Genomic DNA, 114131 nt, shown 5'->3' with positions numbered 1-114131 from the left:
GCAGCCTTCGTGACCGCACGTCAGCAGGGTCCCGGCTTCGTAAGTTGCCATCTGATTCACCCTTTTCTCCTGGTGTGACTTGTGCGGCGCGGTTCGGCCGCACCCTCACCATATACCCCCCATGGGTATATGTAAACGGCGGCGAAGGGCCCGTGGCGGGCCGGCCGTCGTGCAAGGGCCGGGTGGGCGCCGCTAGCGTTGACGCCATGAGCGAGAAACCGACCCCCCACGACGTCGACGCATTCCTGGACAGCACGGTGGTTGGCGACGACCCGTCCTTGACCGCGGCGCTCGAGGCCAGCAACGCGGCCGGGTTACCGCCGATCGCGGTATCGGTGCAGCAGGGAAAGTTCTTGAGCCTGCTCGCCGGCGCCATCGGCGCGCGGCGCATCCTCGAGATCGGCACCCTGGGTGGCTTCAGCACCATCTGGCTGGCGCGCGGCGCCGGGCCGCAGGGCCGGGTGGTGACGCTGGAATACGAGCCGAAGCACGCCGAGGTGGCGCGGGGCAACCTGGAGCGCGCCGGCGTCGCCGATCGAGTCGAGGTGCTCGTCGGCGCGGCGCTGGACACGCTGCCGACGGTGACCGGACCCTTCGATCTGATCTTCATCGACGCCGACAAGGAGAACAACGTTGCGTACCTTCAGTGGGCCGTCCGATTGGCCCGGCCCGGCGCAGTCGTGGTGGTGGACAACGTGATTCGCGACGGTCAGATTCTGCGGCCGGATTCCGACGACGCCCGGGTGCGGGCGACCCGGGAGACGCTACAGGCGATGGGCGAGCACCCGCGGCTGGACACCGCGGTGATCCAGACGGTGGGGGCCAAGCACTGGGACGGCTTCGCCTTGGCGTTGGTGCAGTAGCCTCAGCGCGGGCACAGGTCGGCAACCGCTTGCCCGGCGGAGCTGAGTTCGCCGATCCGCAGGGCGGTTTCACCGGCGTACAGGGCCGCGCCGTCCAGCCACGAATCGGGCACACCGGCCACCGGTGCCAGCGGCGTGAAGAACGGAAGGGCCGGCGACTGCAGGCGCATCAGTGCGCCCGCATCGAAATAGCCCAGCGCCGACAGGGGACGGCTGGCCGCGTTGAGGGCCGCCGGTACGGCCCTGGCCCGCCCGTCGGGCCGGCACCACCGGTGGGTGGCCGCGTTGGGCACGACGCGGTGCCGTAGCGGCCAGCTCAGCCCGAACAGGTTTGTCTCGATCGTCCTGTCCGCTTGAAGGATTCGCCGCTGATACTCGCGGCTCGCATTGGCCTCGTGCGTCAACAGGAATCGCGTGCCTGCGATCACGCCGCCGGCGCCGCCGTCCAGCGCGGCGCGAGTGTCGGCGGCCGTGGCGATGCCGCCGGCCAAAAACACCGGCCGGCCCCCGGCCGCGCGCAGGGCGTGCGGCAGGAAATCCAGGGCCGGCACGGTCCCGACGAGGTGCCCGCCGGCCTCGCGCCCCTGCGCTATCAAACCGTCGGCGCCCGAGGCGATTGCGGCGCGCGCCTGCGCCTCGGTGCCGACCATCACAAAGACGAAGATCCCGGCGTCCCGCAGGTGCTCGACGAGGCCGCGTTTCTCTCCGAACGCCAACACGACGACGTCCACGCGGGCATCGACGCACACCGCGACGTGGTGGCGATGCACAAAGGGCAGCAACAGGTTTACCGCGACGGCGCGACCCGGCGCCTGCTCGCGCACCCGGTCGATCGAGGCCCGCAGCCGGCGCGGGGTGTCGATGCCCAGGGTGCCGAGCCCGCCCGCGTTGGCGACCGCGGCCGCCAGGCTCGCCCCCGCCAGCCCGCCGCCCATGCCGGCCTGCCCCACCGGGCAATCGAGCCGCAGTCGGTCCGCGATGTCCATGCCTGAAGACGCTACGCGGTTCCTCGAATTGGACAGCGATCGAGCGTAATCTTGACGTCAGATGGATGGGTGCAGCCCAGCTCAAAAGGCTTGCTGCATAACAGAAAGGTCACAAAATGAGTACAGTCCATTCATCAATCGATCACCACCCCGATTTGTTGGCGCTGCGCGCCCGCTATGAGCGCGTCGCCGAGTCGATGAGTGCGCATTTCACCTTCGGCCTGGCTCTGCTGACGGGTCTGTACGTGGCCGCGTCACCGTGGATCGTGGGATTCAGCGCGACGAGGACGCTTGCCACGTCTGACCTGATCGCAGGGATCGCGGTGGCGTTCCTGGCGTACGGGTGCGCGACGGCGCTGGATCGCGCGCACGGCATGACGTGGACGCTGCCGGTGCTCGGCGTGTGGGTCATCGTGTCAACGTGGATCGTGCCGGACGTCGTGCTGACCACCGGCATGACCTGGTCGAATGTCGTCGCGGGTGCGTTGTTGACCTTCTTGGGCCTCAACGCCACCTACTTCGGCATGCGCACGCGCGCCACGGGCACCCACGCCTAGTCCCGAACTCGGTTAGGCCACAAGTCGATTCGCCGCCTGGCCGGACGATCCGGTCAGGCGGAGATCAACCGCAGACTGCGCCGATCGCGGCCGAGCTGACCAGCTTGACGTACTTGGCCAGCACCCCGGTCTTGTAGCGCGGCGGCGGCGGCGTGAAACCCGTTCGCCGAGAATCGAATTCGGCGGGATCGGTGAGCACGTCGAGGACACGGTTGGCGACGTCCAGGCGGATGCGGTCGCCGTCGCGCAGAAACGCGATCGGCCCGGCGTCCACCGCCTCGGGGGCGATGTGGCCGACGCACAGGCCGGTCGTCCCGCCGGAGAACCGGCCGTCGGTCAGCAACAGCACGTCCTTGCCGAGACCGGCGCCCTTGATCGCGCCGGTGATGGCGAGCATTTCCCGCATGCCGGGACCGCCCTTCGGGCCTTCGTAGCGGATCACCACCGCGTCGCCCTTGGTGATGGTGCCGTCCTCCAGGGCGTCCAGCGCGGCCCGCTCGCCGTCGAAAACCCTTGCGGTGCCTTCGAACACGTCGGAATCGAAGCCGGCCGACTTGACCACCGCGCCCTCGGGCGCCAGTGAGCCGCGCAGGATGGTGATTCCCCCGGTGGGGTGAATGGGATTGCTCAGGGCCCGCAGCACCTTGCCGTCCGGGTCGGGCGGGGCGATCTCGGCCAGATTCTCGGCCAGGGTCGCACCGGTCACCGTCAAGCAATCGCCGTGCAGCAGGCCGGCATCCAGCAACGCCTTCATCATCACCGGCACACCGCCGATGTGGTCGACGTGGGACATGACGTGGCGGCCGAACGGCTTGACGTCGGCCAGGTGTGGAACCTTCGACCCGATCCGGCTGAAATCGTCGAGCGTCAGCGCGACGTCGGCCTCGTGGGCGATGGCCAGCAGGTGCAGCACCGCGTTGGTGGAGCCGCCGAACGCCATCACCACCGCGATCGCGTTCTCGAACGCCTCCTTGGTGAGGATGTCGCGGGCGGTGATCCCGCGCCGCAGCAGTTCGACAACGGCCGCACCGCTGCGCCGGGCGAACCCGTCGCGGCGGCGATCGGTCGCCGGCGGCGCCGCGCTTCCGGGCAACGACATCCCGAGCGCCTCGGCCGCGCTGGCCATCGTGTTGGCGGTGTACATGCCGCCGCAGGCGCCCTCGCCGGGACAGATCGCACGCTCGATGGCGTCGACGTCCTCGCGCGGCATCAGCCCGCGGGCGCAGGCCCCCACCGCCTCGAACGCGTCGATGATGGTGACCTCACGCTCGCTGCCGTCGGAAAGCTTGGCGACCCCGGGCAGGATCGAACCGGCGTAGAGGAACACCGAGGCCAGATCCAGCCGCGCGGCGGCCATCAGCATCCCGGGCAGCGACTTGTCGCAGCCGGCCAGCAGCACCGAGCCGTCGAGGCGTTCGGCCTGCATCACCGTCTCGACGCTGTCGGCGATCACCTCGCGCGACACCAGCGAGAAGTGCATCCCCTCGTGGCCCATCGAGATGCCGTCGGACACCGAGATGGTGCCGAACTCGAGGGGGTAGCCGCCGGCGGAGAACACCCCCTCCTTGACGGCCTTGGCGAGCCGGTCGAGCGAGAGGTTGCACGGCGTGATCTCGTTCCAGGACGACGCGACGCCGATCTGCGGCTTGGCGAAGTCCTCGTCTCCCATGCCTACGGCCCGCAGCATGCCACGGGCGGCGGCCTTCTCCAGGCCGTCGGTGACGTCACGACTACGCGGCTTGATGTCGGCGGTCCGAGCCGAATCGGTGGTGGGCATTGTTCAAGTATGCGCTGGCCAGTCGCGATGCCCGTCCCCGGGGTAATACCCCGCCGGGGTATAAGGTGGACGTGGCGGCACGGCAGGCGTAACGGCAGGGGTGAAACGAACATGACCGACGAACACGGGTACTCGCAGCAGAAGGACAATTACGCCAAGCGGCTGCGGCGCATCGAGGGCCAGGTGCGGGGGATCGCCCGCATGATCGAGGAAGACAAGTACTGCATCGACGTCCTGACCCAGATCAGCGCCGTCAACAGCGCGCTGCGTTCGGTCGCGCTGAATTTGCTCGACGAGCACCTGAGCCACTGCGTCACCCGCGCCGTGGCCGAGGGCGGCGACGAGGCCGACACCAAGCTCACCGAGGCCTCCGCCGCGATCGCCCGCCTGGTGCGCTCCTGATCGCAGGGCGTGTTGCCACGCCAAGTTGGAGGAACCGGCAGTCGGTGTGCGTACGGTAGGGGAGCGCGACCTCGGCGACGTTGCTCAGCCGATTGCGCACACCCAACCGATGACTGTGATGACTGCCGAAACCGCCAACACAGCCGCGCGAACGTGGACGCCACGGATCGCGGCTCAGCTCGCCATCCTCGCGGCCGCGGCCTTCACCTATGTCACCGCCGAGATCCTGCCGGTGGGCGCGCTGCCGGCGATCGCCCGCAACCTCAACGTCAGCTTGGTCCTGGTGGGCACCCTGCTGTCCTGGTACGCCCTGGTGGCGGCCCTGACTACGATCCCGCTGGTGCGCTGGACCGCGCACCTGCCCCGCCGCCGCGTGCTGGTCGCGAGCCTGACCTGCCTGACCGCCTCGCAGCTGATCTCGGCGCTGGCGCCCAACTTCGCGGTGCTGGCCGCCGGGCGGGTGCTCTGCGCGGTCACGCACGGCCTGCTGTGGTCGGTCATCGCGCCGATCGCGATCCGGCTGGTGCCGCCCAGCCACGCCGGGCGCGCCACCATGTCGATCTACGTCGGCACCAGCCTGGCGCTGGTCGTGGGCAGCCCGCTGACCGCGGCCCTGAGCCTGATGTGGGGCTGGCGCCTGGCCGTCGTGTGCGTCACCGTCGCGGCCGCGCTCGTCACGATCGCCGCCCGGGTGATGCTGCCGGAGATGGTGCTCACCGACGACCAGCTCGCCCACGTCGGGCCCCGGTCCCGCCACCACCGCAACGGACGGCTGATCACCGTGAGCGTGCTGGCGATGATCGCGGTCACCGGCCATTTCGTCTCCTACACGTTCATCGTCGAGCTCATCCGCAACGTCCTCGGCGTGCGCGGGCCGAACCTGGCGTGGGTGCTGGCCGCCTACGGGCTGGCCGGCCTGCTGTCGGTGCCGCTGGTGGCGCGGCCGCTGGACCACCGGCCCAAGTCCGCCGTCATCCTGTGCATGACGGGCCTGACGGCCGCCTTCGTGGTGCTGACCGCGCTGGCGTTCGGCGGCCGGTCCGGCGCGACGACCGCCCTGATCGGCACCGCCGCCATCGTGCTGTGGGGGGCCATGGCCACCGCCGTATCGCCGATGATGCAATCCGCCGCCATGCGCAACGGGGCCGACGACCCCGACGGCGCGTCGGGGCTCTACGTGACGGCGTTTCAGGTCGGCATCATGGCCGGCTCGCTGGCGGGTGGGCTGCTCTACGAGCACAGCGTCACGATGATGCTGATCGCTTCGGCGATCCTGATGGCGGTCGCGCTGGTCGGCATCGCGGCCAACCGGCGGATGCTGGACGTCCCGCAGCCGCGGCCGACAAGCTCACGCGATTCATAACCGCCCAGGTCAGAGGCGTGTTCCGGGAGCCATCGGGGCCGCCGGCGGCCGCCGGCGACGATCGACGGCGCGCGCCCTATGCCAGACTGTGTCGAGTACACGAGTGGAGGTATGCATATGTCGGGCTGGACGAGGGCCTGGACTTTCAAGGGTCTCTTCGCCGCTCTGAACGTCACCGGCTGCGGCGCCGTCATGACCCTGGCACTGGTGCTGAGCGCGGCCCCGGCGCTGGCCGACCCGGACCCGGCTCCCGCTGACCCGGGCGCCGTCGCCGCCCCGCCCGGCCCGCCGGATCCCTTCGCGCCGCCACCCCCGCCCGACCCGCTGGCGCCCCCGCCCCCGCCCGACCCGGCGGCGGCGCCGCCCTGGGTTCCCCCGATGGCGGAACCCGCCGCGGCCTCGGCCGCCGGCCAGAACCCCACCCCGTTCACCGGGACGGCGCCGTTCGGGCCGCCGAAGATCCTTCCCGCGGGCGGGTCGACCGTGGGCGTCGCCCAGCCGATCATCATCAACTTCCCGGGACGCGTCGACGACGCCGGCGCCGCGGAAGGCGCGGTCCACGTCTCGTCGGTGCCCGCGGTCCCGGGCAAGTTCTACTGGATGACCCCCACGCAGCTGCGCTGGCGGCCATTGAGCTTCTGGCCCGCCCACACCGCGGTGACCGTCGACGCCGGGGGCACCGTGTCGAGCTTCCGAACCGGGGACACGCTGGTGGCCACGGCCGACGACGCCACCCATCAGTTGACCGTCACCCGCAACGGCACGGTGGAGAAGACGATCCCGATGTCGATGGGCATGACGTCCGGCAACCACCAGACCCCCAACGGCACCTACTACGTGCAGGACAAGAAGCCGTCGGTGGTGATGGATTCGTCCACCTACGGGGTCCCGGTCAACTCGACCTACGGCTACAAGGTGACGGTGGAGGACGCGGTCCGCTTCGACAACGTCGGCGACTACGTGCACAGCGCCCCGTGGTCGGTGGACGACCAGGGCAAGCGCGACGTCAGCCACGGCTGCATCAACATCAGCCCCTCCAACGCGAAGTGGTTTTTCGACAACTTCGGCGCGGGAGACCCGATCATCGTGAAGAACTCCACCGGCGGCAGCTACAAGAAGAACGACGGCTCCGCCGACTGGATGAACTAGCTCTCCGCGAGCAGACGCAGAATCGCCCATTTCCACGTGAAATCGGGCGATTCTGCGTCTTCTCGCCCTCACCTCGCCGCGGGGTCTTCCGCGGGGCCGGCGATTATGTATAGCATCATATATAACGCGGCCTGAGGAGCGGCGATGCGCGGACCACGCGAACGGATGGTGACGTCGGCCGCGCTGCTGATCAGGGAGCGCGGCGCGCACGCCACCGCCATCTCCGACGTCCTCGAGCACAGCGGGGCGCCGCGCGGATCGGCCTATCACTACTTCCCGGGCGGCCGCACGCAACTGCTCTGCGAGGCGGTGGACTACGCCGGCGACCACGTCGCCGCGATCATCGCCGAGGCCGAGAGCGGCCCCGAGCTGATCGACACCCTGATCGACAAGTACCGCCGCCAGCTGCTCGACAGCGACTTCCGCGCCGGCTGCCCCATCGTGGCCGTGTCCGTGGAGGCGGGCGAGCCGGCGGACGCCGAGCGCATGGCGCCGGTGGTCGAGCGCGCGGCGGCGGTGTTCGACCGCTGGACCGACCTGATCGCGCAGCGCTTCATCGCCGACGGGATAACCCGGGAGCGCGCAGGCGAATTGGCGGTCCTGGCCACCACCGCGCTCGAGGGCGCGATCGTGCTGGCACGGGTGCGCCGCGACCTGATGCCCCTGGACGTCGTCCGCCGCCAGGTGCGCGAGCTGCTGTCGGCCACGTCGTCGTAATCAGGTGACCGGAGAGGATGTCCCGCAGTGACCACAAACGAGACCGGTGAATGGCAATCCAGCGCCTGCATCCTGTGTGAATGCAACTGCGGCATCGTCGTTCAGGTCGACGATCGCCGGCTGGCCCGCATCCGCGGGGACAAGGCGCACCCGGCGTCGCAGGGCTACACCTGCAACAAGGCGTTGCGGCTGGACCACTATCAGAACAGCCGCACCCGGCTGACCTCTCCGCTGCGCCGCCGCGCCGACGGCAGCTACGAGGAAATCGACTGGGACACCGCGATCGTGGAGATCGCCGAGGGGTTCAAGCACATTCGCGATGCCTACGGCGGGGACAAGATCTTCTACTACGGCGGCGGCGGGCAGGGCAACCATCTGGGTGGGGCGTACAGCGGCACCTTCCTGAAAGCGCTGGGCTCCCGCTACCGTTCGAATGCGTTGGCGCAGGAGAAGACCGGCGAGGCCTGGGTCGACGGGCAGTTGTACGGCGGCCACACCCGGGGCGAGTTCGAGCACGCCGAGGTGGCGGTGTTCGTCGGCAAGAACCCGTGGATGTCGCAGAGCTTTCCGCGCGCCCGGGTGGTGCTGAACGAGATCGCCAAGGATCCGGCCCGGTCGATGATCGTCATCGACCCCGTCGTCACCGACACCGCCAAGATGTCCGACTTCCATCTGCGGGTGCGACCCGGCACCGACGCGTGGTGCCTGGCGGCGCTGGCGGCCGTCCTCGTCCAGGAAAACCTGTGCGACGAGACGTTTCTCGCCGAGCACGTGCACGGGGCCGACACCGTCCGCGACGCGTTGCGCGAGGTTGCGGTGGCCGACTACGCGCAACATTGCGGGGTCGACGAGGAACTGCTGCGCGCGGCGGCCCGGCGCATCGGCGCCGCCGCGAGCGTGTCGGTCTTCGAAGATCTCGGCGTGCAGCAGGCGCCCAACAGCACGCTGTGCTCCTACCTGAACAAGCTGCTGTGGGTGCTCACCGGTAACTTCGCGAAACGGGGCGGCCAGCACCTGCATTCGTCGTTCGCGCCGCTGTTCGGCCAGTTCTCCGGCCGCACACCGGTCACCGGCGCCCCCATCATCTCCGGGTTGGTGCCCAGCAACGTGATTCCCGAGGAAATCCTGACCGACCACCCGGACCGCTTCCGGGCCATGATCGTGGAGAGCAGCAATCCCGCTCACTCGCTGGCCGATTCGACCGCCTGCCGCGAGGCCTTCGAGGCGCTGGAACTGATGGTGGTCATCGACGTCGCGATGACCGAGACCGCCAGGCTCGCCCATTACGTGCTGCCGGCCGCGTCCCAATTCGAGAAACCGGAAGCCACCTTCTTCAACCTGGAGTTTCCGCACAACACGTTCCAACTGCGCCGTCCGCTGCTGGCGCCGTTGCCGGGAACGCTGCCCGAGCCCGAGATCTGGGCCCGGCTGGTGCGGGCGCTCGGCGTGGTCGACGACGCGGACCTGCGGCCGCTGCGCGACGCCGCTCAGCGGGGTCGGCGGGCATATGCCGAGGCCTTCCTCATCGCGGTGGCCACCAATCCGACTGTGGCCCAGCTGCTTCCGTATGTGCTCTACGAGACGCTCGGACCCACGCTGCCGGAGGGTCTGCGCGGCGCGGCCGCGCTCTGGGGCCTGGCCCAGAAGACCGCGATGAACTATCCCGACGCGGTGCGGCGCGCCGGTCACGCCGACGGCAACGCGCTGTTCGACGCGATCCTGGACAACCCGTCGGGGGTGACGTTCACCGCCCACAACTACGAGGACGACTTCGCGTTGATCAGCCACTCCGACCACAAGATCGCGCTGGAAATCCCGCCGCTGCTCGACGAATTGAGGGCGCTGGCCCGTACCCCGGCCGAGCTGACCACCCCGGATTTCCCGATCGTGCTGTCGGTGGGGGAGCGGCGCGCCTACACCGCCAACGACATCTTCCGGGACCCGTCCTGGCGCAAACGCGACGCCGACGGCGCGCTGCGGGTGAGCGTCGAAGACGCCCAGGCCCTGGGGCTGGTCGACGGATGCCGGGCCCGCATCAGCACCGCGGCCGGCACCGCCGAGGCCACCGTCGAGATCACCGAGACCATGCTCGCCGGACATGCCGCCCTGCCCAACGGCTTTGGGCTCGACTACATCGACGACGACGGTCACACCGTCGTTCCCGGCGTGGCCCCGAACGCGCTCACCTCGTCCGGGTGGCGCGATCCCTACGCGGGAACGCCGTGGCACAAGCACGTGCCCGCCCGCATCGAGGCCGCTGATCGAGAGAGATTAGCCCACCAAAACCTATAGGTCGATTCGTTGAAGATGTGGTCTAGCTCCGCCACGTACCCGCCACGCGCCCCCACCAACCAGAGATGCCATAGCGCACACGTCAGCCAGTGTTGCTGCAGCGATCGAAAGCAGCTCTGCTCGCGTAGCGTTGCCGGGGTAATAGAAGATGTGCACCCTCGCCTTCAGGAGCGCGTCAAGCTCGTCTGGCCGTTCGAGAATCTTCGTGTCCTTAGCAATGGCGGCCCAACGCTCTTCGCCACATCGCGCCAACCAGATCGCATCTGGCGTCCCTTGGGCCTCATGTCGTGATCCGAACACGCTCCACGGCGTATGTACGACATAGCCCAGATCTTCAAAGAACCGGCGGAGGCTCTTCCCCGCCAGCCCTTCGTCGATGTAGAACTCAGGCGGCGCGGCCCAAGAGGATGCGGGCGGCGGTTCCAACATCATGGACTGAAATTCCGAACTCGTCAGCGACAGTCTCGGCGGTTTCTCCAGCCTTAAGCATCGCAGCTACATCGATCATGCGAGCGCCTGACGCTCCAAATCGGGGTTGACCGAACCCGTACTGAGGATCAACGATCACCTTGGAGGGTTCGCAGCTCTGCAGTCTGAGCCGCGTGGGTTGCCCGTTGTCTTCGCGCGATATGTAAGTGAGGTAGTCCTCGACGATCGCCCTGATCACCGTTTGACCCGTGCGGGCTTCGATGAGCCCTCGTCCGCCTGGCGTTTTCGAAAAGTCCCATAGAACGTCTATTCCATCGGTGGCGAGGTTTGGAGCCGTGAGGGCGTATTCAGTGCCGAACTCACGCTGAAGCACACTCAGGGCTGGACGAATCTTCCGAACTTGGACGCCAGCAGTACGGAGGGCCTCAAGGACATACGCCTCGGTCAGCGTTATGAAGCTGACGGACGCGACTCGACGGCCAGTGAGTCCGGCACGATTGCTGTCACTTTTGGCGGAGCCGCCTACAGGATGCCTGGGCTTTACGGTGCCGACGACTTTGCCTCCGCGGACGTCAGAAAACGCGTCTGAGTCGCTGGGGCGATCGGCGAGATGAAGCAGAGGCTCCCCTCTGGGGTATCCCCTGGCCCAACGGTGGAAGGTCTGCTGGCTTATAGCCAGATAACGTGCCGCGTCGGTTAGGTTCATGATTGCGCGGCGGAACTCTGGTGCGAATTCGTTGGCCGTCATAATGGTGATTGTCGCAGAAGGTACTGACGATTTACTCGTCGCAAGTCAATCGGTTTTCAGCTGCAACTTCTCCGTTGCTTACCCGCGGTCCCTCTAGTCCTTCTTCGGAGGCCTTGTCACGACAGCTGGCGCCGCCCGGGTGGGCCTCAGTTCCAGATCTTGACCCGGCGTTCCGGCTCCAAGAACAGCGAGCCGTTATCGGCGCCGTCGAAGGCGTCGTAGAAGGCGTCCATGTTGCGCAGCACGCCGTTGCAGCGGAATTCCGGCGGCGAGTGCGGATCCACCGCCAGGCGCCGGATCGCTTCGGCGTCACGGGATTTGGTGCGCCACACCTGCGCCCAGCCGTAGAACACGCGCTGCACACCGGTCAGGCCGTCGATCACGGGAGCGGGCCGGCCGTTCAGCGACAACTGGTAGGCCAGCAGCGCGATCGACAGCCCGCCCAGGTCTCCGATGTTCTCTCCGACAGTGAACGCGCCGTTCACGTGGTGGCCGCTCGCCAACTCGCGCGGGGTGTACGTGTCGTACTGCTCGATGAGGGCCTTTGTGCGGGAGCCGAATTCGGTGCGGTCGGCGTCGGTCCACCAGTCGATCAGGTTTCCGTCGCCGTCGTACTTGGCGCCCTGGTCGTCGAACCCGTGGCCGATCTCGTGCCCGATCACCGCGCCGATGCCGCCGTAGTTGGCGGCGTCGTCGGCCTCGGCGTCGAAGAACGGTGGCTGCAAAATGGCTGCCGGGAAGACGATTTCGTTCATGCCGGGGTTGTAGTACGCGTTGACCGTCTGCGGGGTCATGAACCACTCGTCCTTGTCCACCGGCCCGCCGAGCTTGGCCAGCTCGCGGTCGTGGTTGACGGCGTACCCGCGCTGATAGTTGCCGTAGAGGTCGCTGCGGTCGATCACCAGGGTGGAGTAGTCCCGCCACTTCGCCGGGTAGCCGACCTTGGCGGTGAACTTGTCCAGCTTGGCCAGCGCCCGCTCCCGGGTCTGCGGCGTCATCCACTCCAGGTCGTTGATGCTGATCCGGTAGGCCGCCTGCAAGTTGGCCACCAGCTCGTCGATGCGGGCCTTCGCGCCGGGCGGGAAATGCCGCTGCACGTAAAGCTTTCCGACGGCATCGCCCATCAGGCTCTCGACCAGCGAGACCGCCCGCTTCCACCGGTCCCGGATCTGCTCGGTGCCGGTCAGCCGGCGGCCGTAGAAGTCGAAGTCCGCCGCCACCAGCTCGTCGGTCAGCCAGGGAGCCCGGGCGCGGATCACCCGCCACCGGGCCCAGCTCCTCCACACCTCGATGTCTTCGTTGCGCCACAACTCGGCGAACGACCGAACGTAATCGGGTTGGCGCACAACGATTTCCGCGAGCGACTCGACCTTGGCGCCGAGCGCGGCGGCCCACGTGTCCCAGTCGAAGCCGACCGACTCCTCGCGCAACTCCGCGAACGTGCGCAGGTTGTAGGTGAGGTCGGCATCGCGGCGCTTGACCACATCCCAGTGCGCCTCGGCCAGCCGGGTCTCCAACGCGACGATGCGCTCGGCGGTCCGGATGTGGCCTTCCGGGTCCCCGCCGAACACCAGGCCGAACATCCGCGCGATGTGCCCGGGGTAGGCCTCGAGCAGCTCGGCGTGCTGCTCCTCGCGGTAGTAGGACTCGTCGGGCAACCCGAGCCCGGACTGGGTGAAGTGCACCAGGTAACGGGCCGAGTTCTTGGCGTCGGTGTCCACATAGAGCGCGACACCGCCGCCCACCCCGGTGCGCTGCAGGGCGCCGAGGGCGGCGGCCAGCGCGTCGGCGTCGGCGGCGTCGCCGATCACCGCCAGCTCGTCGAGCAGCGGCCGCACGCCGCGGCGCTCGACGGTCTCCTCGTCGAGGAAGCTCGCATACAGGTCGCCGATGCGCTGCGCGTCGGCGTCGCCGGCCGAACGCTGCTCGCTGGCCTCGACGATCAGGTCCCGCACCTGTTCCTCGGCGCGGTCGTACAGCTGCCGGAAGGCACCGTCGGTGGCCCGGTCCGCCGGGATCTCGTATTCGGCCAGCCAGCGGCCGTTGACGTGACCGAACAGGTCGTCTTGGGGGCGGATGCTGTCGTCTACGTAGCTCAGGTCGATGCCCGAGCGGAGCGCCGTATTCGTCACCCCGCCATCCTTCCATCTTTGCCGGGTGCAACGATCGGGCCATGTCCGAGGGCGAGCGCACCGAGCCACCTGCCGAAGAAGATTCCGTTGACGTCGACGCCGAATCCGGTGGCGCGGCGGTCTTCTCCCACTACGGCGTCGCGTCAACGGTTCTCGGCGTGCTGTCGGTGGCCGCGGTCGTGCTCGGCGTCCTCATCTGGTCGGGCCACCGCGACCAGGTCGCCGAACGCGGCTATCTGAGCCGCGTCATGCAGACCGCCGCCGGGTGGACGAACGTGCTGATCAACATGAACAGCGGCAACGTCGACGCCAGCCTGCAGCGGCTGCACGACGGCACGGTCGGGGAACTCAACACCTACTTCGACGCCGCCGTGCAGCCCTACCGGGCCGTGGTAGAGAAGCTGCAGTCCAAGAGCGCCGGGCGGATCGAGGCGGTGGCGATCGAAACCGTGCACCATGAACTGGACGCTCAGCCCGGCGCCGGCAGGCCCCCGGGATCGGAATCAGTCACGACCAAGTTGCCGCCGTTCGCGAGCCGTAGCGACTCGGTGATGCTGGTGGCCACGTCGGTCAGCGAAAACGTCGGCGCCAAGCCGCAGACCGTGCACTGGAACCTGCGGCTGCAGGTCTCCGACGTGGACGGCAAGCTGATGATCTCCGGACTGAGTTCGATCCGATGAGAAACATCTGGCGACTCTTCGCATTCGACATCCTGGCCCCGCTGGCCGCGATCGCCGCGTTGCTGGCCATCGGGGTGGTGCTCGGCTGGCCGCTGTGGTGGGTCTCGGCCTGCTCGGTGCTGGCCCTGCTGATCGTCGAGGGGGTGCTGATCAATTTCTGGCTGCTGCGCCGCGATTCGGTCAGCCTCGGCACCGACGACGACGCACCGGGGCTGCGGTTGGCGGTGGTCCTGCTGTGCACGGCCGCCCTGGCGGCGGCCGTCGCGACCGGCTACACGCACTGGACGAAGGCGGACCGCGACTTCACCGACGACTCCCGCAAGGTCGTGCGGATCGCCACCGACATGGCCGAGGCCATGGCGTCGTACAGCCCGACGGCGCCGACCGGTTCCATCGACCGGGCCACGGCCATGGTCGTCCCCGAGCACGCCGCCGCGTTCAAGGAGCAGTACACCAAGTCCAGCGCCGAGCTGGGCCGGCACAACGTCACCGCCCAAGCCGCCACGGTCTCGGCGGGCGTCGAGGCCCTCGGGCCGTCGGCCGCCAGCGTGGCGGTGGTCCTGCGGGTGACCCAGAATGTTCCGGGCCAGCCGCCCAGTCAGGCGGCGCCGGCCCTGCGGGTGACGCTGACCAAGCGCGGCAGCGACTGGCTGGTCGCCGACGTGCTGCCGATCCGGTAGCTCAGTTGGATTCGGCCGAGCGGCCGGACTTCACCTTGACGAACCGATCCGACAATCGGCGGATCCGGATCATCAGCGCGGCCGTCGGGCTGGTGCTGCCGTCGAGATAGCCGCCCAGTTCCTCGGCGCTGACGCCGATGCGGGAGGCGAATTCCCGCTGCGCGAGCCCCGAGCGGTCGACCAGCAGCCGCACGTGGCGCGCCACCTCGGCGCGCTCGTTGGCGTCCAGGTGGGCGCGGGCGCGCTCGAGCACCTCCCACAGCGCCTTGGCGATGCCGTAGGGGCGGGTGCCGTCGACGACCTCCTCGACCTGGCGGGCGGTGCGCCCGTACGGGTCACGCTTCAACGCGCCGGCGATGCGCTTCCAGGTGGCGATGTCACCGCCCTGCAGCGCGGAACGGATGGCGGAGGTCGGCCAGAACTCCACCGGCTGGTCGAGGTCCGGAAGGGATCCGGACGGCGCCTCGGACGGCCCATTACCGCGGTTGCGCTGTTGCGGGGCCGGCCGGCGGGGCGGCGGTGGGGTGCGTCGGTCGGGTGCCAACGTCACCTCGCCTCCTCCAGCATCGCGACCGCCACGGACAGGCAGCGCTCCCTGATCCGCTCCCAGTCCGCGTTCGCGTCGGCTTCCGACCCCTGGTCATCCGGGTAGTCGCACGGATCGGGATCGGCGAGTCGACGGACCAACTGGGTGGCGATCCATTGCCGCCTGGACGATTCACAACAGTAATACCTGTCCATTCCGGCCAGCACCACCGCGGCGGTCTCGGGTTCCAACGAATCCACCATGTCTGCAAAGTCGGCATAATCGCGGCGACTGTTACGGCACATGATGAGGTAGCCCTTGAGCCGCAGGGTCTCGGCCCCGGTCGGGACCAGCAACCGGTCGCCGGTGGGCAGTTGCACGTTGGTGGTCTCCACCGGGCTGCGCCGCGCGTATCTCGGTCGGTCGGCGGCCCCCGCCGACGCGGCGTCCGGGTCCGTCTCGAGCGCGTCGATCGCGACCGACAGCCGGCCCCGCCACAGCGTCACCGGATGAACGGGCCGGTCCGACCCGGAGATGGCTTTGGCGATCCCATTGCGCCCATTGCGTGAGGCCAGCCCCCCGACCAGCTTCTTGGCTCCCGAAGACCCGTTGGCATGCCCGTTGGTGCCGGTCTTCTTCTCGCCCGCGGCCACCCCGACGGCGACCTTCTCCTCGCCCAGCGCGACCTGGTGGGGGATCTGCCCGGGCCCCAGGCCGCGGGTCCGCTCCTCGTCGGGGCCCGACGATGGCTGACCGGCGGCGCGCCCGCAGCCGCTGAAGGCCAGCGGATCGGTCACGCAGATGGCGTCGGGCGCCAGGTGCTTGAGCTTGGCGGCGGACTTGAGCACCATCTTCAGGTCCGCGTTGGGCGCCACCAGCGCCGAGATGTCGTCGGGGATGACCACGACGTCGCCGAGGTCGACCTCCGGCAGCGGTCGGTCGAAGTCGACCGACGGAAGCACGCGGGACAGCCACGGCGGCAGCCACCAGTTCCACTGGGCGAACATCGCCATCAACGCCGGAACCATGACCAGGCGCACCACGGTGGCGTCCACGGCGATCGCCACCGCGCAGGCCACCCCGATCTCGGCCACCAGCGGCATGCCGGCGAACGCGAACCCGACGAACACCGCGATCATGATCAGCGCCGCGCTGGTGATGGTGCGGGCGCTGGTGCTCACGCCGTAGGCCACCGCGTCGCGGGTGTTACCCGAATGCAGGAACCGTTCGCGGATGCGGGTGAGGAGGAAGATCTCGTAGTCCATCGACAACCCGAAGGTCATCGCCAGCACCAGCGGGGGAACGGTGCTGTCGATCGAACTGATCTGGGCGAAGCCGAGATCCTTCAGCCACCCCCACTGGAAGACCATCACCAGGCTGCCGTAGGCGGCCGCCACCGACAGCAACGTCATCAGGACGCCCTTGAGCGCCAAGAACACCGAGTGGATGGACACCAGCAGCATCACGAACGCGATCAGCGCGACGAAGCCCAGCACCAGCGGTTCGGTCGCCGACACCTGGTCGTCGAAGTCTTTGATCAGCGCGGTCGGGCCGCCGACGTCCACGCGCGCCGTCCCCACCTCGGGGACCGTGGGGAGCTGCGCGCGCAGCCACCCCACGGTTTCGCGGGCCCGCATGTCCTCGGGGTCCACCGACAACACCGCGGACAGCAGCGCGCTGCCGTTGTCCTCGGCGTATTGGGGCGGCGACACCGAGACGATGTTGGGTGCCTGCGTCATCCGCTGGCGGACGGCGCCGATGGTGTGGCTGTGTTCGGGCGAGGCCGCCCCGCCGTCGGGAAACTCGATCAGCACCCGGATCGGGCCCAGCGCGCCCGGACCGAGCGCCTGGGCGGCCGCGCCGACCCCGGCGCGGATCTCGTGGGACGAGTCGAATTGGCGTAACAGGCTGTTGCCCAACACCATTGACGCCGCGGGCGCGGCCATCACGAGCAGCACCAGCGACGCCGCCAGCGCGGACATCCACGGCCGGCGCATCACCCATCCGATCCACCGGTTCCAGAACCGCGACTGGGTGCTCTCGGGCCGGCGCGACCAGTGCAGGAAGCCCGACCGCTTGGCGGCCGCCCGGCCGAACGTCGCCAGCGCCGCCGGCGTCAGGGTGGTCGACGTCAACATCGCGACCGCGACGGCCAGGATCGCGCCGGTGGCCATCGATTTCAGCGCCGGGGTGTTGATGACGTAGATCCCGGTGAGGGACGCGATGACGGTCGCCCCGGACAACACCACGGCCAGGCCCGAGGTGGCCATCGCGGCGTCGACGGCCTCGCGGGGCTGGCGCCCGGTCCGCAGTTCCTCCCGGAAGCGCATCAAGATGAACAGCGAATAGTCCACGGCCAGCGCGATCCCGAACATCGACACCGTCGAGGTCACGAACACCGACATGGTGGTGTACGCGGACAGCAGGTAAACGAGGCCCATCGTCACCACGACCGTGCACACGCCCAGCGCCAGCGGGATCGCGGCGGCGGCCAGCGACCCGAACACGGCGAGCAGCACGATCAGGATGACCGGGAGGTTCCACCGTTCCGCGGCGGCGATGTCGTGCTTGGTGTTGGCGGCCGCGGCCGCGCTCAGCGCGCCCTGCCCGATGACGTACAGCCGCACCCGGCCGTTGGCGGTCTGGCCGGGCTGGTCGCCCTTGATGCCGACCTTCGTGCGGAGCTTTTTGGCGACATCGCTGGTGTTGCGGGAATCCAGCCGCACCGACAGCACGTACGGCCGGTCGGGTTGCGGCGGCCGCTGGGTGGGATTGGGGATCTCCGCGGTTCCCGGGACCTCGGCGGCGAGTCGACGCAGCTGTGTGACCGCCTCGCTCATGTCCTGGTAGCTGGCGTCGGCGCGGGGCGCGGCCACCAGCGCCAGCGACGATCCGCCCTGGTCGTGGTAGAGCTCCTCGAGCTGGTCGTGGACCGCCAGCGACTGGGAACCGGCCACGTCGAAACCGCCGCCGGTGAGGTTGCCGGATTGCGTCAGCGCCAGGTAGACCGCCGGAACCAATGCCAGCAACCAGCCTGTGAAGACCAACCAGCGGTACTTACGCAGGCTGCGGCTGAGGCGCATCATTAACTGCTGGATTTTTCTCGCTCCCCGGTTCTCGCGTGACGCGTGCAGGCGAGGATACCGCAGCATGCTGTGCTATATGTGGGCTTATCTAGTTCCTGAGCTGCGATGACAGCGTCGTTGCGGAGACGCTGCGAAGTCGTTGTGAACTGGTGATCAAGCGGGACTTCGGTCACACGAGCGGTTCTCGGCTGGCAGCGCTGATATCGCGATGGCAGGATGTCGATTGGCCTGGCGGGGCCCCGGGGGATTACGGGGTGCCCAGGGATCAGTGGGGCCGTCTCTTGCAGCCGTTTGCGCGGCGCCGATCTTGGCGGGGCCGCGCAAACAATAAGGAGTTATCCATGACGACAGGCAGCGCTGGACGGCGTCGCAGAATCCTCGCGGGGCTGATCGCCGCCACCGTGCCCGGCGCCGCCGTCGCGGTGCTCGCCGGGCCGCCGGCGACCGGCGCCAACGACCCGTGCGCGGCCAGCGAGGTCGCCCGCACCATCGGCTCGGTGTCCAAGTCGATGGGTGACTACCTGGATTCGCACCCGGAGACCAACCAGACGATGACCTCGATGCTGCAGCAGCAGGCGGGGCCGCAGTCGTTGAACGGGCTGAAGTCCTACTTCGACGCCAACCCCAAGGTCGCCGGCGACATGACGTCGATCGCGCAGCCGTTGACCAACCTGTCGCTGCAGTGCAAGCTGCCGATCTCGATCCCCCAGATGATGGGCATGATGCAGCAGGCGCAGGGCGCGGCCGGTGCGCTCCCCGCGCTGCCCGGTAACCCCGCGGGCGCTTCGCCGCTGGGCGGAACGGGCGCCCCGCCCGCCGCGCCGCAGCCCGCGTCTCCCGGTGCCACCAACCCGCTCTCGGGCCCGCCGCGCGGCAACACCGTCGGCTAGCTGTCCCGCCCCTCCGTTTCCGGACTCCGATCCGGCGGCAGCGGCCCCTGCAGGGCGGCCTGGGTCGGGTCGGCGGAAGCGGCGCTCGGCTGCTGCACGATCGGCAGCGGACCCGTGATCGGGTCGTCGTCGGAGTCGGCGACGTTCTCGGTGCGGAACACGAAGAAGAACACCACCCAGCCGACCGCGGCGATGAGTAGCCAGCTGATCAGCCGGTAGATCAGCATGGCCGAGATCGCGCTCGACAGCGACATCCCACTCGAGACCAGCCCCGGAACCAGCACCGCCTCGACGACCAGCAGCCCGCCGGGCATCAACGGGATGGTGCCGACCGCGCGGGCCGCGGCGTAGGCGACGGTCAGCCCGGCCACCGACGCGTGGTCCCCGGCGGCGTAGGCGGCGAAGCCGAGGCAGGCGACGTCGGCCACCCAGTTGAACATCGACCACCCGAACGCCACGCCCAGGTCGCGCCGGCCCAGGCTCACCGATTCGAGCTGCATCAGCGTCTCGCGCCACTTGTCCAGGCCGGTGTCGGCCGGCTTGCCGCGCACCGAGTTGACCCAGGCCAGGACCCGGCTGCCGATGCCTTCGATCAGCTCCGGCCGCGACGCGACGGCCTGCGCCAGCAGCAGCAGGGCGACGAAACCGCCGAGCGTGAACAGCAACGAGAACGGGTTGTTCTTCGCGCCCAGCAGGAAGGCGCCGCCCAACCCGAGCAACGCCAATCCCACCGCCTGCAGCACGCCCGACATCACCAGCTGCCACGACGCCACCACGGTCGAGGCGCCCCAGAGCCGCTGCTGCCGGAACAGGAACGTCGCCGACAGCACGGGCCCGCCGGGCAGCGTGGTGCTCAGCGAGTTGGCGGCATAGAACGCGGCCTCCGAGCGCAGCTGCTTGACGTGCACGCCGGCCGACTTGAGCAGGGTGCGCTGGATCTGAGCAAAGCTGTGCATCGACGCGGCCGCCGCGACAACGGAGGCGAGCAACCACCACCAGTTCGCCTCGTACAGGCTCATCCAGGCTTTGGCCAGCTGATCCCAGCCCAGGGAAACCTCGACGGCAAGCACGATGGCAACCATCCCGAGGATGACCCAGCGCACCCACCAGTACTTCCCGCGCGGGGTTTCTTCGCGCGGGAAGTCGAGATTGCGGGCGGGTGCGTCGTACGGCACGTGATTTAGGGTAACGGTGCAGGTGGCGCGGCGATCGCTGCGCGCCGCCGACTGTGTCGCCGTCGTAACCGGATCGTGCCGGCTCCGACGGTTGCGGCCGACGGGCGGGAGCTTCCGAACGGGTTCGGGTCGGCGCCGCGACCGATAGGCTGGCCAAATGTCAGCAAACGTCGACGATGCGTCGGTTGAACCCCTAGTACGAAAGACCGCAGCCTGGGCGTGGCGTTTGCTCGTCATCCTGGCCGCCGCGGTCGCTCTGTTGTGGGTGGTCAAGAAGCTCGAAATCATCGTCGTCCCGGTGCTGGTGGCGCTGCTGCTGAGCGCGTTGCTGGTGCCGGTCGTCGACTGGCTGGATCGGCGGGGCCTGCCCCGCGGCGGCGCGGTGGCGCTGGTCCTGCTGGGCGGCTTCGCGATCCTGGGCGGCATCCTGGCGTTCGTCATCCTGCAGTTCATCGACGGCCTGCCCGGCCTGACCGAACAGGTGACGCAGAGCATCGAGTCGACCCGCCGATGGCTGATCAACGGGCCGGCGCATTTGCGCAGCGAACAGATCGACAGCGCGGGCAACGCCGCCATCGAGGCGCTGCACAACAATCAGGCCAAGCTGACCAGCGGCGCGCTGTCCACCGCGGCTACCGTCACGGAGCTGGTCACCGCCGCGGTGCTGGTGCTGTTCACGCTGATCTTCTTTCTCTACGGTGGGCGCAACATTTGGCGCTACGTGGTGCAGATCATCCCGTCCGACGTCCGCGACCGGGTGCACGAGGCCGGCAACGCCGGGTACGGGTCGCTGATCGGGTACGTGCGGGCCACCTTTCTGGTGGCTCTGACCGACGCGGCCGGGGTGGGCACGGGCTTGGCGATCATGGGGATCCCGCTCGCGCTGCCGCTGGCCTCGCTGGTGTTCCTGGGCGCCTTCATCCCGCTGATCGGTGCGCTGGTTTCGGGCCTGCTGGCCGTGGTGGTCGCCCTGTTGGCCAAGGGCATTGTGTACGCGCTCATCACGCTGGGGGTGCTGATCGCGGTCAACCAGATGGAGGCCCACCTGCTGCAGCCGCTGGTGATGGGCCGCGCGGTCTCGATTCACCCGCTCGCCGTGGTGCTGGCCATCTCCACCGGCGGCGTCCTCGCCGGGATCGTCGGCGCCCTGCTGGCCGTCCCGACGGTCGCGTTCCTCAACAACGCGTTCCAGGTGTTGCTGGCGCCCAACCCCGAGGCGGAAGCCGAAAAGCAGACCGAGGAGGCGGACGAGAAGAACGCCATCCTGCAGGCCGAACCGGACAAACCCGGCTGATACCGACCGTCAGGATATGTCGGGGGGCTTTCCTATAACCGTCCCTCGCGGCGCAGCAGATCCGCGGCGGACAGCCCGCCGCCGGAGCGGCGCCGCTGCCGCGCGGGGTCGCCGTTCTCGCCCTGGCCGCGGGGGTTCGCGGCCTCGCCGGCGGCGGTGCCGTCGGGGTCGTCGGAATGGTGGCCGGGCACGGGGATGGCCCGGGTCTGATCGCCGGACGGCGGCGCCGCCGACGACGGGGGGCGCTGCGGCGCCTGCGGGCCCTGCGGTGCGGGCTTGGTCGCGGGGCGCGGGTCGGCCGGCCGCTCTCGGGCGGGGGCGCCCTGCGCGGAGAAGCGGGTGGTCTTGGCCTCGGTCGGCTGGCCGGGCCGGGCCGGGATGCGGGTGGTGTCCACGCTGTCGTCCGCCCGCGAGGACGGGTCCTGGGCGGGCCTGGGCTCCGGCGGACCGGCCGCCGCGGGACGCGCCGGTCGCGACGGCTCCAGCGGGGCGGGGTGGGTGGGGTCGTGCGGCGGGCGCGGCGTCGCGGCGACCAGGCTGGCCGCCACCGGCGGCCGCGCGGGCCGACCGTTGAGCGTCGGCCGCTTGCGCTCGTCGGGCAGATCGATCTCGCCCAGCCCGATCTTGTTCTGCAGGCGCCGGGCCCAGCGCGGCGCCCACCAGCAGTCGTCGCCGAGCAACTTCATCACCGACGGCACCAGGAACATCCGGACGACGGTCGCGTCCAGCAGCAGCGCCGCCATCAGACCGAAGGCCAGATACTTCATCAACACCAGGTCGGAGAACACGAACGAGCCGGCGACCACGGCCAGCACCAGCGCGGCGGCCGTGATCAGCCGCCCGGTGGTCGCGGTGCCGATGCGGATGGCCTCGGCGGTCGACATGCCCCGTTCGCGCGCCTCGACCATGCGCGATACCAGGAACACCTCGTAGTCGGTGGCCAGACCGAAACCGACGGCGACGACCAGCGCGATCAGCACCACCATCAGCGGAGTCGGCGTGAAATTCAGCACGCCCGACAGGTGCCCGTCGACGAAGATCCACGTCAGGATCCCCAGGGTGGATCCCAGGGTGAGCGCGCTCATCAGCACCGCCTTGATCGGCAACACCACCGATCCGAACGCCAGGAACATCAGCAGCAGCGTGGCGCTGAGCAGCAACACCAGCATCAACGGCCCGTTCTCGGCCAGGCTGTGGATGCTGTCCTGTTCCAGCGCAGGGGTGCCGCCGACGTACAGGTTCAGCCCCTTCGGGGGGTTCACCGAGCGCAGTTCGGTGATCTTCTTGGCGGCGTCATTGCGGTTGGCCAGGCCGTTCTGGATCACCCGCACCGAGCCGTCCTTGGGCACCGTCGTCCCGTTCGGACCGGCGACGCAGGGATTGCCGGCGATGGTCGGGCAGGCCCGTTCCTCCCACGTCTTGTCGGTGAACCCGCCGATCGAGGAGATCCTGTTGCGGATGTCGGCGACCTGCTGATCGGTGACCTTGCTGTGGTTGTCGCTCTGGATCACCACCGTCAGCTGCTCGGTCCGGTACCCCGGGAAGAGCTTGTCGAAATGCTCCTGCGCCTGGCGCACGGGGTTGTCCGGCGGCAGGTACTTCTCGCTCATGCCGCCGAACGACAGGTTGCTCAGCGGGATGACCAACAAGATCATGCCGACGGCGATCGGGATGGCGAACGCCAACGGCCGCTTCATCACCCAGTTCACCAGCTTGCCCCAGAAGCCGGCCTCGACCTCTTCGCGGGTCTTCGTCTTCTGCAGCCGGTCGGCCAGCCAGTTCAGGTAGGCGCGCGAATACTTCCAGTTGCGCAGGAACGGCACCCGGAACGCGGTCCGCACCCCCAGCGCGTCGACGTGGCGGCCGAGGATGCCCAGGCACGCGGGCAGGAACGTGATCGACAGCAGCGCGGCCAGCCCCACCGCCGCGAAGATCGCGTAGGTCAGCGAATGCACGAAGCCCTGCGGCAGCACCAGCAGGCTGGCGCTCGACGCGATGATCAGCACCGCCGAGAACGTCACGGTGCGACCGGCCGTCATCACCGTGCGCCGCACCGCGGCCTCGGTGTCGTAGCCCTCGGCTATCTCCTCCCGGAACCTGCTCACCACGAACAGCCCGTAGTCGATGGCGATACCCAGGCCGATCAGCGAGACCACCGGCTGGGCGAAGAAGTGCACCGGCCCGAACACGGCGACGAGGCGCAGGATGCCCAACGAGCCCGCGATGCTCAGCCCGCCGACGATGGCCGGCAGGCCGGCGGCGACCGCGCCCCCGAACACCAGGAACAGCACGACCGTCACCAACGGCAGCGCCAGCACCTCCATGCGGCGCTGGTCGGTGGCGATGGTGCCGGTCAAGGCGTTGGCGATCGGCTCGAGGCCGGCCAGCTGCACCGTGCCGCCGTCGAGCTTCTGCAGATCCGGCGCGATGTCCTTGTAATTGTTGAGGATGGTGTCGTCGTCGTCGCCCTTGAGCGGGATGGACACGAAGGTGTGCTTCTTGTCCTCGCTCACCATCCCCTTGATGACCGGGTTGGTGCTCTCGGGTGCCGCCAGCCAGCCGGCCCAGCCGACGACCTGGTCGGGATGGTCGGTCTTGAACTTGTTGAGGCCGGCGACGATCTTGTCCCGCCACGCCTGGTCGTCGACCGTCTTCCCGCTGGGGGCGGTGAACGTGGCCACCACGTGGCTGGTGCGGTCCCGGCCGTAGGTCTGGTCGCCCAGCACCGACGCCTTGACGGATTGACTGCCGTCGTCGTAGAAGCCGCTCTGTGTAACATGCTTGCCCAGGCTGATTCCGAAAACGCCGCCGAGCAGACACAGAGCTACCGTGACCCCGATCACGATGTACCGATATCGGTACACAGTTCGACCCCACCAGGCGAACACGCAAGCTCCTTACTGGATCGACTTAGTCTGCAGCGACCCGCGCACTGGTTTTTCAGTGTCACACACGCGCGGTCAACAGCGCTGACAGCGGCCGGAACGGCTGCAGCCACGCACCCTGGTCAGGCAGCGAATCTAGGCCGATCCGCGGCAATGGTTCCCGGAAGACGCCGGCGATGTCCTCCAGGTCAACGAAGTCCAAGGTATCCGACGCTAGCGCCCAACTCGCATGTTCGCGAAATCCGATCACTTGGACGCTGATGCCGGTTCGGGCGATCTCCTCGAGCGGTTCGCGAAACGCTTGGCCGTCGGCCGAAGCCACCACCACGGCCGCCAGCCCCTCGCTGCGCCGCAGTTCGATGTGGGCCAGCATGTCGCGGTCGACGTCGCTGTCCTCGTCGATCTTCGGCTTGGCGAACACCGCGAACCCCACGTTACGAAGGGCGTCCACCCAGGGCCGGACGACGTCGGCGCTGCCCGGCGCGATGTTGGTGAACACGGTGGCCTCGGGTTCGACGACCACGCCCGGGCGTTCGGCGCTGACCTCGGCCGTCCGCGCCAGCAGCCAGCGTCCCAGGGCGTCGAACCGCGGGCGTTCCAACGCCGTCGGGCGCCGACCCAGGATCGAGCCCAGGCCCATGTCGAGGTTGGGGGCGTCCCAGACCAGCAAGACGCGCCCGCCCGAAGGCGAAAAGCCGCCCAGGGTCCCCACGTCATCGGCGGACAGCACCGCCGGCGGCGCGACGGGTTCTGCTCCGGCGGTGGAGGTTTCAGTCAGGCTCATAGCTCATCGCCTATTCATCGTCTAAGCCAAACGAACTCGGTGACGGCGCTGCCCGCTTCTTGGGCTTTCGTCTCGTACTTGGTGGTCGGGCGAACGGTCGAGATCGGCAGCCGGCTGTCGGGGTCGGCCCGGCGCAGCCGGGACTCGCCCGCGCCGACTTCGGCGATGTGTTCGGCATAGCCGGCGTGGTCCGTCGCAACGTGCAGGACACCACCAGGGAGTAGCCGGTCGGCTATCAAGCCAATCGTGCCGGGCTGCAGGAACCGGCGCTTGTGGTGGCGCGCCTTGGGCCACGGATCGGGGAAGAAGACGCGCACCCCGGTCAGCGACGCCGGGGTGATGAGCCGCTGCAGCACGTCGAGCGCGTTGCCGCGGATCAGCCGGATGTTGGTCACCGCGTCGCGGTCGATCGCGCACAGCAACTGCGCCAGCCCCCGCCGGTAGATCTCCACCGCGACCACGTCGACGCCGGGCTCGTCCTTGGCCATCGCCAGCGTCGATGTGCCGCTGCCGCAACCGATTTCGAGCACCAGGGGCGCCTGGCGTCCGAACCACGAGCGGGTGTCCAGCGGCGGCTCTTCGCCGCCGGTTCCGTCCGCGGGGGCGCCCACCGACAGGCCGAGTTCGGGCCAGCGCCGCTCCCACGTCTGGCGCTGGGCGTCGGACAGGGCGGACCGTCGCGACCGGAACGCCGTCGCGGGGAGGTAGCGCTGGTCGGGGCGGGCCGATTCCCCGATCGGCGTGTCGGCAGACATCGCCACCCCGCGCTGCGCATGCATTTGTCCATGGTGGCCTATAAACCTTGGATGTAGCCGCCCCTGGTCCGGATTGATACCCAACAGTTGCCTTCAACTGGTAACTGATTAACGGTGGCTCGCTTCTTGGCGACGTGGATGCCACCATTCGGTGGGGCCGCCCGGCGCCGGCGCTGCACGCGGTAGCGGCGACGCCGACGGGGCGATCGGGTCATTCGGACCGAACAGGCGGGATATGAGGGGACAAGGACACCAGATTTTCGTCGATGAGCTGGCGCGGTTTGCCGACGGGCTCGTCGACCCGCGGGTGACGGCGATCGCCCGGCGAACCGCCGCACCGCTGCGGGTGGTGGTCCGCGGCCGCCGGGGGGTCGGCCGCCGCACGGTGGCCCGCGCGTTGGACCGGGCGGGAGGCGCGTCGGGGATCGCGACGGACCTCCAGGTGAGCGCGGCGGCGCCCGACCGCGGCGCCGACGTGGTCGTCTACGTGGTCGCGGAGGTGGTCAAGCCCGAGGACGCCCATGCCATCGCGGCCGCCGGGCACCCGGTGGTGGCGGTGCTGAACAAGGCCGATCTGTCGGGCCGGCGCGGTGACGGGCCGATCGCGGCCGCCCGGGCGCGGTGCGCCGACCTGTCGGCGCTGATCGGCGTGCCCATGGAGCCGATGATCGGCCTGCTCGGGGACGCGCTCGACGCGCTGGACGACGCCGAGGACAACCCGCTGTGGGCGGCGCTACACGCGCTCGCCACGCACCCCGGGGCCGCCGCGTGCCTGGACGGCTCGTTCGCCGACTTCCTGGCGGCGGACGGCCCGGTGCCCACCGGCGTGCGTCAGCGCCTGCTGGACACCCTCGACCTGTTCGGCACCGCGCTGGCGGTCGCCGCGCTCCGCCAGGGCAGGTCCCGGGCGCAGGTCCGCGCCTTGCTGCGCCGGATGAGCGGCGTCGACGCCGTCCTGGCCAAGGTCGGCGCGCTCGGCGCCGAGGTGCGCTACCAGCGGGTGCTCGGGGCCGTCGCGGAATTGGAGGCGCTGGCCGCCGGCGGGGGCGAGCTCGGCGAGCGGATCGGCGGGTTCCTGTCCCGCGACGACACGGTGGTCGCCCGGATGGCGGCCGCGGTGGATCTGGCCGAGGCGGCCGGGCTGGACCCGGGCGGCCCCGAGTCGGCCGGCGTGGACCGCGACCCGTCCGCGCACCTGCCGCGCGCCGTGCGGTGGCAGCGCTACAGCCGCGCCTCGGCGAGTGAGCTGCACCGCGCCTGCGGCGCGGACATCGCCCGCGGATCGCTGCGGCTGTGGTCGCAGGCCTGCGCGTCACTGCCGGGGGAATCCTGGTGAGCGGCGAGGGCAACGATCCCGTCGCACGGGTGGACGCGTTGGTGGCCGCGGCGGCGCCGGATCTGGATCCGCCGGCCGTTCAGCGCTGTGACGTGGTGCTGGTGACCGGCCCGTGGATGGCCGGGGTGAGCGCGGTGGCCACGGCGCTGCAAGGGCGCCTTCCGCAGCACAAGTTCGTGGAGTCGACCGACCTGGGGCCCGGCGAGGTGCCGATGGCGGTGGTGTTCGTCGTGTCCGCGGCGGCCCATCTGACGGCCTCCGACTGCGCACTGCTGGACGCCGCGACCGAGCACACCGACGCGGTGGTCGGGGTGGTGTCCAAGATCGACGTGCATCGCAACTGGCGTGAGGTCGTCGCCGCCAACCGCGACGCGCTGGCCGCGCACGCGCCGCGCTTCGGCCGGGTGACGTGGGTGGGCGCGGCGGCCCTGCCCGACGTCGGTGAGCCGGACGTCGACGACCTGGTCGGCGCCGTCGCGGCGCAACTCGACGACCCCGACCTCGCCCGGCGAAACAGGTTGCGGGCGTGGGAATCTCGCCTACAAACGGTCAAGCGGCGGTTCGACCGCGACGTCGAGGGATCGGGTCGCCGCGCGCGGGTCGAGGCGCTGCGCGAAGAACGCAGCACGGCGTTGCAGCAGCGGCGGCAGGCGAAGAGCGAACGCACCATCACGCTGCGCGGTCAGATCCAGCAGGCTCGGGTGCAGTTGTCGCACTCCGCGCGTAACCAGTGCGCGACGGCGCGCACCGAGCTGCAGGAGCACGCGGCGGGATTGTCGCGGGGCGACATGTCCGGGTTCGAGGCGCACACGCGCGCCCGCCTCGACGAGGTGGTGGCCGAGGTCAACGACGGCACGGACGCGCAGCTGGCCGACGTCGCGCAGGTGGTGGGCGTGCCGATGGACCTGCCGTCGGTCGAGAAGCTCCCGCAGGTGGATGTCGCGGCGCCGCCGCTGAAGTCGCGGCGGCAGGAAACCTGGCTGATGATCCTGCTGGGTGTCGGCTTCGGGCTGGGGGTGGCGCTCACGCTGAGCCGGCTGATGAGCGGCGTGGTCTCGCGGCTCAACCCCGGGCTCGCCGTCGTCGCGGCCGTGGCGTGCGTGGCGATCTCGGTGGCGCTCACCTTTCTGGTGATCAACCTGCGCGGGCTGCTGCACGACCGGGCGCTGCTGGACCGCTGGGCGGGCGACGCGACGTCGTCGCTGCGGTCGGTGGTCGAGGAACTGGTCGCCACCCGGGTGCTGGTCGCCGAGTCGGTGCTGAGCAAAGCGTTGCTGGCCCACGACGAGGCCGAGAACGCGCAGGCGTCGGCCGCCGTCGGCGTCATCGACACCGAACTGCGCGAGCACGCGCTGGCCGCCGCGCGGGCTGCGGCCGCGCGGGATCGGGAGATGCCGGCGGTCGCCGCGGCGCTGCGGGCGGTGCGTGCAGAACTCGGAGAACCGGGTATACAACCGGCTGAAAGTCCTGCCGAAGATGCCGGTGGTGACGAAACCGAAAAACCCGCTTCGAGGAGCGAAGATGGCGACCCGTCGGGAGCTTCTGAATCGTTGTTGTGAGAAGGCTTATACCTGCCCGAGACTTCCCCGACAAGTTCCTCACGATAACCTGTAGTTAACGCCACCAAGTCCTTAATTATGTGGGCGACGGCATACCGAGCACACGAGCCCGATACGCAACGAATCCAGGAGAGTTCGATGACCTCAGCGACCATTCCCGGTTTGGACACAGCACCCACGAATCACCAGGGCCTGCTGTCATGGGTGCAGGAGGTTGCCGAGCTCACCCAGCCCGACCGGGTGGTGTTCGCTGACGGCTCCGACGAGGAGTTCAACCGGCTGGCCGGGCAACTGGTCGAGGCCGGCACCCTGAAGAAGCTCAACGAGAAGAAGCACCCCAACTCCTACCTGGCGCTGTCCGACCCGTCCGACGTGGCGCGGGTGGAATCGCGGACATTCATCTGCACCGAGCAGGAGAGCGGCGCCGGGCCGACCAACAACTGGATGGACCCGTCCGAGATGCGGTCCATCATGACCGACCTGTACCGGGGCTGCATGCGTGGCCGGACCATGTGGGTGGTGCCGTTCTGCATGGGTCCGCTGGGCGCCGACGACCCGAAGCTGGGTGTGGAGATCACCGACTCCGAGTACGTCGTCATCTCGATGAAGGTGATGACCCGGATGGGCAAGGCCGCGCTGGAGAAGATGGGCGACGACGGGTTCTTCGTCAAGGCGCTGCACTCGGTGGGGGCGCCCCTGGACGAAGGCCAACAGGACGTGCCGTGGCCGTGCAACGACACCAAGTACATCACCCACTTCCCGGAGACCCGCGAGATCATGAGCTACGGCTCGGGCTACGGCGGTAACGCGCTGCTGGGCAAGAAGTGCTACTCGCTGCGGATCGCCTCGGCCATGGCCCACGACGAGGGCTGGCTCGCCGAGCACATGCTGATCCTCAAGCTCATCTCCCCGGAGAACAAGGCGTACTACTTCGCCGCGGCGTTCCCGTCGGCGTGCGGCAAGACCAACCTGGCGATGCTGCAGCCGACCATCCCGGGCTGGCGCGCCGAGACGCTCGGCGACGACATCGCCTGGATGCGGTTCGGCAAGGACGGCCGGCTGTACGCGGTCAACCCCGAGTTCGGTTTCTTCGGCGTCGCGCCGGGCACCAACTGGAAGTCCAACCCCAACGCCATGCGCACCATCGAGGCCGGCAACACCGTCTTCACCAACGTCGCGCTCACCGACGACAACGACGTGTGGTGGGAGGGCCTGGAGGGCGACCCGCAGCACCTGGTCGACTGGAAGGGCCGCGACTGGACGCCCGACTCCGACGAGAAGGCCGCCCACCCGAACTCGCGCTACTGCACGCCGATGTCGCAGTGCCCGATCCTGGCGCCGGAGTGGGACGACCCGCAGGGCGTGCCGATCTCGGGCATCCTGTTCGGCGCCCGCCGCAAGACGACCGTCCCGCTGGTGACGCAGGCGCGCGACTGGCAGCACGGCGTGTTCATGGGCGCCACCATGGGTAGCGAGCAGACCGCCGCCGCCGAGGGCAAGGTGGGCACCGTCCGCCGCGACCCGATGGCCATGCTGCCGTTCCTGGGGTACCACGTCGGTGACTACTTCCAGCACTGGCTCGACCTGGGCAAGAACGCCGACGAGTCCAAGATGCCGAAGGTGTTCTTCGTCAACTGGTTCCGTCGCGGCGAGGACGGCGGCTTCCTGTGGCCGGGCTTCGGCGAGAACAGCCGGGTGCTCAAGTGGATCGTCGACCGCATCGAGCACAAGGCCGGCGGCCAGGACACCCCGATCGGCATCGTGCCGAAGGCCGAGGACCTCGACCTGGACGGGCTCGACGCCAGCAGCGACGAGGTGGCCCAGGCGCTGGCGGTCAACGCCGCCGAGTGGCGCGAGGAACTGCCGCAGATCGAGGAGTGGTTCGAGTTCGTCGGCGAGAAGCTGCCGACCGGCGTCCGCGACGAGTTCGAGGCGCTCAAGCAGCGGCTGTCCGAAGCGGGCTGATCAGCCCGCCAGCCGCGAATTGGGGCTGGCCTTCTTCTGCGCGTACATCAGCTTGTCGGCGCGGGCGAGCAGTTCGCCCACGTTCGCGCCGTCGGAAACCGGCGCCCGCACGAAGCCGATGCTGGCCGAGAGACGGTAGGGCCGGTCGATGGTCGCGTTGAAATTCTCGAACGCGAGCGCGAGCCGCTCTTCGAGCGACGGGGTGTCGCCGGCGCTTTCGGTGACCATCACACAGAATTCGTCGCCGCCGATGCGGGCGAGGATGTCGGACTCGCGCCGGATGGTTCGCAGCACCCGGGCGACATCCTTGATGAGGCGGTCGCCCGTGTCGTGGCCGAGCTCGTCGTTGACTTTCTTGAGCCCGTCGACGTCGAGGAACGCGAGCACGCAGTTGTGGCCGAGGTGGTGCGACCCGCGAAGTTTCTGCTCGGCCAGTAGGTAGAAGCCCCGTCGATTGTTCAACCCGGTCAGCTCGTCGGTGACCGACAGCCGGCGGATCTCCTCGTTGGCGTCCTCGAGCGCGGCGGTGCGGTCGCGCACCCGCCGTTCCAGCTCGGAGTAGACCTGCACGTTCTCCATCGCGATCGACGTCGAATCCGCCAAAGCCTGCAGCAGGTGGACCTCTTGGTCGGACGGGTGATGCGGGTTGGCCCAGTAGTTGCCGATCGCGCCGATCGGTTCGAGCTTGCGGATCGGCACCATGACCAGGCTCTTGACGAAGGTGGGGCGGTACAGGGCGTGCGGGATGCGCGGGTCGCCGTAGATGTCGGGGATCACGGCCGCGTCGCGGTTGAGCATCGCCCAGCCGCTGATGCAGGACCTGATGGGGAAGCGGCTGCCCTTCCACAGCGGGGCGATCGCGTCCTCGTCGGCGTAATAGCAGCTGTCGTTGTCGCGGAGCACGAACGTCGCGCCGTCGCAGCCGGTGAGCTCGCGCGCCGAGGAGCGGACGATGCGCTGCAGGTCGGGCAGGCTACGCGCCAGCGACAGCTCCTGAATGGCGTGCACGAGCCGCTCCATGCCGTCGACATAGTCGGAAACGGCGAAAGTGGATGCGGCAGGCTCCGATTCTTGCCCGGCGGTCATGCGCACCTCCGTGCGACAGTGGCGCATCCCGCCGCGTTGCTCACCAAGGTCGGGTACCAGGGCCCACGGCGGTCTACTTGACTGCATTATGGCTGTCGACGCGCGCCGCGCGCCGGGATTGACGCAGAAAGTCCCGGGCCCACCCACCACTTAACACCCGTCAAGTTTGGCGGCGGTACAGTCTGCGCATGCAGATCCGCCCGTATCTCGGCGCCGACAAACCTGCTGTCATCCTGTACCCGTCCGGGACGGTCATCACCTTCGATGACCTCGAGGCCCGCGCCAATCGCCTGGCGCACCGGTTCCGCCAGGCGGGTCTGCGCGAGGGTGACACGGTCGCCATCCTGATGGAGAACAACGAGCACATCCACGCGGTGATGTGGGCCGCTCGCCGCAGCGGTTTGTACTACGTGCCCATCAACACCCACCTGACCGCGGCGGAGGCCGCCTACATCGTCGACAACAGCGCCGCCAAGGCGATCATCGGCTCGGCCGCGCTGCGCGAGACCTGCGCCGGCCTCGCCGAGCACCTGCCGCGCGGGCTGCCGGAACTGTTGCTGATCGCCGCCGAGAACGAAGACGATGGCCTGCCGGGCTGGGAGTGTTACCCGGAATGCGTTGCCGGCCAACCTGATACCCCGATCGACGACGAAATCGAGGGCGACCTGCTGCAGTACTCGTCGGGAACCACCGGCCGGCCCAAGGGCATCAAGCGCGAGTTGCCGCACGTCCCCCCGGCCGAGGCGCCCGGCATGATGTCGGCGCTGGTCGGTTTCTGGATGACGCCCGATTCGGTCTACCTCAGCCCCGCGCCGCTGTACCACACGGCGCCCTCGGTGTGGTCGATGAGCGCGCAGGCGGGCGGCATCACCACCGTGGTGATGGAGAAGTTCGACGCGCAAGGCTGCCTGGATGCCATCCAGCGCCACCGGGTCACCCACGGCCAGTTTGTGCCGGCGATGTTCACCCGGATGCTGAAACTGCCTGAGAACGTTCGTCATTCGTACGACCTGGGCAGCCTGCAGCGGGTGATGCACGCGGCGGCGCCGTGCCCGGTGGAGATCAAGAAGCAGATGATCGACTGGTGGGGGCCGATCATCGACGAGTACTACGCCTCCTCGGAGGCGCACGGGTCCACGCTGATCACCGCCGAGGATTGGCTGGCGCACCCGGGTTCGGTCGGCAAGCCCATGGGTGGTGCGGTGCACATCCTCGACGAGAACGGCAACGAGCTGCCGCCCGGCCAGGCCGGCGAGATCTACTTCGAGGGTGGGTATTCGTTCGAATACCTCAACGACCCAACGAAAACCGCGTCGTCGCGCTCCAAGCACGGCTGGGCCACCGTCGGCGACATCGGCTATCTCGACGACGAGGGCTACCTGTACCTGACCGACCGGCGCCACCACATGATCATCTCCGGCGGGGTGAACATCTACCCGCAAGAAGCCGAGAACCTTCTGGTCACCCACCCCAAGGTGATGGACGCGGCGGTGTTCGGTGTTCCCGACGACGAGATGGGCCAGCGCGTCATGGCGGTCGTGCAGACCGTCGACCCAGCGGATGCCACCGACGCGTTCGGCGATGAGCTGCTCGACTGGCTGCGGGATCGCCTGGCGCACTACAAATGTCCGCGATCGATCGCCTTCGAAGCGCAGCTGCCGCGCACCGACACCGGCAAGCTCTACAAGAACGGGCTGATCGAGAAGTACTCGGTGTAACCGATGCTGCGGGTGGTCGACCTGTCGAACGCGCCGGAGGGCGGCCCGGGCTCGCCGCCCGGCGTGATCGTCGCCGCCGGCTCGGCGGCCGACATCGCGCGGTCCGGAACCTGGCTTGACGCAGCGACTTTCACGCTGACCGAGGACGCCTGCGCCGACCGCCGGGTCGTCACCGTCGATTCCGTGCCCGATGCGCTGGGTGAGCTGACCGAACGCTGCGAGCGATGGCCGCACGCCAGCGGGATCTGTGACGACGTGTTGCGCGCGGTGGACCCCGGCGGCCCGACGCTGGCCGGGGTGGTGACCGAGTCGCTGGGGTATTCGACGCTGCAGTCCGGCCCGGAGTTCGCGCGGTGGCTGCAGGACCGCGGCCCGGTCCGCATGCCCGACATCGCCGACCCGGTGCGGGCGCACCGCGACGGCGACATCGTGCGCATCGCCTTCAATCGGCCGCAACGCCACAACGCGTTCTCCACGGATGCGCGCGCCGCGCTGTTGGAGGCGCTGGCTGTCGCGCAGCTGGATCCCTCGGTGACCGGCATCGTGTTGAGCGGCAACGGTCCATCGTTCTGCAGCGGTGGAGACCTCGCCGAATTCGGCACCTTCGCCGATCCGGCGAGCGCCCACCTGGCCCGCACCCGGCACAGCCCCGCCCTGGCGCTCGACGCGCTGACCGCGCGGCTGGGCCGGGCGTGCCGGGCCGAGGTGCACGGCCGGGTGATGGGCAGCGGGCTGGAGATGGCCGCGTTCTGCGGGTGGGTCACCGCCCGCGGCGACGCGGTGTTCGGGCTACCCGAATTGGCGCTCGGGCTGATCCCCGGCGCCGGCGGCACCGTCAGCGTCACCCGCCGGATCGGGCGTTGGCGCACAGCGTATCTCGTGCTGTCCGGCCACACCGTCGACGCCGAGACCGCGCTGGCCTGGGGGTTGGTGGACGAGACCTAGCAACCTCGACGCCCCCCGTTTGACGTCAGAAGCCCGAATACGTGGTCGTGGTCGTCGACGGCAAATGGGAGACGACAAGCACCCCGGCGACGACGTAGATGAGCACGAAGATCACCGCGGCGACGACGCCCACGATGGCGCCGATGATGGCCCACTTCTTGGCGTTGTTGGCGGCCTCCTGCGCCTCGGCGTAGCGGCCCTGCGCCCACAGCCCGGAGACCTTGTTGGAGTACACAATCGAGACGATCCCCAACGGCAAACAGCACAGCACCGTGCACAGGATCGCCCAGACCAGATAGTTCTCGGGTTCCGGCTGGCCCTGCCAGCCCGGCTGCGGCGCCGGCCATCCCGCGGGCGGCTGGCCCGGCCACGCCGGCGGCTGCTGCGGCGGATACCCCGGCGGCTGGCCCTGCCATTCCGGTTGCTGGCCTTGCCATTCCGGTTGCTGGCCTTGCCATTCCGGTTGCTGGCCTTGCCATTCCGGTTGTTGACCCGGCCATTCTGGCGAACCGCCGGGCGGCGCGGGAGGATAACTCATGGCGGCTGCCTTTCCCTTGGTTCGAAGTCAGGCAAATATACTCCCAAACGTCATTCTGCGGCCGCGCGATTGACGAGCCCGGGTCAGATCCCGCCCCGCGTCACCAGTTGCCGGGCGATCACATTGCGTTGGATCTCGTTGGTGCCTTCGCCGACGATCATCAGCGGCGCGTCCCGGAAGTAGCGTTCCACGTCGTATTCGGTGGAATAGCCGTAGCCGCCGTGGATTCGCACCGCGTTCAGCGCGATCTCCATCGCCACCTCGGAGGCGAACAGTTTGGCCATCCCGGCTTCCATGTCGCAGCGTTCACCGCTGTCGTAGCGCTCGGCGGCGTAGCGGGTGAGCTGGCGCGCCGCGGTGAGTTTGGTCGCCATGTCGGCCAGGTAATTGCCCACCGACTGGTGCTGCCAGATCGGCCGCCCGAAGCTTTCCCGCTGCTGGGCGTAGGCCAGCGCATCCTCGAGCGCGGCCGTGGCCACGCCCAGGGCGCGGGCGGCCACCTGGATGCGCCCCGTTTCGAGTCCCTTCATCATCTGTGAAAAGCCTTCGCCCGCAACGCCACCCAGTATCGCCGTTTGCGGCACCTGGAAATCGTCGAAGGACAGCTCGCAGGACTCCACGCCCTTGTAGCCCAGCTTGGGCAGATCCCGCGACACCGTCAGGCCCGGCCCGTGCTCGACGAGCACGATCGAGATGCCGGTGTGGCGCGGCGTGGCGTTCGGGTCGGTCTTGCACAACAGGGCGATCAGCCCGGAGCGGCGGGCGTTGCTGATCCAGGTCTTGGACCCGTTGATCACCAGAGCGCCGGCGCCGTCGCTGCGCGCGGTGGTCGCCATGTTCTGCAGGTCAGAGCCGCCGCCGGGCTCGGTCAACGCCATGGTGGCGCGCACCTCCCCACTGGCCATCCGCGGCAGGTAGGACCGCTTCTGCTCCTCGGTGCCGAACAGCGTCAGCAGCTTGGCGACCACAGTGTGCCCGCCCATCGCGCCGGCCAGGCTCATCCAGCCACGCGCCAATTCTTCGGTGACCCGCACGTAGCACGGCATCGACACCGGCGAACCGCCGTACTCCTCGGGCACGGCCAGCCCGTAGATGCCGATCCGCTTCATCTGCTCGATCCACGCCTCGGGATAGGCATTGGCGTGTTCGGCCTCGCGCACGCTCGGCTTGACCTCGCGGTCGATGAACGCCCGCACCGTGGCGACCAGCATGTCCTCTTCGTCATTCACCTGTCAGCACCTCAACGATTCGCGCCGAACGTCGACTTGGTCGGCAAAACCTCAAGAATCGGCACGACAAGTCGACGTTGGGGCCTGATCCGGATTGACCCTCGATTCCACAGCCTGCCAGCATGTGGCGTTGTGACTAGTGACGGGTATGCGCGGATTCGCGAGGGTGGACCGTACTTCGACGACCTCTCGGTGGGGCAGGTGTTCGACTGGGCGCCGTCGATGACGCTGTCGTCCGGCTTGGCGGGCGCGCACCAGGCGATCGTCGGGGACAGGCTGCGCCTGGCGCTCGACGCCGATCTGTGTGGGGCCGTGACGGGGCTGCCCGCGCCGCTGGCGCACCCGGCGCTGGTGTGCGACGTGGCGATCGGCCAGTCGACGCTGGCGACGCAGCGGGTCAAGGCCAACCTGTTCTATCGCGGCCTGGTGTTTCACCGGTTCCCGGTCATCGGCGATTCCCTCTATACCCGCACCGAAGTGGTTGGGCTGCGGGCCAATTCACCCAAGCCGGGCCGCGCCCCAACGGGCTTGGCGGCGCTGCGGATGATCACGATCGACCAGGCCGACCAGTTGGTGCTCGACTTCTACCGCTGCGGCATGCTGCCCGCCGGTCCGGATTTCGATCCCGACAACGCACCGCACGACGACCTGTCCACCATCGGCGCCGACGTGCCCGCCCCGGCCCACGATCCGACCGCCCAGTGGGACGCCGCGGTTTTCCGCACCAAGGTGCCCGGGCCGCACTTCGACCCCGACCAGGCGGGCTCGGTGCTGCACAGCACCGCCGACGTCGTCACCGGCGCCCCCGAACTCGCCCGGCTCACCCTCAATATCGCTGCGACCCACCATGATTCGCGGGCCGGCGGACGCCGGCTGGTGTACGGCGGGCATACCATCGGGCTGGCGCTCGCGCAGGCCTGCAGGCTGCTGCCCAACCTGGTCACCGTGCTGGGCTGGCAGTCGTGCGATCACACCGGCCCCGTGCACGAGGGTGACACGCTCTACAGCGAGCTGCACATCGAATTTGCCGAACCGACCGAGCACGGGGGAGTGCTCGGGCTGCGGTCGCTGGTGTATGCGGTTGGCGAGGCGGAGGAGGGCCCGGACCGGCCGGTGCTGGACTGGCGGTTCCGCGCGCTGCAGTTCTAACGACGATGCGTGCCACGAGCACAATGGGGGGCGTGAGCTCGGCAGCGACCACCTGGGGAAGCAGTGGGCTGGCCTACCTGACGGGCCTGCCCGACGGCCCCGCCGACTTCTCCCGGGCCCGTGTGCTGCCCCGCGCGCAGGAGGTGGCGGCGGCCATCGGCGGCCGCTGGGGCGTGCAGGTCGACGCGGCCGGGCTGCTGACCGGGCGGGCCGCCCTGCGGGGCCTGACCCGCGCCGGCCGGGTGTCGCCCGGCGGCGCCACCCGCCTGCTCGCGGCGCGGGACGGCTGGTGCGCGCTCACCCTCTCGCGCGCCGACGACCTCGCCGCCGTCCCCGCGCTGCTGCAGGCCGACGAGGTGGCCGTCGACCCGTGGCCGCAGCTGCAACGGTGGGTCGCCGCCCGTGTGGTCCCCGAAATCGTCGAGCGGGCGGCGCTGCTCGACATCCCGGCGGCGGGCCTGGGCGAGGTGACGGCCGCGCCGCCCCGCACGCGCCGAATCGGGCCGCCGGCGCCCGCGCGCGCGCCGCGCGGCCTGCTGGTGGCCGACCTGTCGTCGATGTGGGCGGGCCCGCTGTGCGGCCAGCTGCTGGCCCGCGCCGGGGCGACGGTCGTCAAGGTGGAAAGCCCGCGCCGCCCGGACGGCACCCGCGCCGGAGACCAATCCTTTTTCGACTGGATGAACCACGAAAAGCTCTGCTATGGACTCGATTTCGACAGCCAGACCGACGAACTGCGCGAGCTCCTCACCGTCAGCGACGTCGTCATCGAGGGCTCCCGTCCGGCCGGGCTGGCGCGCCGGGGCCTCGGACCGGACGACGTCGCACCGCGGCCGGGCCAAATCTGGTTGCAAATCACCGCCTATGACGGCCGCAGGCCGGGATTCGGGGACGACGCCGCGGTGGGCGGCGGCCTGGTGGGGACCAGCGACGAGGGGCCGGTGTTCTGCGGCGACGCCATCGCCGACCCGCTGACCGGGCTACAGGCCGCCCTGGCGGTGGCCGAGTCCCTGGCGCGTGGCGGGGGCGAGTTGATCCGGCTGTCCATGGCGTCGGTCGCCGCGACCTACGCGGGGCTGCCGACCGGGTCGTCGGTTTCGCCCGCGACGGTGTCCCCGCCGTCGGCTCCGCCGGCGTCCCCACCGGCGTCCGGGCTGGGCGCCGACAACGGGGCGGTGCGCCGGCTGGTCGGCCAAAGGCGTTGCCTGTCATGCTGATTCGGCAGGCCACCCTGCTGGATGGGACCGTGACCGACATCCGGGTGGGCACGCAGATCGAGGAGATGGCGCCCTCGGGTGAGGGCCTGACGCCCCGGGCGGGGGAGGGTGTGCTCTACGCGGGCGGCGGAACCGTGCTGCCCGGGCTGCACGACCACCACGTGCACCTGCGCTCGGCGGCTTCGGCGCTCGATTCGTTTTTCGTCGGGCCGCCCGGGGTCAGCAGCGAAGCCGAGCTCACCCAGTTATTGGCGAACGCCACGCCCGGGCCCGACGGGTGGATTCGCGCTGTCGGCTACCACGATTCGGTCGCCGGAGAACTCGACCGGACCGCGCTGGACGCGATGGTCCGCAGCGTTCCCGTGCGCATCCAGCACCGCAGCGGTGCGCTGTGGATCCTCAACTCCGAGGCGCTGGGCCGGGTCGGCCTGGCCGAACACCCCGACGGCCGACTGCGCAGCGCCGACGACGGCTGGTCGCAGGCCCTCGACCGGCGCGAAACCGACCTGGCCGAACTCAGCCGCCGCATCACGGCGACCGGCGTCACCGGCGTCACCGATGCCACCCCCGACCTCGACGCCGACGACAGGGCCTCGCTCTCGGCGGCGCACGGCCGCGGCGAGTTCCGGCCACGGGTCAGCTTCCTGTCCCCGGGCAAGAAGATCCTGCACGACGACCGCCTCGACCTCGACGGCCTCACGGAATGGATTGCCCGGCAGCACAACACGGGGCAACCGGTGGCCGTGCACTGCGTGACCGCCGCCCAGCTGGTGGTGACCATCGCGGCCCTGCGCGCGGCCGGTGGCCACCCGCGGGACCGCATCGAACACGCCGCGGTGGTGCCCGACGACAACGTGGCCGATCTCGTCGAGCTCGGGGTCACCGTCGTCACCCAGCCCAACTTCGTCGCCGAGCGCGGCGATCAGTACCTCGCCGAGGTGCCCGCCGCCGAGCACGATCAGCTGTGGCGCGTCGCGGCGCTGCGCGACGCGGGCGTGCCGGTCGCGCTGTCCACCGACATGCCGTTCGGCCATGGCGACCCGTGGACGGCGATGCGTGCCGCGGTGCACCGCACCACACCGAGCGGCGCCGTTCTGGGCGCCGGCGAATGTGTCTCGCCGTCAACGGCTTTGACGATGTTTCTGGGCCGGGCGGATCAGCCGGACCGGGCGCGCGCCGTGCGCGCCGGGCAGCCGGGCGACCTGTGCGTGCTCAGTGAGCCGCCGGCGACCGCGCTGGCGGAACTCGACGCCGGCATGGTGGCCGCCACCGTGATCGGCGGCGAGCTGGTGTACTTCGCGATGTGACCGGCGATCAGGACGCCGGTGCGAGCGCCGCGCGCAGGACGTCGCATTGGCTGCCGAAGAACTGTTGCGACACTTGAAGTTTCGGCGCGATCAGGTCGAATCCGTGGAAGGCGCCGGGAACGATCTCGACCTGGCACGGCACCCCGGCGGCCTTGAGTCGTTCGGCGTAGGCCAAGTCCTCGTCGTGGAACAGGTCGTGGGTGCCCACACCGATCCACGCCGGCGGCAGGCCGCTGAGGTCCTCGCGCCGCGCCGGCACGGCGACCTGCGGGTCCGCGTTGCCCAGGTAGGCGTCCCAGCCGAATCGGTTGCTGCGGTTGTCCCAGAGGCGGTAGTTCGCGCTGGGCGCGGTGGCCGAACTGCGGTCGTCGAGCATGGGATAGGTCAGCAGCTGGAACGAGGGGCTCACCTCGGCGCGGTCGCGGGCCAGCAGGGCCAGGGCCGCGGCGAGGCCACCGCCGGCGCTGGCGCCGCCGATGGCAACCCGGTACCGGTCCACCGACGGCAGGCCGGCGAGCCAGCTCAGCGCCGCGTAGCAGTCTTCCAGCGGTGCGGGATACGGATGTTCGGGGGCCAGGCGGTATTCCACCGACGCGACGGTGATGCCGAGGCGCCTGCTGAACCCGCTGCACAACCGGTCGTCCTGCCGGGCGTCGCCGATCACGTATCCGCCGCCATGGATCCACAGCAGCGCGGGCGTCGGCTCGCTGACGCCCGCGGGCCGGAACAGCCGAACCCCGGCACCCGACTCCAGGGTGATCACCTCGACGTCGCGGACGGGCTTGCCCAGGCGTGACCGCCAGGCCATCGCTTTCCGCATGACGGGCAGGGTGCGGGGGCCGACGAGTCGCCGAGGGGCGAAGCGGGCGAGTCTTTGCAGGTCAGGATGAACAGCGTCGTTCGTCACCGATCCAGTATCACTGACGGGGAAAATCAAGGGACAGCTATCAGTGATCAGACACCGGGAGGCAGCGTGCCCCAGCTCGCGACGCGATTCGTCGACACGGCCCTCGGGACGCTTCGGGTCCAGGTGAGCGAAGGGGCCGGGCCCGCGGTCCTGATGTGGCCCAGCCTGCTGATGACGGGCGAGCTGTGGGCCGGTCAGGCCGAACGCTTCGGCGACAGCCATCGCCTGGTGCTCGTCGACCCGCCCGGCCACGGCGGCAGCACACCGCTGAGCGGGCCGTTCAGCTTTCCCGACTGCGCGCGTTGCGTCGTCGACCTGCTGGACGGGCTCGGCATCGACCGGGCCCACTTCGTGGGCAATTCCTGGGGCGGGATGATCGGCGGCACCTTCGCCGCCCTGCACCCCGACCGGGTCGACCGCGCCGTGCTGATGAATTGCACGGCCTCCAAAGCCGGTGTCGCGCAAAAGGTTCAGTACGCGGCCATGCTGTGGCTGGCGCAAATGCTCGGCGGCATCCGGCCGCCGCTGACGCGCTCGAGCATCCGCGCCTTCCTGGGGCCGACCACGCTGCGCACCCGCCCGGATGTGGTCGAGACCGTGCGGGCGAACGTGACTGCGGTGAACACCGATTCGGTGCGCTGGGCGGTGCGCAGCGTCGTGTCGGCCCGCCCCGACCAGCACGCCCTGCTGGGGCGCGTCACCGCGCCGGTGCTGGTGGTCGCCGGCGCGGAGGACGCCACCTTCCCGGTGGCCGAAACCCGGGCCATGGCCGAGTCGATCCCCACCGCGTCCTTCGCCGTGCTGGACGGGGTCGCGCACCTCGCGGCGCTGGAGCACCCCGCCCGGGTGAACGCGCTGCTGGAGTCGTTTCTGTTCGGGTGACGCGACACATTTATCGAACCGAATCACGCGCTGCGACGTAGCCCTAACGGGTCCGCGCAGGGCCCACAACGCTGTGGATTAACCGGGCCGCGATCGGGGTATCGGTGCAATGCTGGCGAACGTGCTTGCCGTCAGCTTGTTGGGGTTGTCGGCTCGTGTTCGCAACGTCCCGCCTGGGGCCGAGCGTCTGCAGGCCGCCCGATCGGCCGCGACGCGAGGGGCGAGACATGCTGGGGCAGCTTTACGATCGGGCGCTCGGCGGGGAGCGATGTTGGATCCGTCATGACGACGGCGAACTGCGGCCGCTGCCGGCGCACCGCTGGCTGGGCGTGCGATGTCCCCCGAACGGCTCCGGCGTAGCCGATGACGCCGTCGACGAGGTTTTCGACGAAGCCGTCACGCAGATGTGCACCGGGCCGACCATCGAGCTGGGCTGCGGTCCGGGGCGGTTGGTGGCGAGGCTGATCCAGCGGGGCATCCCCGCGCTCGGCATCGACCGGTCCGCGACCGCGATCCAGCTGGCGGGTCGCGGCGGTGCGCCGGCCCTGTTGGGGGACGTGTTCGAGGAGCTGCCCGGAACGGGCTTGTGGCAGACGGTCCTACTGGTCGACGGCAACGTCGGCCTGGGCGGGGACCCGCTGCGCATTCTCGGGCGCGCATTCGAGCTGTTGGCCCGCGGCGGGCGGTGCATCGCCGAATTCGAAGCCGAGACCATCGGCATCCGGTCGCGCTGGGTCCGCCTCGAGTCGTCGTGCGAGGTCGGGCCCTGGTTTCGCTGGGCCACCGTCGGGGTGGACAGCGCCGCGGCGCTGGCCGCGCAGGTGGGGCTGACGCTGACCGGCGTCCGCCTGATCGGCGACCGGGTGATCGCCAGCCTGGCGGCGGTCTGAGCGTGTCGCGCGCAGCTAAATCCGCCGCGCGCAGCGAACCGCCAAATGCATTCCAGACAGGGTCAATAACCCATTCAGCGACCCCGCCGGGCAAAGCGAAATCGCAACCATAGCCGGTTCACGGAAACATCAGTTTCGCCGACCTACCCGGGGGTACAGTTCCCGACATGACGGCGAACCGACCTGGCATCACACCGTGGGTGAAATGGTTGCTGCGGGCCGGGCCCGCCGACTATGCGCTGGCGCTGAGCGAGGCCGGGGCCTCGCTGCCGGTGGTCGGCAAACACCTCGAGCCGCTGGCCGCGATGACCGCCATGGGTGTCTGGGGTGCCAGGCACGCGCCGGCGGCGATTTCCGCGGCGACCAAGGACTGGTTCACCCCGGGGATCAACGACGCGCGGCGCCGGGACCGGGAGAGCACGCAGCAGGTCTCCCTCGCTGCGCTGCGGGGCGTCGTGTCGGCGGCGGATCTCGAAATGGATTGGCCGGCGGCCGAACGGACCCCGCCGATCTGGGAGGGCCTGCGGCAGCGCCGCCACCTGTATCGCCGCGGCGTCCACTACGGGGACCACCCCGCGCAGGTCCTCGACGTCTGGCGTCGCGCCGACTTGCCCGCCCAGCCCGCGCCGGTCCTGATCTTCCTGCCCGGCGGCGCCTGGGTGCATGGCAAGTGCATGGGTCAGGGGTCCGCGCTGATGTCACGGCTGGCCGAGCAGGGGTGGGTGTGCCTGGCGGTCGACTACCGCGTCGCGCCGCACCACCGCTGGCCGCGCCACATCGTCGACGTCAAAACCGCCATCGCGTGGGCGCGCGCCAACGTCGACAAGTTCGGCGGTGACCGCAATTTCGTTGCGATAGCGGGGTGTTCGGCCGGCGGCCACCTGTGCGCGCTGGCCGGCCTGACCGCCGATGACCCTCAATATCAGGCGAAGCTGCCCGAGGGTGCGGATACGTCGGTGGACGCGGTCGTCGGAATCTACGGCCGCTACGACTGGGAGGACCGCTCGACGCCGGAGCGGGAGCGGTTCGTCGACTTCCTGGAGCGGGTGGTGGTCAGAAAATCGATCGCCCGTCACCCCGAGGTTTTCCGGGCCGCCTCGCCGATCGCCCGGGTGCACCGTAATGCGCCGCCCTTCCTGGTGATTCACGGCAGCAAGGACAGCGTCATCCCCGTCGAGCAGGCGCGCAGCTTCGTCGAACGGCTGCGGACGGTGTCGCATTCGACGGTCGGCTACCTGGAGTTGCCCGGCGCGGGCCACGGATACGACCTCATCGACGGCGAGCGCGCCGGCGCGGCCGCGCATGTCGCCTCGCTGTTCCTCAACCAGGTTTATCGCGCCAAGACACGGATCGGGGCAAAAGAGGTTATCTGACCCGGCGCCGCTGAGTATTGTCCCTCTATGGGTAAGGGGTGGCGGTGAAGAGGCTTAGCGGCTGGGACTCGGTGCTGCTGTACAGCGAAACGCCGAACGTGCACATGCACACCATCAAGGCCGCCGTCATCGAACTGGACGCCGATCGGCGTTCCCTGGACGTCGACGCGTTCCGGCAAGTCATTGCCGGCCGGCTGAACAAGCTCGATCCGTTCTGCTACCAGCTCATCGAGGTCCCGCTCAACTTCCACCACCCGATGTGGCGGGAGAACTGCGAGGTCGACCTCGACTATCACATTCGCCCGTGGCAGGTGGCGCCGCCCGGGGGTCGCCGCGAGCTGGACGAGGCCATCGGGCAAATCGCCAGCACCCCGCTCGATCGCAGCCGCCCGCTCTGGGAGATGTACTTCGTGGAAGGGTTGGCCAACAACAGGATTGCGGTGGTCGGCAAAATTCACCACGCGCTCGCCGACGGCGTCGCGTCAGCGAATTTGTTGGCCCGCGGCATGGACCTGCAGCCGTGCCCGGAGGGCGGACCGTACATGTGCGACCCGCCCCCGACCACGCGACAGCTCATGGCCTCGGCGTTCGCCGACCACGTCCGCCACGTCGGGCGGCTGCCTCACACCATCCGCTACACCGCACAGGGTTTGGGCCGGGTGCGCCGCAGCGCGCGCAAATTCTCCCCGGAATTGACGCGACCGTTCGAGCCGCCGCCGACGTTCATGAACCACAAGATCACGCCGGAGCGCCGGTTCGCCACCGCCACACTGGCTCTGGCCGACGTCAAGGAGACCGGCAAGCGGCTCGGGGCGACCATCAACGACATGGTCCTGGCCATGGCGACGGGCGCGTTGCGCACCCTGCTGTTGCGCTACGACGGCAAGGCCGAACCGTTGCTGGCGTCGGTGCCAATGAGTTTCGACTTCTCGCCCGAGCGGATCTCCGGCAATCGTTTCACCGGGGTGCTGGTGGGCCTACCGACCGATTCCGACGATCCGCTCGAGCGGGTGCGGTGCGCCCACGAGAACGCCATCGCCGCCAAGGAAAGCAATCAGCTGATGGGGCCGGAGCTGGTCAGCCGGTGGGCGGCCTACATGCCGCCCGGCCCCACCCAGGCGTTCTTCCGGTGGGCGTCCGGCCGCGACGGCCACAACAGGATCCTGAACCTGAACATCTCCAACGTCCCGGGGCCGCGGGAGCGCGGCCGGGTCGGCGGGGCACTGGTCACCGAGATCTATTCGGTGGGCCCGTTGACGGCCGGCAGCGGGCTCAACATCACCGTCTGGAGTTATGTCGATCAGCTCAACATCTCGGTGCTCGCCGACGGGGCCACGTGCAAGGATCCGCACGAGGTGACCGACGCCATGGTCGACGACTTCATCGAAATACGCAGGGCCGCAGGGTTTTCGGAGAAGCTCACCACCGTCGAAGCCGCGATGGCACCGGCCTGACCGGCCCGGCCCGGTCGGTGACCGCGCCCGGCGGTAACCCGAATCTCGCCGGCACGTTAACGCCGTTCCCGTCGACCGTTACCATCGGTCCGACAAGTCAGCACCGTGACGAACAAGGGAGCACCGTGAGCGAAGAGGCCAACGAACCCGAAGTCCTGGTCGAACAGCGGGACCGGATCCTCATCATCACGATCAATCGGCCGAAGGCCAAGAACGCGGTCAACTCCGCGGTGGCCAACGGCCTGGCCGCCGCCGTCGACCGGCTCGACGGCGAACCCGGCCTGTCGGTGGGCATCCTCACCGGCGCGGGCGGCTCGTTCTGCGCGGGCATGGATCTCAAGGCCTTCGCCCGGGGCGAGCTGCCCATCGTCGAGGGCCGCGGGATGGGCTTCACCGAGCGCCCGCCGGTCAAACCGTTGATCGCGGCGGTCGAGGGCTACGCGCTGGCCGGCGGCACCGAACTGGCGTTGGCGACCGACCTGATCGTGGCCTCGAAGGACTCGGCGTTCGGTATCCCGGAAGTCAAGCGCGGCTTGGTCGCCGGGGGCGGCGGGCTGCTGCGGCTGCCGCAGCGCATCCCCTCCGCGATCGCCATGGAACTGGCGCTGACGGGTGAGAACCTGAGCGCGGAGCGGGCGCACGCGCTGGGCATGGTCAACGTCCTCGCGGACCCCGGGTCGGCGCTGGATGCGGCGATCGAGCTGGCGGAGAAGATCGCGGCGAACGGGCCGCTGGCGGTGGCCGCCACCAAGCAGATCATCGTCGAGTCCCGCGGCTGGAGCCCCGAGACCATGTTCGCCGAGCAGAACAAGCTGCTGGCACCGGTGTTCTCCTCCAACGACGCCAAGGAGGGCGCCATCGCCTTCGCCGAGAAGCGCCCGCCCAAGTGGACGGGCACCTAATCGGTCAGATAGCGCTGCAGCGTCGGCCCCAGCCAGCCGACCAGGTCCTCGACGGTGCTCGACGCGAGTGGCTCTATCTTCAGCTGGTAGCGCGCGAAAGCGAGCCCGGCCAGGTGGCTGGCCACCAGCTCGACCCGTAGCTCGGCATCGGCCACCCCGAATTCCGCCGCGACCCGCTTGGCGATCGGCCCGGCGAGGCTGTCGTGCAACACCTTTCGCGCCTCGGGGTGGATCGCCGCCGAGCGCCACAGCGTCAGGAACGGCTCGAAGACGGCGCCTTGCTCCCAGTGCTCGAGGAAGCGCCGCACCAGCCTCTCGCCGATCCGTTCGGTCCCCTCGTCGAGCAGCGTGGCCAGCTGGTGCAAGGGGTGCTCGGGACCGGTCAGCGTGGACGCGGTGAACAGGCCTTCCTTGTTGCCGAAAAAGTAGTAGACCATCGCGACGTCCACACCGGCGTCGGCCGCGATCGCGCGGACGGTGGCCCGCTCGTACCCGTCGCGCATGAAGCGTTCACGTGCGGCGTCGATGATGCGCTGTCTGTTCACTTGACCGGTGCGCCACCGGCCGGCGCGCCGCGCAGCTGGCATGCGCACCACAATACTTCAACAAGCGTTGGCGAATGCCGTCGTGCGGCGTACGTTAGTTCTTGAACGGAGGTTGAAGTATTCGATAGAGGAGGTCTCCCATGGTGACGAGGAGGCGGCGACGCCTGTGGTGGCGACACCTGATGTCGGTCCTGCTGTTCCCGGCGATGGTGACGCTCGTGGTGCCGGCCCTGATCGTCGGGCCGACAGGCGTGCGCGCGCCGCACCTGGGTGCGGCGCCGACGATCGGTCTGATCACGCTCGGCTGCATACTGATCGCCGCCGGTGTGGCCCTGATGATCTGGACCAACGTGCTGTTTGACCGGGTGGGCGAGGGCACGCTCGGGCTGGGCAACGTGATGGGGGAGCCGGTCCATCTGGTGGTGCGAGGTCCCTACCGGCACGTGCGGAACCCGATGATCACCGGCGTACTGTGCATCCTGCTCGGCGAGGCGGCCATCATCGCCTCGGGCCCGCTATTGCTTTGGCTCGCAACCTTTTTCACGTTCCAGGCGATCGCCATTCGGTTCTGGGAGGAGCCCCATCTCGCCGAGCGCTATGGCGGCGAATACGTGGACTACCGGAGCAACGTGCCGCGTTGGTTCCCGCGGGTCTCGGCCTGGGATCCGCCCGCTCGTTGCTGAGGCCGTCGCGGAGCGCCCGGCACCGATCGCACTCGGGTTTCCCGTCCCACCCCTCACCGACAAGCGCTCAACCGGCCATGTCGTCGGCGCCGAGGGACCCGCCGTGACCAGGGCGCCGGTCGCGCGGGACGCTCGACATCGGGGGGCAACCCGGCTGAGTTACACTGCAGACGAGATTTGTAAAGGGCCGGGAATCCAGGAAGATCGAGGATGAGCATTTCGCTGCTGCTCGAGATGGCCGCATCGGGCGACGCCGAGCGCACGGCGGTGGTGTCCGGAGACCTGCGGCTGACAACACAACAGCTCAGCGATCTCGCCGACGGCGGCGCGGGGGTGATCGCCGGGTCGAATGCCAAGCACGTTGCCTATGTCGGTACCGGCGGCGCGATGCTGCCGGTGCTGATCTTCGCCGCGGCGCGCGCCGGGGTGGCCTTCACCCCGATCAATTACCGGCTCTCCGCCGAGGGCGTCCAGGCGCTGATCGAGCGGCTGCCCGAGCCGTTGGTGGTCGTCGACGCCCGGTACCGGGAGATGATCGGCGATGTGTCGGACCGGGTGATGGTGTCCGACGACTTCCTCGAGGCCGCCCGCACGGCCGAGCCGGCTGCGGAGTTCCCCGACCCGGACTCCGTCGCGATCGTGCTGTTCACCTCGGGCACCACCTCGCAGCCCAAGGCCGTCGAGCTCTCGCACAACAACCTGACCAGTTACGTCACCGGGACGGTGGAGTTCGGGGCGGCCTCGGACACCGACGCGGCCCTGATCTGCGTGCCGCCGTATCACATCGCCGGGGTCAGCGCCGCGCTGTCGAACTTGTATGCCGGCCGAAAGATGGTGTACCTGCCCAATTTCGATGCGCAGGAATGGGTTCGGTTGATCAACGCCGAGCACGTGACCACCGCGACGGTGGTGCCGACCATGCTCGACCGGATCATCACCGTGCTGGACAACGACGGGGCGCCCATCGAGCTGCCGTCGCTGCGCAACCTCGCCTACGGCGGCTCCAAGGTCGGGTTGCCGCTGGTTCGCCGGGCCCTCGAGCTGCTGCCCGACGTGGGCTTCGTCAACGCGTACGGCCTGACCGAGACCAGCTCGACGATCGCGGTCCTGACTCCCGACGACCATCGCGCGGCGCTGGCGGCGTCGACGGCCGAGGGCGCGCGGCGGCTGGGGTCGGTCGGGCAGGCGGTCGCGGGCATCGAGCTGCAGATCCGCGACGAGGCCGGCAATGTGCTGCCGCCGGGCGAGACCGGTGAGCTGTTCGTGCGGGGCGAGCAGGTCTCGGGCCGCTACACCGGGATCGGCTCGGTGCTCGACGAGAACGGCTGGTTCCCGACCAAGGACATCGCCATGCTCGACGACGAGGGCTACCTGTTCATCGGCGGGCGCAGCGACGACACCATCATCCGCGGCGGCGAGAACATCGCGCCCGCTGAGCTCGAAGAGGTCCTCGTCGAGCACCCCCACGTCCGGGATGTCGCCGTGGTAGGTGTCGAGGATCCGCAGTGGGGCCAGGCGATCGTCGCGGTGGTGGTGCCGGCGCCGGGCGTGGACCCCGACCCCGCGGAACTGCGCGAGTTCGTCCGCAAGAGTTTGCGCGGATCACGCACCCCCGACGAGGTAGTGTTTCGCGACGAGCTGCCCACCACCGCCACCGGCAAGGTGTTGCGGCGGGAGATCATCCAGACCCTCACTCCGATTGCGCGTCGGACGGCCCAGCAGTAAGCGATCAAGGACGGAAATCAATGATCAAGAACGGAACTCGTCTCGCCAGCCAGGTATGCGACACGCAGGTGATCGTCGTCAGAAGCGCGGACAGCCTCGACGACCTGCGGTGTGGCGGTGTGCCGATGGTGGCGGTGGGCGCCGAGCGCTCGGGCGAATTGGACCCGTCGTTCTCCGACGGCACGGTCATGGGCAAGCGCTACGTGGACGAAGCCGGCGCCGAGGTGCTGGTGACCAAGCCGGGCGCCGGGAGCCTGAGCATCGGGCAGACCGCGCTGCACCTCAAAGAGGTCAAGCCGTTACCCGCGAGCGACTGAACGTCACTGCGAGTCGTCATGCTTGGCCGGAATTTTGTTCCGGAGGACGAATTCCTTTGCCTTGATCAGGAATTCGAGCTGCTCACCCACTTGGTGGAGCGGGCCCGCGTTGCGGGTGGAGCGGGAGAGCAGGACAGCGCCCTCCAGCGCGGCAATCGACATCACGGCCAGCGACTCGGCGTCGGCGTCGTCAAAGCCGTCGTTGACGAACGCGCGGGTGAGGGCGGTGCACCAGCGGCCCAGGATGGCACCGGCTTCGGTGGACAGCTTGGGACCGTCCTCGTCGGAACAGCCGATCGCCGCCGCCACCACCGGGCACCCGGCGGTGAAGCCGCCGTCGGTGAGCAGCCGCTCCCAAAATCCGACGAACTCGGCCAACAACGCCCGGGCGCCGCGGCCGGCGGCGTCGTCGATCATGGCGGTGATGGAGTCGCCCGAGTAGCGCAGCGCTTCGGTCAGGATCTGATTGCGCCCGTCGGGAAAGTGGTAGTACACCGAGCCGCGCGGGGCGCCGCTGCGGGCGAGCACCGCGTCGATCGTCACGCCCGCGGCGCCGCGCTCGCGCATCACCTCGGCCGCGCTGGCCAGCATCTTTGTCCGCGTGTCCCCGCGCTTCGGCGGGGCGTGCTGCTTGGTGGCGTCACCGATAGTCGGCACTGTCGTACCTCCGGGGGCTGGCGTCATGCAGCGTGCGAGTGGCGCAGCGCCGGCCAGTGCATATGACGCGGGCTGAATCGGAATGTCCGGCGCCGCAATTCTGGCATCTCGCGGGTGAATTGATAGCCGGCGACGTTGAGCTCAATGATCCACATGGTGTTCTCCCGGCCTGTGTGCGGCCCTTGATTATGCTAAGAACCATATAAGACATCCGTAAATTAAGCAATTTCTCAGGGGAAATGTGACGCACGCCGCACAAATGCGGCGCGTCGGTGCCGCGGTCCGCACCTGCGGTTCCGAAAACCGGCCGAAATTATGCTCTATCGCATAGTCGATAGGCCGGATGGCTGGCCGGGCCGCCGTGGCGGCCCCCAAACGCCGAACATGCACTTACGGCGAAAAATCGGACGATTTCCCGCCCGGAGTGCACGTTCGACGCGTGCCAGACCTAGCTTTCGATCGTGTGGCCCATCGGCATCAGCACGCTCTTCTGCTGGGTGAAGTGCTCGACGCCCTCGGGCCCGTTCTCGCGGCCGATGCCGGAGTTCTTGTAGCCCCCGAACGGGCAGCACGGGTCGAACGCATACCAGTTGATCGCGTACGTCCCGGTGCGGATCTTCTCCGACACCTCGATGCCGCGCTGCACGTCGGCGGTCCACACGCTGCCGGCCAGCCCGTACACCGAGTCGTTGGCGATCTTGATCGCGTCCTCCTCGGTGTCGTAGGGAATGATGCTCAGCACCGGGCCGAAGATCTCCTCCTGGGCGATCGTCATCTTGTTGTCGACGTCGGCGAACACCGTGGGCTGCACGAAGAAGCCGCTATCCAGGCCCTCGGGACGGCCGCCGCCGCACACCAGCCGGGCGCCCTCCTCGATGCCCTTGGCGATGTAGCCCTCGACCCGGGCCCGCTGCTTCTCCGAGATCAGTGAACCGATCTGGGCGGCCGGGTCCGACGGCAGGCCCACCGGCAGAGCCTGCACGAAAGTGCTTACCGCGTCCACGATTTCGTCGTACCGCGAGCGTGGGGCCAGGATGCGGGTCTGGGCCACGCAGGCCTGGCCGGTGTTCATGATTCCCGAGAACACCAGCATCGGGATCGCCGAAGCCAGGTCGACGTCGTCGAGGACGATGGCCGCCGATTTCCCGCCCAGCTCCAGGGTGCACGGCTTGAGCATGTCGGCGGCGCGACGGCCGATCTCCTTGCCGACCGCCGAGCTGCCGGTGAAGGAGAAGATGTCGACGTCCGGGTTGGAGGTCAGCGCCTGTCCGGTCTCGATCCCGCCGGGCACCACCGACAGCACGCCCTCGGGCAGCCCCGCCTCGGCGAAGGCCTCCGCCAAAGCGTTTGCGCTCAGCGGTGTTTCGGCGGCGGGCTTGAGTACCACCGTGCAGCCGGCCAGCAGCGCGGGGCCCAGCTTGTTGACGGCCAAAAACAGCGGCACGTTCCAGGCGACGATCGCGCCCACCACGCCGATCGGCTCGCGGTGAACGATGCTCTGCCCATAGCCGCCGGTGCGGACCTCTTTCCACTTGACCTGGTCGACCGCGGGGCCGGCGAAGAAGTTCAGCGCCCCGATCGAGCTCATCCAGTGCATCGTTTCGACGCCCATCGGCGGCTGGCCGGTCTCGGCCGCCAGTAGCTGGGTGAACAGGTCCTTGCGCTCCTCCATCACCTTGAGCGCGTTGGCGATCACGGCCGCGCGCTCCTTCGGCGGTGTGGTCGGCCAGGGGCCGTTGTCGAATGCGGCGCGGGCCGCGGCGACGGCCGCGTCGACGTCGGCCGCGGCGGCCAGCGGCGTCTTGCCGACGTACTCGCCGGTGGCCGGACAGGTCACCTCGATCACCTCGAAGGTCGACGGTTCCGTCCACTTGCCGCCGATGAAAAGCTTGTCGTATTCGGTCTTAGCGTCGGCCATGTTCCGCCACTCCTCCTGCTTGTTTCAGATCGCACTGCCCTGTCATCGTCGTCGGCGGGCATGGCGCCACCCTACCCAAGCCGGCGCAAAACGAGAACACGTTTCACTATTGGGGTTGCAGGACCAGCACGAGATTGCTCACCAAGAACTCGCGCAGCACCGGCACGCCCGTCAGCCACCACGCCCATCGCGGGTGGTAGCGGGGAAATGCGGCCACGGCGGCGCCGGTGCTCGCGGCCCACGTCAGGCCGTCGGCCGCCGACACCTCGAACAACGACGACCCGTAGTTGTTTTTGGCGGGACGGCCGTGCTTGCGGGCGTAGCGCGCCGCGGCGCGCTCGCCGCCCAGGTAGTGGGTCAGGCCCATCTCGTGGCCGCCGAACGGGCCCAGCCAGACCGTGTAGGACAGCACGGCCAGCCCGCCGGGCCGGGTCACCCGCAGCATCTCGGCGCCGAGTTGCCAGGGCCGCGGCACGTGTTCGGCGACGTTGGACGACAGGCAGATGTCCACCGAATCGTCGGCGAACGGCAGCGCCATGCCCGACGCCCGCACGAAGCTTCCCGCCGCCGCCGCGACGGCGGGTCCGCCGGCGTGCATCTCGCCCGGGTCGGGCTCGACCCCGATGTAGCGGACCCCGGCGTCGGCGAAGGCCGCCGCGAAGTAGCCCGGGCCGCCGCCGACGTCGAGCAGCGTGCGGCCGGCGGGGGAGTCCGCGTGGGCCTCCCGCCACAGGTCACTCACCATCGCGGCGGTGTCGGCGGCCAGCGCGCCGTAGAAGCGGGCCGGATCCGACCGCTCGTAGCGAAACTGCGACAGCAGCCGCACCGAGCGGGCCAGCGTCGCCCGGCGCGCGAAGAGGTCGGTCACGGCCACCGGCCAACCCTACGGCCGGGGGCACACATACTGTGGCGGCAAAGAGGGTACGGAAGCGACGACGACGCAGACTCACGATGGCTCATGGCTCCGACGAAGGTGGCTCAGGCAGCGAATGGATGTTCCCGATTGGGTGTGGGCCCTGACCGTCTTGGGCATCGTCGGGCTGCTGGCCTTCGACTTCTTCTTCCATGTGCGCAAGGCGCACGCCCCGACGCTGCGGGAGGCCGCGCTCTGGTCGCTCGCCTACGTCGGCATCGCGCTGCTGTTCGGCGTCGGCCTGCTCGCGCTGGGCGGCCACGAGGAGGGCCCGGAATACTTCGCCGGGTACGTCACCGAGAAGGCGCTCTCGGTCGACAACCTGTTCGTCTTCCTGATGATCATGGCCAGCTTCCGGGTCCCGCGCGAGGATCAGCAGAAGGTGCTGCTGTTCGGGATCGTCTTCTCCCTGATCGCCCGGACCGGCTTCATCTTTCTCGGCGCCACGCTGATCAACACGTTCGCGTGGGTCTTCTACCTGTTCGGGCTGATCCTGCTGGTCGCGGCCGGTGGCGTCCTGCGGCCCGACGAGCGCGAGGAATCCCGCAAGGCCGACAACGTGGTCATCCGGATCGCGAAGAAGGTCCTGCACACCTCCGAGCACTACGACGGCGACAAATTGTTCACGACGGTGGACGGCCGGCGCGCGATGACGCCGATGCTGCTGGTCATGGTCGCCATCGGCGGCACGGACATGTTCTTCGCGCTCGACTCGATCCCGGCGATCTTCGGCCTCACCCAGAACGTCTACATCGTGTTCACCGCCACGGCCTTCTCGCTGCTGGGCCTGCGCCAGCTGTACTTCCTCATCGAGGGCCTGCTGGACCGGCTCGTCTACCTGTCCTATGGCCTCGCGGCGATCCTCGGCTTCATCGGTGTCAAGCTGATCTTGCATGCCCTGCACGAGAACAACGTCCCGTTCATCAACGACGGCGAGCCGGTCTCGCTCGTCGAGATCAGCACCTACCTGTCGCTGGCCGTGATCGTCGGTGTCCTGGTCGTCACCGTCGTCGCCTCGCTACTGAGCCCCATGGGCAAGGCCCGGACGGCGATTGCCGGCGCCCGGCGGCACGCGACGGCCTACCTCGACTCCGAATACACCCACGACGCGGGCGAACGCGAACGCATCTTCCGCAAGCTGCTCGACGAGCGCGATCAGATCCTCGCGCTCGGCCCCAAGTACCGCCAGCTGGTCCGCGACGAGCCCGCGCTGATCGACCTGTTCGACCGCGCGGCCGCCAAGCACGACGAAGCCGTCGGCCGGGGCGAGGCCGAGCCGTTCGTCAGGATGGGCCTGACCTCCTGAGAGCCTGAGCGCCGGCCCGCGCTGTGTAGTGTTGCGCTCTAGTGTTCGACTCCCTGCTTGACGCGCTCGGCCACTCGTGGTGGGCATATCCGCTGATCCTGGCCTCCTGCACTTTCGACGCCATCCTTCCCCTGTTGCCGAGCGAGACGGCGCTGCTCACCGGGGGAATCCTCGCGGCCAACGGCTCGATGCTGCTGGGCTGGGTGATCGCCATGGCGGCCATCGGCGCGTTCGTCGGCGACAACCTCGCGTACGCGATCGGTCACTCGGCCGACGATTTCGCCCGCCGCTGGATCACCCGCGGCGAGAAGGGACAGCGCAGCCTGGACTGGGCACACCGGGAACTGGACCGCCACGGCGGCCCGCTGGTGATCGTGGCCCGGTTCCTGCCCGGCGGCCGCACGGCCACCACCATCGCCTGCGGCGTGCTGGACTTTCCCTATCGCCAGTTCCTGGTGTTCGACGCGATCGGCGCCGTCGTGTGGGCGACGCTCAACACGCTGATCGGCTACATCGGCGGCAACGCCTTCGCTGACAACACGGTCGCGGCGTTCGCGGTGGCGTTCGGCACGGCGCTGGCGCTGGCCGGAGTCATCGAACTGATCCGATGGATCCGCCGCCGGGCCCGCACGCAAGGGCGGGTGCGGCGCTAACGGTCCCGCATGGCGCGCCGGCCGATTCCCATTAGGCTTGACCACTAATGTCTGCTCTGCGCTCGGTCCTGCTGCTGTGCTGGCGCGATACCGGGCACCCGCAGGGCGGCGGCAGCGAAGCCTATCTGCAGCGCATCGGTGCGCAGCTGGCCGCCTCGGGGATCGACGTCACGCTGCGTACCGCCCGCTATCGGGGGGCGGCGCGCCGCGAAGTCGTCGACGGCGTGCGGATCGACCGCGCCGGTGGCCGCTACTCGGTGTACGTCTGGGCGTTGCTGGCGATGGCGGCGGCCCGGCTCGGCGTGGGCCCGCTGCGGAAGGTGCGGCCCGACGTGGTCGTCGACACCCAGAACGGCCTGCCCTTCTTGGCGCGGCTGGTCTACGGCCGTCGCGTGGTGGTGCTGGTACACCACTGCCACCGCCAGCAGTGGCCGGTGGCCGGCCCGGTGCTCGGCCGGCTCGGCTGGTTCGTCGAGTCGACGCTGTCGCCCCGGGTGAACCGGCGCAACCAGTACGTGACGGTGTCGCTGCCCTCCGCGCGCGACCTGGTCACCCTGGGCGTCAACGGCACGCAGATCGCGGTGGTGCGCAACGGCCTGGATCAGGCGCCCGCCCAGTCGTTGTCGGGTCCGCGCGCGGCCGCGCCGCGGGTGGTCGTGCTGTCGCGGCTGGTGCCGCACAAGCAGATCGAGGACGCGCTGGAAGCGGTCGCGGCGCTGCTGCCGCGGACACCGGGCCTGCATCTCGACATCGTCGGCGACGGCTGGTGGCGCGAGCGGCTCGTCGAACACGCACAACGGCTCGGCATCTGCGCCGCCGTGACATTCCATGGTCACGTCGACGACGTGACGAAACACCATGTGCTGCAAGGGGCTTGGGTGCACGTGCTGCCCTCGCGCAAGGAGGGCTGGGGGCTGGCGGTCGTCGAGGCGGCCCAGCATGGGGTGCCGACCATCGGGTACCGGTCCTCGGGCGGCCTGTCGGACTCGATCGTCGACGAGGTGACCGGTGTATTGGTCGACACCCACGCCGAGCTGGTGGACCGGCTCGAGGAACTGCTCGCCGATCCGGTGCTGCGCGACCAACTCGGCACCAAGGCGCACACCCGCAGCGGTGAATTCTCCTGGGCGCAAAGCGCCGACGCGATGCGCGGCGTGCTGGACGCGGTGCACTCCGGCCGCACGGTCCACGGCCTAGTCACCGGCCGGGGCTGACCGGGCGCGGCGCCGCCACGCGCCGATCCCCGCGCCCGCGGCGCCCGCGACCAGCAGCGCCAGCCACGCGAGGTGGGCGACGATCGTCGCCGCCCGGCGATCGGCGGGCACCCCGGCGCTTTGCCCGCTGACGCGGTAGAGCGCGATCGCGTCGTCCCGGTAGACCGGCGGCAGCGCGCCGAGGGTGCGCGCGGCCGCCCCCATGTCGCCGGCGCTGTCCGACTCCACCACCAGCCATCCCACGCCCGCCGCCGCCAGCGCCGACGGATCGGGCCCGGTCAACATCAGCTCCTGCACGGCCCGGGCGCGCGCACCCTCGCCCGCGATGGTGGTCCCCGAGATCACCAGGTCGCCGCTGCTCAGCACCTCGGCGCGCAGCCAGCGGGGCAGCGGATCCAGGACCGGCGCGGCGCCCGACCAAAAGAAGAGCCGCATCGTCCCGGCCGGCAACACCGCGACCGCGGCCGGCCGGGCGTTGATCGTCGCGGCGACGGCGGCCCAGCCGCGCGGGTAGTGCACCGGCGACACCTTGCCCCACACGCCCCAGGCCAGGTCGGGCAGCGCCAGCAGCAGCGCCACGCAGCAGACCAGCGCCGTCACCACGTCCGTCGCGAGTGGCACCCACCTGCGCACCGTCACCACCGCGCCGGCGCCCGCCAGGGCGTAGCCGGGCACCGCCAGCGCCACCCACTTCTGCCCGTCGCGCAGCACACCGAACCCGGGCACGGCGTCGACGACCGCGCCCAGCAGGTGTAGACCCGGCCCGGTGGCCAGCGCCGCCGGAACCAGCACCGACACCGCGGCCAGCACGAGCAGCGGGACCGCCACCGGACGGCGGGCGGCCGTCGGCAGGCCCAGCGCCACGATGCCGAGCAGCACCACGGCCGAGGACACCGCGAAAAGCGTGGCGCGCGAAGCGGGTACGGCGTCGCCGTTCCAGATCCCGCCGAGGCTGGCGAGGCTGGCGAGCGTGCCGAGCCCGGGCTCGGCACGCGGCGCGAACGCCTCGACCCCCAGCCGGTTCGCCGCCGAGTGAGCGGTCAGCGACGCACCCAGCACCGACGCGACCAGCCACGGCAGCGCCGCCACCAGGGCGGCGCCCACCGCCACCGCGGCGCACCACCGGCGCGGCCGGCCGGTACCGGGAACCAGCGCGCAGACCAGCGCCACCGTCGCGGCCAACAGCAGCCCGGTCGGGGTCAGCCCGGCCAGCGCGGTCCAGAAGGCCAGCCCGAAGAACGAGCCGGATCCCGCGCGCAACGTGAGCATGGCCGTCGCCACCCAGGGCAGGCAGCCGTAGCCGACCAGCAGGCTCCAATGGCCCTGCAGAAGTCGTTCTGCGACATAGGGATTCCAGATCGCCAGGGTGGTGGCGACGAACTGGCCGGGCGCGCCCGCCCCCGGCAGCGCCACGTCGACGAGCCGGGCCGCGCCCCAGCCCGCCAGCCACAGCCCCAACACCAGCAGCGCCTTGACCACGACGCCGCCGTCGACCAGATGCGAGGCGAGCGCCACCGCGAAATCCTGGGGGGTGGCGCGCGGCGCCGACGTCAATCCCAGGGCGGTATCGGAGAGGTACGACCGCGGCGTCGACACCGCGTCACGCAGCAGCAGGTATCCCGGGGCCAGCAGCGGCCCGACCACCAGCAGCGCCAGGACCAGTGCGTACCCCGGCCGGGTCCAGCGCACCGTCAACGCATCCGCGCCGGGCTATTCGCGGTCGTGCGGGGCGGGCGGATTCGACTCGGTGGGCCCCGCCTCGGTGGTGGGCTCGTCCGGGCCGGACGGTCGGGCGGCCCCGGGCGAGCCGGGCGGATCTGCGCCGGACTCCTCGCGCAGATCGGGACGCTGGGTGGGCAGCTTCTCGGTCTCGGCCTCGGCGCCGGGCACCGGTTCCTCGAGGCCGCTGCGGCCGAAGAAGTCCTGGTCACCCCGATCCAACCCGGGGTCGGTGAGCGCGCTCTCGCTGCGCAGGCTGAAGGAGGCCAGCAGCCCCCCACCGACCAGCGCGATCAGGCCGACCGCGGTGAACGTGATCGGCAGCACCCGCGACCACAGCGCCAGCCGGTCGCGCTCGTCGCGGGCGGCGTTGACCTGGGATTCGACGGTGTCCTCGTTCGAGGTGACCTTGTAGTCGGCCAGCGTGAGCTCCGGCTTGAGCGGGTCCCGGGCGAAGTAGTGGTCGGCGTGCTCGGCCTGCTTGACGATGGTGCCCGACACCGGGTCCACCCAGAACGTGCGCTGCGCCGCGTAGTAGCGGGTCATGGTGATCTGTTCGTTCGGGTCGGCGCCCTGGACGCCCCACATCGACGCCGACGTGGTCTGCTTGGCGTCCTCGTTGCCGGCCAGCAGCGACGGGTACGCGACCGGGGCCACCAGCTTGCCGTCGCCGTTGTAGCCGATGTTCTGGGTGAACTTGTAGGTGGTCAGCCCGTTGACGTCTTCCTCGGTGTCGTAGTTGACGTCGAACGGCTTCTGCGCGATCGGATCGAAATAGGGATACGTCTTCTTCTCGGTGTGGAACGGGAACCGGTACGACAGCCCGTCGTGCCGCAGCGGCATCGCCGTGGGCGGGTTCTCGTCGTTGACGGCGCGCGGCTTCTGGACCGAACCGCCGGTGTGGGTGTCGTCGGAGACGGCCAGCGCGGTCTTGCGGTTGAGCGTGACGGTGTCGACGAGCGCCAGCAGCAGCCCGCTGTCCTTCTGCTTGTCCGTGCGCCGCAACGAACTTCCGACCTGCAGCGTGACCACGTCGGCGTTGGCGGGCGACTCGACGCTGATCTGCTGCTGGGAGACCAGCGGCACGTTCTGGTTGACGACGACGTGGTCGGTGGACAGCGATGCAGAGTCCAGCGCCGTCCCGGTGCCGTCACCGACCAGCGTGGCGTCGAGGTCCAGGGGGACCTTGGTGATCCTGCTGGTGGTGTACGTCGACAACAGCAGCGCGGCGATCAGCAGGGCGGCTCCGAGTCCGATGATCCCGCATGCGGCGAACCGCAACATGACTGCTCGGTTCACGTCGCTGTGCCCTCCTCATGATCCCTTGGTTTTCTCAGCCGCGACCCGACCCGAGCGAGCAGCCCGGGCAAACTCGTTTGACCCTAACAGCAGAATGTAAGGCGGCGGCTTACGAACCTGATGCTCGTGCGGGCGGTCCTTCGGGTGTACCCATTCGTCGGGCAACCCAGCACAGGCACACTGTGGTGGTGAGCGGCGACCAGCGGGTGGGTGGGGTGCGCAGCTTCCTGCCGGCGGTGGAAGGCATGCGTGCCTGCGCGGCGATGGGCGTGGTGGTCACCCACGTCGCCTTCCAGACCGGGCACTCCAGCGGCGCCTCCGGCCGGCTGTTCGGCCGTTTCGACCTCGCCGTCGCGGTGTTCTTCGCGCTGTCGGGTTTCCTGTTGTGGCGCGGGCACGCCGGGGCGGCAAGGGATCTGGGTGACCGTCCCCGCACCGGTCACTATCTGCGGTCCAGGGTCGTGCGCATCATGCCCGCGTATGTGGTGGCGGTCGTGGTGATTCTGACCCTGTTGCCCGACGCCGACCACGCCAGCCTGACGGTGTGGCTGGCCAACCTGACGCTCACCCAGATCTATGTGCCGCTCACGCTGACCGGCGGGCTGACCCAGATGTGGAGCCTTTCCGTGGAGGTCAGCTTCTATCTGGCGTTGCCGGTTCTCGCGCTGCTGGCCCGCCGCCTTCCGGTGCGCGCGCGGGTGCCGGCGATCGCCGGGCTGGGGGCGCTGAGCTGGGCGTGGGGCTGGGTGCCGGGCCTCGCGGCCGAGGGCGTCAACCCGCTCAACTGGCCGCCGGCGTTCTTCTCCTGGTTCGCGGCGGGCATGCTGCTGGCCGAGTGGGTGCACAGCGGCGTCGGGTTCCCGCACCGCATCGCCCGCCGCCGGCTGGTGATGGCCGTCGTCGCGGCGGCGGCCTACTTGGTCGCGGCGTCGCCGCTGGCCGGGCCGGAAGGCCTGGTGCCCGGCACGCCCGCCCAGTTCGCGGTGAAGACGGCGATGGGCGCGCTGGTCGCCTTCGCGTTGGTCGCGCCGCTGGTGCTGGACCGGCCGGACACGCCGCACCGGATCTTGGGGACGACCGCCATGGTCACCCTGGGCCGCTGGTCCTACGGCCTGTTCATCTGGCACCTGGCCGCGCTGGCCATGGTGTTCCCGGTCGTCGGGACGTTCCCGTTCACCGGCAACATGCCGACGGTGTTGGTGCTGACGTTGATCTTCGGGTTCGCGATCGCCGCGGTCAGCTACGCGTTGGTCGAGTCGCCCTGCCGAGAAGCCTTGCGGCGCTGGGAGAAACGCGAAAGGCCGGCCGAAGCGGCCCAGGCCGTCGACGCGGAGGCGGATGCGATCGCACCCTAGCCGGTGCGGTCCATCCACCGTTCCAGCGCGCGCGAACGGGTGGAACGTCGCTGCCCTGTGGCGTCGAGGATCAGGTTCACCGGCGGTAGCATGCTGATACGTTCGTCCGGGTGCGCACAAGATTCGAATTCGACTTCGTGACAACGGCAACGCCCAATGAGGTCATCGAACTGATGACCGATTTCTCGCCCAACCGGCCGCACCGCTGGCCGGCATTGTCGGCCAAGGCGTTCGAGGTGTATCACGTCGGCGAGACCGAGGCCGACGTCCGCGAGGGCCAAGACTTTCCGAAGGTGTCGGCCAGATGGCATTACGACTGGGCGAAGCCGAATTCAGTCACACTGACGGTCGTCGAAGGCGATGCGCAGGCGCCGGGCAGCTTCATGACGCTCGAAGCCACGCCCAGGCCCGAGGGTGGCAGTTCCGTGCACGGCGTGTGGGAACAGACCTCAACGAATCTGACCGGCATGATCGCTGTAGCGATGATGCGGTTCGTCGGACCACGCTTGCTGTCGTCGTACTACAAGAAGGTCTACGACGGGTTGGCGGCCTGACGTCCATCAGCGACCACGTAAACGTCTGCTGGTGTGAATGCTGCACTCACACAACAAGTCTGTCGCACAATGAGTTTGCTATTGGCATGACACACCACTAGGCGGACACCACTAGGCGGGCACGGCTTCGATCACGCAGAGCGGCCCTGCCGTTTGCACCACGCGCTGCAGCCGGAAGCCGCCCCGCCGGAGTAGGTCGGTCCACTGCTTGAGGCCGCGTTCCAGTGCGCCCGCCAGCACCAGCATCTCCAAATCGGCGTAGTGGCCGAGGAATTCGCGGTCGTGATCGGGGACGACCATCTCCAGCAGCAGCAGCTTCGCGCCCGAAGGCGCCGCGGCTTTGATGGTGCCGAGGATCGCGATGGCCTTGTCATCGGGCCAGTCGTGGATGACGTTCTTCATCACATAGGCTTCAGCGGCCGGCACGCTTTCGAAGAACGACCCGCCCGTCACGGTGACTCGCTCGGCGACACCGTGCGCGGCTAACACAGGCGGCGCTCCCTCGACTGCCTCCGGGAGGTCGAACAGCACGCCGCGCGCACCGGGGGCGGCGGCGAGAATCGACGAGAGCAACCGACCGTGGCCGCCACCGATATCGGCGATGACACCGAATGGGGTGAAGTCGTAGGCGGCGACCACCGCCGCCTCCAGCACCGACGACGTGGAGGTCATGGCGTCGTTGAAGATCTCCGCGAACTCGGCGTCGTCGCGGAGATAGTCGAAGAAGTCCTTTCCGAACACCTTCGGCGGGTTCGGCTCTCCGGTGCGCACCGCGTCGGCCAGCCGCGTCCAGTTCGCCCGGTGCTGCGGCGAGCCGAAAAGCAGGGCGGCCCCACGCGTCGAGATCGGCGAATCGGTACGCAACGTATCGGCCAGCGCGTTGAGCGCGAAACGGCCGTCGCGGCACCTGCGGAACACGCCGCGGCTGATCAGCAACCGCATCAGCCGCGCCACGCTGTCCGGGTCGGCCCCGATGCGGCCCGCCAGCTCCTCCTTGGTCAACGGGCCCGCAGCCAGCGCGTCGGCGATACCCAGTTGCGCGGACGCCGAGATGGCCTGCGACAGAAAGGCTCCGAAGATGAGATCGATGACCGTGATCGGGGGAGGCGCCAGCCGCTGGTGTAGCCGCCCCACGTGATGACGGACTCGTTCGACCGCGCGAGCCACCCGGGCGGGCGGCAATTTCGGGGTTGATGTCGGTGACTTTGGCGGCATCGTTCTCCAATACCCGGTGATTACAGGATTCGAAGGAACAAGTATTCCTTCTCGAGGATTTTCGCGCGCTCGATCTGCTCGCATCCCAGAAACCCAGGGGCCGGTGACAATTTCTGGTCTATTGCAAACGACCGGTCGCGATGGACCCTCGAGCGAGAGACCGATCCGCGCGTTGACCTCACCACCTAGTTGCAACGAGCGTCTGCCGCAATCGCAGGCACTGAGTTCCGTTGGTGCGGATCGAATCCCCAACTCAGCGTGTCGTGCGGCCGGGAAGGGGATTGATGAGCCGTCCGTGCGCCACGAGTGATCCGTGCTGCTTGAGGCGCTGCGTGCGGATGTTGACCTCGTAACCCATGACCTCCTCGATCTGTCCGAGTTGCTCGCTGAGGTACCGATAGAGGTCTTGGGCGTCTCGGCAAATGGCAATGGCCATCAGGTTTTTGGATCCACTCGTGGCGCCCGCGAAGGCGATCTGGTCATGCGCGGCGATACGCTCGCCGACGCGGTGCAGGTCCTTGGGCGCCAACGTCAGCCACAGCATGGCGCTGAGCTGGTGGCCGAGCCGCTCGGGTAACACGTCGACGTCGTAGAGCAATGCTCCGGATGCTTCCAGCGCCGCGATCCGCCGGCTCACTCGTGCCACCGACCAGCCAGTCCGTGCGGCGAGCTTCGCCTGCGGTGCCCGGCCGTCCTCGGCGAGCGCCTCCAGGATCGGGCGATCCTCGGCGGAGGGCAGGGAACGTTGATCGCTGCGCGGCTGATCGGTGCGCTCGGCCAAGATCTGTTCAGCTTGCTGATCGGAAAGTCTGCGGCCGTAGCCGGTCCACCGCGCCGTGGCGGGTTGCCCGAACGAATGAAGCAGCAGATCGATGCTGATGTCGATGATCGAGGCGGTTCGCGGCAGTAGCTGCAGCAGAACATCCTCGCGGCTGTCGCCGAGCGGTGCGCGCACGACGCACACCAAATCGGTCCATCCCGCCAGCACGTTGGCGTGAGAGACGTCCGGGCGGCGCACCAGCGCGTCGGCCAGCTGTGGTATCCGGTCGGGCGCGGACCGCAACCGGCACACCCAGCTCGCTTCGCGGTCTACCCAGCGGTTTTCCAGCCCGACAACGCGAACCACGCCGTTGCGGCGCAGTCGGTGATAGCGCCGGGCAACCGTTTGCTCAGAGGCCCCGACCACGGCGGCGATGCGCCGAAAAGACACGCGGGGCGCAAGCTGCAGGGCATCAAGAATCTGTGCGTCCAAATCGTCTCTCACGACGAGAAGTATCCGTCCTGGCTGGCGCAGATGAGGATTTCTCGACGATATCGGCAGAACAGATGATGTTCCGGGGCCGGCGCTGCCAGCCTGGAGCCCATGAACCTGACGGACAACACGATGCTGATCACCGGCGGCGGCAGCGGAATCGGTCGCGGGCTGGCCGAGGCTCTGCATCAAGCGGGCAATCAGGTCGTGATCGCCGGGCGCCGCGGCGACTCGCTGCAGGCCGTCGCCGACGCCAACCCGGGCGTCGACTACTCCTTGATCTGGCCAGTCCCGACAGCATCGCGCGGTTGGCCGCCGAACTTGCCGATCGCCACCCCGGGCTCAACGTCCTGGTCAACAACGCGGGCGTCATGCACGCCGAGGACCTGCTGGCCGGCGAGGCAAACCTGGCCGAGATCGCCGCAACCACGGTGGCGGTCAACCTGCTCGGACCGATGCGGCTCACCGCGGCGCTACTACCCAGACTGCTCGGGCAACCGAATCCCGCCATCGTCAACGTCACGTCCGCCCTGGCATTCGTGCCCAAAGCGGCCGCACCGACTTACTCGGCAACCAAAGCCGGTCTGCACGCCTACACCGAGTCGCTGCGCCGGCAATTGCGCGGAACCCCGGTTCAGGTGATCGAGATCATCCCGCCGCAAGTCGACACCGACATGCTGGCCGGCCAAAACCGCAGTGCTACTGCGATGACATTGGATTCCTTTGTCGCCGAAGCAGTTTCGCTGTTGCGCAGTGAACCCGACGCTGCCGAGATCGTCGTCGACGCCGCTAAGCAGGTGCGCTGCGCCGCCCACGACGGCCGCTACGACGACGTCTTCGACGCCGTAAACCCCTAGAGGAGTACTGAACATGCAGATAACAATCGGACTGCCCAGCCATATCGCCCACGCGCCCGGTCATTTGACCGCACAGTGGGCCCGCCACGCCGAGGAGCGCGGCTTCGGCGGGGTGGCCGCGATCGACCGGTTGGTCTACGAAAGCCAGGACTCGATCGTCGCGCTCTCAGTGGCCGCGGGCGCGACCTCCCAGATCGACTTGTTGACCAATGTGCTGCTCGCCCCGCTGTATCCCGCGGCGCTGTTGGCCAAACAAGTCACGTCTCTCGCCGATGCCTCCGGAGGCCGACTCACCCTCGGCCTGGGTATCGGGAGCAGGCCCGACGACTACACGGCTGCCGGCGTGGACTATCGACGCCGCGGGCGCATTCTCGACGAGACCGTGGCAGTGTTGCGCGACGCGTGTGGGGCCAAGGCCGTGACGGGGGACAGGGCACTCAGCGCAGCACAGGTGCGCGTTCCGATCCTCTTCGGCGGGCGGGTAGACGCGACGATCCGCCGCGCGGCGACGATCGGTGACGGCTGGTCCGCCGGAGCGCTGCGCGATTACCCCAACCAGTCCGTGCTCGCCGACCGGGTGCGCGCGGCGTGGGCAGAGGCGGGGCGGGTTGGCCGCCCGCGGTTGCAGGCCAGTGTCAACTTCGCCCTCGGAGACGCCGGCACCGTCGCAGCCGGCCGTGCCCACCTGCAGAACTACTACGGCTTCAAACCCGAGTACGCCGCACTCAACGTCGCTGACATGCTCACCTCCGGCGACGAGGCGGCCGAGACCGTGCGCGCCTACCGCAACCTGGGCTTCGACGGCCTGGTGTTCCACCCCTGCGTCGCCGATATCGCGCAGGTCGACCGCCTTGCAGAAGCGGTGCTGCGATGACGGTTGTTGATACACAGGGCATTTCGCTCTACTACCAGACACATGGGGATCCGGCCGACCCGCCCGTACTGCTGCTGTCCGGGCTCCGGATTCATCCAACGCCACCGATAGCTCTGAAACACCCGATCCGCACGTCTGGACAATTTCCCCGCGGGCGTCTCCGCCGCTGCTGTCACCGCCTCACGCGATCGCGTGTCCTAGCCGGTGCGGTCCATCCACTCTTCGAGCGCGTCCGCGGACGGCAGGCGGACGGCCTGCTCGATCTTGGCGAACAGATCCGCCCCGTACTCGACGGCGGATTTGACGAGGTGACCCAGTGCCTCGAAGTGGATGCCGTCACTGAGCAGGTAGGCGTTCTCGCCGACGACGCTGACGTGGTCGGGCCGCGCGGTCTCGCGCACAAACGCCTTGGGCCAGTGGGTGTCCCGATTCCAGTCGTTGACCAGTTCCATCAGGCGCGGGCGTTCGCCGGCCGGGTAGTACGCAGCGGGGCTGATGGAGATCTCCAACAGGTCGCGCCGTAAACCGTTGATCCGCAGGATCACGTGCAACTTGCCGCGCTCGTAGCTGGAGAGCACCAGGAACTCCTCGCCGTCGTCGCTGCGGAAAAATCGCAGCCCGTGCGACGTGAGGTAGCGCTCGATCAGCTCGGTGCTCAATGGCTCGATCTGCATGACCGTCACGATGGCGCCGCGGGCTTGGAGGATCCTTGGCGCGCGAACGGTGGCGGGTCAGCCGGCCTCGGCGGTCTCCAACCGCTGCATGATCTGGGCCCGCACCGCCGACCGGCGGGCCTTGCCGGCGTCGTCGCGCAGCGGGGTGTCGACGAATTCGACGAAGTCGGGGGCGGGCGGCACCTTGTAAGCGGCCAGGTGTTCGCGCAGGAACGCCTGCACGCCAGCGGAATCCAGTGCGGCGCCGCCGGCCGTGTGCACCAGGGCGTAGGGCACCTGGCCCAGATCCCCGTGCGGGACGCCGACGACCAGACAGGACAACACGTCCGGGTGCGCCGACAGCGCGTTCTCGATCTCGGCGGGGTAGACGTTGCGGCCGCCGACGGTGAACATGTCGACCCGCCGGTCCGACAGGTACAGGAAGCCGTCGTCGTCGAAGTAGCCGAGGTCGCCCAGCGAGTCCCAGCCGTCGCGGCTTTTCGCCGTCGCGCCGACGTAGCGGTAGGTGGGCGCGCTGTCGGGCCCGGACCGCATGTAGATTTCGCCGACCACGCCGGGCGGGCACGGGTTGCCGTCGTCGTCGAGCACCTTCATCTCCCCGGCGACCACCACGCCCACCGAACCGCGATGCGCCAGCCACTGGTCGCCGGAGATGAAGGTCAGCGCTTGTAATTCGGTGCCGCCGTAAAGTTCCCAGACCTTTTCCGCGCCCAGCAGGTCGATCCACGCCTGCTTGATGGCCGGCGGGCACGGCGCCCCCAGGTGCCAGAACCGCCGCAGCGACGAGAGGTCATACGAGCCGGGGTCGGCGTGATAGACCGGCAGCGTCCGCTGCATGATCGTCGGCACCGTCGTCAGGAACGTGACGCGGTGATCGGTGATCAGCCGGAGGAACTGAACCGGGTCGAACCGGCTCATCAGCACCAGGTGATGGCGCATCAGCAGCGCGATGGTGGCGGTGGTGAAGCCGGTGTTGTGGCTCAGCGGCACCGGCACCAACGTGGTGTCGCCCTCCTGCGCGCCCAGCGGATAGCCGATCAGCGGGGGTATGCGGCTGTCGCCGCCGGATTCGATCAGCTTGGGGCGCCCGGTGCTGCCCCCGGATCCCATCGCCTTCCACACCGGTGACACCGCTTTTGGCAGCGGGCCGTCCGACAACGTGTCGTCGGGGGTGAAACCGATTGGAACGCTAGGGAATTCGTGATGCTCACGCCCGACCAACAGGGCCGGCGGCCGCAATTCGAGCAGGCCCGCCAACTCGGCGGCCGGCAGGCGCGCGGACAGCGGCTGCGGGACCGCGCCCAGCTTCCAGCAGGCCACGGCGGCCTGGATCCACTCGACCGAGTTCGGCAGCACCATGGTCACGTAGTCGCCGATACCCACGCCGCGCTCGGCGTAGGCCCGGGCCAACCGATTCGTCGAGCGGTCGAGCTCGGCGCGGGTCAGGGTCAGGCCGTCGCAGGTGACGGCCGGCTCGTCGGGAGCGAGTTGGGCAAGCTGCGAAATCTGGGTGCCGATCGGCGGGACCGGCTCACTCATAACCGCCCTGACGCTCGAAGATGCGGCGCGGGTTGTCGACCAGCATGGTGTGCAGCTGCTCGTCGGTGACGCCGCGCTCCTTGAGCGCGGGGATGACGTCGTTGTGGATGTGCAGGTAATGCCAGTTCGGGGCCATCTGCGGCACCAGCTCTTCGGGGAGCGCGTCGAAGTAGCAGTTGGCGTCGTGGGAGAGCACCATCCTGTCGGCGTGCCCGCGCTCGCACATTTCCGCCACGATCCTGACCCGCTCCTCGAACGGCGAGATCAGGTCGAGGCCGAACCGGTCCATGCCCAAATACGATCCGGCGGCGATGAGCTCTTCGAGGTAGCCGATGTCGGTGCTGTCGCCGGAATGCCCGATGACCACCCGGGTCAGGTCGACGCCCTCCTCCTCGAAGATGCGTTGCTGCTCGAGGCCGCGCCGCAGGCCGGCATGGGTGTGCGTGGAGATCGGCACCCCGGTCCGTTTGTGCGCCTGGGCGACGGCGCGCAGCACCCGCTCGACGCCGGGGGTGATGCCGGGCTCGTCGGTGGCGCACTTGAGGATTCCGGCCTTGATGCCGGTGTCGGCGATACCCTGCTCGATGTCGCGGACGAACATCTCGGTCATGATCTCGGGGCCGCCCAGCATCCCGCCCGGGCCCTCGTAGTGGAACCGGAAGGGCACGTCGTTGTAGGTGTAAAGCCCGGTCGCCACAACGATATTCAGCTCGGTCGCCGCCGCGACCCGGGCGATCCGCGGGATGTAGCGGCCCAGGCCGATCACGGTGAGGTCGACGATGGTGTCCACGCCGCGGGACTTGAGCTCGTTGAGCCTGTCGATGGCGTCGGCCACCCGCCGTTCCTCGTCACCCCAGGCTTCGGGATAGTTCTCGGCGATCTCGGTGGTCATGATGAAGACGTGCTCATGCATGAGCGTGACGCCCAGGTCGCCGGTATCGATCGATCCACGTGCGGTATTCAGTCGCGACACGCATCCGATGCTAGAGCTCCAGCGACCCGAATTCGACGAGTTCGAGGACGTTACGTTTGCGCATCTTTCGTACACCGGGCCGTACCAGTGGGTATGGCGCGTCTCCCGTTCTGGTAGCGGGGCCGCCGCGGCGGGTACCCGCGGACTGAGCCGTTTACGAGAGGAGCCGACATGGACGCCGCGACCGGGACCGATCGATGGCCGTCGCTACGGGTCGACGACTGGACGCCAACCCGCGAAACGCTGCACATGTGGACGCAGATCGTCGGCAAGATCCGCATGGTCCGCATGCCGATGGTCAACCACTGGTGGCAGGTAACGCTGTACGTGAGCCCGCGTGGATTGACCACGGGCGCGATACCCCACGAAACCGGGGTGTTCGATATGGAATTCGACGTCATCGACAGCGTGCTGCGGATCCGTCACAGCGACGGGCGGCAAGGATCCGTGCCGTTGACGGCCAAACCGGTGGCGGAGTTCTACGACGAAACCATGTCGGCCTTGGACGATTTGGGGGTCGCGACACGCATCAACGCCAGCCCCAACGAGGTGGATCCGGCCATCCGGTTCGCCGACGACTATCAGCACGCATCCTATGACCCCGACGCCGCGCGTCGGTTCTGGCAGCAGCTCCTGCAGGCGAACCGGGTGATCAGTCAGTTCCGCGCGTCGTTCGTCGGCAAGGTGAGCCCTGTGCATTTCTTTTGGGGGGCAATGGATCTGGCATGCACCCGATTTTCCGGGAGGCCGGCACCCAAACACCCCGGCGGCGCACCCAACTGCGGCGACTGGGTGATGGTCGAGGGTTATTCACACGAGTTGAGCAGCTGTGGCTTCTGGCCCGGCGGCGGCGAGGAAGGCGCCTTCTATTCCTACGCCTACCCGCAACCGGACGGCTTCGCCGATTACCCGATCGCGCCTGCGGCGGCGCACTTCAGTGAAGACCACGGAGAATTCGTCTTGCCCTACGAGGCGGTGCGCACTGCCGAGGACCCCGACGGTGATTTACTGCGGTTCCTGCAAACGACTTACGCGGCCGCCGCGGACCTCGGCCGCTGGGATCGCGGTGCCTTGGAGGGCGATCCCGACCGGTGGCAGAGCCCGTGAGCACCACGCCGATCGCGGACTATGCGCTGCTCTCGGATCGTCATACCGCCGCGCTGGTCAGTCGCGGCGGATCGGTCGACTGGCTGTGCATGCCGCGGTTTGACTCACCATCGGTGTTCGGGCGACTGCTCGACGATGACGCCGGGTGTTTCGTGGTGGGGCCGGCCGACCCGAACGCCGAGACCAGCCGTCGCTACCTGGACACCACGATGGTGTTGGAGACGACTTTCACCACTGCCGGCGGCACTCTGGTGCTGCGCGATGCCCTGGCGACCGGCGCCGCGAGCGACCCCCATCGACTAGGCGCCGCGGCGCCCCGAATGCTGGTGCGCTCCTTGGTCTGCACGGCGGGCGAGGTCGAGGTGGCCGTCGAGTTCGCGCCGCGCCCGGAGTACGGAGTGGTCACGCCGCTGATGTCGTCGGCCGAGGGCGGGGTCATGGTGCGCGGCGGCGCCGACGTCCTGCGCCTGTGCTGCCCGACGCCGCTCGACGCCGCCGACTCGGCTGTGTCCGGACGGTTCCTGCTGCATGAAGGTGAGCGGACCGCCCTCGGCCTCCTGCACCGCACCACCTCTGAGCCGCTCCCGGAACCCGTCTCGGCGGGCGACCTCGAGGGGGCGCTCGAGGCGACGATCGACGCGTGGCGGTCGTGGTCGCAGACCCACCAGAGCTACGACGGGCCGTGGAGCGACCTCGTGCACCACAGTGGACGGGTCCTGCAGGCGCTGACCTATCAGCCGACCTGGGCGGTCGTGGCCGCGCCGACCACCTCACTTCCGGAAGAGGTTGGGGGGCAACGCAACTGGGATTACCGCTATGCCTGGGTCCGCGATGCCAGCCTCACTCTGGAGGCACTGTGGGTAGCCGCCTGTCCCGACGAAGCGGAGGAGTTCTTCGACTACCTCGCGGTCAGCTCTGCAGGGCAACTACGTGCGGACGAACAATTGCAGATCATGTTCGGCGTCGGCGGCGAACACGACCTGTCCGAACGCGAGCTCGGTCATCTCAGCGGCTGGCGCGACAGCCGCCCGGTGCGAGTGGGCAACGACGCGTGGAAACAACGGCAAATCGACGTCTATGGCGAGCTGCTCGGCGCGGCGCACCGGCTCATCGAGCAGCTCGATCCGGACAGCCCGCGGGCCACCAGCGGGCGGGACTTCCTCATCGCCTGCGCCGACGCCGCGGCGCGGCGATGGACAGAACCCGATTCGGGGATCTGGGAGGTGCGTGGCTCTCCGCAACACTTCCTCTATTCCAAGCTGATGTGCTGGGTCGCGCTCGACCGGGCCATCGCCATGGCCGAGCGCCTCCGTGCCGGCGACCGGGTGGAGGGCTGGCAAAAGACCGCCGACGAGATCCGCGAGCAGATCCTCGCTCGAGGGTGGAGCGACGACGTCAATTCGTTTACCCAAGCGTTCGGCAGCGACCGCCTCGACGCTTCGGCGCTGATGATTCCGCTGGTCGGTTTCCTCCCCGCGGACGACCCGCGCGTACTGGCCACCATCGACACCATCGCCGACCGGCTCACCGACTCCCGCGGCTTGGTCTACCGCTACCGCACCGACCTTGACACCAACGCCGACGGTCTCACCGGGCGTGAAGGCACCTTTCTGCTGTGCACATTCTGGTTGGCGCAGGCCTTGGCGGCCGCGGGCCAAATCGACCGGGCGCGTGAGGTATTCGAGCGTGCCGCGGGCTTTCGCAATGACGTCGGGCTGCTTGCCGAAGAGGTCGATCCCGCCAGCGGCGAGTTGCTGGGCAACTTCCCGCAGGCGTTCAGTCATATCGGGTTGGTGAACGCGGCCTGGGACATCGCCCAGGCGGAAACGGCGGCTTCAACACCCCCTGAGGCGTGAGGGCCCGCCGGCTCGGGCGCGGGCAGGCGCACAAGTCCCCCGGCGGCCGCGGGTTTGCAGTACCGTCACCCTCGTCTGCGTCGAGAACCGCTGGGAGTCCCGCCATGTTGCTCAATCCCAATCACCTGCAACGCCAGTACCCGGACCGCCGCTCGGCAGAGATCATGGCGGCGACGGTGGATTTCTTCGAGTCCCGGGGCAAGGCCCGGTTGAAGTCCGACGACCACGAACGGGTCTGGTACTCCGAGTATTTGGATCACATCGGCCGGGAGCGCATCTTCGCGTCGCTGCTGACGCCGTCGGCCTACGGCGCCCCCGATTGCCGCTGGGACACCTACCGGATCAGTGCGTTCGCCGAGATCGTCGGCTTCTACGGGCTGAACTACTGGTACCCGTTCCAGGTCACCGCGCTGGGCCTGGGCCCGATCTGGATGAGCGCCAACTCCGACGCCAAGCGCAAGGCCGCCGGGTTGCTCGAGGCCGGTGAGGTGTTCGCGTTCGGCTTGTCGGAGCAGACGCACGGCGCCGACGTCTACCAGACCGACATGAACCTGACGCCCTCGGACGGGGGCTGGGTCGCCAATGGGGAGAAGTACTACATCGGCAACGCCAACGTGGCCCGGATGGTCTCCACGTTCGGCAAGTTCGCCGGCGCGTCGAAGAACGACGCCGAGTACGTGTTCTTCGCCGCCGACTCCCAGCACGAGCGCTATCACCTGATCAAGAACGTGGTGAACTCGCAGAACTACGTCGCCAACTACGCGCTGCGCGACTACCCGGTTGCCGAGGCCGACATCCTGCACCGCGGCCCCGAGGCCTTCCACGCCGCGCTGAACACCGTCAACGTCTGCAAGTACAACCTCGGCTGGGGCGCGGTCGGCATGTGTACCCACGCGATGTACGAGGCGGTCACCCACGCGTCCAACCGCATCCTGTACGGCACCGTCGTCACCGACTTCACCCACGTGCGGCGGCTGCTCACCGACGCCTACGCGCGGCTGGTCGCGATGCGGCTGGTCGCCACCCGGGCCTGCGACTACATGCGCAGCGCCTCGGCCACCGACCGCCGCTACCTGCTCTACAGCCCGCTGACCAAGGCGAAGATCACCAGCGAGGGCGAGCGCGTCATCACCGCGCTGTGGGACGTGATCGCCGCCAAGGGCGTGGAGAAGGACACCATCTTCGAGGCCATGGCCCGCGAGATCGGCCTGCTGCCCCGGCTGGAGGGCACCGTCCACATCAACATCGGGCTGCTGGGCAAGTTCATGCCCAACTTCCTGTTCGCCCCCAACGACGCGCTGCCGTTGATCGGCCGCCGCGACGACGCGGCCGACGACACCTTCCTGTTCGCGCAGGGGGCGACCGGCGGCCTGGGCAAGGTGCGCTTCCACGACTGGCGCGCGCCGTTCGAGAGCTTCGGTCACCTGCCCAACGTCGCGCTGCTGCGCGCACAGATCGACGTAATGGCCGAGATGCTGGCCAGCGCCACCCCGGATGCTTTGCAGCAGAAGGACATCGACTTCGCGTTCGCCGTCGGCCAATTGTTCGCCACGGTGCCCTACGCGCAGCTCATCCTCGAGGAGGCCGGGCTGTCGGGCGTCGACGAGGGACTGCTCGACGAGATCTTCGCCGTGCTGGTCCGCGACTTCAACGCCTACGCCGTGGAGCTGAGCGACAAGCCCGCGACGACGGACGCGCAGGCGCGCTACGCGCTGCGGATGATCCGCCGCCCGGTGCACGACCCCGCGCGCTACGACCAGATTTGGAAGGAGCACGTCCTTCCGCTCAGCGGCGCCTACCGGATGCGCCCCTAGCCCCCCTTGACTGTGACGTTCCTCACAGTAGGATGACCAGTGGTCATTCGATCGAGGAGGCGCCATTGCCGACGGTCACCTGGGCGCGCGTCGACCCGGCTCGACGCGCCGCGATCATCGAGGCCGCGGAGGCGGAATTCGGGGCGCACGGCTTCTCCCGCGGCAGCCTCAACGTCATCGCGCGCCGCGCGGGGGTCGCCAAGGGCAGCCTTTTCCAGTACTTCGCCGACAAGCGCGACCTGTACGCGTTCATCGCCGACATCGCCAGCCAGCGGGTGCGGGCCTACATGGAAGGCCGCATCCGCGAACTAGACCCGAGCCGGCCGTTCTTCGAGTTCCTGACCGACTGGCTCGACGCCTGGGTGGCCTACTTCGCCGACCACCCGCACGAGCGCGCGCTGCACGCCGCGGCGACCCTGGAAGTCGACACCGAGGCCCGCGTCAGCGTGCAGAACGTCATCCACCGCCACTACCTGGAAGTGATGCGCCCGCTGGTCCGCGACGCGCACGTACGCGGCGACCTGCGCGCCGAGTCGGACACCGACGCGCTGTTGTCGTTCTTGCTGTTGATCTTTCCGCACCTGGCGCTGGCGCCCTACATGCGCGGGTTGGATCCGATCCTCGGCCTCGACGAGCCCACCCCCGAGCAGCCGGCGCTGGCGGTGCGCCGTCTCGTCGCGGTGCTGGCGCCCGCGTTCGCGGCCGCGCCAAAAACCCCGCCGGTCGGCTCCGCCCCAAAACGATCTGAGGAGGTCACATGAATCGCACCCGAATCGCCTCGATGGCCGAGGGCGGCCTCAACTGGGATAGCTTGCCGCTCAAGCTGTTTGCGGGAGGCAACGCGAAATTCTGGAATCCGGCCGACATCGACTTCTCCCGCGACCGCGAGGACTGGGAACGGCTCACCGACGACGAACGCAGCTATGCGACCCGGCTGTGCGCCGAGTTCATCGCCGGCGAGGAATCGGTGACCCAGGACATCCAGCCGTTCATGGCCGCGATGCGCGCCGAAGGCCGGCTGGGCGACGAGATGTATCTGACGCAGTTCGCCTTCGAGGAAGCCAAGCACGTCGCGGTGTTCCGCATGTGGCTCGACGCCGTCGGCGTCACCGAGGACCTGCACTACTTCCTCGACGACGTCCCGACCTACCGGACGATCTTCTACGAAGAGCTGCCCGAGTGCCTGAACGCGCTGACGCTCGATCCGTCGCCGGCCGCCCAGGTGCGGGCGTCGGTCACCTACAACCACATGGTCGAAGGCATGCTGGCGCTGACCGGCTACTTCGGCTGGCACAAGATCTGCGTGGAGCGCGGCATCCTGCCCGGCATGCAGGAGCTGGTGCGGCGCATCGGCGACGACGAGCGCCGCCACATGGCGTGGGGCACCTTCACCTGCCGTCGCCACGTGGCCGCCGACGACGCCAACTGGGGCGTCTTCGAAACGCGCATGAACGAACTGATGCCGCTCGGGCTGCGGCTGATCGAGGAGGGCTTCGCGCTCTACGACCCGATGCCCTTCGGCCTGTCGGTCGACGAGTTCATGGCCTACGCCTCCGACAAGGGGATGCGACGGTTCGGCACCATCTCCAGCGCCCGCGGCCGGCCGCTCGCCGAGATCGACCTGGACTACTCGCCGCTGCAGCTCGAGGACACGTTCGCCGACGAGGACGAGAAGCTGCTGGCCAGTGTCTAGTACTCGCCTGCGCGAGCAGACGCAGAATCGCAGGCCGAAGGCCGAGTATGTGCGATTCTGCGTCTGCTCGGCAAGCCAGCGGCGTCCGGGCCTCGCCTAGCCGACCCAGACGGTCTTGGCGTTGACGAACGCGCGGATGCCCAGGCCCGCGAGCTCGCGTCCGTAGCCGGACCGTTTGACGCCGCCGAACCCCAGCTCGGGGTAGGACACCGTCATCCCGTTGATGAAGACCTGGCCGGCCTCGATGTCGTCGATGAAGCGCTGCTGCTCGGCCTCGTCGTTGGTCCAGGCGTTGGATCCCAGGCCGAACGTGGTGGCGTTGGCGATCTCGATGGCCTCGTCGATGTCGGCCGCCCGATACATCGACGCGACGGGGCCGAACACCTCCTCGGTGTAGAGGGCCATGTCCTTGGTGATGTCGGTGACCACCGTCGGCGGGTAGAACCAGCCCGGCCGGTCGATGGGCTTGCCGCCGAGGCGGATGGTGGCGCCCGCGGCGGCGGCGTCGTCGACCTGCTTGGCGATCTCGTCGCGGCCGGACTCGGTGGCCAGCGGGCCCACGTCGGTGTCGGGGTCGGTCGGGTCGCCGACGGTGAGCGACTGCATGCGCTCGGTGAACTTGTCGACGAACTTGTCGTAGATGTCGGTGTGGACGATGAACCGCTTTGCGGCGATGCAGGATTGGCCGTTGTTCTGCACCCGGGCGGTGACCGCGGTCTTGGCGGCCTCGTCCAGGTCCGCCGAGGGCATCACGATGAACGGGTCGCTGCCGCCGAGCTCGAGCACCGTCGGTTTGATCTCGTCGCCGGCGATGGCCGCCACCGACTGGCCGGCCGGCTCGCTACCGGTCAGGGTGGCCGCCGCGACGCGCGGATCGCGCAGGATGCGCTCGACGGCGCTGGAGGAGACCAACAGGGTCTGGAAGCAGCCCTCGGGGAAGCCGCCGCGGGTGATGACGTCGGAAAGGTACAGCGCGCTCTGCGGGACGTTGGAGGCGTGCTTGAGGATCCCGACGTTGCCGGCCATCAGCGCCGGCGCGGCGAACCGCACGGCCTGCCAGAGCGGGAAGTTCCACGGCATCACGGCCAGCACCACGCCGAGCGGTTGATAACGGATGTAGGCCTTCTTCGCGCCCACCGCCTCGGCGTCGGCCGGCTCGTCGGCGAGCAGCTGCTCGGCGTGCTCGGCGTAGTAGCGAAACCCCTTGGCGCACTTCAACACCTCGGCCTTGGCCGATTTCAGGGTTTTACCCATCTCCAGCGTCATCATGGCGGCGACTTCGTCGGCTTCGGCTTCCAGCAGGTCGGCGGTGGCGTTTGCCCACCCGGCGCGCTGGGCAAACGTGGTGTTGTGGCGGTAGTCGAGGAAGCGTTCGTAGGCACGGGCGATCGCGGCATCGACTTCTTGGTCGGTGGCCGGGGTGAAGGTCTTCACCGTCTCGCCGGTGGCCGGGTTAATGGTGGCGATGGGCACGCTGGCCCTCCTTCATCGGATGAGTAGCTGAAAAGTCCAACATCTAGCCTGCCACTATCGTTCCCCTAAGGGAGGTGTCGGATGAGCAAAGCCGCTGAGCTGATCGTCAAGTGCCTGGAAAACGAGGGTGTTTCCGTTGTGTTCGGGGTGCCCGGCGAGGAGAACATCCGCTTCGTGCAGGCGCTGGCGTCCTCCAGCATCCGCTACGTGCTCACCCGGCACGAGCAGGCCGCGTCCTTCATGGCCGAGATGTACGGGCGGGTCACCGGCCGGGCGGCGGTGGTGTCGGCCACCCTGGGGCCCGGCGCGATCAACATGCAGCTCGGTGTCGCCGACGCCACCACCAACAGCACCCCGCTGGTCGCCATCTCCGCGCAGGTGGGCCACGACCGGGAGTTCAAGGAGTCGCACCAGTACGTCGACCTGGTGTCGATGTTCGCCCCGATCACCCGGTGGGCGGCGGGCATCCCGACCCCGCGCGCCATCCCCGAGATGGTGCGTAAGGCGTTCAAGCTGTCCGAGTCCGAACGTCCGGCCGCCGTCTATCTCGCGGTGCCCGAGCACATCGACGCCGACGAGAAGGATTACGACCTGGGGCCGTTGCCGCGCAACGTCGTGCGCCCCGACGCTCCGGCGCCCCGCCAGGTGGAGCGCGCCGTCGCAATCCTGCGCAACGCCAAGCGCCCGGTGGTGCTGGCCGGGCACGGCGCCGCGCGCGCCGACGCCACCAAAGCCCTGGTGCGCTTCTCCGACGAGTTCGGCATCCAGGTGGCCAACACCTTCCACGGCAAGGGCGTCATGCCCGACGACCACCACAACAGCATCGGCACGCTGGGCTTCATGCGGCACGACTACGTCAACTTCGGGTTCGACAACGCCGACGTCGTCATCGCCGTCGGCTACGAGTTGCAGGAATTCGACCCGGTCCGGATCAACCCGCAGGGCGACAAGAAGATCATCCACATTCACCGGTTCCCCGCCGAGGTCGACGCGCACTACTCGGTCGACGTGGGGATCATCGGGGACATCAGCGATTCGCTGAACGCGCTCACCGACGCGCTCTCCGGTCACACCTTCAGCCATGCCGCCGACGTGCCCGGGTCGGGGCTGCTCGCGGAGGAATTCGCCCGGGGGCAACAGGATTCGCGCTACCCGCTGGCGCCGGCGCGGGTGGTCGCCGACACCCGCGCGGCGCTGGGCCGCAGCGACGTCGTCCTGGTCGACACCGGCGCCACCAAGATGTGGATGGCCCGGCTCTACCCGACGTACGAGAAGAACACCTGCCTGATCTCGAATGGCTTGTCCACCATGAGCTTCGCCCTCCCGGGGGCGCTGGGTGTCAAGCTGGCACAGCCGGAGTCCAAGGTGTTGGCCGTCGTCGGCGATGGCGCCTTCTTGATGAACTCGCAGGAGATCGAGACGGCCGTCCGGGAGCGGATACCGCTGGTGGTGCTGATCTGGGAGGACGGCGGGTACGGCCTCATCGAATGGAAGATGGATCTCGAACTCGGGGCGCACTACTACGTGAAATTCAACAACCCGGACGTGGTGAATTACGCGGAAAGCTTCGGCGCCAAGGGATATCGGATCTCTCATGCCGACGAGCTGCTGCCGACGTTGCGCGCCGCGCTCGACGACGAGGGCGTCTCGTTGATCAGCTGCCCGGTCGACTACTCGGAGAACCTGCGGCTGACCGACCGGCTCGGCGAGCTGGACGAAACCCTGTAATCCTCAAAACCATTGCGCGATCGGACCGCCGAGCCGCTTGAGATGATGGATAGATGACCGAGCGTGATCGCGACGAATCGGGTCGGCCACGAAGCGCCCGACCGCGCGACGCCCTGGGCCGGCCACTTCCGCCGGGCAGCGACGGCGTGCCGCGCGTTCCGGACGACCTGGTGCTGGCGCCGGCCGAGACGCTCGCCTATGCCCAGGATCTACTGGACCGAGGCCTCGCATTCAACGCTCACGAGGTGCTCGAGGCCGCCTGGAAGAACGGTCCGGCCGACGAGCAGGCACTGTGGCAAGGCCTGACGCAGCTCGCGGTGGGGATCACCCACGCCCAGCGGGGCAACCGCAAGGGTGCAACCACGTTGCTTAGCCGCGCCTCCGCCCATCTTGCGCAGGGGGATCGGCCGGCGCCGCACGCCATTGATGCCGCCGGGCTGGTGGACTTCGCCGACGCGCTGATCGCCGACCTTGCCGCCGGGGTAGATATCGCCCCGGCGCGGCTGCGGCCCCGCCTGGTGATTTGAAATACCCACTATTCCAACAGGATTGGTGCCCGCGGTAGCGCGTCCCCATTACCAGTCTTGTTGATCCTCCAAGAGGGTGACCCGCCGAAGTTCCACCACGAACCACAAGGTTGCGGCGACGGTGGCGAGTAGCGCGATGATCGCCATCGTGGTGAGCCATTCGTAATGGTGGTAGGCGGCGACCGCCAAGCTCGCGATAATGCCGGACAATGCCACGCCCAGCAGCATGAACCCGGGCCAAAAGAAGTTGTCTTTCATGGTGAGCCCGGCGCGAGGATGTGCGGTCCGGTGTCGATCCGTCGGATCGTGGTGTGTGTCTCCCATGGCTCCCTTTCGTCGGTCAATTCCCTAGTGACTCGGCGGCTTTGGGGGAGCCGATATCACGCGGAAGGTAGACGTCGAACAGCAGGATCGCGCCGATCGTCGTCACGAGCCAGACCATGACCGTCGCGGCGAGCCAGGACGCGCCGCCGTAGATGCGCAGTCCGTGCGTCGACACCGATGCAAGGCTCATCGCGCACAGGGTCAGGGTCAGGCCCGTGCATCCCAGCAGCAGCGACGCATATCCACGAGGCAGTTTCAAGATCTTCACCGACAGGGTGGACTGCGCGATCGAGAAAAACACGACGGCGACGATGAGGCCCGATGCCGTCAGCACCACGTGGGGAACAGTTTTGGCCGCCAACGCCAAACCGACTGTCCACGTGGCCGACCGCGCGGCGGTTCGGAGCACGAAGTGCTTCACGACACCGAAGGCTTTCCTAGGGCGATATCGCATCGTGGCCGGCGATGCGCGCGGGTAGCCTGATCGTCACAGTGTTTGATGCGGGCGGCGCTGGTGGGCAAGGTGACCATGGCGGCTCCTGAAAACTAACAGATAAGTAATTAAACTTTAGAAACCATTGGCTGTAACGTCAAGGCTGTTGTGATCGAGAAGTAGGCGCGATGGACCAACTGCAACGCGATGCCGCCGGGATCGGCGCCCTCGCCGACCCGGTGCGCTACGAGCTGTATCAGTTTGTGTGTTCGCAACCCGGACCGGTGAGCCGTGATCAGGCGGCCGAAGTGGTGGGAATTGCCCGGCATCAGGCGAAGTTTCATCTGGACCGGCTGACGGCCGAGGGTCTGCTGGAATGTGACTACGCCCGGTTGACGGGCCGGACTGGCCCCGGAGCGGGGCGCACCTCGAAGCTGTATCGACGTGTCCGCCGCGACATCGCCGTCAGTTTGCCGCAACGTCAGTACGAGTTGGCCGGGCGGCTGATGGGTCAGGCCATCGTCCAATCCCAGCAGAGCGGGGCGCCCGTCGTGGAGGTGTTGCACCGCAACGCCCACGACTACGGCCGCAGCATCGCGGATCGCGCGCTCAGCGCTGCCCGACGGCCGCCGGCCGGCGTGCGCGCGGCGCTCAAGTTTGTGGCACGGTTGTTGCGAGAGTATGGCTATGAACCGGGTCACGACGACGACGGCGTGTATCTGGTCAACTGCCCATTCCATGCGCTGGCTCAGGAACAGACCGAATTGGCCTGCGGCATGAATCACGCGCTGATCAACGGGATGGTGGACGCGATGACCCCGCATTGCCTGGATGCGCGGCTGCAACCGACCCCGGGCCGGTGTTGTGTCGTGGTCGCGCCAAGCGCTGACTAGCTCACGGCGCCGCGGAGCGCCAAACCCGTTGTGTCAGTGCGCCGTTCAGGAATTGTCGGCGTCGGCGGGGTACGTCACGCGGTTGTGCTCGTCGACGACGGGTGTGGCGCCCCATTGGCCGAGCCGATGCTGGCGCGGGGCGGATCCGCTGATGAGGTGCCATACCGTCCAGCCTTGGGCGACAAGGCTGTTCGCGATCAATTGTCGATGGCATCGCCACGGCATGGGTTCGCCGCACATGATCGCCACCCGGTTAGCGCGGGCGAGGGTGACCAGTTCGGCGAGTACGCGCTGGTATTCGTCGGTGAGGGTGTAGTCGGCGTAGTTCTTGAAGCTCGCGTTTTCCCAGCCCGCGTTGATGGCGGGATCGACGCTTTGCCGACGGCGCCGCCCCCCGAGCTCGGGAAGGTGGAGGTAGCCGATGCCGGCGTCGTGGAGCCAGCGCGACATCTCCGCACTTCCGAACTGGGGGTTTCGGCGCGAGCCGGGCTGGGCACGCACGTCGACGAGCAGGTCGATGCGGGCGTCATCCAGGGGTTCCAAGAAGGTCGGCACCGGGCACGTCCAGTGTCCGATGGTCCAGATCTCGCCCTCGTCGCTCATGATTGCGTCGCGCTCGTCCTAGTCGATCTTCTCCAGGGCGTCGCCCTTGTGCATCGCGACGTGGTCGGTTTTGTCGCTTCTGATCTCGTATTGCGGGTCATCTTTCGTGCAGTGCCGCTTGTGGCCTTTGTACTCGGTGTCGCTGGTGTGCTTCTTGACGATGATGCCGCTGACGTGACCCGCTTCCGAGTTCCATCGGACGTGGTCGCCGACCTCGAAGTGTTTCGCCACCGTGCGCCTCCTTTGCGTGCGTTGCGGTTGGTTCCGTGGGTTCCCCCACCACGACGACGAGTAACCGTCCACGTGGTCGAATGGGCGCATGCTGTTTCGTCAGCTGGAGTACTTCGTCGCGCTCGCGCAAGAGCGCCACTTCGCGCGTGCCGCGCGGGCGTGCTACGTGTCGCAGCCCGCGCTGTCGGAGGCCATCCGCAAGCTCGAATCCGAACTCAACGTCCCGCTGGTGCGGCGGGGGCAGCGGTTCGAAGGCCTCACCCCCGAGGGCGAACGGCTGGTGCCCTGGGCGCGGCGCATCCTCGCGGACCGCGACGCGCTCAAGCGGGAGGTGACCGCGTTGCAGGCCGGGCTGACCGGTGAGCTGCGGCTCGGGGTGGTCCCGGCGGCCTCGACCACCGTTGCGCTGCTTACGGATCCGTTCTGTGCCGCGCATCCGCTGGTGCGGGTCCGGCTCGAGGTCAATCTGCGTTCGGCCGGCATTGTGGAACGGGTCCGCAAGTTCGAATTGGACGCCGGCATCCTCTATCCGGACCAACAGGACACGGCCGACCTGCTGGTCACCCCGCTCTACCACGAACAGCCGGTGCTCATCGCCGCCGCGGACCTGCTGGGCGGCGAATCGGACACCATCGCGTGGTCGGACGCCGTGCAGCTGCCGCTGTGTCTGCTGACCCAGGGCATGCGTGGGCGCCGGGTCATCGACGACGCGTTGGCCACCCACGACCTCCAGGTGACGCCGCAGCTGGAAACCGACTCCGTGGCAGCGTTATTCGCGCACGTGCGCACGGGCCGGTGGGCGAGCATCGTGCCGCAACCGTGGATTCACACCCTGGGCGTCCCCGCCGGCGCACAAGTGCTGCGGCTGCGGCGGCCCTCGGTCACCTCGCTGATCGCGCTGGTCACCAACCGGGCCGAGCCGGGCTCGTTGCTGGCCCGCGCGCTGCGACGGACCGCGCGCGGGGCCCGCATCGGCGCCACGCTCTCCGAGCAGCCCTAGCCGCCGCCTCCGTTGATCGGCGCCGCCTATCAGCCGGTCGGAATCGCGTCTTGGACAGCCCGTGGCCGCGCCGAGAGACTGGGGTTGATCGCCAGTTAAGGAGAATTCAATGGCCAAGTGTGTGATGGTGCTCTACCCCGACCCCGTCGACGGATACCCGCCGGCCTACGCGCGGGACAGCATCCCGACGATCCACGGCTACCCCGACGGCAGCACCGTGCCGACCCCGTCGAAGATCGACTTCACCCCCGGTGAGCTCCTCGGCTGCGTGTCGGGCGCCCTCGGCCTGCGCAAGTTCTTCGAAGACGCGGGGCACGAACTGGTGGTGACATCCGATAAGGACGGCCCCGACTCGGAGTTCGAACGCGCATTGCCCGACGCCGAAATCGTGATCTCGCAACCATTTTGGCCGGCCTACCTGACCAAGGAGCGCATTGCCAAGGCGCCCAAGCTCAAGCTGGCGTTGACCGCCGGCATCGGCTCGGACCACGTGGACCTGGATGCGGCGAAGGAGCGCGGCATCACCGTGGCCGAGGTGACCTACAGCAACAGCATCAGCGTCGCCGAGCACGCGGTGATGCAGATCCTGGCCCTGGTACGCAATTTCGTCCCGTCACACCGGTGGGCCGCCGAAGGCGGCTGGAACATCGCCGATTGCGTCGAGCGCGCCTATGACCTCGAGGGCATGGACGTGGGCGTGATCGCCGCCGGACGGATCGGGCGTGCGGTGCTGCGCCGCCTGGCGCCGTTCGACGTCAACCTGCACTACACCGACACCCGCCGGCTGGCGCCGGACGTCGAGAAGGAACTGAACGTGACGTTCCATCCGACGGTGCAGGAGCTGGTGCGGGCGGTCGACGTGGTCTCGATCCACTCGCCGCTGTACGCGGACACCCGCGCGATGTTCGACGAGAAGCTGATCGCGACGATGCGGCGCGGCTCCTACATCGTCAACACCGCCCGCGCCGAGGAGACCGTCCCGGAAGCGATCGCCGACGCGCTGCGCAGCGGGCAACTCGGGGGCTACGCCGGCGACGTGTGGTTTCCGCAGCCCCCGCCGGCCGACCATCCGTGGCGGACGATGCCGAATAACGCGATGACGCCGCATGTTTCGGGGACAACGCTGTCGGCGCAGGCGCGTTACGCGGCCGGCACCCGGGAGATCCTGGAAAGCTGGTTCGCCGGCACTCCCATCCGTCCGGAGTACCTGATCGTCGAGGGCGGCAAGCTCGCGGGCACCGGGGCGCTGTCCTACCAGAAGTAGTCGCGGGCGTCTGCCAGTTGGCGCTCAGCCCCCCCCTTTGCCCTTGCTTTCTTCGAGTTGTCCTGGGCAGTAGGCTTTGGCGGATATGGTGGCGAATTGGGCGGCGCCGCTGGTGGTCAGGGCGGGGTTGTTGTCGCGTATGTCGGTGAGGAGTTGTAGTCCGGATACGCCGCGGGTGATCATGGCGCACACGGATTTTCCCGCGGCGACGGCTTGGCTGGGATCTTTGAAGCTGATGCCGACGGTGTGCAGGTCGGACAGGAAGGTTCCGTTGTTGTCATCGGCGGGCGCTTCGTCTTCGCCGGGGGTGGCGTGTGCCGGTGCTGCGATGGTGATGCCCATCGATACGGCGAGCAGCGCGAGTAGCCATTTCATGAAGCCTCCTTCGGTGTGGTTAGCCGAGCTGGGGTTCGGGTGCTGCGGCCGCGGGTGCGGGTTCGTCGTTGACGTGGACGGCGTGCACGCCGGGTGTGGTTCGCAGTTGGGCGACCAGGTCGTCGAGGCCGGCTTCGTCGACGTTCCAGTGCTGTACCTGGTCGGGCATTTGTTGTAGTTGGGCGATGATGCGGTCGAGTTTGACCGGTTGGGTGCGGCGTTGGCCGGTGATCGCGCGGGTCTGGATGGTGGTGGTGTTGATGGCGCGGGCGGCGGGCCCGCCCAGTGCGCCGCCGGCCAGGCTGCCCAGGGTGGCGTCGTTGACCAGCTCGGCGGGAAAACCCGCCGCGGCGGCCGCGGTGGTGGTGGTGGCCGGTAGTGCGGTGGAGGCCAACCGGATGGCGGGGGCGGCGCTGGCCCAGCTCGAGGGCACCGACAGCTTTCCCACGGTGGGTGCGCTGCCCAGCACCGCGGATACGGGCCGCACCGGGATGCCGGCGCCAAGACCTGCGGGTGAGGCCAGGCCGGCGCCCAACGATGCTTTGGGCATGCCGGCGCTCCAGGGCGCGTAGACGAAGGCGCCCTTCCATTCCGAGACGCCCAGCCCGCCGCTGGCGCCGACGACGTTGGTCCAGGTGGCCTGCCCGCCGATGCCTTTGACGCTGGAAAACAGCGCCTCCCATAGCGGCGCGATCTCCTTGCTGCCGGTCATGCCTTCGATCAGCTGCTGCCATGATTGGGTGTATCCGGTGGTCAGTGAGTTGATGTAGTCCTGCAGTTGTTGCATCCACGACGACGAGGTGCTCGAGGCCGCGGCGGCTGTGGTGGTTGCCTGCGCCGTCCCGGTGTCCTTGCTGACAGCGGGTGCCTGCTCGAAGGGGGTCAGCTCCCCGGCGGCCTGCGAGGAGCTGGCGTAGCCGAACATCGCGGTGACGTTTTGGGACCACATCTGGGCGTATTGGGCTTCGGTGGCCGCGATCGCTGCGCCGTTTTGCCCCAACAGGTTGGTTGCCTGCAGTGCTGCGAGCTGGGTGCGGTTGGCGGCGATCAGCGCCGGGGGGACGACGCAGGCCAGCGCGGCCTCATAGGCGGTGGCGGCGGCTTGGGCGTGGGCGGCGGTCTGCTCGGCCAGGCCCGCCGTGGTCGAGATCCAGCCCACATAGGGTGCGGCCGCGGCTGCCATGGAGGTCGAGGACGGGCCCTGCCACTCGGTGATGAGTTCGGAGATCACCGCGCCGTAAGAGGATGCGGTGGAATGTAATTCGGCGGCCAGTGCCGCCCACGCGGCGGCCGCCGATAGCATGGGTGCTGCGCCGGGGCCGGCGTAGAGCTGGGTGGAGATGACCTCGGGTGGCAGCGCTGCGAAATCGGCGAAAACCATGGCCGTGCCTTTCCTTATTTCGCGTTCGGCGGGATCACGATGACCGTGGAGGTGGTGGCGATGTCATCAACAGCCACCGCACCAGGCACCCGGACCGCCGGCCCGGCCACCGCACGGGTGGCGGTACCACCGACCGCGCGTCCGGCCAGGCTCGACAAGGCGGTGGGCCCGAACAGACCCTGCCCGGGGTTGACGGTCATCGCCGGCGCGGCATCGAGCATCGTCTCGGGCAACTCGGCTGCCAGGGTCCTGATCGCCGGCGCGGCCGAGGCCCAGTTCGCGGGAACCGACAACGACCCCACGACACCGGCACGGCCCACCGCCGCAGACACCGTTCCCACACCCGGCGCCTGCAACGACGTCGACCCGGTCAGCAGTTCGCTGTGCAGCAACGGCGCCAAAACCCCGTGCAGAGCCTTGGGATGCAGTGTGGGGTCGACACTTTGAACGTTTCCGCCCATCGCCTTGGTGTTGAGCGCAAGTTGATAAAAACCCTTCCCCGCGTCTGCGACCCCGAGCGGCGAGTACGGCCCGGTAAGGGTGCTGAGGAAGCTGTTGAAACTCTTCAAACCCCCCGTGGCTTCCCCAAGACCGAGCGAGATTCCCGGCGACGACGTCCCCGCCGCGTTCGCGGCGGCACTTTGCGCCGCGGCGGGAGCCTGCGAGACCGCCTGGGACAGCGCGGTTTCCACATGGGAGCTCGCCGACGACTGGGCCGCCGAGGCGACCGCGGCCGCCTGGTTCGTTTCCCCACCGCTGTCGGTGGTCGACGGCGGCGCGGTGAACGGGACCAGCTGGGCCGCGACCGCCGAGGAACCCGCATAGCCATACATCGCGGCCGCGTCTTGGGCCCACATCTCGGCGTACTGGGCCTCGGTGGCCGCGATGGCCGGGGTGTTTTGGCCCAAGATGTTGGTCGCGACCAGTGACGCCAACAACGCCCGGTTGGCCGCGATCACCGGCGGTGGCACCGTGGCCGCGAAGACGGCCTCATAAGCGCCTGCCGCCGCCTTCGCCTGACTTGCCGACTGCTCGGCCTGCGCGGCGCTGCTGATCAGCCACGCAATGTACGGTGCGGCCGCGGCCGCCATCGACGCCGACGAGGGACCATTCCATGCGGTTCTCAGCTCCGCGACGACAGATCCGTAAGACGCTGCCGTGGCGCGCAATTCGGCCGCTAATCCGTCCCAGCCGGCCGCAGCGGCCAACAACGGTGCCGGCCCGGGACCTGAGTAGATCCTGCCGGAGTTGATCTCCGGAGGTAACGCTCCGAATTCCATCTGGTTCCTCCGCCTTCGGCTGCGATCACCGCAGGCTCCGCGTTTGTCCTTGCCGATAAGGTTGATCTTCAACAACATTGAGCAACTTCGGCCAACATCCACCAGGGGATGCCAGATGCTTGAGTGCTCGGGTGTTCAGAAGACTAGCCAGCAAAATCCGACGAGACTTGTGGCAACGTCGGCTGACGCCGCGCCATTACCGCGTTCGAATGGGCAAGGCCGGCAACGCCGCAGTTCGGCGAGCAAGACCTCGATAGCCCCGTCTACCTCGGACGAATTCGTACACGTCCCGGAGTGAAAACGCAATCAACACGAAGCAAACATGCGCCGGCAACGCGGTTTCCCCAATAAAAATCTCGCCACCCAAAATTCGCGGTCCCGCGCCGAGCCCAGTCATCCGTGCACGCTTGACCAAGACCATTGGCAACACGGCGTCGCGCGCTCACGCATCGGCGCGGCGATGACCGCGAACGTTGTTTCGCCCCAAGTCCTCCGGTGCCGAAGCCGTCCGCGTCGGCGTCCAACCGTCCGACCACCAATGCGTCGGCCCTACCGCGCGGAGCGGTCTGACTTCGTGGTCAGAGGTCCTATCTCACGGGAGTCAGTGAGTTTCTGCGGCGGTGGCGGTGAAGCGATGATCCACCCAGTTGCCGAATCGCGGTGCGGACTGAATCTGGCCCGCCGCCGCCAACAGATCGGTGAGGCGCTGCTCGGCGTCAATCACGGTGTCGTCGAGCGGGATCGGCTGTCGTAGGGTGCGTCCCTGCGCGACGGCGGCGACGGCGGGGTCGATGCCGGCCGACTCGGCATACTGAGCGGCCCACTCCGGCGGGTGCTCGCGCGCCCAGACCGCGGCTCTGGCGTATCGCGCCAGCAGATCGGCCAGCGCGGTGTTCCGTTTGGCGTCGGCCAGCGTTTGGTCGGAGGCGATCCCGAACGAGTACTTGTGCTTGCGTGCGACCAGGCCCCGCACCGGGAGTTGCTGTTCGGCCTGCGCGGTGTAGGGATCCCACACGGCCCAGGCGTCGACCTGGCCGTTGCGAAATCCCGACAGGGCGTCGGCTGGTTGCAGGAACACCAGGTGGACATCGGTGGGTTTGAGGCCGGTCTTGTCCAGCTGATCAAGCATATTGGCGTGCGCCGAACTGCCCTTGGCCAGGGCGATGGTTTTGCCGCGCAGGTCGGTGACGGAGCTAATAGGCGAATCGGCGTGAACCAGAATCTGATCGCCGGGCCCCCCGCCGTCGAATGCGGACACCACCTTGATGCGGGCGTTGGCGACGGCGCCGAAAATTGGCGGGGTGTCACCGGTGATTGCGAAATCGATCTTGCCGGCGGTGGCGGCCTCGATCATCGGCGGTCCGGATGAGAAGGTGGAGAAGTCAATCCGATAAGGAAGGTCCCGGAGCTCGCCGGCGGCCCGCAGCATGGCTTCGGTGCCGACGCTCTTTTGGTCGCCGACCTTAAGCGTCAGGTCGGCCAGCTGTGACAGCGGAACCCGGTCCGGCTCCGCGCTGGGGCCGGCGGCCTGTTGGCGGGTAACGCACGCCGGCAGCAGCAGAGCGATGGCAGCCAGCAGTAGCGCGGTACGGCGTCGTGTCGACATTGAGCTCCTCAGATTCGGACACCGAGCTGGCTTCGCAGTTCGGTGCGGCACCGGGGGTCGGCCCGGCGGCGCCGCAGCGCTGTGGAAGGCGAGGCTATGGCAGATCGGTTGGGCTAACAAGGGTTTGAATTGCGGTGAACGGAACCACGCCTAGACGACGGTTTTACGTAGTGATGCGTTGCGTCCTGGCCGACTGGCCCTCAATTGGTGGTGGTCGGTGTCGACAGCGCCATGGGCGGCACATAGCCACCCACCAGCGCGCGATGCCACCACGCCCGGTCGCGGCGCAGCTCGGCTCCTGTGGTGAAGCGGTACTGGTAGAGCTGGGCGCGCACGTACCGGGGCGGCGCATCGGGGAAGGGGTTGTGGCGCAACAGACGTAGGGTCGGCCGGTCGTTGCGCAGCAGCCGCTGCAGGAACGGCCGCAGCCAGGGCTGCGCGTAGCCCGGCGAGATCGCGGCGAACCACATCAGCCAGTCCAGCCGCAGGTGATAGGGGGCCCACTGGCGCGGCAGCCGGCGCAGCCCGCCCGGCTTGCCCTTGAATTCGTATTCGCGCCAGACGGTCTGGTCGGTCAGGTGGGCGTCCTCGGTGCCCTCGATCACCACCTCCCGGCGGATGCGCCCGATGCTGCCGAACGCCCCGTAGGTATTCACCAAGTGAAATGAATTGAAGGACATGTTCATTCGCTGACGCGACGACAACATGTTCGCCACCGGCCAGTAGCTCATGAACAACACCGCGGCCGAGACGGCCACGACCAGCCCGATGAACCACGGTGGCGTCGGCGCCCAACCCGGGTGTGCCGGGACCAGCTCCCCGGGCAGCAGCCGCACGACCGACGCGTCGTCGATCGCGCTGCACGCCAACAGTATCGTCACCCAGTTGAGCCAGGCGAAATTGCCCGACGCCACCAACCACAACTGGGTGATGACGATGATCGTCGCGGCCACGCCGGCCACCGGCTGCGGCGCGAATAATCCGAACGGCACGATCAGCTGGGCGAAATGGTTGCCCGCCACCTCGATCCGGTGCAGCGGCTTGGGCAGATGGTGGAAAAACCAGCTGAGCGGCCCGGGCATGGGCTGCGTCTCATGGTGGTAGTACAGACACGTCAGATCGCGCCAGCACGGATCGCCGCGCATCTTGATCAGGCCCGCACCGAATTCGACTCGGAACAACAGCAATCGGACCATCCACAGCGTCAGCACCGGGGGCGCCACGTCGTGGTTGCCGAGAAAGATCATCAGGAACCCGGTCTCGAGAAGCAGCGACTCCCAACCGAACGAGTACCACGTCTGCCCGACATTGACGATCGAGAGGTAGAGCACCCACAGCGTCAGCCACATCGCCATCGCGGCCCACAGCGGCACCGCATCGGCCGCCCCGACTACGACGGCAGCCGACAGCGCCGCGCCGAACCAGGCGACCGCCGCGAACAGCCGATCGGAATAGCGCAGGTGAAAGATGCTCGGCGTGCGCCAAAACGACTGCGCCGCCACAAACCGCGGAATGGGCAGCATCCCGTGTTCGCCGATGAGCGCGCGGAATTGCGCGGCGGCGGCGACGAACGCCAACAGATAGATCGCCGCGGCGCCGCGCTCGAGCACCAGTCTGCCCACCCAATATTCGGGTGCGGAAAACCAGCTCATGGCGCTCGCTCCTCGATCGGTGGCCGCTACACCGACCCGCATATCCAGTCAATCAGCCGATAAACGGGATAGCCACTACCCGCCAAAACTATTCGGCACTATTCGTCGGCCGATCCACGCGCCCTGTCGGGCAACGCGATCACCGAGGCGGTGAGCACCGCAAGCGAAACCAAGGCCAGCAGTTGGATATTCGCCGAATGGCCCGCATAACCGTCCACCGAGCGCCAGGGCTGCCGCGACAATGCCGCCCCGGCTCCGATCAACCCGCCGGCGCTGCCCACCAGCGCGAGACGCTCCCAGCGCCCGCCGCGCACCGCGTACCGCAGACCCAGGGCGGCGGCCATCAACGCGACGCCGCCGGCGCCGGCGATCACCGCCGCGGCCGCCACCGCCGCGACCGCCGCCCAGGCCCCGGGCCGCCACGGTTGCGCGGCCGCGTCGGCGTCGGTTCTTCTGGTGCGCCAGAACGCCAGCAGCGCCAGCAGCGGCAATAAGGCCAGCCCCACTGCGAGGCCCGCGCGGTAGAGCGGGTTGGCGGCGAATGTCAGCGTGATGGTGCCCGGGTCGCCCGCGGGAACCACCCAGCCCTGCTGCCAACCGTTGACGGCGATCGGCGTCAGCCGGGCCCCGGTGCCGGTGCGCGCCACCCAGCCGGGGTTGATGCTTTCCGGGATGACCAGCACCCGGGCGGTGGCCGACGGGGGCGCCTGGACCTCGCGCCGGTCCGGTCCCCACGCCCGCCAGGACGAAAGACGTTCGGCCCGCGCGCTTTCGGTGGCCTCCGGGGTCGACAGTTCGGCCCCATCGACGACGAACTGGGCACCCGGGCTGATCAACAGCTCCTGCTGGCCGGCGGGCAGCGCGATCGGGTCGCGGTCGCAAGGCACCGCCGCCAGGGGCTGATCATCGAGGATCGCCCCGACGGTGGTGTGGATCGCGGTGTGCACGAACCGGCCCGCGACCGCGATGACCGGGCCGCGATCGCATCCGACGGTGACCTCCCGGCCGCGGTTGCGGGCGGGATCGGCCGGCGCGATCGGGGTGCCGTCGGCCCCGAGCGCGGCCACCTCGGCCAGCCCGGGCGGCTTGAGCTGGTCGAAGCCCAACGCGTTGCGGTCGATGACGTCGTCCCAGTCCAGCAGGCTGATGGTCACGGTGTCGGTCACCCGGGGCTTCAGCGCGAGCGTCTGCGCCGCGTCCAAATCAGCCTTGACCACCGCGACTTGTGGGCCGTCACCCAGGTTGACGGCCACCATCGTCGGGTGCACGGGCAGGGCCGCCCGACTGGGAACCAGCCGCAACCCGGTGACCTCGGTGGGCCGAGGCAGGGTCAGCGTCAAGGTCGGTGGCGTCTTGTGCTGCACCACCCGCTGCGGCGCCGTCCAGGCGGTGGCCGGGTCGCCGTCGGTGGCCGCGTAGGCCGAGCCCAGCACGTCCACCGCATCCGAATCACCGTGGGCGACAGTGGTATTGGGTTCGGCGATCAGCGCGGCCAGCTTTGGGCCCTGCCGGGGCCGCACCCACACCGTCGGGGTCACCGTCAGCGGCGCCGGCACGGTCAGCGTCCGGCTGAAGTTGACCGGCTCCTCCGGGGTCAGCGCCATCGACGGCGCGCAACGCACGCTGTCGGGCGCCGGGGCGCAGCCCGGCCTGCCGAGCAGTTCCGATCCCAGGTCCCACCCCGTGATCGGCGCGCCGGGCGGCGGTCCCGGCACCCGCACCGTGTGCCGCAGGTCGACCTGGTGGGCGAACCCGGACGCGTCGTACTGGGTGATCGTCAGGTCGGTGATGCCGAATTGCACTCCGGCGGACCCGTCGTCGGTGCCCGCGGCGGTGATCCGCACCCACGGCGTTTCGCCGTAGGGGAGCGCCGCGGCGAGCGGCTTGCCCGGCTCGTCGAACCGCAGCGTGGTGCTGCCGGTGGCGGTTTCGATCAGGATGCGGCGGACCTGGGCGCCGACGGCGGTTGCGCTGGGCGTCAACGTGATTGCCGCGTTGGTCACCGGGTGGTCGAAATCGATCTGCATCCACTGGCCGACGGCGGCCTGCAGCGAGTTGGACACCCAGGCGGTCGCGGAGTCCCCGTCGATCGCGGCGGCCGGGGAGGTCGCCGGCGCGACGTCGGGCATCGCGGTGGAATCCGACGACGAGCTCGACACCGTGATCCGCCCGCCCGCCCAGGCGCCGGCCACCGGCTCGGCGCCGGGCACGGGATAGTCCGGCACCCGGTTGTAGGTGTGCCGCGCGTCCCCGGGGGCGCGGATCGCCGACGAATGTTGGTCTACCCGACCGTAATCCGTCTCCCGGGCTACCGGGGTGTCGGTGACGGTCACGCCGGCTGCCGGCGGCAACGGCAGCCCGGCGGCGCGCGCGTCGGCGGTCATCAGCGCCGGGCCCAGCGGCGGCTGACCCAGCAGCCGCCGCCGTTCGTCAAGGCGCAGCAGCACTTCCGGTCCGCCGTCGACCCGGGCCAGCCGGTCGGCGTCGACGAGATAGGGCGTGGCGGGGTCGTTGAAATCGCCGTCGCCGCCAACGCGGTAGATCTCGACCGCCGGATAGCGCGGCCGCAACCCGCTGTCCGCGACGAAGCCGGCCAGCGTGCCGGGCCCCACCGGGGCGCCGAACTGCGCCACCTTCCGCAGCCCCGGCGATCCGTCCACGGCGCGGTGCACCAGGATGGGGCGCGCCGAGCGCGACGTGTCGGGATCCAGGTCATTGCGCACCACCAGATAGGAAATGCCTTGGCGCGCAAGGGTATCGGCCAGACCCGCCGAGGGCCGGCCGGCGGCGAACAGGCGCTGCACCGAATCCAGCGCCCGGATGGTCTGCGGCGGGGTCAGCGGGATCGAATCCCGCACCCCCCACGGGCTGCTGCCCAGCACCTGCAGCGGCTCGTCGTGGCTGGTGCCCCACACCTGAGTGGCGAACGGCGCACCCGGGACGACGAGCACCCGCCCGGGTGTGGGCGCGCCCGTGTTGTGCTCGGTGAGCCAGTCGGCGGCGTCGTGCCAATACGGCGGGATGGCGGTGAACGTGCCCGGTGGCGCCAGCCGACCGGTCCACGCCAGCGACGTGCTGACCATCAACGCCGTCAGGACCACCATCGCGGTCGCCACGCGTTTGTCCCGCTCCGGGTGGGCGAACGCGCGCAGCCACACCGGCGCCGGGGCGCTGCCCGGTAGCGGTATCCGGCCCAGCAGCGCGGCGATGCCCAGCGCCACCGGGATCCCGACCACCGACCCCAGCTTGTGCACGTTGCGCAGCGGGGCGCCGCCGGCGTCCAGGAAGGCCTGCACCGCGTGCGCCACCGGCGAGCCCAGCCCGCCGCTGTAGCCGACGGCCATCAAGACCACCCCGACCAACAGCATCGTGACCAGGCGGCCGCGCGCCGGCATGGCGGCGGAGGCCAGCCCCGCCAGCCCGGCTGCCGCGACCAGGCAGGTGCCCAGGATGGCCGCCGACCCGGTCACCAGCGGAGCGCCCGCGGTGGCGTTCGGCGCCACGTACGGCGTCCAGCTGTCGGTCCCGCGCAGCATCTCGGTCAGCGACGACCATTGCGTTGTCACGCCGGAGGATTCGATGAAGTCCAGGAACGGCGGGCTGATGGCGCGCAGCATCACCAGCGCCACCACCCACCACAGCGTGGCCAGCAGCAGCGACAGCAGCCACCACCCGGTGTACCGCCACCACCGCCGGTTCGGTCGGTGGCATGCCCACCAGATCACCGCGGGCAGACAGCCGGCCAGGGTCGCGATGGCGTTGACCGCGCCCATCAGCGCGACGGCCAGGCCCGCCCGCGCCGCCAGTGCTCGCACGGACCGATCCGTCGACGCCCGCAACGCGAGGATCGTGGGCAGCAACACCCAGGGCGCCAGCATCATCGGCAACGTTTCCGACGAGATCGATCCGAGGGTGGTCAGCACCCGCGGCGACAGCGCGAACGCCGTCGCGGCGATCACCCGTGACCCCGGGCTGCCAATTCCCAGCGCCTCGGCGACGCGCATCAGCCCCCAGAAGCCGACCGTGAGCAGCAGCGCCCACCACAGCCGCTGGGTGATCCAGCCGGGCACGCTCAGCGCGTGACCGATCAGGAAAAAGGTGCCGTGCGGAAACAGGTAGCCGTAGGCCTGATTCTGCGCCTGCCCGAACGGCAGCTCGCTGTTCCACAGGTTGGTCGCGCGCGCCAAAAAGCGCAGGGGGTTGGCGGTCAGGTCGAGTTTCGTGTCGGGGGAGATCCGCCCCGGCGATTGCGCGAACGACAGCGCCAGCGCGATCGCGGCGACCAGCCACAGCCAGCGGCGCGACAGGGGTCCGGCCGTCGAGCACGAGACCGGCGCTGCGGTCCCCGTCGTCGACCGGTTAGCTACGGTTGCCGTACTCGACCCGGTTGAGCACTGACGACTGCGGATCGCCCCCGGGGAGTGGCGGCTTCGTGTCTTGCTGGACCATCAACGTGATCCCGAAGATCGCGGCCGCGCCGAGCAACAGGCCCACCACAACGCTCGCTGCGGCGGGCGCAACGATCCGGTTCATCGACGGCTCCTGGGTTCTTGCGGGGCTTGCGGTCGTGACTTCAACCTAGCGCCAACCTAGCAGAAGCGGTCGGTCACTCGGACCGCTCGTCACCAGTGCAGGCAGTGTCCGTGGATACAGCGGTCGCCGTATTGCACCTGATAGGGCAGGGCCGGGCGCGGCGGCGCCTGCACTCCGACGGCGGTGTCGTCGGCCACCGCCAGCGTGATGCCGACCGTCGTGGCGACCCCGATGGACAAACCCACCGCGATGCTGGCCGCGGCCGCCACCGTGAAACCGCTCATCGCCGCTCCTCCCTGCCCGGCAACATGCGCCTGGTGACCTCCCCCTTGATCAGCAACGTACCGCTGCTGACCCCTGGGGCCGGGGACGCAACGCCCCGTGAAAACATGGCCCGATGGCATTTTCGCGCACCTTCGCTGTGCTCGCGGCCGCGTCGGCGCTGGTGGCCGGCTGCGCCCACCACCCCGCGCACCCATCCGCTCACCCGTCGACGTCGAGCAAGCCGGCGGCCGCGCCGGCCCCGCCGGTGTGCGCCGACCCGTCGGCGGTGCCGGCCACGCTGGGCCTCCGCGACAAGCTGGCCCAACTGCTGATGGTCGGGGTGAAGAACGCCGACGACGCCCGGGCCGTCGTCAACGGCTACCACGTCGGCGGGATCTTCATCGGCAGCTGGACGGACTTGGCGATCTTCCAGGGGCCGTTGGCGGACATCAGCGCCAAGGCGGGACCGCTGCCGCTGGCCGTCAGCGTCGACGAAGAGGGTGGCCGGGTGTCGCGGCTGAAGACCCTGATCGGGACCTCCCCGTCGGCGCGGGAGCTGGCGCAGACGCAGACCGTCCAGCAGGTCCACGACCTGGCGGCCGACCGCGGCCGCAAGATGCACGACCTGGGCATCACCGTCGACTTCGCTCCGGTGGTCGACGTGAGCGACGAGGACGACGACGCCGTCATCGGCAACCGTTCGTTCAGCGCGGACCCGCAGAAGGTGACGGACTACGCCGGGGCCTACGCGCAGGGTCTTCGCGACGCCGGGCTGCTGCCGGTGCTCAAGCATTTCCCCGGCCACGGGCACGGCTCGGGTGATTCGCACACCGGCGGTGTGGTCACGCCGCCGCTGAGCGCCCTGCAAACCAGCGACCTGGTGCCCTACCGGTCGCTGGTGGCGGCGTCGCCGGTCGCGGTGATGGTGGGCCACCTGCAGGTTCCGGAACTCACCGGCGACGTCCCGGCCAGCCTGAGCCCCGAGGCGGTGCAGTTGCTGCGCAACGGCGTCGGCTACAAGGGCCCGCCGTTCACCGGCCCGGTGTTCAGCGACGACCTGTCCAGCATGGCCGCTATCTCCGAACGGTACGGGGTCTCGGAGGCGGTGCTGCGCACCCTGTTGGCCGGCGTCGACATCGCGCTGTGGGTCACCACCGACGAGGTGCCGGCGGTCCTGGACCGGCTGCAAAAGGCCGTCGCCTCAGGCGAATTGCCGGCACAACGGGTGGACGAGGCGCTGGTGCGGGTGGCGACGATGAAGGGCCCGAGCCCGACCTGCGGGCACTAGCGGGCGCCGCCGTTGGCATTAACGGCTGTGCGGCCCGCCCGCATTGCTTACTCTTGAGTCAGATAGACGGGCTAGAGAGGCGAGCGATGGCGGGTGGTACCAAGCGGTTACCGCGCGCCGTCCGTGAGCAGCAGATGCTCGACGCCGCGGTGCAGATGTTCTCGGTCAACGGCTACCACGAGACCTCGATGGACGCCATCGCCGCCCAGGCGCAGATCTCCAAGCCCATGCTGTACCTGTATTACGGCTCCAAGGAGGACCTGTTCGGCGCCTGCCTGAACCGGGAGATGAGCCGGTTCATCGACGTGGTGCGCGCCGACATGGACTTCGGGCAGAGCCCGAATGACATGCTGCGCAACACCATCGCGTCGTTCATGCGCTACATCGACGCCAACCGGGCGTCCTGGATCGTGATGTACACCCAGGCCACCAGCTCGCAGGCATTCGCCCACATGGTGCGTGAAGGGCGCGAGCAGATCATCGACCTGGTGGCGGGGCTGGTGCAGGCCGGCAGCCGCACCCCGCGGCCGGACCGCGAGCACGAGATGATGGCCGTGGCGCTGGTGGGCGCGGGCGAGGCGGTGGCCAATCGGCTGTCCACCGGCGACATCGACGTCGACGAGGCGGCCGAGCTGATGATCGACCTGTTCTGGTACGGCCTCAAGGGCTCCCCCGAGGAGCGGGACGCGGCCCGGTCCCAGCCGGACTCCGCCGGCGACTAGACCTCCTTCGTCGTCAGGTGGCCCGAATGCCCGTCCCCCGCACGGAGCGCGGCAACCTCGACTTCTTTTGCGCGGTGATCATCGTCGGCTTGCTGGCCGGCGTTGCCGGATTGGCGACGACCTTCGTGCTGCGGGCCGCTCAGCACGCCACCTATCACTACAGCTTCGGCGCGCTGCTGGCCGGGGTCGCCGCCAGCAGCCCGGTACGCCGCGTGGTCGGCCCGATGATCGGCGCCGGGTTGGCCGGGCTCGGGTGGTGGCTGCTGCGGCGCCGGACGGACGTGCCGCCGCTGGCGGAAACCATCGCCCGCCACGAACGCGTGCCGCGGCTGTCCTGGAGCGTCGACGCCCTGCTGCAGGTGCTGCTCGTCGGATCGGGCGCATCGCTCGGGCGGGAAGGGGCGCCACGCCAATTCGCCGCGGCCCTAGGCGATTTGGGAACCGGATGGCTCAAGCGCCTCTCCCCGCGCGACCACGAGGTCCTGCTGGCCTGCGCGGCGGGGGCGGGGCTGGGCGCGGTGTATGCGGTTCCGTTGGCCGGGGCGCTGTTCTCGGTCCGGATCTTGCTCGGCACCTGGGAGCCGCGCGCGGTGGGCGCGGCGTTCCTGTCCTCCGGCTTGGCGGTCGCCGTCGGCTCGGCCGTCACGCGTGATCAACCCAACCTGCAGTGGCCGATGGAAGAGTCGACCTACCTGTTGACCGCGCACGGATTGTTGTTGGCGCCGGTGACTTTCGCGGTGGGGTGGGGCTTCAACCGGTTGATGGCCGCGGCGCGGCCGGCGCGCCCGTTGCGGAGTTGGGTGCTGATCCCGGCGCTGGCGGGGGCCGGCCTGGTGATGGGAGTCTGCTCGCATTGGTGGCCGGAGCTACCCGGCAACGGCCGCAGCATCCTGACGGTCAGCCTGGCCAGCGGCATGACCTTGGTGTCGGCGCTGGCGATCCTGGCGTTGAAACCCCTTCTGACAGCGCTGTTCCTGCGCGCCGGGGGTGCGGGCGGACTGCTGACGCCGTCGCTGGCGACCGGCGCGGCCGCAGGGGCGGCGCTGGTGCTGGCGATCAACTGGGCGAGCGGGACGCACTTGCACGTGCCCGCGGTGTCGCTGGCCGGGGCCGCAGGCGTGCTCGCGGTGACCCAGGGCTCACCGATCTGGGCGGCGATCTTCGTCTGGGAACTCGCCCGGCCGCCGCTGTGGCTGTTCGCGCTGTTCCTGCTGACCGCGACCGCCGCCCATGCGCTGAAAGTGCTTGCCTGCGGGCGCGGTTCAACGCACGCGGGCTAGTGGCGATCGCGCTACAGCGGCCGGACCGTGCCGGTCAGGTGGGGGTAACCCTTGGCGACGTTGCGCAGCGAAAGGTCCCAGCCGCCGTCGTGTTCGTCGATGTAGAGACCGGCCGTCGCGGGCAGCACCATTGGCTTGCCGAAGCGCACCGAGTACCGCACCGCGTCGGGAATCGCGGCTTCGACGTTGGCCAATACGGCCGCGGCGCTGAACATTCCGTGCGCGATCACGGTGGGAAATCCGAACAGCTTGGCCGCGATCGGGTTGGTGTGGATCGGGTTGTGATCGCCCCCGACGACGGCGTAGCGACGGATGAGGCCCGGGCTGATGCGCAGCACGGTGGGCGGTGGCGCCAGCTTGGGCTGCTTCTGTGGGGGCGGTTTGGGTTCGTCGGACAGGCTGGTGCGTTGCTGGTGCAGGAACGTCGTCACCTGATGCCACGCGGTGTCGTTGCCGACGCTGACATCGGTCACCAAGTCGACCAGCAGGCCCTTGCGGTGCTCGCGCAGGTTCTCGGCGTGCACGTGCACGCCGACGGTGTCGGTGACCGCGATCGGGCGGTACTGGGTGATGTGGTTTTCGGTGTGCACCGATCCCATTGCGGCAAACGGAAAGTCGAACCCGGTCACCAGCGACATCAGCGCCGGAAAGGCCAACGCGAAGGGGTAGGTCAGCGGCACGCAGTTGCCGTAGCGCAGGCCGGTGACCGCCGCGTACTCGGCCACGTTCGTGCGGTCGATGGGCAGTTCCTCGATGGTGACGGTGCGGGTGGGCACCCCGCTGCCGCGGGACACCACCGGCAGGGCCCCGGCGGCCGCGCGCAGCATGTTCTTCAGGCCGCTTGGCTGGTTCATCACTTTCTCCTGACGTTCAGGCGCCCAGCATGGCCTGGCCGCAGACGCGAATGACGTTGCCGGTCACCGCGTTCGAGGCCGGGCTGGCGAAGTAGGCGATGGCCTCCGCGACATCCACCGGCTGGCCGCCCTGCAGCAGCGAGTTCATCCGGCGGCCGACCTCGCGGGTGGCCAGCGGGATGGCGGCCGTCATCTGGGTTTCGATGAATCCCGGTGCGACGGCGTTGATGGTGATGCCCTTGTCGTAGAGCTCCGGCGCCAACGCCTGGGTCAGTCCGATCATCCCCGCCTTGGTGGTGGCGTAGTTGGTCTGGCCGCGGTTGCCCGCGATGCCCGCCATCGACGACAGGCCGACCACCCGGCCGCCTTCGCCGATGCTGCCGTTGCCCACCAGCCCCTCGGTAAGGCGCAGCGGGGCAAGCAGATTGACGGCCAGGACGGCATCCCAGCGCGCGTCGTCCATGTTGGCCAGCAGCTTGTCGCGGGTGATCCCGGCGTTGTTGACCAAGACGTCCGCGCGGCCGCCGTGATGCTCGCGCAGGTGCTCGGTGATCTTGTCGACGGCATCGGGGGCGGTGACGTCGAGCCACAGCGCGGTGCCCCCGACCCGGCTGGCCGTTTCGGCCAGCGCCTCGGCGGCCGATTCGACGTCGATCGCGACGACGCGCGCGCCGTCGCGGGCGAACACCTCGGCGATCGTCGCACCGATGCCGCGGGCCGCGCCCGTCACGATCGCGACCTTGCCGTCCAGCGGCCGCTCCCAGTCACCCGGCGGGGTGGAGTCCGCCTCCCCGACGTAGAAGACCTGGCCGTCGACGTACGCCGACTTGGCCGACAGGATGAACCGCATCGTCGACTCCAGGCCCGTCGCAGCGGGTTTGGCGTCCGGCGACAGATACACCAGCGCCACCGTGGTGCCGTTGCGCAGCTCCTTGCCCAGCGAGCGGGTGAAGCCCTCCAGCGCGCGCTGCGCGATCCGCTCGTGCGGGCTGGCGGCACCGTCGGGCGTGGTGCCGACCACCGCCACGCGCGCGGAATGGCCCAGGTTGCGCAGCAGCGGGGTGAAGAACTCGTACAACCCCTTGAGCCCCTCGGGCGTGGTGATGCCGGTGGCGTCGAAGACCAGCCCGCCGAACTTGTCGGCCCAGCGCCCGCCCAGGTTGTTGCCCACCAGGTCGTAATCGGCGTCCAGTGCCGCGCGCAACGGCTCGACGACTCTGCCCTCCCCGCCGATCAGCAGCGCCCCGGACAGCGGCGGATCACCGACGCGGTAGCGGCGCAGCGTCTCGGGTTGGGGAACACCGAGCTGCTTGGCGAGAAACGAACCAGGACCGGAGTTGACGATCTGAGAGAACAGATCGGACGAGACCTTGGGAGCCACCGGAGCTACCTTCCATGTTCTTGCGAAGTCGGGGTATGCCTACAGCACAACCGTATCGAGGACGAACTTACTGCAGAGTAAGAACAGTGGGTAGTATGGCCCCAGACGGGCGAATCCCAAACCGATAGACCGCACGAGCACGGAGAAGACAGTGGCCCCTGCAAGTTCTGAGGTAAGTACACCGGCTGCTCAGCGCAGCTCCGAGCGGCGACGCGTCGCCATCCTGGGCGGCAACCGCATTCCGTTCGCCCGATCCGACGGCGCCTACGCCGAGGCTTCCAACCAGGACATGTTCACCGCCGCGCTGGGCGGGCTCGTCGATCGCTTCGGGTTGGCCGGCGAGCGGCTCGGGGTGGTGGTCGGTGGCGCCGTGCTCAAGCACAGCCGGGACTTCAACCTGACGCGCGAGTGCGTGCTCGGCTCGCAGCTGGCGTCGTACACGCCGGCGTTCGACTTGCAGCAGGCCTGCGGCACCGGGCTGCAGGCGGCGATCGCCGCCGCCGACGGCATCGCGGCCGGCCGCTACGAGGTGGCCGCCGCCGGCGGGGTGGACACCACCTCCGACGCGCCGATCGGCCTCGGCGACAACCTGCGCCGCACCCTGCTCAAGTTGCGCCGCGCCAAGTCCAACGTCCAACGGCTGAAGCTGGTGGGCACGCTGCCCGCGACCCTGGGCGTCGAGATCCCGGTCAACAGCGAACCGCGCACCGGGCTGTCCATGGGGGAGCACCAGGCGATCACCGCCAAGCAGATGGGCATCGCGCGCGTCGCCCAGGACGAGCTGGCCGCGGCCAGCCACCGCAACATGGCGGCCGCCTACGACCGCGGCTTCTTCGACGACCTCGTCACGCCGTTTTTGGGGCTGTACCGCGACGACAACCTGCGGCCGGACTCGTCGGCGGAGAAGCTGGCCAAGCTGCGGCCGGTGTTCGGCGTGAAGGCCGGCGACGCGACGATGACGGCCGGGAACTCGACCCCGCTGACCGACGGCGCGTCGGTCGCGCTGCTGGGCACCGACGAGTGGGCGGAGGCCCACTCGCTGACGCCGCTGGCCTACCTGGTGGACTCGGAGACGGCGGCGGTCGACTACGTCAACGGGCGCGACGGCCTGCTCATGGCCCCGACGTACGCGGTGCCGCGGCTGCTCGCCCGCAACGGCCTGGCCCTGCAGGACTTCGACTTCTACGAGATCCACGAGGCGTTCGCGTCGGTGGTGCTGTGCCACCTGCAGGCCTGGGAATCCGAGGAGTACTGCAAGGGGCGGCTGGGGCTGGACGCCGCGCTGGGCTCGATCGACCGGACCAAGCTCAACGTCAACGGTTCCTCGCTGGCCGCCGGCCACCCGTTCGCCGCCACCGGCGGGCGGATCCTGGCCCAGGCCGCCAAGCAGCTCGCGCAACGTAAGGCCGAGCAGAAGGGCGCGGGCAAGCCCGTGCGCGCGCTGGTCTCGATCTGCGCGGCGGGCGGCCAGGGCGTGGCCGCGATCCTGGAAGCCTGACCTTCGGGCCCATGAGATGGGTCACATCGGGTTAGCGATCAGAGGCGACGGGTATCCGTGACCCCGGATAGCCCCGTGTTGTGGTCTGACCCCCCGACCCCGACGGCAATACGGGGCATCCCCCGGAACGACCGCCTGTCAGTCATTACCGACGGGCGTCCGAAAAGGGCCGCCGCTGGAGTGAGGGGATCCAGCGGCGGCCTTTTTGGTTGCTTCGACGGACCGACTCCTCCGATGTAACCGCGGTATTGGGCATTGCGGTGATCGCCCGGTCGCGTTCGGCCGATCAGGTGCGGTCGTGGAGGGTGACGTGGTAGCCGTCGGGGTCGGCGAAGGTGAATGTCCGGCCGAAGGGGCCGTCGATCGGTGCGGAGACGATGGTGTGGCCGTCGGCGACGAGAGCATCGTGGATGTTCTGGACGTCGGTGGCGTGCACCCAGATCGCGGCACCGATGCCGGGCTGAGCCATGGATGCGAGGTCGGTGCCCGGAGCGACCTCGCGGAGTGCGAACGCGATTGGCTTCGTTTCGAATACAACGGCGTGCGGAGGTCCGGCCGGCGAGCGGACGAGGCCGAGGTACTGCTCGTAGAACGCCTGCGATGCGTCGAGGTCGCGCGCTTGCAGGGAGATGAAGTCGGGGCCGGTGGCGGGCATGACGCTGCTCCTTCGATTCGTGTCAGTATTCTGACATAGCAACGTATGTCAGAATACTGACATGAGTCAAGAGGGTGTCGGCGTAGACCTGGATACGTCCCTGGGCTACGCGCTGAAAGAGGCGTCGAGTGCGCTGCGCGCGGCCATGGAGGAGGTGCTGCGCCCGCTCGGGATGAGCGTGACGCACTACTCCTGCCTCGAGTTGCTCGCGCAACGGCCGGGTTTGTCGAACTCCGAGCTGGCGCGGGGCGCGTTCGTGACACGGCAGTCGATGAACGTGCTCCTTCAGGCCCTGGAGCGAGACGGCCACGTGGCCCGGCCCGCGGAGGCACCCGTCGGGAAGGTTCTTCCCACGCGCCTCACGCCGCGTGGCCGACAGAGCCTGGAGAAAGCCAGCAAGGCGGTCCGGTCCGTCGAGGTCAGAATGCTGGCCGGCCTGACCGAGGCCGAGCGGTCAGACGCTTTCCGGATCCTGCACAGCATGACCCGTTCCCTGCGCGATGGCCCGGGTAGGAGTGCACCCGAACGATAAAACCCCTCGCCGGCGCACAAAAATCCCCCGCTTCGCACGCGAAGCGGGGGATTTGTGCGTCCTTCGAAGGCCTAGAAGGCGGCCTCGTCGAGCTCCATGATGTCGTTGTCCAGCGTCTCGATGACCTCGCGGGTGCTGGTCAGCATCGGCAGGAAGTTCTTCGCGAAGAACGATGCCACCGCGACCTTGCCCTCGTAGAAGGCCTTGTCGTCACCGGTGGCGCCGGCGTCGAGCGCCGCCACGGCCACCGCCGCCTGACGCTGCAACAACCAGCCGATGACCAGGTCACCGACGCTCATCAGGAAGCGCACCGAACCCAGACCCACCTTGTACAGGCTGGTCACGTCCTCCTGCGCGGCCATCAGGTAGCCGGTCAGCGAGGCCGCCATCGCCTGCACGTCGGTCAGGGCCTTGGCCAGATGCTCGCGTTCGGTCTTCAGCCGCCCGTTGCCGGACTCGCTGTCGACGAACGTCTGGATCTGCTCGGACACGTGGGCCAGCGCCACACCCTTGTCGCGGACGATCTTGCGGAAGAAGAAGTCCTGCGCCTGGATGGCGGTGGTGCCCTCGTAGAGCGAGTCGATCTTGGCGTCCCGGATGTACTGCTCGATCGGGTAGTCCTGCAGGAAGCCGGACCCACCGAACGTCTGCAGGCTCTCGGTCAGCTTGGCGTAGGCCTGCTCCGAGCCGACACCCTTGACCACCGGCAGCATCAGGTCGTTGACCTTGACGGCCAGCTCCGCGTCCACCCCGTGCAGGGCCTCGGCCACCGCCGAGTCCTGATAGGTCGACGTGAACAGGTACAGCGCGCGCAGACCCTCGGCGTAGGCCTTCTGGGTCATCAGCGACCGGCGCACGTCCGGGTGGTGCGTGATGGTCACGCGCGGTGCGGTCTTGTCGGTCATCTGGGTCATGTCCGCGCCCTGGACGCGAGACTTCGCGTACTCCAACGCGTTCAGGTAGCCCGTCGACAGGGTCGCGATGGCCTTGGTGCCCACCATCATGCGAGCCTGCTCGATCACGTCGAACATCTGCGCGATGCCGTTGTGCACCTCGCCGACCAGCCAGCCCTTGGCGGGAACGTCGTGCTGGCCGAAGCTCAGCTCACACGTCGCCGACACCTTCAGGCCCATCTTGTGCTCGACGTTGGTGACGAACACGCCGTTACGCTCGCCCAGCTCACCGGTCTCGAAGTCGAACAGGAATTTGGGCACGAAGAACAGCGACAGCCCCTTGGTGCCGGGTCCGGCGCCCTCGGGGCGCGCCAGCACCAGGTGGAAGATGTTCTCGAACAGGTCATCGGAGTCGGCGGAGGTGATGAATCGCTTCACACCGTCGATGTGCCAGGATCCGTCGTCCTGCTTGACGGCCTTGGTCCGCCCGGCGCCGACGTCGGAGCCGGCGTCCGGCTCGGTGAGCACCATGGTCGAACCCCAGCCGCGCTCGGCGGCCAGGACGGCCCACTTCTTCTGCTCCTCGGTGCCGAGGTGGTACAGGATGTTGGCGAAGCCCGCGCCACCGGCGTACATCCAGACGGCGGGGTTGGCGCCCAGGATGTGCTCGTGCAGCGCCCACAGCAGCGACTTGGGCATGGCCACGCCGCCGAGGGCCTCGTCGATGCCGACCTTGTCCCACCCGGCCTCGATGACGGCGTGGACGGACTTCTTGAAGGATTCCGGCAGCGTCACCGAGTGCGTCTTCGGGTCGAAAACCGGCGGGTTGCGGTCGCCCTCGACGAACGAGTCGGCGATCGGCCCCTCGGCCAGCCGGCTCATTTCGTTCAACATTTCGCGGGCCGTGTCGACGTCCAGGTCGCTGTATTCGCCCTGGCCCAAGGCCTTGTCAACGCCCAATACCTCGAACAGGTTGAACGCCTGGTCGCGGACGTTGCTCTTGTAGTGGCTCACTACGGTCCTCCTCGTTGAGAATGCCACTTGTGGTTGGGTACTAGGTCTAAGTTACCCACCAGTAACAACACCTAAAATATCGTTAGCGTCAGTGGGATGCAAGCGGATGTGAGCTAGATTTCATTACCTAATTAACCAACCGGTTGGGGAGGGCGCGCTGATGCCGTCGCAAACCCGTTCTACCTGCGGCGACGGGGTCGGCGCGGTCGGTGTGCGGGCCGTCACTGCGGTGCCGGTCGTGGACCTGCGGGCCGACCCGGGGCGGTTGCGGGACGGCCTGCGCGAGGCCGGCCACCGGGTCGGGTTCTTCTATCTGACCGGTCATGGGGTTCCACCGGAATTGGTGACGCGGGTGCTCGGGGCCGCGCGCCGGCTCTTCGCGCTGCCGCAGGAGGACAAGGACGCCGTCGCCATGGTGCGCAGCCCGCACTTCCGCGGCTACACCCGCCTGGGCGGCGAGGTGACCCGCGGTCAGGTGGATTGGCGCGAGCAGATCGACATCGGGCCGCAGCGCCCGCCGATCGGCGGGCTGGGAAAGTCCGACTACCGGTGGCTGCAGGGGCCCAACCAGTGGCCGGCCGCGCTGCCGGAGCTGCCCGGAATCGTCGAGGAGTGGGACGCCGCGCTGTCCGCGGTGGCCCGCACCCTGCTGCGGCACTGGGCGGCCGCGCTGGGCAGCCCGGCCGGCGTCTTCGACCCGGCCTTCGCCGAAACCCCGGCCACGCCGATCAAGCTCATCCGCTACCCGGGGCGCGCGGCCGGCCCCCAGGGCGTGGGCGCGCATCGGGACGCCGGGGTGCTCACGCTGCTGCTGGCCGAGCCGGGCAGCCGGGGCCTGCAGGTGCGGCGGACGAGCGATGGCAACTGGATCGACGTGCCCCCGCGCGACGGGGCGTTCATCGTCAACATCGGTGAGCTGCTGGAGGCGGCGACGCGCGGCTACCTGCGGGCCACCGAGCACCGGGTCAACCTGCAGGGCCCGGCGGCCGACCGGATCTCGGTGCCCTACTTCTTCAACCCGCGCCTCGACGCCCGGATACCCGTGCTCTCGCTGTCCCGAGAACTCGAGGCGAGCGCCGGAACGGATTGGACGCCGTCCCAGGATCCCGACGACCCCATCTTCTCGGTCTACGGTCGCAATGCCTGGAAGAGCCGGCTGCGCTCGCACCCCGATGTCGCTTCCGCGCACGGGTATTCGGCAGAACGCTTAGAAAACGGGTAAGGGTGGCCGCGCCGGGGCGACGTCCGCCGGGTAGGGTCGAGCCCGAAAATACGTCTGGCGCTCTAGGGGCGAAAAAGTCCGGTGAACTCGAACAACAAGCTGACAGCGTCGTCACTTCGTGAGGCCTTCGGTCATTTCCCGTCTGGCGTGGTGGCCATCGCCGCCGAGGTGAACGGAACCCGGGAAGGCCTGGCCGCCAGCACCTTTGTGCCCGTCTCGCTGGACCCGCCGTTGGTGTCGTTCTGCGTGCAGAACACCTCCACGACGTGGCCCAAACTCAAGGACCTGCCCATGCTGGGCATCAGCGTGCTCGGCGAGGCCCACGACGAGGCCGCCCGCACGCTGGCCGCCAAGACCGGCGACAGGTTCGCCGGCCTCGAGACCGTGTCCCGGCCCACCGGTGCGGTCTTCATCAAGGGCACCGCCCTGTGGCTGGAAAGCGCGATCGAACAACTCATTCCCGCCGGCGATCACACCATCGTCGTGTTGCGGGTCAGCGAGGTGACCGTGGACGCCGAGGTGGCGCCCATCGTGTTCCACCGGAGCAGTTTCCGCCGCCTGGGCGCCTGAACCGGCGTCCGGCCGCGCGCTAGGGGCGGTGGCTCAGCTCTTCCCGGAAACCTTGGATGCGGCTTTCGAGTTCGGCGGCGTCGTTGTGCCGCCCTTCCTTCTGCGCGAGCTGGGCACGCACCGACAATTGCCGAATCGCGGTCCGAATGTTGTTGATGCTGGCGGTTTCTCGCCTGGGTTCCATGAGCTGCCTTTCCGGTCGTGGTACACGGCCGCCCGTCCCCGGACGGCCCGACAGGATGCAGGTTGGTTACCCGGGTACCGCGGCGGCCTAACCCCGCAAACCGGGCGGGTGCGCGCGGCGCGTGCGCTCAGCGACGGAACAGCTTGTTACCGAGCCACACCACCGGGTCGTATTTGCGGTCGGCGACGCGCTCTTTCATCGGGATCAGCGCGTTGTCGGTGATCTTGATGTTCTCCGGGCAGACCTCGGTGCAGCACTTGGTGATGTTGCAGTAGCCCAGGCCGTGCTCTTCCTGGGCTTCCTTGCGCCGGTCGCGGGTGTCCAGCGGGTGCATCTCCAGCTCGGCGATCCGCATCAGGAAGCGGGGGCCGGCGAACGCCTTCTTGTTCTCCTCGTGGTCGCGGACCACGTGGCACACGTTCTGGCACAGGAAGCACTCGATGCACTTGCGGAACTCCTGCGAGCGCTGGACGTCCGCCTGTGCCATCCGGTACTCGCCGGGTTGCAGGTCCTTGGGCGGCGCGAAAGACGGGATCTCGCGGGCCTTCTCGTAGTTGAACGAGACGTCGGTGACCAGGTCCCGGATCACGGGGAACGTCCGCAGCGGGGTGACGGTGACGACCTCGTCCTCGGCGAAGGTCGACATCCGGGTCATGCAGAGCAGCCGCGGGTAGCCGTTGATCTCCGCGGAGCACGAGCCGCACTTGCCCGCCTTGCAGTTCCACCGGACCGCCAGGTCGGGCGTCTGGGTCTGCTGCAGGCGGTGGATGATGTCGAGGACGACCTCACCCTCGTTGACCTCGACGGTGAAGTCCTGCAACGCACCGTTGGCGTCGTCGCCGCGCCACACCCGCATCGTCGCGTTGTAGGTCATTTACTTCTCCGTCCTGGGTGTCCGCCCTGGATGCCCGGCGAGTTCCTCGTCGGTGTAGTACTTCTCCAGCTCGGCGATGTCGAACAGTTCCAGCAGATCGGGCCGCATCGGCGTCTGCTCTTTCTTCGTGATGGTGATGTCGGGGATCACCGCGCCTTCAACGTCGCCTGGCTCGGCGACTGCCTCGCAGACCAGCAACAGCTTGCGCCACGACGAGTCCATCGACGGGTGGTCGTCGCGGGTGTGCCCGCCGCGGCTCTCGGTGCGCTGCAGCGCGGCCTTGGCGACGCATTCGCTGACCAGCAACATGTTGCGCAGGTCGATGGCCAGGTTCCAGCCCGGGTTGTAGCGGCGCTGCCCCTCCACGTGCAGGTTCTTGAAGCGCTCCCGCAGCTTGTCGAGCCGGGCCAGGGCCTCGGAGACCTCGTCGGCGTTACGGATGATGCCGACCAGGTCGTTCATCGACTGCTGCAGCTCCAGCTGCAGGGTGTAGGGGTTCTCGCCGGGGCCGCCGCCGGCCGGCGCCTCGAAGGGGGACAGCGCCCGCTTCGCCGCCGCGTCGACGGCGCCGTCCCCGATCGTCGGGCGGCTGCTCAGCGCCCGCACGTAGTCGGCGGCGCCCAGGCCGGCGCGCCGGCCGAACACCAGCAGGTCCGACAGCGAGTTGCCGCCCAGCCGGTTCGAGCCGTGCATGCCGCCGGAGCATTCGCCGGCGGCGAAGAGCCCGGGCACGGTGGCCGCGCCGGTGTCGGCGTCGACCTCGACGCCGCCCATCACGTAGTGGCAGGTCGGTCCGACTTCCATCGGCTCCTTGGTGATGTCGACCCCGGCCAGCTCCTTGAACTGGTGGTACATCGAGGGCAGGCGGCGGTTGATCTCCGCCGGCGTCAGCCGCGACGCGATGTCGAGGAAGACGCCGCCGTGCGGGCTGCCCCGGCCGGCCTTGACCTCGGAGTTGATCGCGCGCGCGACCTCGTCGCGGGGCAGCAGGTCAGGAGTGCGGCGGGCCGAGTCGTTGTCCTTGAGCCACTGGTCGGCCTCTTGCTCGGACTCGGCGTATTGCCCCTTGAACACCGACGGGATGTAGTCGAACATGAACCGCTTGCCGTCGGAGTTCTTGAGCACGCCGCCGTCACCGCGGACGCCCTCGGTGACCAGGATCCCCTTCACACTCGGCGGCCACACCATGCCGGTCGGGTGGAACTGGACGAACTCCATGTTGATCAGCGACGCGCCCGCCCGCAGGGCCAGAGCGTGACCGTCACCGGTGTACTCCCAGGAGTTCGAGGTGACCTTGAACGACTTGCCGATGCCGCCGGTGGCCAACACCACCGCGGGCGCCTCGAACAGGATGAAGTTGCCGCTTTCGCGGATGTAGCCGAACGCTCCGGCGATCGCGTCGCCGTCCTTGATCAGCTCGGTGATCGTGGTCTCGGCGAACACCCGGATCCGGGCCTCGTAGTCGCCGAGTTCGGCGTAATCCTCCTGCTGCAGCGAGACGATCTTCTGCTGCATGGTGCGGATCAGCTCCAGGCCGGTGCGGTCACCGACGTGCGCCAGCCGCGGGTAGGTGTGCCCGCCGAAGTTGCGCTGGCTGATCTTGCCGTCCTTGAGGCGATCGAACAGCGCGCCATAGGTTTCCAGCTCCCAGACGCGGTCCGGGGCCTCCTTGGCGTGCAGTTCGGCCATGCGCCAGTTGTTGAGGAACTTCCCACCGCGCATCGTGTCGCCGAAGTGGGTCTTCCAGTTGTCCTTCGGGTTGGTGTTGCCCATCGAGGCCGCGCACCCACCCTCGGCCATCACCGTGTGGGCCTTGCCGAACAGGGACTTGCACACCACCGCGACCCGCAGGCCGCGTTCACGCGCTTCGATGACCGCACGCAATCCCGCGCCGCCGGCGCCGATGACGACTACGTCGTAGGCATGCCGCTCGACATCAACCATGAAAACCCTCGCTAGCTAAGTTCTGATTTTGTGAGTCAAATGGCTTTTCAGCCAACAAATCTCAGGTCGCTGATGGCGCCGCTGGCGACCAGTGCGATGTAGAAATCGGTGAGCATCAGGGTGCCCAGCGTGATCCAGGCGAACTGCTTGTGCCGGGTGTTGATGGCGCTGACCTGCGTCCAGATCCAGTACCGCACAGGGTTTTTGGAGAAGTGCTTGAGCCGACCGCCGGTGACGTGCCGGCACGAGTGGCAGGACAGCGTGTAGACCCACAGCATGATGACGTTGCCCAGCAGGATCAGGTTGCCCAGGCCGAAGCCGAATCCGCCCGGCCCGCTGTCGGAATGGAAGGCGACGATCGCGTCGTAGCTGTTGACGATCGAGATGAGGCAGGCGATATAGAAGAAGTACCGGTGGGTGTTCTGGATGATCAGCGGGAACTTGGTCTCGCCGCTGTAGTGCACGCGCGGCTCGGCCACCGCGCACGCGGTGGGCGACTGCCACACCGTGCGGTAGTAGGCGCCGCGGTAGTAGTAGCAGGTCAACCGGAACAGCAGCAGGAACGGCAGCGACAACGCCGCGTACGGCAGCCACCACACGTCCGGCAGGAACTGCGGCCAGATGTCGCCGGCCTCACCGCAACCCTTGCTGACGCACGGCGAGTAGAACGGCGTCAGGTAGTGGTACTTGGGGACGAAGAAGTAATTCTGCTGGAACGCCCGGGCCGTCGCGTAGATGACGAATGCGGCGAAGCCGAGGTCGATCCTCAGCGGCGACATCCACCACCGGTCGGTGCGTAGGGTCCGTTGCTGGATACGGGCGCGCGTGGGTGAAAAGACACCGGACGCAGGACGGTTCGCCGTAGGTGCGCTCATCTAGTTGTTCCTCTTCGAACGGGCTGTCTGTCGAAGGGTACACAGATGCAAGCCCCCCTCCCGCGGGGGGCATGGGTCGGGGTGTTCGGGTTGTTCAGGACCTGTTGTGACCCCCGACGCCCTCGTCGTCGACGTCACGCCAGAATTCGCTGTCGTACTGGGTGTCGGGAATGACGATCTTCTCGCCGGACTGCTGCACGGTGGCGCCCGCGAGGTCCAACTCGGACACGTCGGTATCGAGCAAGTCGACGTCGGACAGGATGCGGTCCGCGTCGATGATGATGCGGCGCATCGCGGGGCTGTCGCCGTATCGCGACCGCAGGGAGCTCACGCACCGCCGAAGGCCGCCGATCAGGTCGTGCAGTTCGGCGAATTCGGTCGTGTCAGTCGCGCTCGGTGTGCTCCTCAAGGGATCTCCTCGGCAGTGTTTCGGATCACAGTTCGCCCTCAATACTATCCACGGCACAGCCGAACGTCAGACCATTGAGCCCCGACGCCAAGGGAGCAAACACTGATGACGGGCCCCACCACGCCGGCCGAACGCGCCGCCACCCTGTTGACGCTGCACCGGCCGGGCAACCCGGTGATCCTGCCAACCGTGTGGGACGCCTGGTCGGCGCGGCTGGCCGCCGGCGCCGGGTTCGCCGCACTCACCGTGGGCAGCCACCCGGTGGCGGACTCCATCGGCAAACCCGACAACGAGGGCATGTCGTTCGACGACGTCCTGGCCCGCGTCGCGCAGATCACCGCGGCGGTGGACGTGCCGGTGTCGGTGGACATCGAATCCGGCTACGGGCTCCCGGCGGACCGGCTGATCGAGGGGCTGCTGAGCGTCGGGGCCGTCGGGCTGAACATCGAGGACACCGTGCACTCGGAGGGCAAGCGGCTGCGGTCCGCCGACGAGCACGCCGAACTGGTCGGCGCGCTGCGATCGGCCGCCGACGCGGCCGGAGTGCATGTGGTCATCAACGCCCGGACCGATCTGTTCCTGCGCCAAGACGGCGAGGAGTCCGACCGCGTCGACCGCGCCGTGGCGCGGCTGAATCAGGCGGCTGCCGCCGGCGCCGACGTTCTCTACCCGGTCGGTCGCCACCACCCCGACACGTTGCGGCGCCTGACGGCGGAATTGGCGTTGCCGGTCAACGCGATCGCGCTGCCCGACCAGGACGACCCGGCGTCCTTCGGTCCGCTGGGCGTGGCGCGGATCAGCTTCGGTCCCTTCCTGCAGGCCGCGCTGACGGGCCGGGCCAACGAGCTGCTCGCCCGCTGGGGCTGACGCCCAGCAGACACAAAGGCCCCCGATACGCGGTGCGTGCGGGGGCCTTTGCGTCGTGTCGGCGCCTTACTTGGTGATCGAGATGCGCTGCGCCTGGTTCCCGGCATAAGCACCGGTGACCCGCACGGTGAGCACCCCGGCGTCATAGGACGCCGTGATGGCGTCGCCGGTGACGTGGGCCGGCAGCTGGAACGACCGGCGGAACGAGCCGTACCGGATCTCCCGCAGCGTGCGACCCTCCTTCTCCTCCGAATGTTCGTCGCGGTGCTCGCCGTGGATGACCAGGCGACCGCGGTCGACCTCGACGTTCACGTCCCGGTCGACGTCCACGCCCGGAAGCTCGACCCGTACGATCGCGTCGTCACCGTCCTTGACGATCTCGGCGGCGGGCTTGAAACCGCTGCTCACCGGGTTGTTCCAGTCCGCTGCGGCGGCGGGGCCGAAAAAGTCGCGCAACCACCGGTCGGTGTCCCAGGCCGGTCGCGACCACAGTGCGAGGTTGCTCATGGTGCTTCCCTTCCAATTCCTTGATCTTCGTTGTGAGATTCCTGTGACCGGCGCTCCGACGACCGGCTACTAGTAGGAACATGAGTCGACCACGCTTAAGTTCCAGCTGGCCGTTCGCCGGCAGCGAACGATCAATCACAGTCGTCCCTGTGAGTTGTGAGATCCTCGTCATAGGACTGTCACATTGCGCGAAAAAGACGTAATTTCTGGCCGTTACTCTCAAAGCCATGTCTGCAGACGGGATTTCGCGCGCAAGCTGTGCGCCGCGTCACATCATCGTAGTCGGACATGGCATGGTGGGCCACCGGTTCGTCGAGGCGCTCCGCGCCCGCGACACCGAGGGCCGTTGGCGCATCACGGTTTTCGCCGAGGAGACCGACGCGGCCTATGACCGCGTGGGGCTGACCTCCTACACCGACAGCTGGGACCGCAAGCTGCTCGCACTGCCCGGCAACGAGTACGACGGTGACGACCTGGTCCGGCTGGTGTTGAACCAGCGGGTCACCGAAATCGACCGCGCGGCAAAGTCAGTGCTCACCGCCGACGGCCAGCGCCACGACTACGACGCCCTGGTCCTCGCGACCGGCTCCTACGCGTTCGTGCCGCCGGTGCCCGGCCACGATCTGCCCGCCTGCCACGTGTACCGCACGCTCGACGACCTCGACGCCATCCGCGCCGATGCCCAGCGCGCGGCGGACACCTCGCACGCGACCGCGGGCGTGGTCATCGGCGGCGGCCTGCTCGGCCTGGAGGCCGCAAATGCGCTGCGCCAGTTCGGGTTGCGGACCCACGTCATCGAGATGATGCCGCGGCTGATGGCCCAGCAGATCGACGAGGCCGGCGGCGCGCTGCTGGCCCGGATGATCGGCGACCTGGGCATCTCCGTCCACGTCGGCACGGGCACCGAGTCCATCGAATCCGTCGACCACCCGGACGGTTCCACGTCGGTGCGGGTGCGCCTGACCGACGGCCAGGAAGTCGACGCCGGCCTGGTGATCTTCGCCGCGGGCATCCGCCCGCGCGACGAGCTGGCGGTCGCCGCCGGTCTGGCGCGCGCCGAGCGTGGCGGGGTGCTCACCGACGTGTCCTGCCGCACAAGCGATCCCGACATCTTCGCGATCGGGGAGGTCGCCGCGATCGACGGCCGGTGCTATGGACTGGTGGGTCCTGGCTACACCTCCGCCGAGGTGGTGGCCGATCGCCTGCTGGACGGGGTCGCGGAATTCGGCGAGGCGGACCTGTCCACCAAGCTCAAACTGCTGGGCGTCGACGTCGCCAGTTTTGGTGACGCGATGGGTGTCACCGAGAACTGCCTCGAGGTCGCCATCAACGACGCGGTCAACCGGACGTACGCGAAGCTGGTGCTCTCCGACGACGCCAAGACCTTGCTCGGGGGCGTACTGGTCGGCGACGCCTCGTCCTATGGAGTGCTGCGGCCGATGGTCGGCAGCGAGCTCCCCGGGGACCCGCTCGCGCTGATCGCGCCGGCGCAATCCGGTGGCGGTGAGGCGTTGGGCATTGGGGCGCTGCCGGATTCGGCGCAGATCTGCTCGTGCAACAACGTCACCAAGGGCGATCTGAAATGCGCGATCGCCGACGGCTGCGCCGACGTTCCCTCGCTGAAGTCGTGCACCTCGGCCGGCACGTCGTGCGGGTCGT

The 114131-nt window shown here is 68.8% G+C and carries 103 protein-coding genes and 1 pseudogene (2 of these 104 cut by a window edge); 54 read left to right on the top strand and 50 right to left on the bottom strand.

Annotated features, from left to right (window positions below; translation table 11 throughout):
• Window positions 1–51: the beginning of a copper-binding metallothionein MymT gene (gene mymT / locus AC0KS4_RS23550; RefSeq protein ID WP_008261926.1), read on the bottom strand. Its footprint begins 96 nt before the window's first position; only the first 51 of its 147 coding nucleotides appear in the window; its start codon is at window positions 49–51; the stop codon falls past the left edge of the window.
• A 155-nt stretch (window positions 52–206) separates the two neighbouring features.
• Between mymT and AC0KS4_RS23545 the strand changes: the two genes are divergently transcribed.
• Complete coding sequence (locus AC0KS4_RS23545; protein WP_238957116.1) at window positions 207–863, top strand: O-methyltransferase; 657 nt, start codon at window positions 207–209, stop codon at window positions 861–863.
• Between the two features lie 2 nt (window positions 864–865).
• On the opposite strand, the gene AC0KS4_RS23540 is transcribed toward AC0KS4_RS23545, so the two are convergent.
• Window positions 866–1849 (bottom strand): nitronate monooxygenase, encoded by a 984-nt coding sequence (locus AC0KS4_RS23540; RefSeq protein ID WP_238957115.1) that lies wholly within the window; start codon window positions 1847–1849, stop codon window positions 866–868.
• Between the two features lie 116 nt (window positions 1850–1965).
• On the opposite strand from AC0KS4_RS23540, the gene AC0KS4_RS23535 reads away from it, so the two are divergent.
• The gene (locus tag AC0KS4_RS23535; protein WP_225327179.1) at window positions 1966–2406 is read left to right on the top strand and encodes an SPW repeat protein; all 441 of its coding nucleotides are present in this window, start codon (window positions 1966–1968) and stop codon (window positions 2404–2406) included.
• Between the two features lie 64 nt (window positions 2407–2470).
• Here AC0KS4_RS23535 and ilvD read toward each other — a convergent pair whose 3' ends face one another.
• Complete coding sequence (gene ilvD, locus AC0KS4_RS23530; protein ID WP_225327178.1) at window positions 2471–4183, bottom strand: dihydroxy-acid dehydratase; 1713 nt, start codon at window positions 4181–4183, stop codon at window positions 2471–2473.
• A gap of 111 nt (window positions 4184–4294) precedes the next feature.
• On the opposite strand from ilvD, the gene ricR reads away from it, so the two are divergent.
• From ricR to AC0KS4_RS23505, 5 genes are all read left to right on the top strand, one after another.
• Window positions 4295–4585: a copper-sensing transcriptional repressor RicR gene (gene ricR, locus AC0KS4_RS23525; protein WP_225327177.1), complete on the top strand. Its 291-nt coding sequence runs from the start codon at window positions 4295–4297 to the stop codon at window positions 4583–4585.
• A 118-nt stretch (window positions 4586–4703) separates the two neighbouring features.
• A complete protein-coding gene (locus tag AC0KS4_RS23520) occupies window positions 4704–5948 on the top strand; it encodes an MFS transporter (protein ID WP_225327304.1) in 1245 nt (414 codons plus the stop codon).
• Between the two features lie 117 nt (window positions 5949–6065).
• Entirely contained in the window at window positions 6066–7097 is a 1032-nt protein-coding gene (locus tag AC0KS4_RS23515) for a L,D-transpeptidase (RefSeq protein ID WP_238957114.1), read from the top strand.
• A 144-nt stretch (window positions 7098–7241) separates the two neighbouring features.
• A complete protein-coding gene (locus AC0KS4_RS23510) occupies window positions 7242–7814 on the top strand; it encodes a TetR/AcrR family transcriptional regulator (RefSeq protein WP_238957113.1) in 573 nt (190 codons plus the stop codon).
• Window positions 7815–7841: 27 nt separating this feature from the next.
• Window positions 7842–10106 (top strand): molybdopterin-dependent oxidoreductase, encoded by a 2265-nt coding sequence (locus AC0KS4_RS23505; RefSeq protein ID WP_238957112.1) that lies wholly within the window; start codon window positions 7842–7844, stop codon window positions 10104–10106.
• Here the strand turns inward: AC0KS4_RS23505 and AC0KS4_RS23500 are convergent.
• From AC0KS4_RS23500 to AC0KS4_RS23490, 3 genes are all read right to left on the bottom strand, one after another.
• Window positions 10101–10535, bottom strand: a complete 435-nt coding sequence (locus AC0KS4_RS23500; RefSeq protein ID WP_425326364.1) for a PIN-like domain-containing protein — start codon at window positions 10533–10535, stop codon at window positions 10101–10103. The genes AC0KS4_RS23505 and AC0KS4_RS23500 overlap by 6 nt on opposite strands.
• The gene (locus AC0KS4_RS23495) at window positions 10492–11283 is read right to left on the bottom strand and encodes a DUF433 domain-containing protein (protein WP_238957111.1); all 792 of its coding nucleotides are present in this window, start codon (window positions 11281–11283) and stop codon (window positions 10492–10494) included. Before AC0KS4_RS23495 ends, AC0KS4_RS23500 begins: the two co-directional genes overlap by 44 nt.
• A 146-nt stretch (window positions 11284–11429) precedes the next feature.
• On the bottom strand, window positions 11430–13415 hold the full coding sequence (locus AC0KS4_RS23490) for a M13 family metallopeptidase (protein ID WP_238957110.1): 1986 nt from the start codon (window positions 13413–13415) through the stop codon (window positions 11430–11432).
• A gap of 41 nt (window positions 13416–13456) precedes the next feature.
• Here AC0KS4_RS23490 and AC0KS4_RS23485 point away from each other — a divergent pair, with 41 nt between their 5' ends.
• Window positions 13457–14095, top strand: coding sequence for a hypothetical protein (locus AC0KS4_RS23485; protein ID WP_238957109.1), 639 nt, complete (start codon window positions 13457–13459; stop codon window positions 14093–14095).
• Window positions 14092–14775: a hypothetical protein gene (locus AC0KS4_RS23480; protein ID WP_225330399.1), complete on the top strand. Its 684-nt coding sequence runs from the start codon at window positions 14092–14094 to the stop codon at window positions 14773–14775. The genes AC0KS4_RS23485 and AC0KS4_RS23480 overlap by 4 nt, the downstream gene beginning before the upstream one ends.
• 1 nt (window position 14776) lies before the next feature.
• On the opposite strand, the gene AC0KS4_RS23475 is transcribed toward AC0KS4_RS23480, so the two are convergent.
• The gene (locus tag AC0KS4_RS23475; RefSeq protein ID WP_225330400.1) at window positions 14777–15325 is read right to left on the bottom strand and encodes a helix-turn-helix domain-containing protein; all 549 of its coding nucleotides are present in this window, start codon (window positions 15323–15325) and stop codon (window positions 14777–14779) included.
• Complete coding sequence (locus AC0KS4_RS23470) at window positions 15322–18387, bottom strand: MMPL family transporter (RefSeq protein WP_238957108.1); 3066 nt, start codon at window positions 18385–18387, stop codon at window positions 15322–15324. The genes AC0KS4_RS23475 and AC0KS4_RS23470 overlap by 4 nt, the downstream gene beginning before the upstream one ends.
• A 341-nt stretch (window positions 18388–18728) precedes the next feature.
• Here AC0KS4_RS23470 and AC0KS4_RS23465 point away from each other — a divergent pair, with 341 nt between their 5' ends.
• Complete coding sequence (locus tag AC0KS4_RS23465; protein ID WP_238957107.1) at window positions 18729–19277, top strand: hemophore; 549 nt, start codon at window positions 18729–18731, stop codon at window positions 19275–19277.
• On the opposite strand, the gene AC0KS4_RS23460 is transcribed toward AC0KS4_RS23465, so the two are convergent.
• On the bottom strand, window positions 19274–20452 hold the full coding sequence (locus AC0KS4_RS23460) for a lysylphosphatidylglycerol synthase transmembrane domain-containing protein (protein ID WP_238957106.1): 1179 nt from the start codon (window positions 20450–20452) through the stop codon (window positions 19274–19276). The two genes, AC0KS4_RS23465 and AC0KS4_RS23460, sit on opposite strands and share 4 nt — an antisense overlap.
• A gap of 157 nt (window positions 20453–20609) precedes the next feature.
• On the opposite strand from AC0KS4_RS23460, the gene AC0KS4_RS23455 reads away from it, so the two are divergent.
• The gene (locus AC0KS4_RS23455) at window positions 20610–21746 is read left to right on the top strand and encodes an AI-2E family transporter (protein ID WP_225330404.1); all 1137 of its coding nucleotides are present in this window, start codon (window positions 20610–20612) and stop codon (window positions 21744–21746) included.
• Between the two features lie 32 nt (window positions 21747–21778).
• Here AC0KS4_RS23455 and mmpL3 read toward each other — a convergent pair whose 3' ends face one another.
• The 3 genes from mmpL3 to trmB are packed head-to-tail and all read right to left on the bottom strand — an operon-like array spanning window position 21779 to window position 26212.
• The gene (gene mmpL3, locus AC0KS4_RS23450) at window positions 21779–24634 is read right to left on the bottom strand and encodes a trehalose monomycolate exporter MmpL3 (RefSeq protein WP_238957105.1); all 2856 of its coding nucleotides are present in this window, start codon (window positions 24632–24634) and stop codon (window positions 21779–21781) included.
• Window positions 24635–24692: 58 nt separating this feature from the next.
• Window positions 24693–25415 carry an NYN domain-containing protein gene (locus AC0KS4_RS23445; protein ID WP_225330350.1) on the bottom strand — a complete coding sequence of 241 codons (723 nt, stop codon included), beginning with the start codon at window positions 25413–25415 and terminating at the stop codon, window positions 24693–24695.
• A 14-nt stretch (window positions 25416–25429) separates the two neighbouring features.
• Entirely contained in the window at window positions 25430–26212 is a 783-nt protein-coding gene (trmB, locus tag AC0KS4_RS23440) for a tRNA (guanosine(46)-N7)-methyltransferase TrmB (RefSeq protein ID WP_225330353.1), read from the bottom strand.
• Between the two features lie 193 nt (window positions 26213–26405).
• On the opposite strand from trmB, the gene AC0KS4_RS23435 reads away from it, so the two are divergent.
• From AC0KS4_RS23435 to AC0KS4_RS23425, 3 genes are all read left to right on the top strand, one after another.
• On the top strand, window positions 26406–27506 hold the full coding sequence (locus tag AC0KS4_RS23435) for a P-loop NTPase family protein (protein ID WP_238957104.1): 1101 nt from the start codon (window positions 26406–26408) through the stop codon (window positions 27504–27506).
• A complete protein-coding gene (locus AC0KS4_RS23430) occupies window positions 27500–29065 on the top strand; it encodes a hypothetical protein (RefSeq protein WP_255640908.1) in 1566 nt (521 codons plus the stop codon). Before AC0KS4_RS23435 ends, AC0KS4_RS23430 begins: the two co-directional genes overlap by 7 nt.
• A gap of 138 nt (window positions 29066–29203) precedes the next feature.
• On the top strand, window positions 29204–31030 hold the full coding sequence (locus AC0KS4_RS23425) for a phosphoenolpyruvate carboxykinase (GTP) (RefSeq protein ID WP_225330348.1): 1827 nt from the start codon (window positions 29204–29206) through the stop codon (window positions 31028–31030).
• Here the strand turns inward: AC0KS4_RS23425 and AC0KS4_RS23420 are convergent, their stop codons facing one another.
• Complete coding sequence (locus tag AC0KS4_RS23420) at window positions 31031–32116, bottom strand: GGDEF domain-containing protein (protein WP_225330347.1); 1086 nt, start codon at window positions 32114–32116, stop codon at window positions 31031–31033.
• A gap of 188 nt (window positions 32117–32304) precedes the next feature.
• On the opposite strand from AC0KS4_RS23420, the gene fadD4 reads away from it, so the two are divergent.
• Window positions 32305–33834, top strand: coding sequence for a fatty-acid--CoA ligase FadD4 (gene fadD4 / locus AC0KS4_RS23415; protein WP_238957103.1), 1530 nt, complete (start codon window positions 32305–32307; stop codon window positions 33832–33834).
• A gap of 3 nt (window positions 33835–33837) precedes the next feature.
• On the top strand, window positions 33838–34779 hold the full coding sequence (locus AC0KS4_RS23410; protein ID WP_238957102.1) for an enoyl-CoA hydratase/isomerase family protein: 942 nt from the start codon (window positions 33838–33840) through the stop codon (window positions 34777–34779).
• A 25-nt stretch (window positions 34780–34804) separates the two neighbouring features.
• On the opposite strand, the gene AC0KS4_RS23405 is transcribed toward AC0KS4_RS23410, so the two are convergent.
• Window positions 34805–35317: a CD225/dispanin family protein gene (locus tag AC0KS4_RS23405; RefSeq protein ID WP_238957101.1), complete on the bottom strand. Its 513-nt coding sequence runs from the start codon at window positions 35315–35317 to the stop codon at window positions 34805–34807.
• A gap of 83 nt (window positions 35318–35400) precedes the next feature.
• A complete protein-coding gene (locus tag AC0KS4_RS23400) occupies window positions 35401–36546 on the bottom strand; it encodes an acyl-CoA dehydrogenase family protein (protein ID WP_238957100.1) in 1146 nt (381 codons plus the stop codon).
• 132 nt (window positions 36547–36678) lie between these two features.
• On the opposite strand from AC0KS4_RS23400, the gene AC0KS4_RS23395 reads away from it, so the two are divergent.
• From AC0KS4_RS23395 to AC0KS4_RS23385, 3 genes are read left to right on the top strand one after another with little or no spacing between them, the layout of a single operon-like run.
• Window positions 36679–37695 carry a MaoC family dehydratase gene (locus tag AC0KS4_RS23395; RefSeq protein ID WP_238957099.1) on the top strand — a complete coding sequence of 339 codons (1017 nt, stop codon included), beginning with the start codon at window positions 36679–36681 and terminating at the stop codon, window positions 37693–37695.
• A 23-nt stretch (window positions 37696–37718) separates the two neighbouring features.
• A complete protein-coding gene (locus AC0KS4_RS23390; RefSeq protein ID WP_238957098.1) occupies window positions 37719–38909 on the top strand; it encodes a CoA transferase in 1191 nt (396 codons plus the stop codon).
• Window positions 38903–40216: an amidohydrolase family protein gene (locus tag AC0KS4_RS23385; RefSeq protein WP_238957097.1), complete on the top strand. Its 1314-nt coding sequence runs from the start codon at window positions 38903–38905 to the stop codon at window positions 40214–40216. The genes AC0KS4_RS23390 and AC0KS4_RS23385 overlap by 7 nt, the downstream gene beginning before the upstream one ends.
• A gap of 7 nt (window positions 40217–40223) precedes the next feature.
• On the opposite strand, the gene AC0KS4_RS23380 is transcribed toward AC0KS4_RS23385, so the two are convergent.
• Complete coding sequence (locus AC0KS4_RS23380; protein ID WP_238957096.1) at window positions 40224–41123, bottom strand: alpha/beta hydrolase; 900 nt, start codon at window positions 41121–41123, stop codon at window positions 40224–40226.
• Between the two features lie 153 nt (window positions 41124–41276).
• Here AC0KS4_RS23380 and AC0KS4_RS23375 point away from each other — a divergent pair, with 153 nt between their 5' ends.
• The 5 genes from AC0KS4_RS23375 to AC0KS4_RS23355 all read left to right on the top strand — a co-directional run bounded on the left by AC0KS4_RS23375 (window position 41277) and on the right by AC0KS4_RS23355 (window position 46624).
• Window positions 41277–42005 carry an alpha/beta fold hydrolase gene (locus AC0KS4_RS23375; protein WP_238957411.1) on the top strand — a complete coding sequence of 243 codons (729 nt, stop codon included), beginning with the start codon at window positions 41277–41279 and terminating at the stop codon, window positions 42003–42005.
• A gap of 227 nt (window positions 42006–42232) precedes the next feature.
• Entirely contained in the window at window positions 42233–42895 is a 663-nt protein-coding gene (locus AC0KS4_RS23370) for a class I SAM-dependent methyltransferase (protein ID WP_225330256.1), read from the top strand.
• 167 nt (window positions 42896–43062) lie between these two features.
• A complete protein-coding gene (locus AC0KS4_RS23365; protein WP_225330257.1) occupies window positions 43063–44268 on the top strand; it encodes an alpha/beta hydrolase in 1206 nt (401 codons plus the stop codon).
• Window positions 44269–44312: 44 nt separating this feature from the next.
• Window positions 44313–45722 carry a WS/DGAT/MGAT family O-acyltransferase gene (locus AC0KS4_RS23360; protein ID WP_225330258.1) on the top strand — a complete coding sequence of 470 codons (1410 nt, stop codon included), beginning with the start codon at window positions 44313–44315 and terminating at the stop codon, window positions 45720–45722.
• Window positions 45723–45805: 83 nt separating this feature from the next.
• Window positions 45806–46624 carry a crotonase/enoyl-CoA hydratase family protein gene (locus AC0KS4_RS23355; RefSeq protein WP_225330269.1) on the top strand — a complete coding sequence of 273 codons (819 nt, stop codon included), beginning with the start codon at window positions 45806–45808 and terminating at the stop codon, window positions 46622–46624.
• Here the strand turns inward: AC0KS4_RS23355 and AC0KS4_RS23350 are convergent.
• The gene (locus tag AC0KS4_RS23350) at window positions 46621–47211 is read right to left on the bottom strand and encodes a TetR/AcrR family transcriptional regulator (protein WP_238957095.1); all 591 of its coding nucleotides are present in this window, start codon (window positions 47209–47211) and stop codon (window positions 46621–46623) included. The genes AC0KS4_RS23355 and AC0KS4_RS23350 overlap by 4 nt on opposite strands.
• 140 nt (window positions 47212–47351) lie before the next feature.
• Between AC0KS4_RS23350 and AC0KS4_RS23345 the strand changes: the two genes are divergently transcribed.
• The 3 genes from AC0KS4_RS23345 (at window position 47352) to AC0KS4_RS23335 (ending at window position 49894) form a co-directional block, all read left to right on the top strand.
• Window positions 47352–47852, top strand: coding sequence for a methyltransferase family protein (locus AC0KS4_RS23345; protein ID WP_238957094.1), 501 nt, complete (start codon window positions 47352–47354; stop codon window positions 47850–47852).
• Between the two features lie 210 nt (window positions 47853–48062).
• Window positions 48063–49577 (top strand): class I adenylate-forming enzyme family protein, encoded by a 1515-nt coding sequence (locus tag AC0KS4_RS23340; protein WP_238957093.1) that lies wholly within the window; start codon window positions 48063–48065, stop codon window positions 49575–49577.
• Between the two features lie 20 nt (window positions 49578–49597).
• The gene (locus AC0KS4_RS23335; protein WP_238957092.1) at window positions 49598–49894 is read left to right on the top strand and encodes a hypothetical protein; all 297 of its coding nucleotides are present in this window, start codon (window positions 49598–49600) and stop codon (window positions 49892–49894) included.
• A 3-nt stretch (window positions 49895–49897) separates the two neighbouring features.
• Here the strand turns inward: AC0KS4_RS23335 and AC0KS4_RS23330 are convergent, their stop codons facing one another.
• The 3 genes from AC0KS4_RS23330 to AC0KS4_RS23320 form a co-directional block, all read right to left on the bottom strand.
• Entirely contained in the window at window positions 49898–50578 is a 681-nt protein-coding gene (locus AC0KS4_RS23330) for a TetR/AcrR family transcriptional regulator (RefSeq protein ID WP_472408533.1), read from the bottom strand.
• 421 nt (window positions 50579–50999) lie between these two features.
• Window positions 51000–52469, bottom strand: a complete 1470-nt coding sequence (locus AC0KS4_RS23325) for an aldehyde dehydrogenase (protein ID WP_225330263.1) — start codon at window positions 52467–52469, stop codon at window positions 51000–51002.
• 106 nt (window positions 52470–52575) lie between these two features.
• A complete protein-coding gene (locus AC0KS4_RS23320) occupies window positions 52576–53343 on the bottom strand; it encodes a class I SAM-dependent methyltransferase (protein WP_238957091.1) in 768 nt (255 codons plus the stop codon).
• 115 nt (window positions 53344–53458) lie between these two features.
• On the opposite strand from AC0KS4_RS23320, the gene AC0KS4_RS23315 reads away from it, so the two are divergent.
• Genes AC0KS4_RS23315 through AC0KS4_RS23305 form a run of 3 tightly spaced genes read left to right on the top strand, consistent with a single transcriptional unit; the run spans window position 53459 to window position 56555 of the window.
• Entirely contained in the window at window positions 53459–54688 is a 1230-nt protein-coding gene (locus tag AC0KS4_RS23315) for a TerC family protein (protein WP_238957090.1), read from the top strand.
• A gap of 41 nt (window positions 54689–54729) precedes the next feature.
• Entirely contained in the window at window positions 54730–55341 is a 612-nt protein-coding gene (locus tag AC0KS4_RS23310) for a DedA family protein (RefSeq protein WP_238957089.1), read from the top strand.
• 47 nt (window positions 55342–55388) lie between these two features.
• Complete coding sequence (locus AC0KS4_RS23305) at window positions 55389–56555, top strand: glycosyltransferase family 4 protein (RefSeq protein ID WP_238957088.1); 1167 nt, start codon at window positions 55389–55391, stop codon at window positions 56553–56555.
• Here the strand turns inward: AC0KS4_RS23305 and AC0KS4_RS23300 are convergent.
• Both AC0KS4_RS23300 and pgfA read right to left on the bottom strand, forming a co-directional pair.
• On the bottom strand, window positions 56535–58244 hold the full coding sequence (locus tag AC0KS4_RS23300) for an MmpA family trehalose lipid delivery protein (protein WP_238957410.1): 1710 nt from the start codon (window positions 58242–58244) through the stop codon (window positions 56535–56537). The genes AC0KS4_RS23305 and AC0KS4_RS23300 overlap by 21 nt on opposite strands.
• Window positions 58245–58265: 21 nt before the next feature.
• Complete coding sequence (gene pgfA, locus AC0KS4_RS23295) at window positions 58266–59573, bottom strand: cell envelope lipid trafficking protein PgfA (protein ID WP_238957087.1); 1308 nt, start codon at window positions 59571–59573, stop codon at window positions 58266–58268.
• Window positions 59574–59755: 182 nt separating this feature from the next.
• Between pgfA and AC0KS4_RS23290 the strand changes: the two genes are divergently transcribed.
• Window positions 59756–60928: an acyltransferase family protein gene (locus AC0KS4_RS23290; protein ID WP_238957086.1), complete on the top strand. Its 1173-nt coding sequence runs from the start codon at window positions 59756–59758 to the stop codon at window positions 60926–60928.
• Between the two features lie 110 nt (window positions 60929–61038).
• Window positions 61039–61482, top strand: coding sequence for a hypothetical protein (locus tag AC0KS4_RS23285; RefSeq protein WP_238957085.1), 444 nt, complete (start codon window positions 61039–61041; stop codon window positions 61480–61482).
• Between the two features lie 111 nt (window positions 61483–61593).
• Here the strand turns inward: AC0KS4_RS23285 and AC0KS4_RS23280 are convergent, their stop codons facing one another.
• Both AC0KS4_RS23280 and AC0KS4_RS23275 read right to left on the bottom strand, forming a co-directional pair.
• The gene (locus tag AC0KS4_RS23280) at window positions 61594–62616 is read right to left on the bottom strand and encodes a methyltransferase (protein ID WP_238957084.1); all 1023 of its coding nucleotides are present in this window, start codon (window positions 62614–62616) and stop codon (window positions 61594–61596) included.
• A 334-nt stretch (window positions 62617–62950) separates the two neighbouring features.
• Window positions 62951–63961, bottom strand: a complete 1011-nt coding sequence (locus AC0KS4_RS23275) for an Lrp/AsnC family transcriptional regulator (RefSeq protein ID WP_425326363.1) — start codon at window positions 63959–63961, stop codon at window positions 62951–62953.
• A gap of 99 nt (window positions 63962–64060) precedes the next feature.
• Between AC0KS4_RS23275 and AC0KS4_RS23270 the strand changes: the two are divergent.
• From AC0KS4_RS23270 to AC0KS4_RS23260, 3 genes and pseudogenes are all read left to right on the top strand, one after another.
• A pseudogene (locus tag AC0KS4_RS23270) lies at window positions 64061–64144 on the top strand (oxidoreductase); the annotation flags it as partial.
• Between the two features lie 113 nt (window positions 64145–64257).
• Window positions 64258–64806 (top strand): SDR family NAD(P)-dependent oxidoreductase, encoded by a 549-nt coding sequence (locus AC0KS4_RS23265; protein WP_425326341.1) that lies wholly within the window; start codon window positions 64258–64260, stop codon window positions 64804–64806.
• Window positions 64807–64819: 13 nt separating this feature from the next.
• A complete protein-coding gene (locus tag AC0KS4_RS23260) occupies window positions 64820–65680 on the top strand; it encodes an LLM class flavin-dependent oxidoreductase (protein ID WP_225329827.1) in 861 nt (286 codons plus the stop codon).
• Between the two features lie 197 nt (window positions 65681–65877).
• Here the strand turns inward: AC0KS4_RS23260 and AC0KS4_RS23255 are convergent, their stop codons facing one another.
• Genes AC0KS4_RS23255 through AC0KS4_RS23245 form a run of 3 tightly spaced genes read right to left on the bottom strand, consistent with a single transcriptional unit; the run spans window position 65878 to window position 68866 of the window.
• Window positions 65878–66354, bottom strand: coding sequence for a type III secretion system chaperone family protein (locus AC0KS4_RS23255; RefSeq protein WP_238957082.1), 477 nt, complete (start codon window positions 66352–66354; stop codon window positions 65878–65880).
• Window positions 66355–66411: 57 nt separating this feature from the next.
• The gene (locus AC0KS4_RS23250) at window positions 66412–67893 is read right to left on the bottom strand and encodes an AMP-binding protein (protein ID WP_238957081.1); all 1482 of its coding nucleotides are present in this window, start codon (window positions 67891–67893) and stop codon (window positions 66412–66414) included.
• The gene (locus AC0KS4_RS23245; RefSeq protein WP_238957080.1) at window positions 67886–68866 is read right to left on the bottom strand and encodes a phosphotriesterase family protein; all 981 of its coding nucleotides are present in this window, start codon (window positions 68864–68866) and stop codon (window positions 67886–67888) included. The genes AC0KS4_RS23250 and AC0KS4_RS23245 overlap by 8 nt, the downstream gene beginning before the upstream one ends.
• Window positions 68867–69037: 171 nt before the next feature.
• Between AC0KS4_RS23245 and AC0KS4_RS23240 the strand changes: the two genes are divergently transcribed.
• The 5 genes from AC0KS4_RS23240 to AC0KS4_RS23220 all read left to right on the top strand — a co-directional run bounded on the left by AC0KS4_RS23240 (window position 69038) and on the right by AC0KS4_RS23220 (window position 75336).
• Window positions 69038–69973 (top strand): DUF5996 family protein, encoded by a 936-nt coding sequence (locus AC0KS4_RS23240; RefSeq protein ID WP_238957079.1) that lies wholly within the window; start codon window positions 69038–69040, stop codon window positions 69971–69973.
• Window positions 69970–71829: a glycoside hydrolase family 15 protein gene (locus AC0KS4_RS23235; protein ID WP_225329822.1), complete on the top strand. Its 1860-nt coding sequence runs from the start codon at window positions 69970–69972 to the stop codon at window positions 71827–71829. The genes AC0KS4_RS23240 and AC0KS4_RS23235 overlap by 4 nt, the downstream gene beginning before the upstream one ends.
• Window positions 71830–71933: 104 nt before the next feature.
• Entirely contained in the window at window positions 71934–73643 is a 1710-nt protein-coding gene (locus tag AC0KS4_RS23230; RefSeq protein WP_238957078.1) for an acyl-CoA dehydrogenase, read from the top strand.
• Window positions 73644–73708: 65 nt separating this feature from the next.
• Window positions 73709–74404, top strand: a complete 696-nt coding sequence (locus AC0KS4_RS23225) for a TetR/AcrR family transcriptional regulator (protein ID WP_238957409.1) — start codon at window positions 73709–73711, stop codon at window positions 74402–74404.
• Window positions 74401–75336 carry a R2-like ligand-binding oxidase gene (locus AC0KS4_RS23220; RefSeq protein ID WP_238957077.1) on the top strand — a complete coding sequence of 312 codons (936 nt, stop codon included), beginning with the start codon at window positions 74401–74403 and terminating at the stop codon, window positions 75334–75336. The genes AC0KS4_RS23225 and AC0KS4_RS23220 overlap by 4 nt, the downstream gene beginning before the upstream one ends.
• A 96-nt stretch (window positions 75337–75432) precedes the next feature.
• Here AC0KS4_RS23220 and AC0KS4_RS23215 read toward each other — a convergent pair whose 3' ends face one another.
• The gene (locus AC0KS4_RS23215) at window positions 75433–76809 is read right to left on the bottom strand and encodes an NADP-dependent succinic semialdehyde dehydrogenase (RefSeq protein ID WP_238957076.1); all 1377 of its coding nucleotides are present in this window, start codon (window positions 76807–76809) and stop codon (window positions 75433–75435) included.
• A gap of 81 nt (window positions 76810–76890) precedes the next feature.
• On the opposite strand from AC0KS4_RS23215, the gene AC0KS4_RS23210 reads away from it, so the two are divergent.
• Window positions 76891–78537, top strand: a complete 1647-nt coding sequence (locus tag AC0KS4_RS23210; protein ID WP_238957075.1) for an acetolactate synthase large subunit — start codon at window positions 76891–76893, stop codon at window positions 78535–78537.
• A gap of 53 nt (window positions 78538–78590) precedes the next feature.
• The gene (locus tag AC0KS4_RS23205) at window positions 78591–79064 is read left to right on the top strand and encodes a DUF309 domain-containing protein (protein WP_238957074.1); all 474 of its coding nucleotides are present in this window, start codon (window positions 78591–78593) and stop codon (window positions 79062–79064) included.
• Between the two features lie 48 nt (window positions 79065–79112).
• On the opposite strand, the gene AC0KS4_RS23200 is transcribed toward AC0KS4_RS23205, so the two are convergent.
• Window positions 79113–79388, bottom strand: coding sequence for a UsfY protein (locus tag AC0KS4_RS23200; protein WP_238957073.1), 276 nt, complete (start codon window positions 79386–79388; stop codon window positions 79113–79115).
• A 16-nt stretch (window positions 79389–79404) separates the two neighbouring features.
• Window positions 79405–79725, bottom strand: a complete 321-nt coding sequence (locus AC0KS4_RS23195) for a hypothetical protein (protein ID WP_238957072.1) — start codon at window positions 79723–79725, stop codon at window positions 79405–79407.
• Window positions 79726–80009: 284 nt separating this feature from the next.
• Here AC0KS4_RS23195 and AC0KS4_RS23190 point away from each other — a divergent pair, with 284 nt between their 5' ends.
• Window positions 80010–80714: a helix-turn-helix transcriptional regulator gene (locus AC0KS4_RS23190; protein ID WP_238957071.1), complete on the top strand. Its 705-nt coding sequence runs from the start codon at window positions 80010–80012 to the stop codon at window positions 80712–80714.
• A 45-nt stretch (window positions 80715–80759) separates the two neighbouring features.
• On the opposite strand, the gene AC0KS4_RS23185 is transcribed toward AC0KS4_RS23190, so the two are convergent.
• Window positions 80760–81317, bottom strand: coding sequence for a DUF488 domain-containing protein (locus tag AC0KS4_RS23185; protein WP_238957070.1), 558 nt, complete (start codon window positions 81315–81317; stop codon window positions 80760–80762).
• An 18-nt stretch (window positions 81318–81335) separates the two neighbouring features.
• Entirely contained in the window at window positions 81336–81548 is a 213-nt protein-coding gene (locus AC0KS4_RS23180; RefSeq protein WP_238957069.1) for a hypervirulence associated TUDOR domain-containing protein, read from the bottom strand.
• 88 nt (window positions 81549–81636) lie between these two features.
• On the opposite strand from AC0KS4_RS23180, the gene AC0KS4_RS23175 reads away from it, so the two are divergent.
• A complete protein-coding gene (locus AC0KS4_RS23175; RefSeq protein WP_238957068.1) occupies window positions 81637–82548 on the top strand; it encodes a LysR family transcriptional regulator in 912 nt (303 codons plus the stop codon).
• 109 nt (window positions 82549–82657) lie between these two features.
• Complete coding sequence (locus AC0KS4_RS23170) at window positions 82658–83812, top strand: NAD-dependent formate dehydrogenase (RefSeq protein WP_238957067.1); 1155 nt, start codon at window positions 82658–82660, stop codon at window positions 83810–83812.
• Window positions 83813–83836: 24 nt separating this feature from the next.
• Here AC0KS4_RS23170 and AC0KS4_RS23165 read toward each other — a convergent pair whose 3' ends face one another.
• The 8 genes from AC0KS4_RS23165 to AC0KS4_RS23130 form a co-directional block, all read right to left on the bottom strand.
• Entirely contained in the window at window positions 83837–84187 is a 351-nt protein-coding gene (locus AC0KS4_RS23165; RefSeq protein WP_238957066.1) for a DUF732 domain-containing protein, read from the bottom strand.
• 19 nt (window positions 84188–84206) lie between these two features.
• Complete coding sequence (locus AC0KS4_RS23160; protein WP_238957065.1) at window positions 84207–85568, bottom strand: PPE family protein; 1362 nt, start codon at window positions 85566–85568, stop codon at window positions 84207–84209.
• 14 nt (window positions 85569–85582) lie between these two features.
• Entirely contained in the window at window positions 85583–86848 is a 1266-nt protein-coding gene (locus tag AC0KS4_RS23155; RefSeq protein WP_238957064.1) for a PPE family protein, read from the bottom strand.
• A gap of 601 nt (window positions 86849–87449) precedes the next feature.
• Window positions 87450–88454: an ABC transporter substrate-binding protein gene (locus AC0KS4_RS23150; RefSeq protein ID WP_238957063.1), complete on the bottom strand. Its 1005-nt coding sequence runs from the start codon at window positions 88452–88454 to the stop codon at window positions 87450–87452.
• 200 nt (window positions 88455–88654) lie between these two features.
• Window positions 88655–90106, bottom strand: coding sequence for a lipase maturation factor family protein (locus AC0KS4_RS23145; protein WP_238957062.1), 1452 nt, complete (start codon window positions 90104–90106; stop codon window positions 88655–88657).
• A 98-nt stretch (window positions 90107–90204) separates the two neighbouring features.
• Window positions 90205–94413: an alpha-(1->3)-arabinofuranosyltransferase gene (locus tag AC0KS4_RS23140; RefSeq protein WP_238957408.1), complete on the bottom strand. Its 4209-nt coding sequence runs from the start codon at window positions 94411–94413 to the stop codon at window positions 90205–90207.
• A gap of 52 nt (window positions 94414–94465) precedes the next feature.
• Complete coding sequence (locus AC0KS4_RS23135; protein WP_007769006.1) at window positions 94466–94639, bottom strand: DUF2613 domain-containing protein; 174 nt, start codon at window positions 94637–94639, stop codon at window positions 94466–94468.
• An 89-nt stretch (window positions 94640–94728) separates the two neighbouring features.
• Window positions 94729–94923 (bottom strand): DUF2613 domain-containing protein, encoded by a 195-nt coding sequence (locus AC0KS4_RS23130; RefSeq protein ID WP_225329345.1) that lies wholly within the window; start codon window positions 94921–94923, stop codon window positions 94729–94731.
• A gap of 113 nt (window positions 94924–95036) precedes the next feature.
• Between AC0KS4_RS23130 and AC0KS4_RS23125 the strand changes: the two genes are divergently transcribed.
• The 3 genes from AC0KS4_RS23125 to AC0KS4_RS23115 all read left to right on the top strand — a co-directional run bounded on the left by AC0KS4_RS23125 (window position 95037) and on the right by AC0KS4_RS23115 (window position 98193).
• Window positions 95037–96191, top strand: a complete 1155-nt coding sequence (locus AC0KS4_RS23125; RefSeq protein WP_225329346.1) for a glycoside hydrolase family 3 N-terminal domain-containing protein — start codon at window positions 95037–95039, stop codon at window positions 96189–96191.
• Window positions 96192–96277: 86 nt separating this feature from the next.
• The gene (locus AC0KS4_RS23120; RefSeq protein WP_238957061.1) at window positions 96278–96913 is read left to right on the top strand and encodes a TetR/AcrR family transcriptional regulator; all 636 of its coding nucleotides are present in this window, start codon (window positions 96278–96280) and stop codon (window positions 96911–96913) included.
• A gap of 26 nt (window positions 96914–96939) precedes the next feature.
• Entirely contained in the window at window positions 96940–98193 is a 1254-nt protein-coding gene (locus tag AC0KS4_RS23115; RefSeq protein ID WP_238957060.1) for a chloride channel protein, read from the top strand.
• Between the two features lie 11 nt (window positions 98194–98204).
• Here AC0KS4_RS23115 and AC0KS4_RS23110 read toward each other — a convergent pair whose 3' ends face one another.
• Together AC0KS4_RS23110 and AC0KS4_RS23105 are read right to left on the bottom strand one after the other, a co-directional pair.
• Window positions 98205–99047, bottom strand: a complete 843-nt coding sequence (locus AC0KS4_RS23110; protein WP_225329348.1) for a MaoC/PaaZ C-terminal domain-containing protein — start codon at window positions 99045–99047, stop codon at window positions 98205–98207.
• A 16-nt stretch (window positions 99048–99063) separates the two neighbouring features.
• Window positions 99064–100428 (bottom strand): 3-oxoacyl-ACP reductase, encoded by a 1365-nt coding sequence (locus tag AC0KS4_RS23105; RefSeq protein WP_225329349.1) that lies wholly within the window; start codon window positions 100426–100428, stop codon window positions 99064–99066.
• A gap of 151 nt (window positions 100429–100579) precedes the next feature.
• Here AC0KS4_RS23105 and AC0KS4_RS23100 point away from each other — a divergent pair, with 151 nt between their 5' ends.
• Window positions 100580–101926: an acetyl-CoA C-acetyltransferase gene (locus AC0KS4_RS23100; RefSeq protein WP_225329350.1), complete on the top strand. Its 1347-nt coding sequence runs from the start codon at window positions 100580–100582 to the stop codon at window positions 101924–101926.
• 286 nt (window positions 101927–102212) lie between these two features.
• On the opposite strand, the gene AC0KS4_RS23095 is transcribed toward AC0KS4_RS23100, so the two are convergent.
• Complete coding sequence (locus AC0KS4_RS23095) at window positions 102213–102581, bottom strand: VOC family protein (protein WP_225329351.1); 369 nt, start codon at window positions 102579–102581, stop codon at window positions 102213–102215.
• A 61-nt stretch (window positions 102582–102642) separates the two neighbouring features.
• Between AC0KS4_RS23095 and AC0KS4_RS23090 the strand changes: the two genes are divergently transcribed.
• Complete coding sequence (locus AC0KS4_RS23090) at window positions 102643–103113, top strand: MarR family winged helix-turn-helix transcriptional regulator (RefSeq protein ID WP_225329352.1); 471 nt, start codon at window positions 102643–102645, stop codon at window positions 103111–103113.
• Between the two features lie 71 nt (window positions 103114–103184).
• On the opposite strand, the gene AC0KS4_RS23085 is transcribed toward AC0KS4_RS23090, so the two are convergent.
• Window positions 103185–105020, bottom strand: coding sequence for an acyl-CoA dehydrogenase (locus AC0KS4_RS23085; RefSeq protein ID WP_225329353.1), 1836 nt, complete (start codon window positions 105018–105020; stop codon window positions 103185–103187).
• Between the two features lie 160 nt (window positions 105021–105180).
• On the opposite strand from AC0KS4_RS23085, the gene AC0KS4_RS23080 reads away from it, so the two are divergent.
• Window positions 105181–106242: an isopenicillin N synthase family dioxygenase gene (locus tag AC0KS4_RS23080; protein WP_238957059.1), complete on the top strand. Its 1062-nt coding sequence runs from the start codon at window positions 105181–105183 to the stop codon at window positions 106240–106242.
• Between the two features lie 81 nt (window positions 106243–106323).
• Entirely contained in the window at window positions 106324–106812 is a 489-nt protein-coding gene (locus AC0KS4_RS23075; protein WP_225329355.1) for a flavin reductase family protein, read from the top strand.
• Window positions 106813–106831: 19 nt separating this feature from the next.
• Here AC0KS4_RS23075 and AC0KS4_RS23070 read toward each other — a convergent pair whose 3' ends face one another.
• The 5 genes from AC0KS4_RS23070 to AC0KS4_RS23050 form a co-directional block, all read right to left on the bottom strand.
• Window positions 106832–106996, bottom strand: a complete 165-nt coding sequence (locus AC0KS4_RS23070; RefSeq protein ID WP_008261761.1) for a hypothetical protein — start codon at window positions 106994–106996, stop codon at window positions 106832–106834.
• Between the two features lie 127 nt (window positions 106997–107123).
• Window positions 107124–107870, bottom strand: coding sequence for a succinate dehydrogenase/fumarate reductase iron-sulfur subunit (locus tag AC0KS4_RS23065; protein WP_225329356.1), 747 nt, complete (start codon window positions 107868–107870; stop codon window positions 107124–107126).
• Window positions 107871–109814: a fumarate reductase/succinate dehydrogenase flavoprotein subunit gene (locus tag AC0KS4_RS23060; RefSeq protein ID WP_238957058.1), complete on the bottom strand. Its 1944-nt coding sequence runs from the start codon at window positions 109812–109814 to the stop codon at window positions 107871–107873.
• Window positions 109815–109861: 47 nt separating this feature from the next.
• Complete coding sequence (locus AC0KS4_RS23055) at window positions 109862–110689, bottom strand: hypothetical protein (RefSeq protein WP_225329358.1); 828 nt, start codon at window positions 110687–110689, stop codon at window positions 109862–109864.
• A 94-nt stretch (window positions 110690–110783) separates the two neighbouring features.
• The gene (locus AC0KS4_RS23050; RefSeq protein WP_225329359.1) at window positions 110784–111098 is read right to left on the bottom strand and encodes a hypothetical protein; all 315 of its coding nucleotides are present in this window, start codon (window positions 111096–111098) and stop codon (window positions 110784–110786) included.
• A 105-nt stretch (window positions 111099–111203) separates the two neighbouring features.
• Here AC0KS4_RS23050 and AC0KS4_RS23045 point away from each other — a divergent pair, with 105 nt between their 5' ends.
• Window positions 111204–111965, top strand: coding sequence for an isocitrate lyase/PEP mutase family protein (locus AC0KS4_RS23045; RefSeq protein WP_238957057.1), 762 nt, complete (start codon window positions 111204–111206; stop codon window positions 111963–111965).
• A 66-nt stretch (window positions 111966–112031) separates the two neighbouring features.
• Here AC0KS4_RS23045 and AC0KS4_RS23040 read toward each other — a convergent pair whose 3' ends face one another.
• Window positions 112032–112472, bottom strand: a complete 441-nt coding sequence (locus tag AC0KS4_RS23040) for an Hsp20/alpha crystallin family protein (protein ID WP_238957056.1) — start codon at window positions 112470–112472, stop codon at window positions 112032–112034.
• Window positions 112473–112699: 227 nt separating this feature from the next.
• Here AC0KS4_RS23040 and nirB point away from each other — a divergent pair, with 227 nt between their 5' ends.
• A protein-coding gene (gene nirB / locus AC0KS4_RS23035) for a nitrite reductase large subunit NirB (RefSeq protein WP_238957055.1) crosses the window boundary here: on the top strand, window positions 112700–114131 show its 5' portion. The gene runs 1163 nt beyond the window's last position; 1432 of the gene's 2595 nt are visible here — the first part of the coding sequence; it begins with the start codon at window positions 112700–112702; its stop codon lies beyond the right edge, outside the window.

This window comes from Mycobacterium sp. NTMscope_MAC_12 (assembly GCF_976985675.1).
The sequence above is the reverse complement of the archived record's forward strand: the minus strand, read 5'-3'. Positions and strand labels throughout refer to the sequence as shown.

Bases quoted from the DNA above. Each gene is read 5' to 3' on its own strand.
- AC0KS4_RS23545 (WP_238957116.1), top strand. From the start codon at position 207: ATGAGCGAGAAACCGACCCCCCACGACGTCGACGCATTCCTGGACAGC.
- AC0KS4_RS23540 (WP_238957115.1), bottom strand. From the start codon at position 1,849: ATGGACATCGCGGACCGACTGCGGCTCGATTGCCCGGTGGGGCAGGCC.
- AC0KS4_RS23535 (WP_225327179.1), top strand. From the start codon at position 1,966: ATGAGTACAGTCCATTCATCAATCGATCACCACCCCGATTTGTTGGCG.
- ilvD (WP_225327178.1), bottom strand. From the start codon at position 4,183: ATGCCCACCACCGATTCGGCTCGGACCGCCGACATCAAGCCGCGTAGT.
- ricR (WP_225327177.1), top strand. From the start codon at position 4,295: ATGACCGACGAACACGGGTACTCGCAGCAGAAGGACAATTACGCCAAG.
- AC0KS4_RS23520 (WP_225327304.1), top strand. From the start codon at position 4,704: ATGACTGCCGAAACCGCCAACACAGCCGCGCGAACGTGGACGCCACGG.
- AC0KS4_RS23515 (WP_238957114.1), top strand. From the start codon at position 6,066: ATGTCGGGCTGGACGAGGGCCTGGACTTTCAAGGGTCTCTTCGCCGCT.
- AC0KS4_RS23510 (WP_238957113.1), top strand. From the start codon at position 7,242: ATGCGCGGACCACGCGAACGGATGGTGACGTCGGCCGCGCTGCTGATC.
- AC0KS4_RS23500 (WP_425326364.1), bottom strand. From the start codon at position 10,535: ATGTTGGAACCGCCGCCCGCATCCTCTTGGGCCGCGCCGCCTGAGTTC.
- AC0KS4_RS23495 (WP_238957111.1), bottom strand. From the start codon at position 11,283: ATGACGGCCAACGAATTCGCACCAGAGTTCCGCCGCGCAATCATGAAC.
- AC0KS4_RS23485 (WP_238957109.1), top strand. From the start codon at position 13,457: ATGTCCGAGGGCGAGCGCACCGAGCCACCTGCCGAAGAAGATTCCGTT.
- AC0KS4_RS23480 (WP_225330399.1), top strand. From the start codon at position 14,092: ATGAGAAACATCTGGCGACTCTTCGCATTCGACATCCTGGCCCCGCTG.
- AC0KS4_RS23470 (WP_238957108.1), bottom strand. From the start codon at position 18,387: ATGATGCGCCTCAGCCGCAGCCTGCGTAAGTACCGCTGGTTGGTCTTC.
- AC0KS4_RS23465 (WP_238957107.1), top strand. From the start codon at position 18,729: ATGACGACAGGCAGCGCTGGACGGCGTCGCAGAATCCTCGCGGGGCTG.
- AC0KS4_RS23455 (WP_225330404.1), top strand. From the start codon at position 20,610: ATGTCAGCAAACGTCGACGATGCGTCGGTTGAACCCCTAGTACGAAAG.
- AC0KS4_RS23445 (WP_225330350.1), bottom strand. From the start codon at position 25,415: ATGAGCCTGACTGAAACCTCCACCGCCGGAGCAGAACCCGTCGCGCCG.
- AC0KS4_RS23435 (WP_238957104.1), top strand. From the start codon at position 26,406: ATGAGGGGACAAGGACACCAGATTTTCGTCGATGAGCTGGCGCGGTTT.
- AC0KS4_RS23425 (WP_225330348.1), top strand. From the start codon at position 29,204: ATGACCTCAGCGACCATTCCCGGTTTGGACACAGCACCCACGAATCAC.
- AC0KS4_RS23420 (WP_225330347.1), bottom strand. From the start codon at position 32,116: ATGACCGCCGGGCAAGAATCGGAGCCTGCCGCATCCACTTTCGCCGTT.
- fadD4 (WP_238957103.1), top strand. From the start codon at position 32,305: ATGCAGATCCGCCCGTATCTCGGCGCCGACAAACCTGCTGTCATCCTG.
- AC0KS4_RS23410 (WP_238957102.1), top strand. From the start codon at position 33,838: ATGCTGCGGGTGGTCGACCTGTCGAACGCGCCGGAGGGCGGCCCGGGC.
- AC0KS4_RS23405 (WP_238957101.1), bottom strand. From the start codon at position 35,317: ATGAGTTATCCTCCCGCGCCGCCCGGCGGTTCGCCAGAATGGCCGGGT.
- AC0KS4_RS23390 (WP_238957098.1), top strand. From the start codon at position 37,719: ATGGGGGGCGTGAGCTCGGCAGCGACCACCTGGGGAAGCAGTGGGCTG.
- AC0KS4_RS23385 (WP_238957097.1), top strand. From the start codon at position 38,903: ATGCTGATTCGGCAGGCCACCCTGCTGGATGGGACCGTGACCGACATC.
- AC0KS4_RS23375 (WP_238957411.1), top strand. From the start codon at position 41,277: ATGTGGCCCAGCCTGCTGATGACGGGCGAGCTGTGGGCCGGTCAGGCC.
- AC0KS4_RS23370 (WP_225330256.1), top strand. From the start codon at position 42,233: ATGCTGGGGCAGCTTTACGATCGGGCGCTCGGCGGGGAGCGATGTTGG.
- AC0KS4_RS23365 (WP_225330257.1), top strand. From the start codon at position 43,063: ATGACGGCGAACCGACCTGGCATCACACCGTGGGTGAAATGGTTGCTG.
- AC0KS4_RS23350 (WP_238957095.1), bottom strand. From the start codon at position 47,211: ATGCCAGCTGCGCGGCGCGCCGGCCGGTGGCGCACCGGTCAAGTGAAC.
- AC0KS4_RS23345 (WP_238957094.1), top strand. From the start codon at position 47,352: ATGTCGGTCCTGCTGTTCCCGGCGATGGTGACGCTCGTGGTGCCGGCC.
- AC0KS4_RS23340 (WP_238957093.1), top strand. From the start codon at position 48,063: ATGAGCATTTCGCTGCTGCTCGAGATGGCCGCATCGGGCGACGCCGAG.
- AC0KS4_RS23335 (WP_238957092.1), top strand. From the start codon at position 49,598: ATGATCAAGAACGGAACTCGTCTCGCCAGCCAGGTATGCGACACGCAG.
- AC0KS4_RS23330 (WP_472408533.1), bottom strand. From the start codon at position 50,578: ATGACGCCAGCCCCCGGAGGTACGACAGTGCCGACTATCGGTGACGCC.
- AC0KS4_RS23325 (WP_225330263.1), bottom strand. From the start codon at position 52,469: ATGGCCGACGCTAAGACCGAATACGACAAGCTTTTCATCGGCGGCAAG.
- AC0KS4_RS23315 (WP_238957090.1), top strand. From the start codon at position 53,459: ATGGATGTTCCCGATTGGGTGTGGGCCCTGACCGTCTTGGGCATCGTC.
- AC0KS4_RS23305 (WP_238957088.1), top strand. From the start codon at position 55,389: ATGTCTGCTCTGCGCTCGGTCCTGCTGCTGTGCTGGCGCGATACCGGG.
- AC0KS4_RS23260 (WP_225329827.1), top strand. From the start codon at position 64,820: ATGCAGATAACAATCGGACTGCCCAGCCATATCGCCCACGCGCCCGGT.
- AC0KS4_RS23255 (WP_238957082.1), bottom strand. From the start codon at position 66,354: ATGCAGATCGAGCCATTGAGCACCGAGCTGATCGAGCGCTACCTCACG.
- AC0KS4_RS23250 (WP_238957081.1), bottom strand. From the start codon at position 67,893: ATGAGTGAGCCGGTCCCGCCGATCGGCACCCAGATTTCGCAGCTTGCC.
- AC0KS4_RS23240 (WP_238957079.1), top strand. From the start codon at position 69,038: ATGGACGCCGCGACCGGGACCGATCGATGGCCGTCGCTACGGGTCGAC.
- AC0KS4_RS23230 (WP_238957078.1), top strand. From the start codon at position 71,934: ATGTTGCTCAATCCCAATCACCTGCAACGCCAGTACCCGGACCGCCGC.
- AC0KS4_RS23220 (WP_238957077.1), top strand. From the start codon at position 74,401: ATGAATCGCACCCGAATCGCCTCGATGGCCGAGGGCGGCCTCAACTGG.
- AC0KS4_RS23210 (WP_238957075.1), top strand. From the start codon at position 76,891: ATGAGCAAAGCCGCTGAGCTGATCGTCAAGTGCCTGGAAAACGAGGGT.
- AC0KS4_RS23205 (WP_238957074.1), top strand. From the start codon at position 78,591: ATGACCGAGCGTGATCGCGACGAATCGGGTCGGCCACGAAGCGCCCGA.
- AC0KS4_RS23200 (WP_238957073.1), bottom strand. From the start codon at position 79,388: ATGGGAGACACACACCACGATCCGACGGATCGACACCGGACCGCACAT.
- AC0KS4_RS23190 (WP_238957071.1), top strand. From the start codon at position 80,010: ATGGACCAACTGCAACGCGATGCCGCCGGGATCGGCGCCCTCGCCGAC.
- AC0KS4_RS23185 (WP_238957070.1), bottom strand. From the start codon at position 81,317: ATGAGCGACGAGGGCGAGATCTGGACCATCGGACACTGGACGTGCCCG.
- AC0KS4_RS23175 (WP_238957068.1), top strand. From the start codon at position 81,637: ATGCTGTTTCGTCAGCTGGAGTACTTCGTCGCGCTCGCGCAAGAGCGC.
- AC0KS4_RS23170 (WP_238957067.1), top strand. From the start codon at position 82,658: ATGGCCAAGTGTGTGATGGTGCTCTACCCCGACCCCGTCGACGGATAC.
- AC0KS4_RS23165 (WP_238957066.1), bottom strand. From the start codon at position 84,187: ATGAAATGGCTACTCGCGCTGCTCGCCGTATCGATGGGCATCACCATC.
- AC0KS4_RS23160 (WP_238957065.1), bottom strand. From the start codon at position 85,568: ATGGTTTTCGCCGATTTCGCAGCGCTGCCACCCGAGGTCATCTCCACC.
- AC0KS4_RS23155 (WP_238957064.1), bottom strand. From the start codon at position 86,848: ATGGAATTCGGAGCGTTACCTCCGGAGATCAACTCCGGCAGGATCTAC.
- AC0KS4_RS23150 (WP_238957063.1), bottom strand. From the start codon at position 88,454: ATGTCGACACGACGCCGTACCGCGCTACTGCTGGCTGCCATCGCTCTG.
- AC0KS4_RS23145 (WP_238957062.1), bottom strand. From the start codon at position 90,106: ATGAGCTGGTTTTCCGCACCCGAATATTGGGTGGGCAGACTGGTGCTC.
- AC0KS4_RS23135 (WP_007769006.1), bottom strand. From the start codon at position 94,639: ATGAACCGGATCGTTGCGCCCGCCGCAGCGAGCGTTGTGGTGGGCCTG.
- AC0KS4_RS23130 (WP_225329345.1), bottom strand. From the start codon at position 94,923: ATGAGCGGTTTCACGGTGGCGGCCGCGGCCAGCATCGCGGTGGGTTTG.
- AC0KS4_RS23125 (WP_225329346.1), top strand. From the start codon at position 95,037: ATGGCATTTTCGCGCACCTTCGCTGTGCTCGCGGCCGCGTCGGCGCTG.
- AC0KS4_RS23120 (WP_238957061.1), top strand. From the start codon at position 96,278: ATGGCGGGTGGTACCAAGCGGTTACCGCGCGCCGTCCGTGAGCAGCAG.
- AC0KS4_RS23115 (WP_238957060.1), top strand. From the start codon at position 96,940: ATGCCCGTCCCCCGCACGGAGCGCGGCAACCTCGACTTCTTTTGCGCG.
- AC0KS4_RS23110 (WP_225329348.1), bottom strand. From the start codon at position 99,047: ATGAACCAGCCAAGCGGCCTGAAGAACATGCTGCGCGCGGCCGCCGGG.
- AC0KS4_RS23095 (WP_225329351.1), bottom strand. From the start codon at position 102,581: ATGCCCGCCACCGGCCCCGACTTCATCTCCCTGCAAGCGCGCGACCTC.
- AC0KS4_RS23090 (WP_225329352.1), top strand. From the start codon at position 102,643: ATGAGTCAAGAGGGTGTCGGCGTAGACCTGGATACGTCCCTGGGCTAC.
- AC0KS4_RS23080 (WP_238957059.1), top strand. From the start codon at position 105,181: ATGCCGTCGCAAACCCGTTCTACCTGCGGCGACGGGGTCGGCGCGGTC.
- AC0KS4_RS23070 (WP_008261761.1), bottom strand. From the start codon at position 106,996: ATGGAACCCAGGCGAGAAACCGCCAGCATCAACAACATTCGGACCGCG.
- AC0KS4_RS23065 (WP_225329356.1), bottom strand. From the start codon at position 107,870: ATGACCTACAACGCGACGATGCGGGTGTGGCGCGGCGACGACGCCAAC.
- AC0KS4_RS23060 (WP_238957058.1), bottom strand. From the start codon at position 109,814: ATGGTTGATGTCGAGCGGCATGCCTACGACGTAGTCGTCATCGGCGCC.
- AC0KS4_RS23055 (WP_225329358.1), bottom strand. From the start codon at position 110,689: ATGAGCGCACCTACGGCGAACCGTCCTGCGTCCGGTGTCTTTTCACCC.
- AC0KS4_RS23045 (WP_238957057.1), top strand. From the start codon at position 111,204: ATGACGGGCCCCACCACGCCGGCCGAACGCGCCGCCACCCTGTTGACG.
- AC0KS4_RS23040 (WP_238957056.1), bottom strand. From the start codon at position 112,472: ATGAGCAACCTCGCACTGTGGTCGCGACCGGCCTGGGACACCGACCGG.